116 protein-coding genes, 2 tRNA genes and 1 pseudogene (2 of these 119 only partly in view) are annotated in these 115,343 nt (G+C 33.7%); 74 read left to right on the forward strand and 45 right to left on the reverse strand.

Features of this window, described 5'->3' with window-relative positions; all coding sequences use genetic code 11:
- Together thiL and AMQ68_RS20345 are read right to left on the reverse strand one after the other, a co-directional pair.
- Positions 1 to 623, reverse strand: the 5' portion of a protein-coding gene (thiL, locus tag AMQ68_RS20340) for a thiamine-phosphate kinase (RefSeq protein ID WP_054512417.1). 433 nt of this gene lie to the left of the window's left edge; the window shows 623 of its 1,056 coding nt (coding positions 1–623); the start codon lies at positions 621 to 623; its stop codon lies beyond the left edge, outside the window.
- A gap of 76 nt (positions 624 to 699) precedes the next feature.
- Positions 700 to 1,191, reverse strand: a complete 492-nt coding sequence (locus tag AMQ68_RS20345) for a thioesterase family protein (RefSeq protein ID WP_054512418.1) — start codon at positions 1,189 to 1,191, stop codon at positions 700 to 702.
- A gap of 335 nt (positions 1,192 to 1,526) precedes the next feature.
- Between AMQ68_RS20345 and AMQ68_RS20350 the strand changes: the two genes are divergently transcribed.
- The 3 genes from AMQ68_RS20350 to AMQ68_RS20360 all read left to right on the forward strand — a co-directional run bounded on the left by AMQ68_RS20350 (position 1,527) and on the right by AMQ68_RS20360 (position 4,462).
- Positions 1,527 to 2,729 (forward strand): NAD(P)/FAD-dependent oxidoreductase, encoded by a 1,203-nt coding sequence (locus AMQ68_RS20350; protein WP_054512419.1) that lies wholly within the window; start codon positions 1,527 to 1,529, stop codon positions 2,727 to 2,729.
- Positions 2,730 to 2,838: 109 nt separating this feature from the next.
- On the forward strand, positions 2,839 to 3,477 hold the full coding sequence (locus AMQ68_RS20355) for a DUF2306 domain-containing protein (RefSeq protein ID WP_054512420.1): 639 nt from the start codon (positions 2,839 to 2,841) through the stop codon (positions 3,475 to 3,477).
- A 67-nt stretch (positions 3,478 to 3,544) separates the two neighbouring features.
- Positions 3,545 to 4,462 carry a YARHG domain-containing protein gene (locus AMQ68_RS20360; RefSeq protein ID WP_054512880.1) on the forward strand — a complete coding sequence of 306 codons (918 nt, stop codon included), beginning with the start codon at positions 3,545 to 3,547 and terminating at the stop codon, positions 4,460 to 4,462.
- 6 nt (positions 4,463 to 4,468) lie between these two features.
- On the opposite strand, the gene AMQ68_RS20365 is transcribed toward AMQ68_RS20360, so the two are convergent.
- From AMQ68_RS20365 to AMQ68_RS20375, 3 genes are all read right to left on the reverse strand, one after another.
- Positions 4,469 to 4,864, reverse strand: a complete 396-nt coding sequence (locus tag AMQ68_RS20365) for a DUF2809 domain-containing protein (RefSeq protein ID WP_054512421.1) — start codon at positions 4,862 to 4,864, stop codon at positions 4,469 to 4,471.
- 86 nt (positions 4,865 to 4,950) lie between these two features.
- Positions 4,951 to 5,604 carry a thioredoxin family protein gene (locus AMQ68_RS20370; protein WP_054512422.1) on the reverse strand — a complete coding sequence of 218 codons (654 nt, stop codon included), beginning with the start codon at positions 5,602 to 5,604 and terminating at the stop codon, positions 4,951 to 4,953.
- A gap of 9 nt (positions 5,605 to 5,613) precedes the next feature.
- Positions 5,614 to 6,102, reverse strand: a complete 489-nt coding sequence (locus AMQ68_RS20375; protein ID WP_054512423.1) for a TlpA disulfide reductase family protein — start codon at positions 6,100 to 6,102, stop codon at positions 5,614 to 5,616.
- A 370-nt stretch (positions 6,103 to 6,472) separates the two neighbouring features.
- Between AMQ68_RS20375 and AMQ68_RS20380 the strand changes: the two genes are divergently transcribed.
- Together AMQ68_RS20380 and AMQ68_RS20385 are read left to right on the forward strand one after the other, a co-directional pair.
- A complete protein-coding gene (locus AMQ68_RS20380) occupies positions 6,473 to 6,919 on the forward strand; it encodes an energy transducer TonB (RefSeq protein WP_054512424.1) in 447 nt (148 codons plus the stop codon).
- A gap of 26 nt (positions 6,920 to 6,945) precedes the next feature.
- Positions 6,946 to 7,374, forward strand: coding sequence for an energy transducer TonB (locus tag AMQ68_RS20385; RefSeq protein WP_054512425.1), 429 nt, complete (start codon positions 6,946 to 6,948; stop codon positions 7,372 to 7,374).
- Positions 7,375 to 7,388: 14 nt separating this feature from the next.
- Here AMQ68_RS20385 and mutS read toward each other — a convergent pair whose 3' ends face one another.
- Positions 7,389 to 9,974 (reverse strand): DNA mismatch repair protein MutS, encoded by a 2,586-nt coding sequence (gene mutS, locus AMQ68_RS20390; protein ID WP_054512426.1) that lies wholly within the window; start codon positions 9,972 to 9,974, stop codon positions 7,389 to 7,391.
- Between the two features lie 146 nt (positions 9,975 to 10,120).
- Here mutS and AMQ68_RS20395 point away from each other — a divergent pair, with 146 nt between their 5' ends.
- From AMQ68_RS20395 to AMQ68_RS20445, 11 genes are all read left to right on the forward strand, one after another.
- On the forward strand, positions 10,121 to 10,651 hold the full coding sequence (locus tag AMQ68_RS20395; protein ID WP_054512427.1) for a GNAT family N-acetyltransferase: 531 nt from the start codon (positions 10,121 to 10,123) through the stop codon (positions 10,649 to 10,651).
- A gap of 78 nt (positions 10,652 to 10,729) precedes the next feature.
- Entirely contained in the window at positions 10,730 to 11,611 is an 882-nt protein-coding gene (locus tag AMQ68_RS20400; protein WP_054512428.1) for a bestrophin family protein, read from the forward strand.
- Between the two features lie 300 nt (positions 11,612 to 11,911).
- Positions 11,912 to 12,442: an RNA methyltransferase gene (locus tag AMQ68_RS20405; RefSeq protein ID WP_054512429.1), complete on the forward strand. Its 531-nt coding sequence runs from the start codon at positions 11,912 to 11,914 to the stop codon at positions 12,440 to 12,442.
- 260 nt (positions 12,443 to 12,702) lie between these two features.
- Entirely contained in the window at positions 12,703 to 13,278 is a 576-nt protein-coding gene (locus AMQ68_RS20410; protein ID WP_241775189.1) for a CBS domain-containing protein, read from the forward strand.
- 2 nt (positions 13,279 to 13,280) lie between these two features.
- The gene (locus AMQ68_RS20415) at positions 13,281 to 14,147 is read left to right on the forward strand and encodes an NAD kinase (protein WP_054512431.1); all 867 of its coding nucleotides are present in this window, start codon (positions 13,281 to 13,283) and stop codon (positions 14,145 to 14,147) included.
- A 70-nt stretch (positions 14,148 to 14,217) separates the two neighbouring features.
- A complete protein-coding gene (gene fbaA / locus AMQ68_RS20420; RefSeq protein ID WP_054512432.1) occupies positions 14,218 to 15,288 on the forward strand; it encodes a class II fructose-bisphosphate aldolase in 1,071 nt (356 codons plus the stop codon).
- Between the two features lie 92 nt (positions 15,289 to 15,380).
- Positions 15,381 to 16,235, forward strand: coding sequence for an acetyl-CoA carboxylase, carboxyltransferase subunit beta (accD, locus tag AMQ68_RS20425; protein ID WP_054512433.1), 855 nt, complete (start codon positions 15,381 to 15,383; stop codon positions 16,233 to 16,235).
- Positions 16,236 to 16,289: 54 nt separating this feature from the next.
- Positions 16,290 to 16,802, forward strand: coding sequence for a hypothetical protein (locus AMQ68_RS20430; RefSeq protein ID WP_054512434.1), 513 nt, complete (start codon positions 16,290 to 16,292; stop codon positions 16,800 to 16,802).
- Positions 16,803 to 16,998: 196 nt separating this feature from the next.
- A complete protein-coding gene (locus AMQ68_RS20435; protein WP_054512435.1) occupies positions 16,999 to 18,402 on the forward strand; it encodes a nucleoside recognition domain-containing protein in 1,404 nt (467 codons plus the stop codon).
- A 108-nt stretch (positions 18,403 to 18,510) separates the two neighbouring features.
- On the forward strand, positions 18,511 to 18,924 hold the full coding sequence (locus tag AMQ68_RS20440) for a hypothetical protein (RefSeq protein ID WP_160318001.1): 414 nt from the start codon (positions 18,511 to 18,513) through the stop codon (positions 18,922 to 18,924).
- A gap of 41 nt (positions 18,925 to 18,965) precedes the next feature.
- Complete coding sequence (locus AMQ68_RS20445; protein ID WP_054512437.1) at positions 18,966 to 19,358, forward strand: hypothetical protein; 393 nt, start codon at positions 18,966 to 18,968, stop codon at positions 19,356 to 19,358.
- Positions 19,359 to 19,372: 14 nt separating this feature from the next.
- On the opposite strand, the gene AMQ68_RS20450 is transcribed toward AMQ68_RS20445, so the two are convergent.
- The 4 genes from AMQ68_RS20450 to AMQ68_RS20465 all read right to left on the reverse strand — a co-directional run bounded on the left by AMQ68_RS20450 (position 19,373) and on the right by AMQ68_RS20465 (position 22,037).
- Positions 19,373 to 20,260, reverse strand: a complete 888-nt coding sequence (locus AMQ68_RS20450; protein WP_054512438.1) for a hypothetical protein — start codon at positions 20,258 to 20,260, stop codon at positions 19,373 to 19,375.
- Between the two features lie 23 nt (positions 20,261 to 20,283).
- Entirely contained in the window at positions 20,284 to 20,682 is a 399-nt protein-coding gene (locus AMQ68_RS20455; protein ID WP_054512439.1) for a biopolymer transporter ExbD, read from the reverse strand.
- Positions 20,683 to 20,692: 10 nt separating this feature from the next.
- Entirely contained in the window at positions 20,693 to 21,397 is a 705-nt protein-coding gene (locus AMQ68_RS20460) for a MotA/TolQ/ExbB proton channel family protein (RefSeq protein ID WP_054512440.1), read from the reverse strand.
- A 178-nt stretch (positions 21,398 to 21,575) separates the two neighbouring features.
- Positions 21,576 to 22,037: a hypothetical protein gene (locus AMQ68_RS20465; RefSeq protein WP_054512441.1), complete on the reverse strand. Its 462-nt coding sequence runs from the start codon at positions 22,035 to 22,037 to the stop codon at positions 21,576 to 21,578.
- 173 nt (positions 22,038 to 22,210) lie between these two features.
- Between AMQ68_RS20465 and AMQ68_RS20470 the strand changes: the two genes are divergently transcribed.
- The 3 genes from AMQ68_RS20470 (at position 22,211) to AMQ68_RS20480 (ending at position 24,950) form a co-directional block, all read left to right on the forward strand.
- Positions 22,211 to 24,007, forward strand: coding sequence for a DUF885 family protein (locus tag AMQ68_RS20470; protein WP_054512442.1), 1,797 nt, complete (start codon positions 22,211 to 22,213; stop codon positions 24,005 to 24,007).
- Between the two features lie 116 nt (positions 24,008 to 24,123).
- The gene (locus AMQ68_RS20475) at positions 24,124 to 24,570 is read left to right on the forward strand and encodes a DinB family protein (protein ID WP_054512443.1); all 447 of its coding nucleotides are present in this window, start codon (positions 24,124 to 24,126) and stop codon (positions 24,568 to 24,570) included.
- Positions 24,571 to 24,584: 14 nt separating this feature from the next.
- Positions 24,585 to 24,950, forward strand: a complete 366-nt coding sequence (locus AMQ68_RS20480; RefSeq protein WP_054512444.1) for a hypothetical protein — start codon at positions 24,585 to 24,587, stop codon at positions 24,948 to 24,950.
- Positions 24,951 to 24,993: 43 nt separating this feature from the next.
- On the opposite strand, the gene nth is transcribed toward AMQ68_RS20480, so the two are convergent.
- Positions 24,994 to 25,614, reverse strand: coding sequence for an endonuclease III (gene nth / locus AMQ68_RS20485; RefSeq protein WP_054512445.1), 621 nt, complete (start codon positions 25,612 to 25,614; stop codon positions 24,994 to 24,996).
- Between the two features lie 33 nt (positions 25,615 to 25,647).
- Between nth and bcp the strand changes: the two genes are divergently transcribed.
- A complete protein-coding gene (bcp, locus tag AMQ68_RS20490) occupies positions 25,648 to 26,097 on the forward strand; it encodes a thioredoxin-dependent thiol peroxidase (RefSeq protein WP_054512446.1) in 450 nt (149 codons plus the stop codon).
- Between the two features lie 87 nt (positions 26,098 to 26,184).
- On the opposite strand, the gene AMQ68_RS20495 is transcribed toward bcp, so the two are convergent.
- From AMQ68_RS20495 to AMQ68_RS20515, 5 genes are read right to left on the reverse strand one after another with little or no spacing between them, the layout of a single operon-like run.
- Positions 26,185 to 26,727 (reverse strand): GNAT family N-acetyltransferase, encoded by a 543-nt coding sequence (locus AMQ68_RS20495; RefSeq protein WP_054512447.1) that lies wholly within the window; start codon positions 26,725 to 26,727, stop codon positions 26,185 to 26,187.
- Positions 26,687 to 27,358 (reverse strand): hypothetical protein, encoded by a 672-nt coding sequence (locus tag AMQ68_RS20500; RefSeq protein ID WP_054512448.1) that lies wholly within the window; start codon positions 27,356 to 27,358, stop codon positions 26,687 to 26,689. Before AMQ68_RS20500 ends, AMQ68_RS20495 begins: the two co-directional genes overlap by 41 nt.
- Before the next feature lie 31 nt (positions 27,359 to 27,389).
- The gene (locus tag AMQ68_RS20505) at positions 27,390 to 28,472 is read right to left on the reverse strand and encodes a mannose-1-phosphate guanylyltransferase (protein ID WP_054512449.1); all 1,083 of its coding nucleotides are present in this window, start codon (positions 28,470 to 28,472) and stop codon (positions 27,390 to 27,392) included.
- 2 nt (positions 28,473 to 28,474) lie between these two features.
- The gene (locus AMQ68_RS20510) at positions 28,475 to 29,065 is read right to left on the reverse strand and encodes a SprT-like domain-containing protein (protein WP_054512450.1); all 591 of its coding nucleotides are present in this window, start codon (positions 29,063 to 29,065) and stop codon (positions 28,475 to 28,477) included.
- Between the two features lies 1 nt (position 29,066).
- On the reverse strand, positions 29,067 to 30,413 hold the full coding sequence (locus AMQ68_RS20515) for a TolC family protein (protein WP_054512451.1): 1,347 nt from the start codon (positions 30,411 to 30,413) through the stop codon (positions 29,067 to 29,069).
- Positions 30,414 to 30,511: 98 nt separating this feature from the next.
- On the opposite strand from AMQ68_RS20515, the gene AMQ68_RS20520 reads away from it, so the two are divergent.
- The 3 genes from AMQ68_RS20520 to AMQ68_RS20530 all read left to right on the forward strand — a co-directional run bounded on the left by AMQ68_RS20520 (position 30,512) and on the right by AMQ68_RS20530 (position 31,978).
- Positions 30,512 to 31,756, forward strand: a complete 1,245-nt coding sequence (locus AMQ68_RS20520; RefSeq protein ID WP_054512452.1) for a folylpolyglutamate synthase/dihydrofolate synthase family protein — start codon at positions 30,512 to 30,514, stop codon at positions 31,754 to 31,756.
- 42 nt (positions 31,757 to 31,798) lie between these two features.
- Positions 31,799 to 31,873 (forward strand) — tRNA-Val (locus AMQ68_RS20525).
- Between the two features lie 30 nt (positions 31,874 to 31,903).
- Positions 31,904 to 31,978, forward strand: a tRNA-Val gene (locus tag AMQ68_RS20530).
- 133 nt (positions 31,979 to 32,111) lie between these two features.
- On the opposite strand, the gene AMQ68_RS20535 is transcribed toward AMQ68_RS20530, so the two are convergent.
- The 4 genes from AMQ68_RS20535 to AMQ68_RS25000 all read right to left on the reverse strand — a co-directional run bounded on the left by AMQ68_RS20535 (position 32,112) and on the right by AMQ68_RS25000 (position 35,192).
- Entirely contained in the window at positions 32,112 to 33,077 is a 966-nt protein-coding gene (locus tag AMQ68_RS20535) for a glycosyltransferase family 9 protein (protein ID WP_241775190.1), read from the reverse strand.
- A gap of 2 nt (positions 33,078 to 33,079) precedes the next feature.
- Entirely contained in the window at positions 33,080 to 33,499 is a 420-nt protein-coding gene (locus AMQ68_RS20540; RefSeq protein ID WP_054512454.1) for a SufE family protein, read from the reverse strand.
- A gap of 374 nt (positions 33,500 to 33,873) precedes the next feature.
- Positions 33,874 to 34,968, reverse strand: coding sequence for a glycosyltransferase (locus AMQ68_RS20545; protein ID WP_054512455.1), 1,095 nt, complete (start codon positions 34,966 to 34,968; stop codon positions 33,874 to 33,876).
- Positions 34,965 to 35,192 carry a uroporphyrinogen decarboxylase gene (locus AMQ68_RS25000; RefSeq protein ID WP_073295191.1) on the reverse strand — a complete coding sequence of 76 codons (228 nt, stop codon included), beginning with the start codon at positions 35,190 to 35,192 and terminating at the stop codon, positions 34,965 to 34,967. The genes AMQ68_RS20545 and AMQ68_RS25000 overlap by 4 nt, the downstream gene beginning before the upstream one ends.
- Positions 35,193 to 35,345: 153 nt before the next feature.
- Here AMQ68_RS25000 and AMQ68_RS20550 point away from each other — a divergent pair, with 153 nt between their 5' ends.
- On the forward strand, positions 35,346 to 37,874 hold the full coding sequence (locus tag AMQ68_RS20550; RefSeq protein WP_054512456.1) for an ATP-dependent Clp protease ATP-binding subunit: 2,529 nt from the start codon (positions 35,346 to 35,348) through the stop codon (positions 37,872 to 37,874).
- 151 nt (positions 37,875 to 38,025) lie between these two features.
- Entirely contained in the window at positions 38,026 to 39,822 is a 1,797-nt protein-coding gene (locus AMQ68_RS20555) for a T9SS type A sorting domain-containing protein (protein WP_054512457.1), read from the forward strand.
- Between the two features lie 95 nt (positions 39,823 to 39,917).
- Here the strand turns inward: AMQ68_RS20555 and AMQ68_RS20560 are convergent, their stop codons facing one another.
- Entirely contained in the window at positions 39,918 to 40,445 is a 528-nt protein-coding gene (locus AMQ68_RS20560; protein ID WP_054512458.1) for a hypothetical protein, read from the reverse strand.
- 117 nt (positions 40,446 to 40,562) lie between these two features.
- Between AMQ68_RS20560 and mnmA the strand changes: the two genes are divergently transcribed.
- Positions 40,563 to 41,750 (forward strand): tRNA 2-thiouridine(34) synthase MnmA, encoded by a 1,188-nt coding sequence (gene mnmA / locus AMQ68_RS20565; protein WP_054512459.1) that lies wholly within the window; start codon positions 40,563 to 40,565, stop codon positions 41,748 to 41,750.
- A gap of 82 nt (positions 41,751 to 41,832) precedes the next feature.
- Positions 41,833 to 42,033 (forward strand): hypothetical protein, encoded by a 201-nt coding sequence (locus AMQ68_RS20570; RefSeq protein WP_054512460.1) that lies wholly within the window; start codon positions 41,833 to 41,835, stop codon positions 42,031 to 42,033.
- A 445-nt stretch (positions 42,034 to 42,478) separates the two neighbouring features.
- Here AMQ68_RS20570 and AMQ68_RS20580 read toward each other — a convergent pair whose 3' ends face one another.
- Entirely contained in the window at positions 42,479 to 43,231 is a 753-nt protein-coding gene (locus tag AMQ68_RS20580) for a hypothetical protein (RefSeq protein WP_054512462.1), read from the reverse strand.
- Positions 43,232 to 43,331: 100 nt separating this feature from the next.
- Here AMQ68_RS20580 and AMQ68_RS25740 point away from each other — a divergent pair, with 100 nt between their 5' ends.
- Both AMQ68_RS25740 and AMQ68_RS20585 read left to right on the forward strand, forming a co-directional pair.
- Positions 43,332 to 43,514, forward strand: a complete 183-nt coding sequence (locus AMQ68_RS25740) for a hypothetical protein (RefSeq protein WP_241775191.1) — start codon at positions 43,332 to 43,334, stop codon at positions 43,512 to 43,514.
- Between the two features lie 86 nt (positions 43,515 to 43,600).
- Entirely contained in the window at positions 43,601 to 44,227 is a 627-nt protein-coding gene (locus AMQ68_RS20585; RefSeq protein WP_241775192.1) for a hypothetical protein, read from the forward strand.
- 61 nt (positions 44,228 to 44,288) lie between these two features.
- Here AMQ68_RS20585 and AMQ68_RS20590 read toward each other — a convergent pair whose 3' ends face one another.
- The 8 genes from AMQ68_RS20590 to AMQ68_RS20625 form a co-directional block, all read right to left on the reverse strand.
- A complete protein-coding gene (locus AMQ68_RS20590) occupies positions 44,289 to 45,032 on the reverse strand; it encodes a LytTR family DNA-binding domain-containing protein (protein WP_082384196.1) in 744 nt (247 codons plus the stop codon).
- Between the two features lie 51 nt (positions 45,033 to 45,083).
- On the reverse strand, positions 45,084 to 45,359 hold the full coding sequence (locus AMQ68_RS20595) for a 2TM domain-containing protein (RefSeq protein ID WP_054512463.1): 276 nt from the start codon (positions 45,357 to 45,359) through the stop codon (positions 45,084 to 45,086).
- Between the two features lie 30 nt (positions 45,360 to 45,389).
- Positions 45,390 to 45,683 (reverse strand): 2TM domain-containing protein, encoded by a 294-nt coding sequence (locus tag AMQ68_RS20600; RefSeq protein ID WP_054512464.1) that lies wholly within the window; start codon positions 45,681 to 45,683, stop codon positions 45,390 to 45,392.
- A 241-nt stretch (positions 45,684 to 45,924) separates the two neighbouring features.
- Positions 45,925 to 46,494, reverse strand: a complete 570-nt coding sequence (locus AMQ68_RS20605) for an isoprenylcysteine carboxylmethyltransferase family protein (RefSeq protein ID WP_054512465.1) — start codon at positions 46,492 to 46,494, stop codon at positions 45,925 to 45,927.
- A complete protein-coding gene (locus AMQ68_RS20610) occupies positions 46,495 to 47,805 on the reverse strand; it encodes a 2TM domain-containing protein (protein ID WP_054512466.1) in 1,311 nt (436 codons plus the stop codon). It lies immediately after the preceding gene.
- Positions 47,806 to 47,942: 137 nt separating this feature from the next.
- The gene (locus tag AMQ68_RS20615; RefSeq protein ID WP_054512467.1) at positions 47,943 to 48,593 is read right to left on the reverse strand and encodes a hypothetical protein; all 651 of its coding nucleotides are present in this window, start codon (positions 48,591 to 48,593) and stop codon (positions 47,943 to 47,945) included.
- Positions 48,594 to 48,675: 82 nt separating this feature from the next.
- Entirely contained in the window at positions 48,676 to 50,919 is a 2,244-nt protein-coding gene (locus tag AMQ68_RS20620) for a TonB-dependent receptor (protein ID WP_054512468.1), read from the reverse strand.
- Between the two features lie 93 nt (positions 50,920 to 51,012).
- Positions 51,013 to 51,915, reverse strand: a complete 903-nt coding sequence (locus AMQ68_RS20625; RefSeq protein ID WP_054512469.1) for a GyrI-like domain-containing protein — start codon at positions 51,913 to 51,915, stop codon at positions 51,013 to 51,015.
- Positions 51,916 to 52,053: 138 nt separating this feature from the next.
- Between AMQ68_RS20625 and AMQ68_RS20630 the strand changes: the two genes are divergently transcribed.
- Positions 52,054 to 52,557 carry a superoxide dismutase family protein gene (locus tag AMQ68_RS20630; protein ID WP_054512882.1) on the forward strand — a complete coding sequence of 168 codons (504 nt, stop codon included), beginning with the start codon at positions 52,054 to 52,056 and terminating at the stop codon, positions 52,555 to 52,557.
- Positions 52,558 to 52,631: 74 nt separating this feature from the next.
- On the opposite strand, the gene AMQ68_RS20635 is transcribed toward AMQ68_RS20630, so the two are convergent.
- The 3 genes from AMQ68_RS20635 to AMQ68_RS20645 all read right to left on the reverse strand — a co-directional run bounded on the left by AMQ68_RS20635 (position 52,632) and on the right by AMQ68_RS20645 (position 56,125).
- The gene (locus tag AMQ68_RS20635) at positions 52,632 to 53,501 is read right to left on the reverse strand and encodes a mechanosensitive ion channel family protein (RefSeq protein ID WP_241775193.1); all 870 of its coding nucleotides are present in this window, start codon (positions 53,499 to 53,501) and stop codon (positions 52,632 to 52,634) included.
- Between the two features lie 17 nt (positions 53,502 to 53,518).
- Positions 53,519 to 55,648, reverse strand: coding sequence for a carboxy terminal-processing peptidase (locus AMQ68_RS20640; RefSeq protein ID WP_054512470.1), 2,130 nt, complete (start codon positions 55,646 to 55,648; stop codon positions 53,519 to 53,521).
- Positions 55,649 to 55,762: 114 nt separating this feature from the next.
- Complete coding sequence (locus tag AMQ68_RS20645; protein ID WP_123905746.1) at positions 55,763 to 56,125, reverse strand: hypothetical protein; 363 nt, start codon at positions 56,123 to 56,125, stop codon at positions 55,763 to 55,765.
- 627 nt (positions 56,126 to 56,752) lie between these two features.
- On the opposite strand from AMQ68_RS20645, the gene surE reads away from it, so the two are divergent.
- Positions 56,753 to 57,523, forward strand: coding sequence for a 5'/3'-nucleotidase SurE (gene surE / locus AMQ68_RS20655; protein ID WP_054512473.1), 771 nt, complete (start codon positions 56,753 to 56,755; stop codon positions 57,521 to 57,523).
- A gap of 181 nt (positions 57,524 to 57,704) precedes the next feature.
- Positions 57,705 to 58,745 (forward strand): GMP reductase, encoded by a 1,041-nt coding sequence (locus AMQ68_RS20660; protein ID WP_054512474.1) that lies wholly within the window; start codon positions 57,705 to 57,707, stop codon positions 58,743 to 58,745.
- A 66-nt stretch (positions 58,746 to 58,811) separates the two neighbouring features.
- Here the strand turns inward: AMQ68_RS20660 and fabG are convergent, their stop codons facing one another.
- The 4 genes from fabG to AMQ68_RS20680 all read right to left on the reverse strand — a co-directional run bounded on the left by fabG (position 58,812) and on the right by AMQ68_RS20680 (position 63,494).
- Complete coding sequence (gene fabG, locus AMQ68_RS20665) at positions 58,812 to 59,558, reverse strand: 3-oxoacyl-[acyl-carrier-protein] reductase (RefSeq protein ID WP_054512475.1); 747 nt, start codon at positions 59,556 to 59,558, stop codon at positions 58,812 to 58,814.
- 176 nt (positions 59,559 to 59,734) lie between these two features.
- On the reverse strand, positions 59,735 to 61,213 hold the full coding sequence (locus AMQ68_RS20670) for a WG repeat-containing protein (protein WP_123905747.1): 1,479 nt from the start codon (positions 61,211 to 61,213) through the stop codon (positions 59,735 to 59,737).
- A gap of 8 nt (positions 61,214 to 61,221) precedes the next feature.
- Positions 61,222 to 61,896, reverse strand: coding sequence for a 16S rRNA (cytidine(1402)-2'-O)-methyltransferase (gene rsmI / locus AMQ68_RS20675; protein ID WP_054512477.1), 675 nt, complete (start codon positions 61,894 to 61,896; stop codon positions 61,222 to 61,224).
- Between the two features lie 8 nt (positions 61,897 to 61,904).
- Positions 61,905 to 63,494, reverse strand: coding sequence for a hypothetical protein (locus AMQ68_RS20680; protein ID WP_054512478.1), 1,590 nt, complete (start codon positions 63,492 to 63,494; stop codon positions 61,905 to 61,907).
- Between the two features lie 60 nt (positions 63,495 to 63,554).
- On the opposite strand from AMQ68_RS20680, the gene AMQ68_RS20685 reads away from it, so the two are divergent.
- The 6 genes from AMQ68_RS20685 (at position 63,555) to AMQ68_RS20710 (ending at position 72,257) form a co-directional block, all read left to right on the forward strand.
- Positions 63,555 to 64,145 carry a thymidine kinase gene (locus AMQ68_RS20685; protein WP_054512479.1) on the forward strand — a complete coding sequence of 197 codons (591 nt, stop codon included), beginning with the start codon at positions 63,555 to 63,557 and terminating at the stop codon, positions 64,143 to 64,145.
- 154 nt (positions 64,146 to 64,299) lie between these two features.
- Positions 64,300 to 66,747: a bifunctional UDP-N-acetylmuramoyl-tripeptide:D-alanyl-D-alanine ligase/alanine racemase gene (locus AMQ68_RS20690; protein WP_054512480.1), complete on the forward strand. Its 2,448-nt coding sequence runs from the start codon at positions 64,300 to 64,302 to the stop codon at positions 66,745 to 66,747.
- A 2-nt stretch (positions 66,748 to 66,749) separates the two neighbouring features.
- Positions 66,750 to 68,906 (forward strand): patatin-like phospholipase family protein, encoded by a 2,157-nt coding sequence (locus AMQ68_RS20695; RefSeq protein ID WP_054512481.1) that lies wholly within the window; start codon positions 66,750 to 66,752, stop codon positions 68,904 to 68,906.
- Positions 68,907 to 68,910: 4 nt separating this feature from the next.
- A complete protein-coding gene (gene ybeY / locus AMQ68_RS20700; protein ID WP_054512482.1) occupies positions 68,911 to 69,321 on the forward strand; it encodes an rRNA maturation RNase YbeY in 411 nt (136 codons plus the stop codon).
- Between the two features lie 137 nt (positions 69,322 to 69,458).
- A complete protein-coding gene (gene mnmG, locus AMQ68_RS20705) occupies positions 69,459 to 71,321 on the forward strand; it encodes a tRNA uridine-5-carboxymethylaminomethyl(34) synthesis enzyme MnmG (RefSeq protein ID WP_054512884.1) in 1,863 nt (620 codons plus the stop codon).
- A gap of 114 nt (positions 71,322 to 71,435) precedes the next feature.
- On the forward strand, positions 71,436 to 72,257 hold the full coding sequence (locus AMQ68_RS20710) for a bifunctional 2-polyprenyl-6-hydroxyphenol methylase/3-demethylubiquinol 3-O-methyltransferase UbiG (RefSeq protein WP_054512483.1): 822 nt from the start codon (positions 71,436 to 71,438) through the stop codon (positions 72,255 to 72,257).
- Positions 72,258 to 72,914: 657 nt separating this feature from the next.
- On the opposite strand, the gene pgk is transcribed toward AMQ68_RS20710, so the two are convergent.
- Positions 72,915 to 74,105 (reverse strand): phosphoglycerate kinase, encoded by a 1,191-nt coding sequence (pgk, locus tag AMQ68_RS20715; protein WP_054512484.1) that lies wholly within the window; start codon positions 74,103 to 74,105, stop codon positions 72,915 to 72,917.
- Between the two features lie 555 nt (positions 74,106 to 74,660).
- Between pgk and rpiB the strand changes: the two genes are divergently transcribed.
- The 11 genes and pseudogenes from rpiB to tsaB all read left to right on the forward strand — a co-directional run bounded on the left by rpiB (position 74,661) and on the right by tsaB (position 83,583).
- Positions 74,661 to 75,095 carry a ribose 5-phosphate isomerase B gene (gene rpiB / locus AMQ68_RS20720; protein WP_054512885.1) on the forward strand — a complete coding sequence of 145 codons (435 nt, stop codon included), beginning with the start codon at positions 74,661 to 74,663 and terminating at the stop codon, positions 75,093 to 75,095.
- 403 nt (positions 75,096 to 75,498) lie between these two features.
- Positions 75,499 to 75,720: pseudogene (locus tag AMQ68_RS25745) on the forward strand (thrombospondin type 3 repeat-containing protein); the annotation flags it as partial.
- A 647-nt stretch (positions 75,721 to 76,367) separates the two neighbouring features.
- The gene (rnr, locus tag AMQ68_RS20730) at positions 76,368 to 78,521 is read left to right on the forward strand and encodes a ribonuclease R (protein WP_054512486.1); all 2,154 of its coding nucleotides are present in this window, start codon (positions 76,368 to 76,370) and stop codon (positions 78,519 to 78,521) included.
- Between the two features lie 2 nt (positions 78,522 to 78,523).
- Positions 78,524 to 79,036 (forward strand): hypothetical protein, encoded by a 513-nt coding sequence (locus tag AMQ68_RS20735; RefSeq protein ID WP_054512487.1) that lies wholly within the window; start codon positions 78,524 to 78,526, stop codon positions 79,034 to 79,036.
- Between the two features lie 164 nt (positions 79,037 to 79,200).
- The gene (locus AMQ68_RS20740; protein WP_054512488.1) at positions 79,201 to 79,887 is read left to right on the forward strand and encodes a LysE family translocator; all 687 of its coding nucleotides are present in this window, start codon (positions 79,201 to 79,203) and stop codon (positions 79,885 to 79,887) included.
- Positions 79,884 to 80,819 (forward strand): LD-carboxypeptidase, encoded by a 936-nt coding sequence (locus AMQ68_RS20745; RefSeq protein ID WP_054512489.1) that lies wholly within the window; start codon positions 79,884 to 79,886, stop codon positions 80,817 to 80,819. The genes AMQ68_RS20740 and AMQ68_RS20745 overlap by 4 nt, the downstream gene beginning before the upstream one ends.
- A gap of 3 nt (positions 80,820 to 80,822) precedes the next feature.
- A complete protein-coding gene (locus tag AMQ68_RS20750) occupies positions 80,823 to 81,173 on the forward strand; it encodes a MauE/DoxX family redox-associated membrane protein (protein WP_054512490.1) in 351 nt (116 codons plus the stop codon).
- Positions 81,173 to 81,544 carry a YraN family protein gene (locus tag AMQ68_RS20755; RefSeq protein ID WP_054512491.1) on the forward strand — a complete coding sequence of 124 codons (372 nt, stop codon included), beginning with the start codon at positions 81,173 to 81,175 and terminating at the stop codon, positions 81,542 to 81,544. Before AMQ68_RS20750 ends, AMQ68_RS20755 begins: the two co-directional genes overlap by 1 nt.
- 85 nt (positions 81,545 to 81,629) lie before the next feature.
- Entirely contained in the window at positions 81,630 to 82,379 is a 750-nt protein-coding gene (locus AMQ68_RS20760; protein WP_054512492.1) for an SDR family NAD(P)-dependent oxidoreductase, read from the forward strand.
- Between the two features lies 1 nt (position 82,380).
- Complete coding sequence (locus AMQ68_RS20765) at positions 82,381 to 82,821, forward strand: nuclear transport factor 2 family protein (RefSeq protein ID WP_054512493.1); 441 nt, start codon at positions 82,381 to 82,383, stop codon at positions 82,819 to 82,821.
- Between the two features lie 78 nt (positions 82,822 to 82,899).
- On the forward strand, positions 82,900 to 83,583 hold the full coding sequence (gene tsaB / locus AMQ68_RS20770; protein ID WP_054512494.1) for a tRNA (adenosine(37)-N6)-threonylcarbamoyltransferase complex dimerization subunit type 1 TsaB: 684 nt from the start codon (positions 82,900 to 82,902) through the stop codon (positions 83,581 to 83,583).
- Positions 83,584 to 83,640: 57 nt separating this feature from the next.
- On the opposite strand, the gene AMQ68_RS20775 is transcribed toward tsaB, so the two are convergent.
- The 4 genes from AMQ68_RS20775 to AMQ68_RS20790 all read right to left on the reverse strand — a co-directional run bounded on the left by AMQ68_RS20775 (position 83,641) and on the right by AMQ68_RS20790 (position 88,179).
- Positions 83,641 to 86,271, reverse strand: a complete 2,631-nt coding sequence (locus AMQ68_RS20775) for a lipopolysaccharide assembly protein LapB (protein WP_054512495.1) — start codon at positions 86,269 to 86,271, stop codon at positions 83,641 to 83,643.
- A gap of 85 nt (positions 86,272 to 86,356) precedes the next feature.
- Positions 86,357 to 86,911, reverse strand: a complete 555-nt coding sequence (locus AMQ68_RS20780) for a nucleoside triphosphate pyrophosphatase (RefSeq protein WP_054512496.1) — start codon at positions 86,909 to 86,911, stop codon at positions 86,357 to 86,359.
- Between the two features lie 10 nt (positions 86,912 to 86,921).
- Positions 86,922 to 87,440, reverse strand: a complete 519-nt coding sequence (locus AMQ68_RS20785; protein WP_054512497.1) for an HAD family hydrolase — start codon at positions 87,438 to 87,440, stop codon at positions 86,922 to 86,924.
- Positions 87,430 to 88,179: a Rossmann-like and DUF2520 domain-containing protein gene (locus AMQ68_RS20790; protein WP_054512498.1), complete on the reverse strand. Its 750-nt coding sequence runs from the start codon at positions 88,177 to 88,179 to the stop codon at positions 87,430 to 87,432. The genes AMQ68_RS20785 and AMQ68_RS20790 overlap by 11 nt, the downstream gene beginning before the upstream one ends.
- Positions 88,180 to 88,379: 200 nt before the next feature.
- On the opposite strand from AMQ68_RS20790, the gene AMQ68_RS20795 reads away from it, so the two are divergent.
- The 6 genes from AMQ68_RS20795 (at position 88,380) to lepA (ending at position 94,206) form a co-directional block, all read left to right on the forward strand.
- Positions 88,380 to 88,931, forward strand: coding sequence for an RNA polymerase sigma factor (locus AMQ68_RS20795; protein WP_054512499.1), 552 nt, complete (start codon positions 88,380 to 88,382; stop codon positions 88,929 to 88,931).
- Positions 88,932 to 88,949: 18 nt separating this feature from the next.
- Positions 88,950 to 89,483: a hypothetical protein gene (locus tag AMQ68_RS20800; RefSeq protein ID WP_054512500.1), complete on the forward strand. Its 534-nt coding sequence runs from the start codon at positions 88,950 to 88,952 to the stop codon at positions 89,481 to 89,483.
- A gap of 6 nt (positions 89,484 to 89,489) precedes the next feature.
- Positions 89,490 to 89,999: a hypothetical protein gene (locus tag AMQ68_RS20805; RefSeq protein WP_054512501.1), complete on the forward strand. Its 510-nt coding sequence runs from the start codon at positions 89,490 to 89,492 to the stop codon at positions 89,997 to 89,999.
- 100 nt (positions 90,000 to 90,099) lie between these two features.
- Positions 90,100 to 91,143 (forward strand): hypothetical protein, encoded by a 1,044-nt coding sequence (locus tag AMQ68_RS20810; RefSeq protein WP_054512502.1) that lies wholly within the window; start codon positions 90,100 to 90,102, stop codon positions 91,141 to 91,143.
- 74 nt (positions 91,144 to 91,217) lie between these two features.
- The gene (locus AMQ68_RS20815) at positions 91,218 to 92,246 is read left to right on the forward strand and encodes a hypothetical protein (protein ID WP_054512503.1); all 1,029 of its coding nucleotides are present in this window, start codon (positions 91,218 to 91,220) and stop codon (positions 92,244 to 92,246) included.
- A gap of 163 nt (positions 92,247 to 92,409) precedes the next feature.
- Complete coding sequence (lepA, locus tag AMQ68_RS20820) at positions 92,410 to 94,206, forward strand: translation elongation factor 4 (RefSeq protein WP_054512504.1); 1,797 nt, start codon at positions 92,410 to 92,412, stop codon at positions 94,204 to 94,206.
- A gap of 52 nt (positions 94,207 to 94,258) precedes the next feature.
- On the opposite strand, the gene AMQ68_RS20825 is transcribed toward lepA, so the two are convergent.
- On the reverse strand, positions 94,259 to 95,026 hold the full coding sequence (locus tag AMQ68_RS20825; protein WP_123905748.1) for a hypothetical protein: 768 nt from the start codon (positions 95,024 to 95,026) through the stop codon (positions 94,259 to 94,261).
- 66 nt (positions 95,027 to 95,092) lie between these two features.
- Between AMQ68_RS20825 and AMQ68_RS20830 the strand changes: the two genes are divergently transcribed.
- From AMQ68_RS20830 to AMQ68_RS20915, 17 genes are all read left to right on the forward strand, one after another.
- On the forward strand, positions 95,093 to 95,788 hold the full coding sequence (locus AMQ68_RS20830) for an NUDIX domain-containing protein (protein ID WP_054512506.1): 696 nt from the start codon (positions 95,093 to 95,095) through the stop codon (positions 95,786 to 95,788).
- Positions 95,789 to 96,040: 252 nt separating this feature from the next.
- On the forward strand, positions 96,041 to 96,583 hold the full coding sequence (locus tag AMQ68_RS20835; RefSeq protein WP_054512507.1) for an NADAR family protein: 543 nt from the start codon (positions 96,041 to 96,043) through the stop codon (positions 96,581 to 96,583).
- A gap of 78 nt (positions 96,584 to 96,661) precedes the next feature.
- A complete protein-coding gene (locus AMQ68_RS20840; protein ID WP_054512508.1) occupies positions 96,662 to 96,997 on the forward strand; it encodes a hypothetical protein in 336 nt (111 codons plus the stop codon).
- Between the two features lie 2 nt (positions 96,998 to 96,999).
- Positions 97,000 to 97,854 carry a hypothetical protein gene (locus AMQ68_RS20845; RefSeq protein WP_054512509.1) on the forward strand — a complete coding sequence of 285 codons (855 nt, stop codon included), beginning with the start codon at positions 97,000 to 97,002 and terminating at the stop codon, positions 97,852 to 97,854.
- A gap of 3 nt (positions 97,855 to 97,857) precedes the next feature.
- Positions 97,858 to 98,928, forward strand: a complete 1,071-nt coding sequence (locus tag AMQ68_RS20850) for an adenylosuccinate synthetase (RefSeq protein ID WP_054512510.1) — start codon at positions 97,858 to 97,860, stop codon at positions 98,926 to 98,928.
- A gap of 148 nt (positions 98,929 to 99,076) precedes the next feature.
- Positions 99,077 to 99,481, forward strand: a complete 405-nt coding sequence (locus tag AMQ68_RS20855) for a hypothetical protein (protein ID WP_054512511.1) — start codon at positions 99,077 to 99,079, stop codon at positions 99,479 to 99,481.
- Positions 99,482 to 99,486: 5 nt separating this feature from the next.
- A complete protein-coding gene (locus tag AMQ68_RS20860; protein WP_054512512.1) occupies positions 99,487 to 99,960 on the forward strand; it encodes a macro domain-containing protein in 474 nt (157 codons plus the stop codon).
- A gap of 16 nt (positions 99,961 to 99,976) precedes the next feature.
- Positions 99,977 to 100,792: a TIGR02452 family protein gene (locus tag AMQ68_RS20865; protein ID WP_054512513.1), complete on the forward strand. Its 816-nt coding sequence runs from the start codon at positions 99,977 to 99,979 to the stop codon at positions 100,790 to 100,792.
- Complete coding sequence (locus AMQ68_RS20870; protein WP_054512514.1) at positions 100,789 to 101,406, forward strand: hypothetical protein; 618 nt, start codon at positions 100,789 to 100,791, stop codon at positions 101,404 to 101,406. Before AMQ68_RS20865 ends, AMQ68_RS20870 begins: the two co-directional genes overlap by 4 nt.
- Before the next feature lie 15 nt (positions 101,407 to 101,421).
- Complete coding sequence (locus AMQ68_RS20875) at positions 101,422 to 101,934, forward strand: O-acetyl-ADP-ribose deacetylase (RefSeq protein ID WP_198408895.1); 513 nt, start codon at positions 101,422 to 101,424, stop codon at positions 101,932 to 101,934.
- A gap of 108 nt (positions 101,935 to 102,042) precedes the next feature.
- Complete coding sequence (locus AMQ68_RS20880) at positions 102,043 to 102,729, forward strand: NAD-dependent deacylase (RefSeq protein ID WP_054512515.1); 687 nt, start codon at positions 102,043 to 102,045, stop codon at positions 102,727 to 102,729.
- Positions 102,729 to 103,667, forward strand: a complete 939-nt coding sequence (locus AMQ68_RS20885; RefSeq protein ID WP_054512516.1) for an ADP-ribosylglycohydrolase family protein — start codon at positions 102,729 to 102,731, stop codon at positions 103,665 to 103,667. Before AMQ68_RS20880 ends, AMQ68_RS20885 begins: the two co-directional genes overlap by 1 nt.
- A gap of 47 nt (positions 103,668 to 103,714) precedes the next feature.
- Positions 103,715 to 104,809: a hypothetical protein gene (locus tag AMQ68_RS20890; RefSeq protein WP_123905749.1), complete on the forward strand. Its 1,095-nt coding sequence runs from the start codon at positions 103,715 to 103,717 to the stop codon at positions 104,807 to 104,809.
- The gene (locus AMQ68_RS20895; RefSeq protein ID WP_054512518.1) at positions 104,806 to 105,351 is read left to right on the forward strand and encodes an RNA 2'-phosphotransferase; all 546 of its coding nucleotides are present in this window, start codon (positions 104,806 to 104,808) and stop codon (positions 105,349 to 105,351) included. The genes AMQ68_RS20890 and AMQ68_RS20895 overlap by 4 nt, the downstream gene beginning before the upstream one ends.
- A gap of 215 nt (positions 105,352 to 105,566) precedes the next feature.
- Positions 105,567 to 106,301, forward strand: coding sequence for a metallophosphoesterase (locus tag AMQ68_RS20905; RefSeq protein ID WP_054512520.1), 735 nt, complete (start codon positions 105,567 to 105,569; stop codon positions 106,299 to 106,301).
- 411 nt (positions 106,302 to 106,712) lie between these two features.
- A complete protein-coding gene (locus AMQ68_RS20910; protein ID WP_054512521.1) occupies positions 106,713 to 108,443 on the forward strand; it encodes a hypothetical protein in 1,731 nt (576 codons plus the stop codon).
- Positions 108,444 to 108,520: 77 nt separating this feature from the next.
- Complete coding sequence (locus AMQ68_RS20915; protein ID WP_054512522.1) at positions 108,521 to 109,309, forward strand: choice-of-anchor J domain-containing protein; 789 nt, start codon at positions 108,521 to 108,523, stop codon at positions 109,307 to 109,309.
- Between the two features lie 54 nt (positions 109,310 to 109,363).
- Here the strand turns inward: AMQ68_RS20915 and AMQ68_RS20920 are convergent, their stop codons facing one another.
- Positions 109,364 to 110,245: a cupin-like domain-containing protein gene (locus tag AMQ68_RS20920; protein ID WP_054512523.1), complete on the reverse strand. Its 882-nt coding sequence runs from the start codon at positions 110,243 to 110,245 to the stop codon at positions 109,364 to 109,366.
- Between the two features lie 587 nt (positions 110,246 to 110,832).
- On the opposite strand from AMQ68_RS20920, the gene AMQ68_RS20925 reads away from it, so the two are divergent.
- Both AMQ68_RS20925 and AMQ68_RS20930 read left to right on the forward strand, forming a co-directional pair.
- A complete protein-coding gene (locus AMQ68_RS20925; protein WP_054512524.1) occupies positions 110,833 to 111,678 on the forward strand; it encodes a hypothetical protein in 846 nt (281 codons plus the stop codon).
- 501 nt (positions 111,679 to 112,179) lie between these two features.
- Positions 112,180 to 114,882: a TonB-dependent receptor gene (locus AMQ68_RS20930; RefSeq protein WP_054512525.1), complete on the forward strand. Its 2,703-nt coding sequence runs from the start codon at positions 112,180 to 112,182 to the stop codon at positions 114,880 to 114,882.
- Between the two features lie 64 nt (positions 114,883 to 114,946).
- On the opposite strand, the gene AMQ68_RS20935 is transcribed toward AMQ68_RS20930, so the two are convergent.
- Positions 114,947 to 115,343, reverse strand: the 3' portion of a protein-coding gene (locus AMQ68_RS20935) for a DinB family protein (protein ID WP_054512526.1). Its footprint extends 101 nt past the window's final position; only the last 397 of its 498 coding nucleotides appear in the window; the start codon falls outside the window, past its right edge — the gene reads right to left on this strand; the stop codon is at positions 114,947 to 114,949.

Here is a 115,343-nt window from a genome sequence, read left to right on the forward strand (position 1 = left end):
TAATCAAATCCTTCCATTTCAGGTTGCATATTCGGGTCAGCAAGGAACACAGCGTGCTCTCTTTCTAGGATCTGAAGTCCCATATAAGCACCTCCTAAATCTCCACTTACAACAAGAAGATCATTGGGTTGTGCGGTACTTCTTTTTACAATGTTTTCTTCATCTTCGAGACCAACAGCCGTAATACTCATGACCAAACCTGCGTTTGAGCTTGTTGTATCTCCACCAATTAGATCCACTTTATATCTGGTGCAAGCCGCCTGAATTCCAGAATAAATTTCTTCCAAAGCTTCTACCGGAAAACGGTTTGACACCGCCAAAGAAACTAAGATCTGTGTTGGAGTAGCATTCATTGCCGCAACATCGCTAAGATTCACAACAACCGCTTTATATCCTAAATGTTTTAACGGAACATATCCCAAATTGAAATGCACACCTTCTGCTAAAACATCTGTGGTAAGAACAACTTTTTTATTTCCGGGATTAATGATTGCCGCATCATCTCCTACTCCAAGTTCCGAAGACTCATTGGATAAAGGAAAATGTTCTGTTAAATGCTTAATTAATCCAAATTCTCCTAATTTAGAGATCGGCGTTAATTCTGGTTCTTTATCTTCAAACATATTTTTTAATTATAAGTAATGGGTAGTAAGGTAATAAGCAATGCCTGAACATTCAACTTTGAACCTTACACTAAATTTATACAAGTTTCGACGGATCAATATTTTCCGGACGGAAAGGTAATTTCTTAAAATCTTCTCTCGTTAAAACTATTGTATCCGGGGTTTTATATTTGTTCATCGCTTCCATCACATCATCCGGTGGCGTTGTCATTTTTCTCAGCATGGTATCAATCCAAACGCCTGTAGCTTCTGAAGTTGCACAATGCGAGCCATCAGGAAGGTAAAACTTGTGTACAAAACGATAAATAGAAGAATCTTCTGCACACCCATCAATTTCCAGACTTACAATAACCATCTGATCTGCAAATATTTCTTTGAAAAAAGAAAATCTTTCGTGCATGATCACAGGACCAATCCCCCATCTGCTCATTTGTGTAACCCCCATCTTTTCCTGCTTCATAAAAGCCATTCTGGTTTGTGCACAAAATTGTACATACGATGAGTTTGCTAAATGTTTGTTGGCATCAAGATCACTCCAACGAACTTCGAATTTATGGTAAAATATCATTTAAATTTTATTTTTTAATAATGAACTCCAACTTTTTAACCACAAAAGGAACAAAAGCTTTTGCAACGCGTAGGTCTTTCAAGCTATCTTTCAACAATAAACAAAAGAATACATTAGTTTTAAAAAATCTTTGATTTTCATCTTCTGTGAACTTTTAAACTGTTTAATATTAAACTTATTTGTTCTAAAGTGTTTACAATCTTTTGTTCCTTTTGTGGTTGATTATTTTCACTTTAAAGTTCAAAAAATTATAATCTTCAAAATTACTCAAATAAGATGGTTTATAAAAATTGTAGTTTTGTAAAAATAATCTTGAGCATAAGATTAATAGAAATATGAAGCAAATTATCATTATTGGAGGCGGTGCAGCTGGTTTTTTCTGTGCATCGAATCTTGACGAAACAAAATACAATATTACAATTCTAGAGCAAAACTCAGATGTACTTCAGAAGGTTAAAATTTCCGGAGGCGGAAGATGTAATGTTACTCATGCATGCTTTGATCCAAAGGAATTGGTTCAATTTTACCCTCGTGGAAACAAAGAATTATTAAGTGTTTTTACCAAATTTCAACCTGGAGACACGATGGATTGGTTTGATCAAAGAAAAGTCTCATTAAAAATAGAAAACGACAACAGGGTTTTTCCAGAAAGCAATTCTTCGCAAACGATTATCAAAACATTATGGAATGAAATTCAGCAGAAGAACGTTGAAGTAAAAACAAAATGTTCGGTAAAGGAGATTGAAAAATTAGACGAAAAATATGTCGTTACAACAAGTTTAGGCGATTTTGAAGCCGATTATGTTATATACACCACCGGAAGCTCACCAAAATCATTGAAAATCATTGAAAATTTAGGACATAAAATCATTGATTTAGTTCCTTCCCTTTTCACATTCAACATTAAGAATGATTTATTAAAAGACTTACCTGGAACAAGTTTTGAAAATGCAGAAATCTCTATTCCAAAATTAAAAACGGAAGAAAGCGGACCTTTATTAATTACCCATTGGGGACTTTCGGGACCCGCAATTTTAAAAATATCGGCTTGGGAAGCACTAAGTTTAGCCAAGGTTAAATATAATTTTGAAATTGAAGTTAATTTTATCTCAAAAGATATTGATGATGCAGAAGAATTATTTCAAAACTTCAAACAATCCAATCCAAAAAAGACTATTGGACTGGCAAAAATATTTGATATTACGAATAGATTCTGGCAGAAAATATTAGAAGTTTCCAAAGTAGACCTCAATAAACAAGTTGCCCAAATTTCAGGAAAGGAAATGCAAACTATTCTGGAAAATCTCTGTAAAAAGAAATTGCAGGTAACAGGAAAATCAACGTTTAAAGATGAGTTTGTAACCGCCGGAGGGGTAGATTTAAAAGAAATTAATTTTAAAAACATGTCCTCTAAAATTTTACCTAATTTTTATGTTGCCGGAGAAGTATTGAATATTGATGCCGTAACCGGAGGCTTTAATTTTCAGGCTTGCTGGAGTGAAGCTTGGTTGATTGCGCAGGATTTGAATTTGAAATAATTAATAAAACACAAATGGCACGAATAATTTCACAAATAGCACAATTCATTGGTGAATATTTGTGGTGAAATTTGTGATATTAGTGTTTAAAAAAATACAAATTAGAAAAATGCTTTTAGTCAAGAAAAATATCCCAAGCATCTTAAAAATCCTTTTCACAATCGGGTTTGGGTATTTTTTTTGGCTTATGCTAAAAATTACGTTAGAATATATTCCATTAAAAACGGAAGTGAGCTTTTTAATGATTAAACAAACAGAAGTTGTTGACAGACCTGAATATCTGTGGTTCTTCTACACCCATGTTTATACGAGTATTTTTGTTTTACTTTCAGGGTTTTTAGCGATTCTCAGGAAAGATTTTGGATTGAAAAATTTCCATAGAAATTCGGGGAAAGTGTATATCTTTTTATTATTAATTTTCTCTGCTCCGTCAGGACTTTACATGGGATTTTTTGCCAATGGAGATGTTTTTTCTAAAATCTCTTTTATTATTTTGGGAAGTTTGTGGTGGTTTACTACTTTTAAAGCTTACCAATTTGCCCGACAGAAAAAATTTAAACAACATAAACAATGGATGTGGCGCAGTTTTGCATTAACGCTATCTGCAATCACCTTAAGAATGTGGAAAGTTATTATTGTCTATTTTTTCCATCCCAATCCGATGGATGTTTATGAAATCATTGCATGGATGGGTTGGGTCCCAAATATCCTTTTAATTGAATATTTAATCACAAAAAAAATTATATAAAATCGCTTTACTACAATCCGTAATTTTGCGATTGCACATCACCATTAAAAATCAAAAAAACTCATCTATGAAAATTTTAAAATTAACATTAATCTCCTTATTTACCATCAGTTTAATAGCCTGTAAAAAGGATGCAAAAGAAACGGGGGCCTCAAAAGATTCTCTGGTTACAAAGAAAGATTCCACAGTGGTTCCTGAGGTTCATCAAGAATTGTACGGAATTTATATGGGAGATTTTGCAGGAAAGGAAATGATTACTTCTGAAGATGGAGAGGAATATGAAGGAGAGGTTAATAAAAAACTGGCTTTAAAGATCAACAGAATTACAAAAGACAGCGTTTACGGTCAAAGTATTGTAAATGGAAATCAGCGTCCTTTCAGAGGAATTTTTAATGAAGATTCAAAATCATTTACACTCGACGAACCCGGAAATGATAAAACGGACGGTAGATTTGAAGTAAAATTAGCTGGTGACAGTTTGACGGGAAAATGGTCAGTATTTAATAAAAAAGCGGTAAAATCTCCTATAAAAACATTAAAATTAACCAAAAAACAGTTTGTTTACAATCCGAATTTTATGCTGGATGAAGATTCAAATTTGGTAGATTGGGAAAATCCAAAAGATTTTGTTGAAAAATATACCAATGAAGAAACCGGGAAAACAGAAAAATATACAACTCAAAAAAACAGAGTCGCTTCTGATGCCATATTTAAATTAAACGCTTCAAAGCAAAAATTAGCAGAAAAAGATCTTAAAAACTTAAGAAAACTGGATCTTGAAATCATTAAAAATTCAGTTTTTGCAAGACATGGATATGCTTTCAAAAAACAGACTTACAGAAACTTCTTTGAACAGACAGATTGGTATATTCCTGTATCTAACAATGTAGACAAAGACCTTTCTCCAATGGAAAAAGAGAACGTGGCTCTATTGAACCGTTTTGTAAAATATGCAGAAGATAAATATGACTCATTCGGAAGATAATTGATCTTAAGTAAGCTTTTGCAAGCTTCTAGATTCCTCAAACTTCACAAAAAGATACAATAGCACGCAACCCGCTACGTAGCATAAAATATCAATCCAGGAAAAAGAATTTCCTACCACAATATACATCAGGCTTCCCGGAAGGAAGCCTAATTTGTCTGCAACCTTAAAGTATTGTGCAAATTCAACCAAGCAAGAAAAGGCTAAGATTCCTAAAATCAGTTTTTGATTATTGATGATCAAAAAACTTTTAACAAAAGTATACAAAAGAATCACGACAATCACATCTCCCAGATACGCTCTCACAAAGAAAATATGCTTTAATTTTGTGGCAATTAAAACCTCAACGAAGAAAATTAGAATTGTTAAAAGGAAGTATTTCAGGCTGAATTTGAAGTTCATATGGATGTTTTGGCTAAAGCCAAATTGGTTTTATTATTAAAAAAACGGGCTAAAGCCCGTTCCTATTGATATATTTTACAAAGATATTATTTCTTTACTTTCACGGTGCATCCAATAGCAACCGTTTTCGTCATTTTTATAGGTTCTCCTTTTATCAAAGCATTCACGGCATCTTGCACATAATGCTCTGAAACATCATTGGGATCTTCATAATTATTGTCGATCGCACCGATATATTTTACGATATTTTTACCATTTTCTTTCTGTAGAATAAATACATGAGGTGTTTTTGTTGCTCCATATTGCGGGAAAACTTTCTGCCCTTCATCCAACAAGTAAGGAAAAGTAAATCCTTTTTGCTTCGCTCTCTCAATCATTTGCTTGTAACCATCTTCAGGCTGTACGTTTGGATCATTTGGATTAATGGCAATCACAGGATATCCTTGATCTTTATATTTTTTGTCAAGCTCAACAATTCTGTCTTCATATTTCTTCGCGTATGGACAATGATTACACGTGAAAATTACAATAAAACCTTTTGCACTTTTAAAATTGCTCAGGGAAACCTTTTTCCCATCAATATTTTTAAGCTTAAAATCGGTAGCTGAATCTCCTACTTCATAGCCTTTGATTGAAGAAGCAGTATGCTTTGAAGGTGTTTTATCATGGTCAATTGTTGTGAAACTTAGTAGTCCCAATCCAACAATGCAGGCTGTCATTAAAATTTTTAGATTTTTCATACTTTCTGTTTATAATAAATTTTTAGTAATTGTGTTTTCTAGTTCGTCTTTACTCATTTCTCCATCATTGAAATATACTTTCTCTCCATTTTTATAGAAAATCGTCACGGGAATATTTCCGTCCCAATCTTTTTCAAATTTCGGAATCCAGGTGTTCATTCTTTTGATATCATCCAGCAAAATTACTTCTGCCGTAAGGTTCTTATTTTTAATAAAGGTAATCACTCTTTCTTTGTCTGCCAAACGATCAAGCGATACAAGGATCATTTTAAATCTCGGATCGTTAGCATATTTATTATTTACTTCCATAAAATGAGGAAGCTCTTTTACGCACGGTGCGCAGGTAGTAGACCAGAAATTAACCACGAGAAATTGATCTTTTTCCTGCTTAATTCTTTTTTCCAGTTCTTCATATTTAATGGGAGTAATTGTTGTCTCTTGTGCATTTAAAACAGTGAAACATACTGACAGAAATAAGATATGGATTACATTCTTCATACTCAAAATTAGTCATTTTTTTAAAATAGTTATTCGCAATTTGATATCATTAAACCATGTTTGTGAACATTGCTGAGTAGAAAACTATTTAGAACTTAAAAATCAGCAAAATTATTAGCCATAAAAATTTGCAGAATCTTTGACATAAAAAAATATATTAAAAACGAATATTTATTTTTTTTGTTGATTTTGATTAATTATTGGATAAAATTCTACAGACCGCACTAGGAAACAAAACACCCACACCTAACCTATTATATTCAAGATAAACAACAACTTACGAAAACATTACTTATAATGTATGAGAGACATTTAGGCTCTCTTTTTGCTTTTACTAAAAACGCACATCTTTTAACGAAAAAAAATAGTTATGAAAAAAACATTGTTGTTTCTTGGAGCTTTTTTAAGTATCGTACTATTTGGGCAAGGAATTATCACAAAAAATACACCTTCAAAAAATGGGTCTGCTATTCCAAATTATGCAGTTTTAAAATCAAAAATGAATTTGGACGGTGTGGTAACCCAAGCCGATAAAGCTCCAGAATTTCCGGGAGGAATTGATGCTTTCCATAGAAAATTTGCAGAAAACATGGATATTATTGATGTTGATTCAAAAAAAATTGACACCCGAGTTTATTTTATTGTTGAAAAAAATGGATACGTACGTTATGTAACCGCCACCGGGGACGATAAAAAGCATTCAGCAGCCGCAGAAACTGCAGTCCGAAGAATGTTTGTAAAATGGAAACCCGCAATGATAAATAATGAGCCCGTTCGTTATCTTTATACCTTTCCTTTGTCCTTGAAGAAATATTAAAGTTTATTTTTGCAAAAACTTTAATTATGAAGAAAATAATATTCTTTCTTAGCATCATATTGGGTTCATTTGTTTCTGGACAAGAATCTGTAAAAGGAACAGAAGAACTGGATGAATTAGTCCTTAAAAAAGATAGTCAAGAAATATACAAAAGGGTTGAGAAAGCAGCAACTTTTTCCAAGGGCACTGAAGTTCTACAGAAAATGATTGGCGACAATTTCAGAGCCAGAAAAGTGGTTTCTTCTTCTCAGAAAGAAACCTGTGAATTAACATTTATCATTGATAGAGACGGATCTTTAACTGATATAAAGGCATCGGGAAGCAATGAAAGTTTCAATCAAGAAGCAATCAGGGCAATATCAAAAATCAAGGATAAATGGATTCCAGCTGAAATTAACGGACAAAAAGTTCGCTATAGATTCCGAGTTCCTTTAACAATGAGTTTTGACAAATAGCTTTCAAAATAAAACTATTTCCCAATCATCTTTTTAATCGAATTCAGCTTCATTAAAGCTTCAATTGGCGTCAACGTATTGATGTCTATTTTCGTTAGTTCTTCACGGATATTTTCCAACACAGGATCATCCAATTGGAAGAACGAAAGTTGCATATTTTCCTCAGTGACCTTTTTAATACTTTCAGAAGAGCTGCTTTGAGAACGGCTTGCTTCCAGCGTTTTCAGAATTTCATTGGCTCTGTTCACTACTTTTGCAGGCATTCCTGCCAATTTCGCCACATGGATACCGAAACTGTGCTCACTTCCTCCAGGAACTAATTTTCTCAGGAAAATGATATTTCCTTTGTTCTCCTGAATAGAAACGTGGAAGTTCTTTACACGCTCGAAATTCACGGTCATTTCATTTAATTCATGATAATGCGTGGCAAATAATGTTTTAACCTGAGTAGGATGTTGATGCAGATATTCAGCGATAGCCCAAGCAATGGAAACCCCGTCATATGTTGAAGTTCCACGACCGATTTCGTCTAATAAAATTAAACTTCGGTCTGAAATGTTATTCAAAATATTGGCAGCCTCGTTCATTTCAACCATAAAAGTTGATTCCCCAGCTGAAATATTATCCGTAGCTCCTACTCTTGTAAAAATCTTGTCTAACACTCCAATTTCAGCATGCTTAGCAGGAACAAAACTTCCGATTTGTGCCAATAAACAAACAATAGCAGTCTGACGAAGAATTGCAGATTTACCCGCCATATTGGGTCCCGTAACCATGATGATCTGCTGAGAATCTTTATCTAAATAAATATCATTCGGAATATATTTTTCTCCCAACGGAAGTGCATTTTCAATAATTGGATGCCTTGCTTCCTTTAGATCAATCGCAAAAGTTTCCGTTAAAATCGGTTTGGTGTAACTTTCAGAAACAGCCAGTTCAGATAAACCAACCGCTACATCCAATTGTGCAATAATGCTAGAATTCTCTTGAATCTGATCCATGTAAACCATTGTTTCAGAGCATACACTTCTGTACAGTTGATTTTCTAAAACACTGATTTTTTCTTCAGCACCAAGAATCTGGCTTTCATATTCTTTTAATTCTTCCGTGATATAACGTTCTGCGTTCACCAACGTTTGTTTTCTCAACCAATCACTCGGAACTTTGTCTTTATGGGTATTTCGAACTTCAATATAGTATCCGAAAACATTATTAAAATCAATTTTAAGACTGGTAATTCCCGTTCTTTCTATTTCTCGCTGGCACATATCATCCAGAAAACCTCTTCCTTTACTTTGAAGCCCTCTCAACATATCCAATTCTTCAGAAATACCGTTTTTAATCACATTTCCTTTCGCCAAACTTACCGGAAGTTCTTCATTAAGAGAATTTTGTAAAGATTTAATTAATTCATCTAAATCAGACAACGGCTGAAGCCAAGCCAAAACATCTGCATGAGGATGAAGCAACGCCTTAATTTTATGAATATTAATTAAACTCTGACGCAAATGTCCTAATTCTCTGGGCGAAATCTTTTCGGCAGCAAGCTTTCCCATTAATCGATCTAAATCGGAAATAGCTTTTAATAATTGGGAAATTTCGTATTTCAGATTATCATTCTCGTTTAAAAAATCAATTAAAGAAAGCCTTCTTCCAATTTCGTATACTGATTTTAAAGGAAGTATAATCCTTCTTCTCAACAATCTCCCTCCCATCGGAGTTGAAGTTTTGTCGATAATATCTAATAATGATTTCCCTTGTGGATTGCTTGGATAAACAATTTCCAGATTTCTCAGTGTGAAATTATCCATCATCAAGAAATCTTCCTGAGGAATCACCTGAATTTTTGTAATATGCGCTAATAAATTATGATGCGTATCTTCAACCAGATAAGCGAAAATAGCGCCTGCCGCAGCAATGGCCAATTGAGAATTTTCAACACCAAACCCTTTTAAAGAATTGGTTTTAAAATGATTCTTTAATTTTTCGTAGCCAAAATTATATTGATACGCCCAGTCTTCCAGTTTGAAAGCACTTTTATTTTTAAGTTGCTCCGGAAGCTGAACACTTCTCTGATAAATGATCTCACTGGGATCAAAAGTATTGACGATATGAAGTATTTTATCTAAATTTCCTTCACTCACCAAAAACTCACCTGTTGAAACATCTACCAAAGCAATTCCGTATTTCTCTTTTTCTTTATGAAGAGAAAGCAGGAAATTATTCTTTTTTGAATTTAAAACCTGGTCATTGAATGTAACTCCCGGTGTAACCAACTCAGTCACTCCTCTTTTTACAATTCCTTTCACTGTTTTAGGATCTTCCAATTGGTCGCAAATCGCCACACGAAGTCCTGCTCTCACCAACTTTGGCAAATAAGAATCTACAGAATGATGCGGAAATCCGGCCAATTCTATATGACCGTCTCCATTTGCTCTTTTGGTTAAAACAATTCCTAAAATCTGGGAAGTTCTAACAGCATCCTGCCCGAAAGTTTCATAAAAATCCCCTACCCTAAATAATAAAAGCGCATCAGGATATTTCGCCTTGATGGTATTATACTGCGTCATTAACGGGGTTTCTTTCTTTGCTTTAGCCATAATAAAAAATGAGCCCCAAATTTAAAGAATAAATTCAGGGTTAGGAAATTGTTTTAGAATTAATGTTTTCTTTGAAAATTTAAGAGTTCACATTAATTTATTTCTCCAATAAAATATTTATTGTAATTTTCAGTAAAATAGAAACGATGACCTATCCCATCTTAGAAACTGAAAGATTGCTTTTAAGACAATTGACCCTTCATGACACCAAAGATTTGTTTGAATACTTTTCTTTAGATGAAGTCATGGAATATTATGATCTTGAAACCTTTAAAACATTAGAAGATGCTGAAAATGTTATTCAGCTTTTCAATAAAGAGTTTGAAGAAGGAAAGGGTTTCAGGTGGGCTATAGAATTAAAATCAGAAAAGAAAGTAATCGGAACTTGTGGCTATCACAATTGGCATAAAGAGCATTTTAAAGCTGAAATTGGGTACGAACTGAATCCTAAATTCTGGAAAAAGTCTTATATGAAAGAAGCCATTCTTCCCATTTTGATCTTCGGACTTGAAACCATGAAACTTCACCGTGTAGAAGCTTTTATTGATCCTGCTAATATTTCTTCTGAAAAACTGTTGCTTTCCTTAGGCTTTAATGAAGAAGGAACAATGCGTGATTTTTTCTTTGAAAAAGGAAAATTTGTTGATGCTAAAATCTTTGGCCTTATTAATATCTAAGCTATTTTAAACATATTTTAAGCTTTATATAAAGTATGCAAAAATGAAAATTTTATCTTTGTAAGACTAACGAAATTTATGAGAGCCTATAACACCAAGCATTTCCTTAAAATCCTTTTCAGTTTACATAAAAGTGATACGCTGAAGATTCTTTTCCCAAGTATGATTCTTGTGGGATTGTATTCCTGGGGCATTCAATATTTAGAGGTAGAATACCTTCATCTTACTTCAAAATCCGGAGTTAGCAATGTCGGGATGATTCACTCTTTATTAGGCTTTGTTCTTTCTTTATTATTGGTTTTCAGAACAAACACGGCCTATGACAGATGGTGGGAAGGAAGAAAACTTTGGGGAAAATTGGTAAACGATACCCGAAATTTTGCAGTGAAGATTAATAACATATTAAGTAATGACAGGCAAGATGCTGAGCAAATTGCAAGATATCTAAAGTTTTTTCCTCACTTTTTAGCCAAACACCTTTCGAAAGAATCTACAAGACTGGCTTTGGACGAAGATTATTCTGAAATTGAAAAATCACTGAAGCATCACGGTCCATCTGAAATCATTATACTGCTCACTCATAAACTTAGTCAATTAAAAAAAGAAGGTAAAATATCTGAGATGGAAATGCTGTATCTAGACACGCAGCTTTCAGGTTTTCTGGATGTTTGCGGAGGATGTGAGAGAATTAAAAATACACCAATTCCCTATTCTTACTCTTCATTTATAAAGAAGTTCATTATTTTGTACGTTTTTGCATTGCCTATTGCTTATGTCATTACTATTGGGCTTTTCATGATTCCGTTGACTGTTTTTGTTTATTATGTGTTGATGAGTTTGGAAATGATTGCAGAAGAAATTGAAGATCCATTTAATAATGATGAAAATGATATTCCGATGGAAGCGCTAGCACAGAATATTGAAAAAAATGTTCATCAGATCATGGGCTTGAAAAAATAAAAAAACAGACTTTAAGAAGAGCAATCCTTATTATAATGAGTTTAGATTACCCTTTAATTCACATTCAGAAGCTATAAATAGCGTTTTTAATGATAAATTTGATAAATTAGAGGACTAAAGTAAACTTCTTACTGAAGATAAGAGCTCAATTATTACTGTGATAGTCAATGAAAAAAGCCTTATCCGGTAAACAAAATCCAAAGAGAAATGAAGTTCGTAGATGATAATAGAAACGGATACTGGGTTCATTAAGAAGAAGGTTTTATAAAAACAGAAAATTAAATTCAACAACATAATACATTGGTACACAAATTAAAACTGGAAGAACTTAACAGAATAGATGTAGAAACATTCAAAAAAGTTGAGAAAATTCCTTTGATCATCGTTTTAGATAATATAAGAAGTATGCACAATGTGGGTGCTACCTTCAGAACGGCAGATGCTTTTTTAATTGAAAAAATTATTCTGTGCGGAATTACTCCACAACCGCCCCACCGTGAAATTCATAAAGCGGCGCTAGGCGCAACGGAAAGCGTTGATTGGAGCCATGAAAGTGATATTAACACAACAATTAGTGATCTTAAAAGTAAAGGATTTGAAATTATTGGCATTGAACAAACCTCAAACAGCCAGATGATTACAGATTACACTATTGATAAGACAAAGAAATATGCATTAATTCTAGGAAACGAAGTAGAAGGTATCAGCGATGAAGCATTGGAAAATATTGATACATTCTTAGAGATTCCCCAGTTGGGAACCAAGCATTCTTTAAATGTGAGCGTATGTGGAGGAATCGTGATGTGGGAGTTCACAAAAGCCCTAAAATAAAAAAACTGCATATGTCTAAAAGACAGTGCAGTTTGAAATAAATCTAATAAAAAGTAAAAATGAAAGGCGACAAAGATACTTTTTTTTTCGTCGCGAACAAATTTTAAAATTGGTTTTTTTATTTTTCCCAAAAAAAATATAGGTTTTCAGAAAAAGTTTCGTTTAATTTTTTATAAATTAGCACAATGTTTATCAAGGACTATATCTCAAAAGATTTCCCGTGTTTTAGCTTGACTGACTCAATAGAATCAGCAAGAAACATGTTAGAGGACTTTGGATATTCCCATGTCTTCGTTAAAAAATCCCATCACTTTTACGGTGCAATTGCGCAAGATTTCCTTTATGAAGAAGAAGGAACCCTGAAAGATCTTGAACATCAGATCGAGCGATTTGCTATTTTAGAAGATAACAATATTATGGACAGCATTCGTTTGTTTTATACCTTCAATGCTAATATAGTTCCTGTTATCAATAAAAGTGAAAAGTATTTGGGATACATCGGCTGTGAAGACATTTTCCAGGATTTGTCTAAATATCCGCTGTTTTCGGAACTAGGAGCTATCCTTACGATTGAAACCCCTGCCAGAAAATATTCAATGACAGAAATTGCCAATATTATAGAGAGCAACAACTCTAAATTTTATGGTGGATTTATCAGCTTTATGTCCGATGAAGTGATTCATGTGACCATAAAGATCAGCAATGAAAATCTAGGCTCGATAGACGCAACTTTTGACCGTTATGATTATAGAATTGTAGAAAAATTCTATTCTGACGAAAAATCTGATCTGTTTAAAGACAGGTTCGGATTTTTACAAAAATTCATAGAAATTTAAACATGAAGGCAGCCATATATTCTCAGAAAAAAGATCTTGATACTTTTTTATATTTAAGCAAATTTGTTTCAGAACTTGAAAGCAGAGGTGTAAAATCTGTTTTGTACGAGGTAATGGCGGAAGCGCTTCAGTTTTCAAAAATATTTGAGACCTTTAATAATAAGCAGGATCTTATTGATAAAGAAGTTGATCTTTTCTTCACTTTCGGTGGAGACGGAACGATTGTAAACTCTTTAACTTTTATTGAAGATCTGGAGATTCCTATTGTAGGTGTAAACACCGGAAGATTAGGATTCTTGGCAAGTTTTACCAAAGAAGAAGCCTTCAAAGAATTGGATGCCATCTTAAAAGGTGATGTAAAAACCAGCCGCCGTGCTGTCATTGAAGTCGTTTCACCAAGATCAGACGAATTTTTCCCGTATGCTTTAAACGATGTTACCATTTCCAGAAAAGAAACAACATCTATGGTTACGGTAGATTCATATATTAATGATGAATTTTTAAATGTGTTCTGGGGAGACGGTGTTATCGTTTCTACCCCAACAGGTTCTACCGCCTACTCTTTAAGCTGTGGCGGACCCATCATTTCTCCCAATAACGAAAACTTCGTCATCACTCCTATCGCTCCTCACAATCTGAATGTGAGACCTTTAGTGGTGAATGACCGTGTTGAAATAAAATTCAAAGTAGAAAGCAGAGTACCTCAATATTCGCTTTCTCTAGATTCAAGATTGATCCATATAGAAACCGATAAAGAGATCATTATTAAAAAGGCAAGTTTCCAGATTCTTTTGGTACAGCCTAATGATCTGAGTTTCTACGAAACCATCCGCCAGAAACTACTTTGGGGGCGCGACAAAAGAAATTAACAATTTATCAAAAATTCTTACCTTTACAGGAATTTTAGAAACACCTAATAAATTATATAAAAAGTAAAACATGAGCAGAATTTTCCCGGCAGGAGTTGCCACAGGTCAATTAGTTACTGATATTTTTCAGCATGCTAAAGAAAACAAATATGCATTACCAGCTGTAAACGTAATTGGTTCTAGCAATGTAAATGCTGTTATGGAAACTGCAGCAAAATTAAACTCTCCTGTTATTATTCAGTTTTCTAACGGTGGAGCTGCATTTAATGCAGGAAAAGGATTAAGCAATGACGGTCAGAAGGCAGCTATTTTAGGATCTATTGCCGGAGCTAGACATATTCATACTCTTGCAGAAGCTTACGGAGCGACTGTAATTTTACATACAGACCACTGTGCAAAAAAATTATTGCCTTGGATCGACGGATTATTGGATGCTAGTGAAGAATTTTACAAGCAGACAGGTAAATCTCTTTACTCTTCTCACATGCTAGATCTTTCTGAAGAATCTTTAGAAGAAAACCTAGAGATCTCTGTTAAGTATTTCGAAAGAATGGCTAAAATGCAGATGACTCTAGAAGTTGAAATTGGTGTTACAGGAGGGGAAGAAGATGGTGTAGATAACTCTGATGTAGACAACTCTAAATTATATACTCAACCTGAAGATATTGCTTATACTTACGAAAAACTAAAAGCAGTATCTGATAACTTTACGATTGCAGCAGCATTCGGTAACGTACACGGAGTTTATAAGCCAGGAAACGTAGTTCTTACTCCAAAAATCCTAGACAACTCTCAGAAATTTGTTGAAGAGAAATTCGGAACTGGTGAAAAACCTGTGAATTTTGTATTCCACGGAGGTTCGGGATCTACTTTAGAAGAGATCAGAGAAGCTATCGATTATGGTGTAGTTAAAATGAACATTGATACAGATCTTCAATTCGCTTACACAGAAGGAATTAGAGATTTCATGGTTAACAATATCGATTATTTAAGAGCTCAAATCGGAAATCCTGAAGGAGAAGAAAAACCTAACAAAAAATTCTATGACCCAAGAGGTTGGGTAAGAAAAGGTGAAGAAACTTTCTCTACAAGATTGGTTAAAGCGTTTGAAGATTTAAATAACGTAAATACTTTAAAATAACAATTTGTAAAAAGTGAAATGTATAAAGCAGTGAGTACTAACTTACCTCTTTATACATTTTGCATTCTACATTGTACATTAATACTTATAAAATGGCATTCGACTGGTTTAAAAGAAAAGCAAAAAACATTACGACCTCTACTGATGAAAAAAAGGATGTTCCCAAAGGTCTTTGGCACCAAACTCCGTCAGGAAAAGTAGTAGAACATGATGAACTGAAGAAAAACAATTATGTTTCTCCTGAAGACGGATTTCATGTAAGAATAGGAAGTGCAGAATTTTTTGATATCCTTTTTGACGAAGGTAAATTCACTGAACTAGATGCTAATGTTGAAAGTATAGACATCCTAGGCTTCAAAGATACAAAGCCTTACGCCGATCGTTTAAAAGAAGTAAGAGCAAAAACAAAGCTTACTGATTCTATTAGAAATGGTGTAGGAACTGTAAACGGAACTAAAATGGTAGTTTCTTGTATGGATTTCGCTTTTATTGGAGGATCGTTAGGTTCTGTAATGGGTGAAAAGATCAGAAGAGCAATTGATTACTGTATCAAAAACAAACTTCCCTACATGATCATTTGTCAGTCAGGAGGAGCGAGAATGCAGGAAGCAACCTACTCTTTGATGCAATTGGCTAAAGTACAGGCTAAATTGGCTCAACTTTCAGAAGCAGGACTTTTATACATCGCATATCTTTGCGACCCTACTTTTGGAGGAATTACAGCTTCTTTCGCAATGACGGCAGACATTATTATGGCTGAACCTAAAGCTTTAATTGGCTTTGCAGGACCAAGAGTTATCCGTGAGACCATCGGTAGAGACTTACCGGAAGGTTTCCAAACTTCTGAATTCTTACAGGAAAAAGGATTCGTAGATTTCATCGTGAAAAGAACCGAAATTAAAGAAGTAGTAGCTAAGACAGTAAATTTATTAGCAGTACATGCTTAAAATTTGTAACAAATACAATACAATCTCTCTCTAATTGGGGAGAGATTTTTATTTATGAGGACTTTTAAAATATTTTTCAATACGATCCGAAGTATGAGCTTTAAAAAGATCATGCGTCTTTTATCGCTTGTTCTACCCCATCCTCTTTTTTCTTTATTAAGCTTTTATGCCACCATACAAGCTTTCACGATTGCTCAGAACCGCTTTCCCGAAACAGCATCCAATAATGGGATAGGAAACGCTTTCAGACATTCACTTTGGTGTGCTTTTATCCTGATGTACTGCAGCAAGGTCTCTTCGCCCGAAAAAGCATTGGATTTCTGCAAAAGAATAACCGACATGCACGAAGAATTATTTCCTAATAAGCCGTTGGAAACCAAAATGGACCTTCATAACAATAAAATAGGAATGGATTATTTCATGGAATTGTTACCCGGAATCCACCGCCAGTTTTTTGAAAAAAGTTTCTTTGTAGATGCTTTGATTGATAAAATGAAAGACGCAAAAGTTCTGAAAAACCTGGATGATGATTTTGAGGGATACTTGGTTTATCTTGATGAAAAATAGTTTTTATTTAACCATTTAGTTTGTCATTCAGAGCGTAACGAAGTGGAGCGTGGAATCTAAACTTATTTATATTAAAAGTTTTATTTGTTTTATTGAGATTGCTTCGTCGCTTAGCTCCTCGCAATGACAAAAAGTTCCCGTCTCTTTTGTAATCTGAAGTTTTTTTGATAAGTTTAACCCATTATAATTTAATCAAATGGTTCTCAGCAGAATTTGGTCGGCTTTTATTATCGTTGCCATTGCTATTGCAAGCATAAAGTATATGTCATCAAGTCATTACAAAACCATTTTCAATGATATGGTTGTTGGGAAAGGCGGTGATACAGTGCAAATCGCAACTCAGAAAATGAGCACGCTCTCTCCTATTATCCGAGACAGTTTGATAAAAAAACAGAATTTCGCTGAAAGTAGAATTCATTACAAGACAGATTCTCTTAAACAAGATGTAAAAGTATATCGCGTTCAGGAATCAGATGGCGTTATAGGAACCTCTGAAACTGCCGTAAAAATCTGCATCGGTTTGATAGGAATCATGACCTTATTCATGGGATTCATGAGTATCGCAGAAAAAGCAGGCGGAATCAATCTTTTAAGTAGATTAATTCAACCTTTCTTTTCAAAATTATTCCCTGAAATCCCGAAAAACCACCCTGCTTTCGGGCATATGTTGATGAATTTCAGTGCTAATCTTTTAGGATTGGATAATGCCGCCACGCCATTTGGTTTAAAAGCCATGGAAAGTCTGCAAACTTTAAATCCAAATAAAGATACCGCGAGTAATTCTCAGATCATGTTCTTATGTCTTCATGCTGGAGGAATGACATTGATTCCGGTTTCTATTATCGCCATCAGAGCTTCTATGGGTTCTAAAACACCAACGGATATTTTTCTTCCGTGTATGATTGCCACATTTGCAGCGACTTTAGCAGCTATGATTATTGTTTCTTTATATCAAAAAATAAATCTTCTTCGCCCTGTAGTTATCGCTTATGTAGGCGGAATTTCAGCGATTATTGGACTTTTGGTGGTATACTTGGTTCAATTAAGTAAAGACGAATTAGACACTTTTAGCAAAGTTTTAAGCAACGGATTAATACTTTTTATATTCTTAGGAATTGTGCTTGGCGCCCTTTATAAAAAAATTAATGTTTTTGATGCTTTTATTGAAGGAGCAAAAGAAGGTTTTACGACCTGTGTCAAGATCATTCCTTATTTAGTAGGAATGTTGATTGCAATTTCTCTTCTAAGAACTTCCGGTGTTTTTGATGTCATTATCGATGGAATGAAATGGGTGGCCTATACTGCTAATTTTGATCCTCGTTTTGTTGATGGGCTTCCAACCGCATTAATCAAACCTTTATCCGGTTCCGGAGCCCGTGGAATGATGGTGGATACGATGTCAACTTTCGGAGCAGACAGTTTCCAAGGGAAGCTAGCAGCAGTTCTTCAGGGAAGCTCAGATACGACCTTTTACGTGATTGCCGTTTATTTCGGAGCTGTAGCCGTGAAGAATACTAGATATACGGTAATTGCTATGCTTTTGGCAGATTTAGTGGGAGTTATTACTGCGATTGCTTTAGCTTATTTGTTTTTTGCATAAAAGTATATTAATTGAAGACAAATGATTAAGTTGAAAAATATAAAACTTGGTTTTTTTCTAAAACCGTTGAGCTTATATGAAATAATTTTACTTAGCTTAATCGTACTCATGGAAATTCTCATTCATTATTTGAAATTTAATCAAATCCATTTAGAAATTATAAAAATAATGGGTTCAGTAATTTTTATAGCTCTTTGGTGGCTGCCAATTTCAACTCCATTATCAGAAAAATTTAGGAATATTTATTTTTCCTTATTATGGTTAGCAATTTGTACATTATGGCTAACGGTACAAGAAGATTTTACATCCTCTATTTTACCTTTTTTAATTTTTATATTCTTACAAATCACTCGTTTCATTTTTAAATGGATTTACAAAAAAGAACCAATACCTTTACTCATAGCTAAATCTCTAAATCATAGATACAGTAAATTAGAGAACAGAAAATCTGACCAAAATGATGTTGGCTATAGTTTAATTATTTTTGCCATCGGAGGTTCCCTGTCTATTGTAGTTTTTTAATAACAAACCATTAATAATATACAACTAATAAAAAGATTATTATGATCACAGATAAAGAATTCACATTACGACTCATACGTCAGTTAACTCAAGCATTAGAAAAACTGATTTTAGATAAGCCTGAAGAAAGTTTAATGCAGAAAGAATTAGATTTCGAGATGTTAATGAAAGATATTTTCAAGTTTGATTTTGCTACCCTTTCCTCAAAATCAAAAGAAGAAATCATAGAAATCGTCAATGAAAGACAGGAAAGAGACCACAAAGATTATTACGAAATGCTGGGAAATCTTTTCTATTTTACAGGCAGAGGACAAAAAAACAATGACTTTCTAGACAAAGCAAAAACATTCTACGAACTGTATCTTCAAACCAGCGGAATTTTTGCGCTTCCGGTTATCAATAGAATCAACGAAATAAAAAAAGCACTTGAATAAAGTGCTTTTATATGTTAGAAACTAATTTTATATGTTCCTGTAGAAGATGTACTTGCTTTTTCAGCTTTTACATATTTCTTGACCCAGGCCACTGCGTTGGAAGAAATACAGGGATCGGATGTTCCGCTTGATCTTCTTGCAGACACTACATTTCCTGCTTTATCCACGGTATATGCCACAGTGATGGTTCCACTGGCGGTACAACTATTACTAGGCTGTGCTCCACCTCTTCCCATCGTTCCAGGAATATATGCAATTAATTTTCTGTCGATTCCTACTTTACTATCACCATTTCCGTCACCTCCTAAAGGATCTCCGGAATTTCCTACTCCTTCTCCCGTTCCTTGGCTTCCGGCTTTCGTTCCTCTTCCTTTAATTAAATTTCCAATGGCGGCGTTTCCTTTTCCGTCTCCATTTCCTGTTTTGGAATTGGCGGTTGCGGCACCTGCCTTTTTGGTATTCTTAGAAGCAGAAGCGCTTGTTGCTGCTTTCTTATCAGATTTTGTTGTTTCCTCTTTCTTAGGAACCGTAAGTTTTGATTTATTTCCGGTAAGTACCTTCTCCTTAACCTCCGCTTTTTTAACCTCTGGTTTAGGTTCTGGTTTTACTACCGTTTTCGTTTCAGGAACAGCAGCTTCAACAGGCTCTGGAGTTACCACTTCTGTAGCTGCAGCTAAACTTCCCTCTTGATCAGCGGGTTCTTCAACACCTTTCGCATTTCTGTTGTCTCCAAAGTTCACCAACATTGTGGTAATTACCTCATCTGGCTTTTTCTCTAACTCCGGTTTTAATTTATAAAGAAAAACAAAAAGCAAGATGGCAGACCAAATAAGAATAGAAAGTATCGCACTTTTTATCCTGTCTCTGTTTTGCTCGTTTTTGTCTGCTGTGTAGCCTCTCATTTTAAAATGATCCTTACCTGTTATTATTTATCTTTAACTGTTGCAATGGCAATATTAAATTTATTCTTTTCAGCAATTTCCATGGCGAAAACAACATCTTTATGCATTGTATTTTCATCTGCACGAATGGTAAAAGACTTATTGGTTTGATTGGTTAATTTACTCACAATCACAGACTCCAACTGGTCTTTCGTTACAGGATTATCATCCACAAAATAAGATCCATCCGGTTTAATACTTACGACCAAAGGGTTTGGAATATTATCTTCTAATGCTCCCGCTTTTGGTAGATTTACCTCAATTGCACTTTGGTTGGCAGCGGATGAAGTAATCATAAAGAATATCAGCATCAGCAAGATAACATCGGTCATCGCTGCCAAACTGAATTCGGGATTTGCTTTATTTCTTCTCTGAATTTTCATCTGGAAAGATTTATAAAGGTTTGTTGATAAGATCTAAAAATTCGCCAGACATATTCTGAGCTCTTAGTACAAATTTATCAATCCTTGTTAAAAGAATATTGTAGAAAAAGTTAGCCGGAATTGCTACTGCAAGACCAACCGCCGTTTGTCCCAACGCTGTATAAATACCTTCAGACAATGTTTTAGGAGAGAAGGATCCGGATGCTTGAGATAAATTAAAGAACGCAATAATCATCCCGATAACCGTTCCTAAAAGCCCTAACATCGGAGCAATACTTGGTACCACCGCCAAGAGGTTAAGATTCTTCTCCATATTGGCAACTTCTACCTGAGCCTGTGATTCCATCGCACTTACGATGTCGGAAACAGGACGTCCCAATCTTGAAATTCCTTTTTCTAAAATTCGTCCTTCAGGAGAGTTTTGTCTTTTACAGTAATCTGCTGCCGATTCTATTTTGCCTTCTTTAATAAAATCTTCAATATTATCCATAAAATTAGAATCTGTTTTTGAAGTCAGTCTTTTAATAAAGAAAAATCTTTCAAAAAATAGATATACCGAGAATACACCAAGTGCCAGTACGGTAAACATTACTATTTTAGCGAAAGCCCCTCCGTGGAACATGATCTTCCAAAATGAAAATTCTAAATGGTCTGTTGCAACTGCAGGTGCAGTGATTTGTGCAAATAAAATCTGAGTAAGTTCCGTTAACAGCATTACTATGAATATTTATAAAGGTTTTAACGACAAAAGTAGTGGAATATTATGAATTGATGTCTTAAAAATTACTTAAAAACACCTTAAATTTTGTTATTGGATATCAATAGCAAATTTCTCTCCAAAAAATATTTTGAAAAGAAATCTGATTACAAAACGACTGAGGGAAAGATTAATTCTAATCCTCGTCTACTACAATATCATCTTGTTTAAATTCGCATTTGAGCCTAAAAGGAATCGGCGTGTCCGATCCTGTATAGAAATCATCAATGGTTCCTTTCCAGATCACCTGCAGTACATCTTCATCGTTTTTCTCGAATTGAAGCTCATTATCGTAGATAAAAGCATCTTCATCGTCGAATAAATCTACTTCTGTGTAGGTTTCCTCATCAGAATCATTGATTTGAATGGTTTTTCCTTCTATTTCCGATGTTTCAATAGGAAAATCGAAAACATTAAGCGAAAGCTGTGGAAAATTGTAGTGTAAAGAATCATCATCTACATGATCTAAGCTGTCATCCGTGATGATTTCAACCTCAAGAAAATGTTCTTGGTTACTGTAAACCGCCTTACAATAAGTATTTCTAATATTGTATGTTAGCGTTTCTTCCGGATGGTAAATTTTTAAAATCCCTTTCATTATTTCTTAAAAAAGAGCTGTAATATATATGATTGTTAAACGTTATCAGCAAAGATAAAAAATAGATTGAAAGTGGAAAATTTTTTGAAAATTATTTTTCTAAAAATCGAGTTTATTAATAATCGGTTTATTTTCAATAATACTTACTTTTGCTCTCATAAAGATTCTGAAAAATGAAAAACATTTTATCGAAAAGTATTTTAGGTTTGGGCTTAGCTGTAAGCTTAATTTCATGTAAAAAATCCGATTCTCCTTTAACAAAAGTGACTCCTACCAATATAGATTCTATTGCGTCCAATTACTATGAGCAATATCTAAAACTGTATCCGTTGGATGCCACATCACAAGGAGACCTAAGATATAATGATCAACTTCCGATCAACATCGATAAAGACTTCATTTCCGGGGAAGTAGCTTTTTACAATTCTGTTCAGAAACAATTAGATCAGGTAGATTACAAGAGTCTTTCTGATGATGATAAAGTTGTTTTTGATGTATTAGATTTTACCTTAAAAGATAAGACTGAAGCCTACGCTTATCATCCGGAATACATTCCTTTTACTCAGTTCGGAGGTCTGCCTTTAAATTTCCCTTTATATGGAAGCGGAGAAGGAAGTCAGCCTTTTAAAACTGAAAAAGATTATGAAGACTGGTTAAAAAGAATGGATAAATTTCCTTTATGGATGGATGCTGCCATTGAAAACTTTAAAGAAGGAATCAACAATAAGATGGTTTTACCTAAAAAGTTGATCGTAAAAATGATCCCTCAGATGAAAGCCGAGGAAATCATCAATCCTAATTTTGAAAAAAATATTTTCTACGGTCCTATCCAACATTTCCCTAAAGATTTTACGACCGCTCAAAAAGATAAATTCACAAAACTGTATCAAGAAGCTATTTCTAAAAAAATAATTCCTGCATACACCAAGATGGGTAAATTCTTAGAAACAGAATACTTGCCAAAAGGAAGAGATACAGATGGTTACAACAGCCTTCCAAAAGGAAACGACATCTATGCTTATTATGTAAAAAGCTGGACAACAACCAACAAATCTCCAGAAGAGATCAATAAAATAGGACTTCAACAAGTCGCTATGCTTCGTGCAGAAATGGAAAAAGTAAAACAACAGGTTGGATTTTCCGGAACACTGGAAGAGTTCATCACCTTTGTGAAAACAGATCCTAAAGCCATGCCTTATAAGACTTCTAAAGATGTTTTAGATGGTTTTAATGCCATTTTAGCGAAGATCACTCCGAAACTGAAAACCATGTTCAGTGTGACTCCTAAGACGAAATTTGAGATTAGACAAACTGAAAAATTCAGAGAAGCCAGTGCCAGTGCAGAATACATTCAAGGAACACCGGACGGAAAAAGACCGGGAATTTTCTATGTTCCGCTTCCGGATCCTTCTAAATTCAATGTTACCTCAGGAATGGAATCACTTTTCCTACATGAAGCTATTCCGGGACATCATTATCAGGTTTCTCTACAACAGGAAAACACAAAATTACCGAAGTTCATGAGATTCGGATGGTTTGGAGCTTACGGTGAAGGTTGGGCGCATTACTGCGAAACTCTAGGTCCTGAATTCGGATTATATACAGATCCTTATCAAAAAATGGGATATTTAAGCGATCAGATGTTGAGAGCGGTACGCTTGGTTGTTGACACAGGAATTCACACCGGAAAAATGTCAAGAGAAGACGCCATCAAATATTTCTTAAGTAATATTTCTTACGATGAAGCAGGCGCAACCGCAGAAGTTGAAAGATATATGGCAATGCCGGGGCAAGCTTTGGGTTACAAAATCGGTTCATTGAGAATTCGTGAATTGAGAGATCAATATCAAAAAGAATTGGGGAAAAAATTCAGTTTAGCAAAATTTCATGATGAAGTATTGAGCCAAGGATGTCTTCCATTAAATGTTTTAAATAGGAAAATGGAGCTTTGGGCACAGAAACAGAAGTAAACTAAGATTAAAATAGTTTGAAAATATTATAAATTTGACGGGGTGTATATTTAACTGCCCCGTCTTTTTATTTAACAAAAATCCACCCTTTAAGGGAATTAAATTTTAAATAAAAAATGATAACAGAAAGCCTAAAATCTCTTTATACCAGAGATCTCAATAAATTAAAAGAAGAAATTGAAGCGTATCGAAACGAAGATTCAATGTGGAAAACAGATAAAAATGTCGCCAATTCCGGAGGGAACCTTTGTCTTCATTTAGTTGGAAACCTAAACACTTTTATTGGTGCTGAGCTAGGAAAATCAGGATATATTAGAAATAGAGAACTAGAATTCTCATTAAAGAACATTCCAAGAGCAGAATTAATTGAAAAAGTTGAAAAAACTTTGGATGTCGTAGTTTCAACGCTTGACAAATTATCTACAGAAGATCTTGAAAAAGAATATCCTCTTGAAGCCCTTGGATATAAAATGACCACTGAATATTTTCTGATTCATTTATTTGGACATTTGAGTTATCATTTAGGACAAATTAATTACCACAGAAGATTGCTGGATAATTAATTTGATTTTAAATAATGGAAAATGCATTCATTCCTATAATTAACAAATTAACCTTTGAACAGAAAGTTCTAAAGTTTCAAGAAAATGAAGGCAGCAATGATCATGTTGTAAATACAATTTATGAAAAAATTAAAAATACAAATGTCTACAAAAGCTTTTTAGAAATTTGTAAGGATTATAATATAGAATTTAAAGCATCACAAAATGAAGAAAGTTATAAAATCACAATCATTACTAATGGATATGATTCTCACTCTATGACTTATGATGATAAGTATAAAGATATTAGTTTCGATTTAGCTACAATTTTATATAAAGAACTATCTACTCAAATCCGTAATAAAGATTTTATACAAAATCATAAAAACAAGACTAAATAATCAACTTAATAAATAAAAAAACAACCTAAAAAAGGTTGTTTTTTTATTTCTCAAACATCATTTTCGTAATAAAATCCTTTTCCCCTTTTCCTCTCGCAGGCGAATATTCTCTACCATAAAAAATAATCTGAAGGTGCAGTTTATTCCAAAACTCTTCTTTCCATAATTTTTTGGCATCTTTTTCCGTTTCTACCACGTTTTTTCCGGAAGTGAGCTTCCATTGCGTCATCAATCTGTGAATATGTGTATCGACAGGAAAAGCGGGAAATCCGAAGCCCTGGCTCATCACTACAGAAGCCGTTTTGTGCCCCACACCTGCCAATTCTTCAAGTTCTTCATAGGTTTGAGGTACAATCCCGTTATGTTTTTCCAAAAGTTGCTCTGCCATTTTTTTCAGATTCTTAGCTTTTGTATTCGAAAGTCCAATTTCTTTGATGAGTTCTTTAATTTCAAAATCCTCCAATTTTGCCATTCTTTGTGGCGTTCCTGCTACCGCGAAAAGTTCGGGAGTTACCTCATTTACCTTCTTGTCGGTAGTTTGCGCAGAAAGGGCAACAGCAACCATCAGCGTATAAACATCTATATGATCTAAAAAAATAGGAACAACAGGATATAATTTTTCTAATTCTAACTGAACAAGTTCTGCTCTTTGCTTTTTTGTCATTTAACCATTAAATTTGAGCAAAATTAAATCATTATGTTGAAAGTTGGAGATAAATTGCCAGAATTTGAAGGAACGAACCAAGAAGGAGAAACCGTAAGCTCATCAAAATTAATTGGAAAAAAGTTAGTTATTTTCTTTTATCCTCAAGCCAATACTCCAACCTGTACGGTAGAAGCTTGTAATTTGAGTGATAATTATTCTCAATTGGAAAAAGCAGGATTTCAATTACTCGGAATAAGTGGTGATTCTGTGAAAAAACAGAAAAACTTCCATAGCAAATTTGCTTTTCCTTATGACCTTATTGCTGATGAAAACCGTGATATTATTGAAAAATTCGGGGTTTGGCAGGAGAAGAAAACGTTCGGAAAAACATACATGGGAATTGTAAGAACGACTTTCATTTTTGATGAAAATGGTGTTTGTGAAAGAGTGATTGAAAAAGTGACTTCGAAAACGGCGGCTGAGCAGATTTTGGAAGGGTAGATTTAAGCACGAATGACACTAATATTTTCACGAATGGCACAAATCATTAGTGATATTTGTGAAAATATTAGTGCTTCTTGTGTTTTTTTATTCTGTTTCGAAATACATCAACTCTTCATCTTCGTTGGGAAGTGTTACATGATTTTTGAATGTTAAGCCTAATTTTTTGATTAAGTTTTGAGAAGAAAAATTATTTTTTGAAGTAATCGCAGAAATCTTTTTTAACCCAAAATCATCCATTCCGATAGATTTTACTTTTAGAGCCGCTTCATAAGCATAGCCTTTACCTTCAAATTCTTCCAAGAGAGAAAATCCTATATCTAAAATATCTAATCCTTCTCTTTCAAAGATTCCTACAGCACCAATTTTTTCATTAGTATCTTTAGTAACCACTAAGTAGTTTCCAAATCCTGTCTTTTCAAGCTGTGGAAGGAACCTATTTTTGATATAATTTTCTGCATCATCAATCGTCTTAATATGACGATCACCGATGTATTGTATAAATTTCGGTCTGTTATACAATTCAAAAAAAAACGCTCTATCCTCCACTGATACTGGACGAATAATTAGTCTTTCTGTTTCGTAGACACTATTTGCGTTGGGTTGATCTGCTTGATTTTTTAGGCTCATCTTTTGGTTCTTCTTTTTTTTCAATTTTCAGAAGCCTTGGATTATTGGGACATTTTTTATTGTAAAGCTCAATATAGGCTCCGTTGTCTTTTACATTGGTAATAGCTCCTGTAGGCTTATTTATCGTTAAGGTATAATGCTTTTTCTGGTACGGGCATTCTTTTGAAGTCAGCTTTCCTAGGTCCAGATAATAATTAGAGGAGTCTTCATAATAATTTCCTGCAACATCTTTAAATTCTTCATCCACAAGATAACCTTCTATCGTGGCTGCAATGGCAGCTTCCTCAATATTGTCAATCTTTCCGATAAAGGTTTTTAAGCCATTAAGATCTGTAACATAATTCATTTTTCCACCGGAAGAATAGGCGATATAATAAAAACTGTCTTCATTAGGGAAAAGGTTAAATCCTGAAGATTGAGGGATATACTCTTTTTTAGATCCCGAAACATTAATCTCCTGATCTTTTCCATACGTATTGTAAAGCAACACCCAAAAATCTGTTTTATTGTTGGGAACGATTCCTCTTAGAATATTATGAATACTGCTAAATTTTTTCTTCTCCTGAGAATACGCAAGCGCACCTAAAAGAAAGAAAATCAACAAAATAAGTTTGGATGCATTTTTTATCATAATTCAAAACGTAGCAGAAATTATGCCCTTTTTAAATAAATTTCTCTCCTTTTTTTAAGCTTTTCAAATCAAGAACGTAGTCTTTTATCAGCTGATCATGGTCTCTTGGACAAATTAATAAAACCTTCTCTGTATCTACAACGATAAAATCTTTCAATCCATCAATAACAATGGCCTTATTCGTATTCTTTACGTGAATAATGTTTCCGCTAGAATTATAGGTAAGAATATGCTTTTGCTTTACCGCATTTTCGTTCTCGTCTTTTTCCGAATTTTCATATACGGAAGTCCATGTTCCTAAGTCACTCCAACCAAGGTCAGAAGGTACTACATAAACATTTTTAGCTTTTTCTAAAATCCCGTTATCGATAGAAATTTTCTGAACTTTCGGATAAATAATTTCAATACAGCTTTTTTCGCTTTCAGCATTGTATTCACACGCCATAAAATGTTGTGTCATCTCTGGAAGATAAGTTTCAAAAGCATGGTGAATGGTTTTTACATTCCATATAAAAATTCCTGCATTCCAAAGAAAATCTCCACTTTCCAAAAAGCTTTGTGCAAGCTCCAGAATGGGTTTTTCCGTAAAAGTCTTTACTTTGAAATATTCCGAATCTTTTTTATCTACAAATTGTATATACCCATATCCTGTATCAGGTCTTGTGGGGGTAATTCCTAACGTTACCAGATAATCATGCTTAGAAGCAATGTCAAAAGCCACCTCCATTTTTTCTACAAAAACATTTTCTTTCAGAATCAAATGATCTGCGGGAAGAACAATCATTGTAGCATTTGGGTTGATCTCAGCAATTTTATTGGCCATGTAAAGATTACATGCAGCCGTATTTTTTATCAAAGGTTCTCCTACGATATTTTCTTCCGGCACTTCTGGTAACTGCTGATGAGAAAGAGCTACATACTCTTTATTTGTAATGACAAATATATTCTCATTGGGAATGATTTTTTTGATCCTGTCATACGTTTGCTGAATCATTGTTCGCCCAGTTCCTAGAATATCCTGAAATTGTTTTGGAAATTTCTGTGTACTTAGTGGCCAGAATCTACTGCCGATTCCACCCGCCATTATCACACAGTATTTATCTGAATTTGACATGTTTAACTACATTTTTCTACCCTTGCCAAAGGTTTGAAAGAATACTTTCTTCCAGTAGCCAGGTTCTTACAAAGATAGTTTTTTTTAATCAGACCTTCTAACAAATACTTTTCATTTCGGTACATAAAGTATTCTCCTTTTTTAAGCTCTTCAATAAACTGAAGGGTATCGTCTTGTTTTTCAATATGAAAATATTTAACCAAATCTGGGCTTGCCATAAAATTGGCCTTAGGAGACTTAGAGAATTTGGTAATGATGGGCCTCAGTTCTTCCTCATACACTTCAAGACTTTCAAGAAGCATTAACCGAAAGGTTTCTTTCCATTCATTTCCATGTGGGGAAATTCGTCTTCCATATTTTTCAAAAGCAATTAAATGAGCCAATTCATGAGTTAATACAAAGAAAAAAAGCTGTGGTGAAAGTGTAGAATTTATGGTTATTTCATGGGAATTATCTGGGAGCTTTCTATAATCTCCCAGTTTAGAATTCCTATTTCTTGTAATTTTTATATGAATATAATGGTCTAGAAACCAAATTTTTAAATATTGGAGGGTGTTATTTGGTAAATATTTTTCTAACGATTGAATAGACATTTTACAAACTTAATGGAATTCCTGCATAGAAATTCAATAATTTAAGACTGAAAAGATAATTGTATTTCGCTTGGGCCACAGATCCTTGTGCATTAGCATAGTTATTTCTCGCAACATTTACATCATAGATGGTCGTTCTTCCTGCTGTATAGCTTTTATCAGCGAAATCCAGAGCCAGCTTTGTACTTTTTTCTGTTTCCATAGCAGATAAAAATGTTTCATAGTTAGCATCAACATCAAACTGTGCTTTCTGAACATTCTGTCTTACGGTCTGTTTTTGTTGTTCCAAAGTGATCTTAGCAACGCTTTCATTTATTTTAGATTGTTCTACCTGAAGCTTGGTAATTCCTTTATTGAAAATAGGAACATTAAGCGAAAGACTAGCCTGCTGACCAAAATTGTCTTTATATTGCCCAAATAAATTTCTTTCCATGATACGATTTCCTAACGCATCATATCCTGTAGTATTTGTAGTTAAAAGATTATTGTAAAAACTTCCTATTCCAGCACTTGCAGAAAGTGTAGGCCAGAAAGCCGTTTTACTTACTTCTGTTTGTGCAATGGCAGAGTTTATTCTGCTTTCCGCAGCCTTTATCTGAGGTTGATTATCAAATGCTGTAGTAAGAACCTCATCCACTGATTTTAATTGTGGCTCCAATTGGTCCGGAACATTTACATTTTCAACATCAAAATCTTTATAATCTGGTAACTGTAAAAGCTGTGCCATCGCAAAAAGACTCCTAGAAACATTAATTTCTGCTGTTTTACGATTTTGCTTTTCCCTCGCTAATGCAGCTTCTGCTTCCGCTAAAATAGTCTGAGCCGTAGTCCCAACCTGCGTTGTTATTTTTGCTCTATCGTATTGTTTTTGGGCATTTTCAACTGCACTCTCAGAGATTTTTACAATTTCTCTATTCAACAAGGTGGTAAGATACTGTTGCGCAATCTGCAGTGAAATATCATTTTTAATGGTTTCAATATCATATTGGCTGGCTTCTACATCAAACTGGCTTTTTCTAATATTTTTCTCCAGTCTTCCGTTGTTATAAACCAAGATATCAGCCCCCAAATTAGAACTGTTACTGAATCTATCATTCCTCAAACTTCCTGTTCCAAATGAAGTCTGCCCAAAACTTACACTATTAGACATGCTCCCCGATACAGATGGCAGATATTGCTTTCTTGCCATTTTAAGATTAGAATCCTGAATCTGTTTTGAATATTGATTTTGGATCACCTGAAGATTATGCTCTACTGCATAGTCTACGCATTCTCTTAAGGACCACTTTTTCTGAGCACTTAAACCCATGCTTGTTAATCCCAAAACAATAATCCAAACTTTTTTCATATTCTGATTTTATGATATTAGACGAGCCAAATATAAAAAAGTTACAGATAAAAAAAATTAATGTTTTATTTTTATCAAACTTTTGAGAATTTTGCATCATGACAACTCAACAATATCAAGAAGCCGTTGATTGGCTTTTCGTACAGGCACCCAACTATCAGATAGATGGAGAGAAAGCTTACAAACCTGGTTTAGATAATATCATTAAGCTTTGTGCTTTTTTTGACAACCCTCAGGAAAAAATAAAATGCATCCATATTGGCGGCACCAACGGAAAAGGTTCTTCAAGCAATATGTTGGCCTCAGTTCTGCAGGATGCGGGTTATAAGATTGGTTTATACAACTCCCCTCATCTTATTGATTTCACAGAACGTATAAAAGTAAACGGGACCAATTGCGACAAAGAATTTGTATTCAACTTCATTCAAAAGCTGAAAGGACTTCCAGAAGACATTCTTCCTTCATTTTTTGAGTTTACGACCATTATGGCCTTTGAATATTTCTATCAACAACAGGTAGATTTTGCAATTATTGAAGTTGGATTAGGTGGAAGATTAGATTCTACAAATATCATCAAGCCTTTGGTTTCTGCCATTACGAATGTGCAATTAGATCATCAAAATATTTTAGGAGATACCATTCAACAAATTGCATTTGAAAAGGCAGGAATTATTAAAAACAACACTCCTATCATTTTCGGTGATGAAAATGAGGTCGTGAAAAATATTATTAAAGAAAAATCAATCCAGGAAAATGCTTTTTTGGTTGATGCTACCTTGTTGAACAATAGTTTCAAATCTGACTTAAAAGGAAATTACCAGGAAAAGAACATAAAGGTGGTTTTAGCTTTAATTGAGGAGTTAAGAAAGCTCAATGTATCTATTTCTGATAAAAACATTGAAAATGGGCTTCTAAACGTCCATAAGAACACCGGATTTATCGGACGTTGGTTTGAATTCTCTCAAAGTCCTTTGACAATTTGCGATACAGGACATAATCAGGCAGGATTAGAACAGGTTTTCACTCAACTCAACTCGATCGACAAGCACAAACATGTTATTTTGGGATTTGTTAATGACAAAAAGATCGATGAAGTGATGACTTTATTACCTGTGAATTCTGAGTTTTATTTTGCAAAACCTTCTATCGAGAGGGGAAGACACCCGAAAGATTATGAAAATCTACTAATTGACGCAAAAATTATTTATAAAATTTTCGATTCAGTACAAGACGCCTATTTGTCTGCAAAACAACAATCTACAAACGAAGAAATGATTTTTATTGGCGGAAGTAACTTTGTTGTTGGAGAATTTTTAGAAAAAAATTTGGAAGTTTCCAAATAAGTCGTATATTTGCACCACTCTAAACGGAAATAACGTTACAGAGGGCGATTAGCTCAGTTGGTTCAGAGCATCTGGTTTACACCCAGAGGGTCGGGGGTTCGAATCCCTCATCGCCCACAAAGGTTCCTAACACCTTTAAAAAATTTAGGGCTCTTAGCTCAGTTGGTTCAGAGCATCTGGTTTACACCCAGAGGGTCGGGGGTTCGAATCCCTCAGGGCCCACAAAAAAAACTCTCTTTTTTAAGAGAGTTTTTTTTGTTATATACTTAATAATTAAAAAACGGGGACTACGCAAAAAAAAAAAAAGAATCTCCTTATTTAGAGATTCCTTGATTATACTATATTTTAATTTCTATTAAACCTTATCAATAATTTTTTGAATATTAAGTTCTTCTAAACAGGCCCAATCTCCTCTAAAACATTCCTTATCTCCAAAAACAGAGCAAGGCCTGCACGTAAGATCACTTACCTGAACAACATCATCTTCACTCTGTCCAAAGCCTAAAAAGCCCGCATATGGATGCGTAGAACCCCAAATAGAAACACATCGTGTTCCCATTAAACTTGCTAAGTGCATATTGGCAGAATCCATAGAGATCATCAGCTCTAATTCAGCAATTTTATTGAGTTCTTCCGTAAGGGTTAATTTTCCGGCTAGACTTTTTGTATTTGAAATTTGGCTTTCCCATTTTTCCAATGTTTCAGTCTCATTTTTTCCACCTCCGAAGAAGTAGATGGTATGTTTCTGCGCTAAAATCCTTACCAATTCATAAGATTTCTCCAAAGGAAGCATTTTCCCTTTATGTTGGGCAAACGGGGCAAAACCTATCCCCGATTTCCTTTCCGTAATAGGTCTTAACTGATGAGAAAGTTCAACTTTAAAACCCATTTCCCTGAAAACATCTGCATAGCGCTCGACTGTTTTTCTCAATTGAATTTTATTCAGGTTCCAGATATCAGTTAACCTTTCTTTTTCTTCTTTTCCTTTGTTTATTTTGAATACTTTAAGCCCCTTTCTTCCATAGATTTTATCTAAAATTTTTGTTCTGATCACATCATGCAGATTGGCGATCATATCGGGATTATATTCTTTTATTAATTCATTGGCCAGTCTTTGTAATCCAAAAAAACCTTTATAGTCATCTAAGTTGATTCCCTTAAAGATAACATTCGGAATATCAGCAAATAAACTTTCAAAACTTTTCCTTGAAACCATGATGATTTCTACATCGGGATTCTGTTCTAAGAACTCTCGAAAAACAGGTGCTGTCATAGCGACATCACCAAACGCGGAAAAACGATATGCTAAAATTCTAGTCACAACTACGACTTCAGTTGATAAGCAACTGCATAAAATTTAATTTGCTTTGTCATCGCCATTAATCCATTGGCTCTGGAAGGGGAAAGAAATTCCTGTAATCCGATTTCAGAAATAAATTCAAAATCAGAATCTAAAATTTCCTGTGTAGAATGGCCGCTGTAAATGCTTACCAACAGCGAAACGATTCCTTTTGGTAAAATACCGTCAGAATCTGCATCGAAAAATAGTTTTCCATCTTTGAATTCGGCATCGATCCAAACTTTACTCTGGCAACCTTTAATTAGGTTTTCATCACCTTTCTTGTCTTCTGAAAGTCCTTTTAATTCCTTTCCAAGATCTATGATATACTCATATTTTTGCTCCCAGTCTTCAAGAAACGCAAACTCGTCGATAAGTTCCTTCTGTTTTTCTTTAATGGTCATTCTTACTTTCTTTCTGCAAAGATAACCAATTTTAAAAAGATAATTTAATACAGATTGAGTATGAAAAACAATTTATAATGAGTCTTAAAGGATTTTATTTTTTGTGCTAAAAACACGAGAGTTTTTTTAAAATTTATTTGAAGCTATTCCCGCTTTCTGCTATATCTTTTTGCCAACACTTTTCCCTCTGCAAAAAAGGATGTCGCGACAATCGGGGCTAGGTTGCAGTCATTATTTTTAAGCATTTGGAAAAACACAATATTTGTCATCCTATTAAGGATCTAAACATCGAATTAGAAAATAGTCTGGAAAGATTCGAATTTAGACGCTTTTTGCACGACAAACTTCTCAGAAATAAATATGGAAAGGAATAATTAATGAGATGCTTTTTCGAAAACCTGCAATAATTTCACCTCTTCATTTTCCCAACAAAGCGCATTGGCCGCTTTTTCAAGTTCGGGTAGGTAATTTTTTCTTCCTTTATTTAAAATTAATTGTATTGAGTTGGCAATAGTTGAAGGTTGATGATCTTTGATAATTTCTCCAACATCAAATTGATTTTTAATATTCTGCATTTCTGGGAGATTTGATAGCATTAAAGGAACCCTTGCCTGGATACAGTCTAGAACTTTATTCGGTAAAGAATAAAAATAGCTCTCTCCCCCATTCTCTTCTATGCTCATTCCGCAATCCACCTTTACCGTGATCTCTCTTAAATCTTCTGGTCTTAATTTTCCTAGAAACTGAACTTTATTTTGAAGATTTTCACGAATAACCAAGTCTTCATATTCTTTCTTACGAGGTCCATCTCCAGCGATTTTCAAAATTACATTATCAAGGAGATGCATTGCCAAAATTACTTTATCAATTCCTCTGAAAGGATTAATTGCTCCTTGATACAAAACTACTTTTGGATTATTTTCAGGAATTTCAAGATCAAAGTCTATTTTTCGAGGTGCGTTTTGAATGATAATTGGATCAACTCCATATTTTTTTTGAAACCATTTTCCATAACTTCCACTCGCGGTGATCATGAATTTTATTTGCGGAACGATCCTTCGCTCAAGATATCTCCACATTTTTTGTGACATTTTGCCTTGAATTGCCGGCATTTCGGAAAAAATTTCATGACTGTCAAAAACTAAAGGAATATTTAATTTTTTAGCAATAAGATAATTCGGCAGCAAAGCATCCAAATCATTGGCATGGAGAATGGTATTTTGATCAGCTTTCTTCTTTAATTCACGGTATAACTCCCAATTAAATTCAAAATAAGCCGTTTTTAAACTTTTAGAAATGAGTTCTATTCTTGAGAAAGAATAAGGTCTCTGCATATCCTCTGCTCCACCCCAATTATTACCTATTAATTCAATCTCATAGCCGTTTTCATGTAAGGTTCTGCAAACCTTTTCAATACGTTGATCTGTATATAAGTTGCTAAAAGCAGATGTAATTATCTTTTTCCTCATTTCCCCTTATTTCCTGCCGACAAATGGTAGATTTGTATAAGGCAAACCAGCCCGTTTGGTATGATCACCGGCCACAGCATTCCGCTGAAGATGCCGTAAATGACAAAACATATACAGCCAATCATATTTACAATTCTGATTTTTCTTACATCTTTTAATATAAAGCTCAACACAACGAAAAGTGAGGCAGAATATCCGACGTAAGTAGAAATTTCGGGATTCATGAGAAAAATTTATGAGATAACAAACTTAGTCATTTTCAATAAGATAATAAAGTTTTTTTCTGCCATAAAGTCATTATTTGATTTTTGGTAAAATATTTGTAATTTAGATAATGAATAAATGGCAATGTTGCTTTTATTCTAATGAGATATATTATGGATTATAAGTTTTCACAAGGTTTGAGCCAGGTGTTCAAACAAAGCAAAAGCGAAGCTAAAAGGCTGAAAAGTGAATTTCTCAATACAGAACATCTACTTTTAGGTATTATAAAAACGGAAAACTCTGCAAAAGAAATCCTTCAAAACCTTAATGCGGATCTAACACAAATCAGAAGAAAAATTGAAACTCTAAATACAGTAAGTCTTAATCCTATTTCTGAGGAGGTTACCAATATTTCTTTCACCAAGATGGCAGATCATTCCATCAAACGTGCTGAGTTAGAATGCAGACAATACAAAAGTAATGAAATTAATACCGTTCATTTGCTTTTAGGCATTCTATATAAATATGAAGACCCTACCTCTAGTATATTAGGAGCTTATGATATCGACTATGAAGGAGTTTCAAAAGAATATCAAACGATGCTTAAAAACTCCGGGCAAGCACCACAAATGAGTGCGTATGATGATGATGAAGAAAGAGAAGATTTTGAGCAAATGAGAAAGCCTACAGGAAACTTAGGGTCTGCAAAAAGTAAAACGCCAACATTGGACAACTTTGGTAGAGACCTTACTTCATTGGCAAGAGATGGAAAATTAGATCCAGTAATTGGTCGTGAGAAAGAAATCGAAAGAGTTTCTCAGATCTTATCAAGAAGAAAGAAAAACAATCCGTTGCTTATTGGTGAACCAGGTGTTGGTAAATCTGCCATCGCTGAAGGATTAGCTTTAAGAATTCAACAGAAGAAAGTTTCCAGAGTTCTTTATGGTAAAAGAGTCATCACGTTAGATCTTGCAAGTTTAGTTGCAGGAACAAAATACCGTGGACAGTTTGAAGAAAGAATGAAGGCCATCATGACGGAATTAGAAAAAAACCGTGATGTAATCTTATTCATTGACGAACTTCATACGATTGTGGGTGCTGGTAGCTCAACAGGAAGTTTAGATGCCTCCAATATGTTTAAACCAGCCTTAGCAAGAGGTGAAATTCAATGTATTGGTGCTACCACTCTTGATGAGTATCGTCAGTATATTGAAAAAGACGGTGCTTTGGAGAGAAGATTCCAGAAAGTAATGGTGGAACCTACGAATATTGAAGAAACCATTCAGATCTTGAATCAGATTAAAGACAAATACGAAGAACATCATAATGTAGTATATACTCCGGAAGCAATTCTGGCTTGTGTCAACTTGACAGCTAGATATATTACAGACCGTTTCTTACCAGATAAAGCAATTGATGCAATGGACGAAGCCGGATCCCGTGTTTATATTAAAAACATGAAAGTTCCTACCGAGATCATTGATTTTGAACAGAAAATTGAAGAAATCAAAGAATTGAAGCAGAAAGCTGTAAAAGCTCAGGATTATCTTGAGGCCAGGAAGCTAAAAGATGAAGAAGAACGTCTTCAAATGGAACTTAATGCTGCTCAGGATAAGTGGGATAAAGATGTAAAAGAGAAAAAAGAAACGGTAACCGATGAAAATGTAGCGGAAGTGGTTTCTATGATGAGCGGTGTTCCTGTAACGAAAGTTGGTAAAAATGAGCTTGATAAATTAGCTCAGATGGACGAAAAACTGAACGGAAAAGTGATCGGTCAGGAAGAAGCTGTGAAGAAAGTTGTAAAAGCTATCCAAAGAAACAGAGCGGGTCTTAAAGATCCAAACCGTCCTATCGGTACCTTTATTTTCCTTGGAACAACCGGAGTGGGTAAAACTGAGCTTGCAAAAGTAATGGCAAGAGAGCTTTTCGAATCTGATGAATCTTTGATCAGAATCGACATGAGTGAATATATGGAGAAATTCGCGGTTTCAAGATTGGTTGGTGCGCCTCCGGGATACGTTGGATACGAGGAAGGTGGACAATTAACTGAAGCCGTAAGAAGAAAACCTTATGCAGTGGTTCTTTTGGATGAGATTGAAAAAGCTCACCCAGATGTATTCAATATCTTGTTACAGATCTTAGATGAAGGTCACGTTACCGACAGTTTAGGTAGAAAAATTGATTTTAGAAATACAATCATTATCCTTACTTCAAACATCGGAACCAGAGATATTAAGGACTTCGGTGATGGTGTTGGATTCGGAACTTCTGCTAAGAAAACAGGTTCTGATACAAGAGCAAGAGGAACCATTGAAAATGCCCTTAAAAAAGCATTTGCTCCTGAGTTCTTAAACAGAATTGATGACATTGTGATCTTCAACTCTCTTGAGAAAGAAGATATCAAGAAAATCATTGATCTTGAATTGAACAAGCTTTACACCAGACTTGATAAATTAGGATATAAAGTTGACTTAACTGAAGAAGCGAAAGACTTTATTTCTGAAAAAGGTTGGGACAAAGACTTCGGAGCAAGACCTCTAAAAAGAGCGATCCAGAAATACATTGAAGATTTATTAGCTGAAATGCTGGTAAACAAACAATTAAACGAAGGAGAGACTATTATTTTAGATGTAAATGAAGCGAAAGACGGCCTAGCCGGAAAAGCTCAGAAAACAAAAAAGACGGTTGAGAAATCTTCTTAATAAATAATTTAATTTTTTAAATATAAAGCATCGGGATTTTCCGGTGCTTTTTATTTTATATCAATTTTTAGAGCAATTAATTAAGATAATTCACAATTGTTTGTATATTTTTGTATGAACCACAATAATCATCAACATATTAAATCTAATTATGAAAGCTAAAAATCTATTTTTTGTTTTGTTTTCCTCATGTCTATTTTCTCAAAATACTTTTAATTACCAAAGAGATTGGGGTACCTATTTTGGGGCAACAAATACAGTTCTTTACAGAATTCATGAAGATAATTCTTCCACCATTTTTGCAGACGCAATCACTTCTTTGCCCAATCCTAATATAGGAAATCCACCTACTTCATATTACAATCAATTTGTTACTCTCGGAGGTCATCCCTTTACGGGAAATTTTCAGACTCCTAACAATTTTTCTGGAAAACTTTCATCTCTCGGAAATCTTTTACAAGCAGAATACACACCTTATATAACTTCTGGCCCATCAAAAAAAGCACCCTATTTTAGAGATGATACTGGCAATATGTATGAATTTGAAAGTAATCTTATGAGCTATCCAACTCTTCCTTCCGGGGTTTGGCTATCTAGCCATAATGAACCAGATGATATAATCCTTTCTAAATATGATCCCAATAACAATCTTTTGTGGAAAACTTATCTACCAGGAAATGGGAGCTATAATTCTATTGAAACTGACAACAACGGAAATATTTATATTATAGGACTTACTAAATGGCAGAATTTATCCGATCCAGGAACCTTTCAACCGAATTTCAGCATGGTTTATGATGCAGGAGGACACCTTTTAGCAAATAGTTATATTGTGAAATTAAGTCCACAAGGTCAAAAAATATGGGCAACCTATACTCCTGCTAAGTCAGTGAATGGGATGACGGTTTATGGAAACAACCTTTATATTTTTGGGCAAGATGATCTAAAGCCTGCAGGAGCAGAATTATCAACATCCAATACCTTTCAGATTGCAAAATCTGGGCAGTTCATTTCTAAAATTGATGGAACTACGGGACAACGAATTTGGGGAACATATTATGGGTCAATAGGAAACTATTATGCAGGTATTTCTGATATAAAAGCAGACGAAACAGGTGTTTATATTGTAGGAATGACTTTTGGAGTTCCGAGTAACTACTACGCAACAGAGGGGGCCTATAAAGCTAATACCACTGATGGTTTCGACATGTTTGTTACTAAATTCAATAACCTAGGAAACAGAATATGGAGTACTTATATAGGGTCTGATAATTATGATAGTTTTAGTGGAGACAGAGGCCTTGATGTAAAGAATGGTAAATTACTTTTTACCGGTTTAAGCACGGGAAATCAGAACATATCAACCCCTGGCGCTTATATCAATACTAAACCAAATCCTAGCACTGAGGATATCTTTTTCGGTATATTAGATACCAACACCGGGTCCCCCGATTTTATCTCTTATTATGGAGGTTCTTTAGGTAATGCCACAGAGGCAATGGATATATACTGTAGCTTTTCAAAATATTCTGATGGTTTTTATCTGTACGGTCACACACCTGGCAACAATGGCTTCAGTTCAGCAAATGGATATCAGCCCAACATTATTTATCCGGCTGGGATTACAGTAGGGATATCTTCATTTATTGCTAAATTCAGTCCTAAGTATTTGTCTACATCCGAAATCAACTCTTTGGAAGATCTCATTCTTTACAACAATCCAAATAATGGAAATTTCAGTTTGAAAGGCTCTGTATTAAATAAAGAGCCTCATATTATCAATATTAATGATATGTCAGGAAGGCTAATTTATTCTAAAAATATTCAAAAAAACGAAGAAGAACATTTTAATTTGGAAGATAAACTTATCAATGGAACTTATCAATTATCCATTAAAAAAATAAACCAAACATTAATAAAGAGTTTTAAGCTAATGATTAAAAAATAAATACTAATAAAAACACTCGAAGGTAAAAACTTTCGAGTGCTTTTATTAGTATTTCAATTCTCTAGTCCTGAAAACAATTACACGCAAAAGAATCATTACAATCCCACCACAAAACCAATATTCGGCACTAGTCCACTAGAAAACACACTCGAATTCTCTTTCCAAAGCACGTTATACATTACGCCAATTTGCATAAAAGAACTTCCTCCGATGCGTTGCATATAGCCCCCACCAAGATATAAAGCGGTTTCTTCTCTGTGATCTTTGTAATCATAGAACTTGTCTTTATAATCAATGAAATAATGTTGAAGATTGGCTCCTACGTAAAAAGATCTGGCAAAATAATAGTTCGCAAAAGGACCGGCTCCAAACATGGTTGAACTATAGTATTTAGAGGTCTGCCATGAGACACTTCCTATAACTCCAGCTTCTAAATCATCGGTTAGTCTATATCCCACTCTTGGGGAAGCCTGGAGGTAAAAAGCACTGTTGCTTCCGAAGCCTAAACCAATTCCGCCTCCAAAAGTCCATTTATTATTTTGTTGTATGGGTGCACCTACTGAAACTTGGGAAAACACTGACCCTGAAAGTATCAGCATCAATGCAATAGTAATTTTTTTCATATTAATATCGTTTTTATCAATGTTTAAAATTATGGTTTTTTTACGAATTTTTTTAATTGTATTTTTGCCGCATCAAACTAAGAACTCCCGTTAAGAGTTTCGTAAAATTGAAATACAATGAAAATAGTAGTAGGATTATCTGGAGGTGTAGACTCCAGTGTTACAGCATATTTGCTGCAGCAACAAGGTCATGAAGTGGTGGCTTTGTTTATGAGAAATTGGAATGATGCTTCCGTTACATTAGAAGATGAATGTCCTTGGATAGAGGACAGCAATGATGCGTTGATGGTTGCCCAGAAATTAGGAATTCCGTTTCAGGTGATTGATATGAGCGATCTTTACAAGGAAAGAATCGTTGATTATATGTTTGATGAATATCAGAAAGGAAGAACTCCGAATCCTGATGTTTTGTGTAACAGAGAAGTAAAATTTGATGTTTTTATGAAAACAGCAATGTCTTTAGGTGCTGATAAAGTGGCTACAGGACATTATGCAAGAGTAGATTCTACTATTGACGAAAACGGAAAAGAAATTTTTCATTTGTTAGCAGGAAAAGACAACAATAAAGATCAATCGTATTTTCTATGTCAATTGAGTCAGGATCAATTGTCTAAAGCGTTATTTCCTATTGGGGAATTAACAAAACCAGAAGTAAGAGAAATCGCTAAAGAAATCGGATTGGTTACGGCTGATAAAAAAGATTCTCAGGGATTGTGTTTTATCGGAAAAGTAAGTCTTCCTCAGTTTTTACAACAGCAATTGGTTCCTAAAGAAGGCGAAATCGTAGAGATTTTCAAAGATTCACCTTTGTTTTCTCAGGAAACGCCGAATTTCTCTTCAAAAGAAGAAGAATTAGAATTTTTAAGCAAAAAAATCAATTATAAAAAAGCCCACGGTAAAGTAATTGGAAAGCATCAGGGTGCTCAATTTTTCACGATCGGTCAAAGTAAAGGCCTAGGAATTGGCGGACACAAAGAAAGCTGTTTTATTGTATCCAGAGATATGGAAAACAACATCATTTTTGTGGGAGAGAGCCACAGCTTTCCGGGATTGCATAAAAAAGCCTTGAAAGTTGATAATGCCGAATTGCATTGGGTTCGTGAAGATCTAAGATTAAAAAATGGAGAGTCTATGCAAGTATTGGCGAGATTCCGTTACAGGCAAGCTTTGCAGAAAGCAACCATTTTCCAGTTTGAAAACGTTTTTTATATGGAATTCGAAGAACCTCAATCTGCAATTGCGGAAGGACAATTTGCTTCTTGGTATCTTGATGATGAACTTATTGGAAGCGGAGTAATTGCGTAAAAAAAGAAAGTTTTCAAATTTTTCTGTAACATATTTTAAGTTGTGATACTTACTGAATAAATAACAATTAAAAATATTAATCATGAAAACTTCATTAAAAAACCAGTACGCTCAAACCAATCAAATATTAATAGGAATTGTATCTGCCGTTTTAGGATACAATCTTTACCAAGCAATCGTGCATCCAGAAAGATCACATTTGATATTAAGCATCATTCTATTAGGAATTACCTGCTATATGTGTAAAGAATACGGTTATAAGACAGCAAAAGAAAAGGAATAAGTTAAATTTCCTGACAAATTATAAGAAGCCCGAAGCACTAATGTTTCGGGTTTATTTTTTGAAATAATTCAAAAATATTATTTAATCTACCTCTTTAATTCAGATAAATTAAAAAACAACATAACAATAACTTCTAAAATTAAAATCATAATTAAAAACCCTACCGGTTTTCCTAAAAAAATCCCTCTAATTAATTTTACAATTCCCAAAATGAAAATCGAAATTATAAAGTAAAATGTAGTTTTAGAAACCTTTTCATTACATGATTTTAAGAAGAAAATGGAAGCATAAAACCCGAGTAAAAGAATCAAATAGAATTTCAGAAAGTCCGGTCCTTTTAAAGAAATAGGATTATAAATCTCTTTGTTTACAATAAGCCAAATCCAGCTTATTATAAACGGAATTGTGTGAATGATTATCTTTTTCATTGTTCATACTTTTCTGATTAATCTCCTCCTCCACAACCACCGCAGCCTCCACCACAACTACTTCCACATGAGCTGCTACAACTTGAAGAACTATCACTTCCACTATTACTACTAAAACAATTGCCGTCTCCGTTATCATTTCTATTCTTACTTTTTGGATCATTACTTTTATTAAAAATCCCCGAAAGAAAACTTGTAAAAAGAAAGATCGCTGGAATTACTATAAAAATGATTGTTAAGAAATTACCTATTTTATCTGAACAAGAACTCAAAATCAATAACACAGAAGCCACAGAAAATATTTTGAAAATGTTCAGTTTAGAATTTTTACTTTTTAATTTTATTTTTCGCTCACTCCAGATATCTTCAGGTGGCTCATGCTGAAATATTTTTTGATAATTTTCTAACGTATCACTAAACCAAATTTTATGTTTTATGGTATCATCAGAACCTCCTTTTGAAGGATGATGATGAAGTTTTTGTCGTAAAACATTCGGACAAAATTCTTCCCAGTAATTTTGGGTATAGATAAGATGCATATGCCAAACCTTATCTACAGTTTCACTTGGGGAAGCACCATTTGGAAGGATACAGCAGAGATAAACGAATTTTTTATACTCTTCTATTGCTTTTTTAGTAAAATCTAAGCCCCAGCTTTCTTCTTTTGCAAGTTTCTTTGAGAAAGGAAAATCTACATTTGGAGTATCTAAGGAAAAGTTTTGAAGCCTGTTCCAAAGCAAATCATTTTGTAATATCATTTTTGTTTCCATTTTAATAACTTTTAGTTTCTATTCAAATTTGGATTGATTAAAAAATATAAAAGTCTCACAAAAATCTTTTTTAGTTTTACAATTATCTTAAATTAGTCTTATGAAAAAAGAAGATATCTTGCATCTTGAGAAATTAATGAATTTCCTAAGTCTCCATTTTTTAAAGAAAAGACACTGGGAAGATGTCTCAAAAACGGAATGGTCATATATTGTTTCCGAGCTTAATGATCTTATTATTAATGATAATTCAGAAAAAACACAAAAAAAGAAGCTGATATTTTAGGTTCAAATTATCTTTATGAACATCTGATAATCAACAAACTAAAAAAACATCATCAAAATGAAAATGCAATTTTAAGCAAACCTAATTTGGCAAAATTAAGTCTCATTGTCAAGGTGTTGGGATATTCAAATTACATCGATTTTATTAATTCAAATACAGAAGCATTTAATTTTAATGATTTGAGAATTGATATGAATAATGTAAAGCAGAATACGGCTCTTTTAGACAGTTTAGTGGGCTGTTGGTATTCGTACAACAGAAATCTTCCGGAGAACCCATCGCAGGCTAAAGATGACCGCATATGGCGTTCTGCAAAAGAAATCTACAAATCTGAAACGTCAGGGGAATATTTTATAGAAAGAAGCGGCGGAGACCGACATAAATATTTCGGAAAAGTAACCGCCTATTCAGATTACGTTTTTATCATCATGAACAGCAATACCTTTATCCGACAAAGGCATTTCGTCTCAAGGATAAAAGATATCAAGGAAAAATTGAAAAATCCAGAATATAAGCTCCATGAATTGCATTTTATAAGTACATGTATTAGTTTTAATCAAGAGCCTATTGCTCTGTTCGAGATCTTTCAGAAAGCAGATCGAAAGATCTTTGTTTCGGATTCTATCAGCTTTCCTATTGAAAGCGAAGAAATTCCAACCTCTATTATACAACAACTTGAAGACACCGAGTCTAACAGAATTGATTACAGGTAATTAGTTGATCCTATTTGTTTGAGAGGCAAGAGTCTTTATTTTATGGTTTATGATCTAAAAATTATCCTACCAACCAATCTTTAAAATCTTTCACACGGTCACGGCTTACCGTGATTTCCTCTTGGGGTTGAAAATCCAATTCTACTTTATAATTGGGTGAAGTGTGAATATTTTTGATGTAATCTGAACTGATAATAAACTGTCTGTTTGCACGGAAGAATTTCTTTTCATCCAAGACATCTTCCAGCTCATCCAACGTGAAATCTGAAGGGTAAGTACGATCTTCTGTCTGAAGATAAACGATCTTATTTTCACTAAAAAAACAACTGATCTCGTTGGTTTGAACAATCTTCAAATTGTAGCCGATCTTCACTAAAACTCTTGAAAGCGTTGTTTTATCTTTTTTGATTAACTGCTTAATTTCCTGTGAAGTAACAGGATTTCCGGAAGGAAGAAATGATTTAAACTTTTCAATCGCTCCGGCAAGATCTTCTTCTAAAATAGGTTTTAAAAGATAATCGATACTATTTAACTTAAAAGCCTTCAGCGTGTACTGATCAAAAGCTGTGGTGTAAATGATAAATCCTTTGGTAGGAATTTTTTCAAAAATATCAAACGATAAACCATCTCCCAAAACGATATCTGAAAAGATAAGTTGCGGATGCTCATTTTCTGAGAACCATTTCACCCCATCTTCTACCGACTCAATGTTTGCAACAACCTCTAATTCAGGAAATAGGCTCAACATTCTTTCTATCTTTCTTGCTGCAGGTTTTTCATCTTCGATAATGACCGTTTTAATCATTGATTTTTAGTTTTTGATTTCGAAATAAAATTAAATAAAAGTTTTCAGCTATTAAAAGTTTATGGGATCTTTTGATTTTTTCATCTCTTTTTCCATCACCTCTTTTTCCCACTCTGAATCAAAAATAAATAATTTCACCGCTTTTACAGCCAAAATAGCAGCCCAGATCCCTAAAATAATTGATCCGTCGAAAAGTGAAAAATCAAATACTCCTTTTTCAAAAATATCGTCGAAAAAAACGAATCCTGAAATGATTGCGAACCAAAATATTCCTTTATAAAACTTTCTTAGTTCTTTTACTCTTTGTTCTGCCTGATGATAATTCATAATTGTGATTTTTAAAAGTTATTGCTAATATTATAATGTTTTTATGCTTTTTCTTTCTTCATCCATCAATTCTTTGATCTTCTTTTCTTCCCAGTCTTTTCCAATTCCAAAGACGTTGATTCCGTGTGCTACAAGACCGACACCCCATCCTAGCATTGGCCAATAAAACCATAAATGATTAGGGGAAGTTAAAAGATTAAGAACCAATAAAAAAGGAATTATCAAACAATAAGAAGTAAGATTTCCATAGAATCCTTTGAGTTCTTTTACTCTTTTTGTCGCTTTTTTATACGCTAAATTTTCTTTGTTTGGGTAAGTTTCCATATTCTGTTATTTTAAAGATTTGTTTGTTTTTCTTGAATCAAATTTAGGTCAATAAAGAGCTTCCAATCAACTTTATCTTACTGAGTTGTAGAAAATGGATACTGAAATGTAAAAATCTAAATTTAATGGAAATTACGGGGCTTAATTTTTCTTTCTCTCGCGGATTTTGCAGATGATTGGGTTTAATTTTTGTGTGGAAAATAGACGCCTCAACAAGGTTTAAGTTTACGATTAGTTCTATTTAATAAATAAACGGAATCAGTTTTTTTGTAGATTTTCTATATTCGATATATTCTTCTCCAAATTGTTCTACCAAGGCCTGTTCTTCAATTTTAATTCTGTAGCTGAATGCTAATAAGGGAGGAACAAATGCTAAAATCAACGAAAACCAATTATTTAAATATAAACCTAGACCAAAAGAAGTCAATAAAGAAAAAGCATACGATGGATGTCTCAGATATTTATAAAATCCCTCTTTTTTGATTTTATGATCTTCTCTTATCGTTACATCAACCGTAAAATACTTTCCTAAAGATCTGATGATGATGAATCTTAAAATGATTCCGGTAAGAATACAAATTTCACCAAGATAAAAGATCCAGACAGAGTGAACAATGGGAAATTTCACACTGTATGAAACTGTTACAGATGCCACAATAGAAAAAGGAATGGCAATCCATAGTACATTCAATGTAGATTTATCTTTGTTTTTCTGGTCTTTTTCTCCTGATTTCAATATCCTTTTATAAAGAAATTCACTCAGAAACCAAGCCACCATTGAAAAATAAAAAATGACGTGTAGCGTTTCCATTTACTTCTCTTTATTCATTAATTCTCTGATTTTCTTTTCTTCCCAGTTTTTCCCAATGGCAAAAACATTCATTCCGTGTGCTAAAACACCAATTCCCCAACCCAGCATCGGAAAGTAAAACCAAATATGTTTGGGGTTTGTAATCAAATTAATAATGATCAAAAACGGAATAATTACACAATAAGAAATAAGGTTTCCATAGAAACTTTTGATCTCTTTCACCCGTTTTTTTGCTCTTTCATAGGCTTTATCACTATCCTCAGGTTTCACACTGACAACGTTTGGCTTACCCGATAATATCGGAAGTTTCACTTTAAAATAATCTTCAGATTTTTCAATGAAAACATTCTTCTTGGTGAGCAAAGCATAACGCTGAACAATATTCGCCAGTCCAATCCCTGCGCTCTCTTTCATCTGTTCTCTCACCTGCAGGTTATTTTCAATGCACAGCGTATCATTTTCAGAAAAAACTTTGATGATTAATGGTTTTGAAGATGTGGCAAAATTATGTTTGATACAATTTTCCAACAGCAATTGCAGCGAAAGTGGAACTACATATCTTCGGTAATCTTCTTGATCAACATCAAAAACAAAATCTACGCTGTCTTCAAATCTTGTTTTTAATAGATCACAATACGTTTTTGCAAATTCTATCTCGTCTTCTACTGTAACTAATTCTTTATCTTTCTGTTCCAAAACATACCGGTAAATCTTTGACATTGAAGCCGTAAACTTCTGCGCCTGTCTCGGATTTTCATCAATTAATGAACTTAAAACATTCAATGAATTGAAAAGAAAATGCGGATCAAGCTGGTTTTTTAAACTTTCAAACTGTGCGTTGGCAGATTTTGCGATGAGTTTCTGCTCTACCACTTCTTTTTTGGAAGTTTTTTTCAGCTCTTCCATAAAGCCTCTTGCATGAAGAAAAGCGGAGATCAGTAAAGCAACATTAATGGTAAACCAATTGATGAAATTATATCGTCCTGAAAAATATTCTGTTGTATTTACCGCCTTCTGAATCAGTACAAAATTCACATAATTACAGAAATACACCAATATGACATTGGCAATAAGAATAGAAATAATGCTTATCGCAGCTCTTTTAGTAGTGGCTTCAGACCAGGGGAATTTTTTATTAAGAAAGTCATTCAACATACCGTTTCCGCCCGCCAAAACGAATGAATACATGAAAGAGATCAAGACCGTTAATAAAAAGTTTTCAATCGTTTTTTCATCTGTAAAAGCGAAAAAGAAAAACATTGAAGTAGCCAATGATATCCAAAGTAAGGTGATAAAGTTTTTACGTTTCATGATTCAATTTCTTAGCTCAAATTTAGACTATATTCAAAATATTTAAAATTATTTCTTGCCGAACCGTCATATTTAATTCCTGAACGGCACAAAAAAACCTTCCATGATTTGGAAGGCTTAGAATATTTTTAAATTTATTATTTAGTGGCCTGACTGATAAAATACTGAGCTTCTCCTTTCCCCCAGTTTGGATCTAATGCAGATTTTGGTTGATAAGAATTATATTTCTCTAATGCCAGTTTAAACATCTCAATCCCTTTGGTCTTGCTACCTCCGTATTGCTCAGGAGTGAAATAGGTATCTTCAGCTTTTATCAAAGCAATTCTTGGATTGGCTGGATCTAATTTCTCAGCAATTTTAAGTTCCTCTCCCGCCTTTGCACCATCTGTCATAAATCTTTGTTGAGGATTCACCATCATCTTTAAAGAGGATGCCATTTTTCTCAATAAATGAACCTCAGCATTATTTTTTTGACCTGCATTTTCAGCAGCATCCAGATATTTTTCTGCTTGTCCGGCAATGATATCCAACTCTATCATCTTCCCTTCTCTCATCTGAACTCTCCCTTTTTGAATATAAGCAAAAGCAGCATAATAAGACGGTAACCATTGCGTTGTTTCTTTCTTCCCGATTCTGTCGAAATCATTCGCTAATGTCTGAAAATCTTCGGAAGATTTACATGATTCTAATTTTGCAATTTTTTCAGTCATTGCTTTTTCATAAGCAGTCTGAGCAAAAGCCGTTAAACTCATTAATACTAAAGCAAAGCTTAATAGGTATTTTTTCATTTTTTCTAAGTTTTTTGAGGTTAGTTTATATTGTATTGTCTGTTATATTTTTAATTAATAAAACGATTGGGTTTCTGATATTTTACAGATTATTATTGATCGCATCTTGGGTTTTATCTACACCAAAACTTATAAATGCGCCTACAAAAACAAAGGTATTAATCGGCGGAACCACTCCAGAACTTCTGGATCCGTCTTGAGAGAAATTGTAGCCATACACATTTTTTGTTCCTAAGACATTCGAGATACTCAATACAAAAATGGTGAACGCTTTAGCATCTTTTTTTCCAAGATTCGGAAGATAATTAAAACTTAAATTAAGAGCATTATAGTCTTTTAATCTGCCTTCATTTCTTGTATAATTGATACTGCTCCCATTAACCTCTTTCGTTGCAAAATCATAATATGGGCGTCCTTTTGCGTAGCTATACGATAGGTTAACCCCTAATTTCCATTCCGGAATAAATCTTTTGGCAACTGCTGAAAGGGTATGTGCTGATGCGAAATTAGGCTGTAAACTTACTGGATAATTCATAAAATCTCTTTTTGAATCCAAGTATGAATAACTGATCCAATAATCGATATTATCAAAGGTTTTCTTGTCTCTCCAGAACAGCTCCAACCCTTTTGCATAACCAAAACCATTATTATTATCAGCTCTTTGAATCGGTTGAGCTTGATTATCATTAAATCCAAGATTTGACACTTTAATCAGCTGATCATATTTCTTATAAAAAGCCTCAAATCGTAAACTTCTGCCATCTGTTGCTCTCTGAACCTGAAAAATATAATGCTGAGACTTTTGAAAATCAAGATTGGCAGGACCATTAATATATTTACTTTCAGGGTTTTGATAGAATAATCCATAAGCAAAAGAGGTGGTCCAGTCTTTTGCGAAACGGTAAGCCAAAGCCAATCTTGGAGCAATGTTGCTTTTTCCGAGATAAGATGAATTCTCTGCCCTCACTCCTATTTTAGCAGATAAATTGTTACTGAAACCCAAATCTGTTTCTACAAAAGCAGCTGAGATTAAATCTTTATAATGCTTATTGATTTCTTCAAACGTCAGTTTTTCATCAGTATTATTTAATTCAAAACCTCCTCTTACAGCACTGATTCTATTTATTTTTCTTTCTAAAACTGCTTTAAAATTGATGTAATTTCCATCGGTAAGCAATCTTGTCTTATCCGATTCAATGTCATTGGGTTCGGTTGAAAAATTAAGACCTGTTCTGTTGAATGAATACGATGTTCCTGCGTTGAGAAGATATTTCCCGAATTTCTGCTTGAAAGATAAGTTGTGATAGGTGTTTTTCCCTTTCAACTTAATTAAAGAATATTCATTATCAGCTTCTAAGCTTTCTGTTTTTACACCCATGCTATTGGTATCATATTTTCCGTAATATTTGAAAAACCCACCTGATTTTGTTTTAATTCTAAAATTAGCATCAGCATTTAAACCTTGTGGAGCATCGATAAAATCGGTATTAAAATCGAAAACTTTCTGCATTAAATTCAAATTAGAATATCCTAAAGTTGCGCCATAAGAATGTGTTTTATCATCGCTTAGCTTTTGAAAGCCAACATTCGCAAAAATCGGAGAAATACCAAAATCATAAGAACTCTGGTCCGGAAGATCTACACTTTCCAACATTAATGCTCCGGAAAGAGCCTGCCCGTACAATGCTGAATATCCTCCGCTTGAAAATACATTTCCTTTAAAAAGTGACGTATTAAAACGATCTCTACCCGCAATTCCCGGAACTGAGCTGGAGAAATAATTGTTAATTAAGCTTCCATCCATAAAGATCTTAGATTCTGTTCCTGTCCCTCCTCTGATGAATAATCCTTCAGACTCTCCTACTTTCTGTACACCCGGAAGATAGGTTAATGCAGAAGTAATCTGCCCGTCTGCCCCTGCCGTTGTATACACGTCAATAGGTGTTAATAATGCGGTTGCTCTTTTCTTATCGCTTGCTTCTATGGAGCCTGCTGAGATCACGACGGCATCAATTTCGTTAATCTGTTCTTTCAATTCTACATTGACGGATATTTCCTGATTTTCAATGACAATTGGTTTTTCTACATCATTGTATTTTGGGTGGGTAAATATCAAAGTATGGTTTCCTTTTTCTGACGTTTCAAATGAGAAGTTACCATTTGTATCGGTTGTAGCTCCATCATACGTGTCTTTCAAGGTGATATTTATTTCGCTGATTCCTTTATTTCTAAAAGTTACTTTTCCTGTAATTTTCACCTGAGCATAGCTTAGAGAAAATGAGAAAAAAGCAATAAGAAATAAGAATCTTTGTGTCTGCGTTTTCATTGTTTTTAATTTTCGGATCAAAAATACAGTTGAAAATGCCTTTCGGTGAAAAAAAACTTACCGAAAGGCATACTTTGAACTCTGAGTCGCAGATTAGTGAATAGGGATGCAAAAATCAACAATCATTTTCCCTTCCGGATGCTCTTTGAAATTGGAATGATAGATCTCAAAAGGAAAAGCTTTTCGGATGGAATACTGGTTCTCATTCATCCATAAGAATAAAGAGGCCCAGCACTTTTCAAAATCATTCAGGGTAACTTCTCCGCTGCCGATGATAAATTTACCCGCTTCAATGGTCTCAGGAAAAACTTCCCCTTCCTGCTCCATGAGTTGATTATCAAGAAGCATAGATGCGTGAATCCTTACTTTTTCGGGAGGTGTTACTTTGAAGCTGTCATGATAAACGGAGATCATTTTTACATTTTCACGGGGAAAAAGCTGTTTCTTTTTAGCCCAATTGATTAAGATATCATAAGACTTTTCTACATCAGCCAATCCAAGGCTCATTACACACGCAAGATTCATTTCCTGCAGTTCTGTTACTTTAATTTTTAAATTCATTGTTCGCCAGTTTAATAGGTTTTCTACCTTGCAAATGTATTGTCGAAAAACCGTATCAACTTGTCCGTTCTTGCTCTCAACTTGTAAAATCTTGTGGAAACTTTCTGGGGCAGACCTACGAAATTCGGAAGGTGACTTTCCGTAGTATTTTTTAAACGTTTTATTAAAGACAGAATGGTTTGCAAATCCAAGTTCCATGTATATTTCCTTAATGTCTACATTCTTCCTTAAAGCAAGATATAAAGCACTTTTTTCAATTTTCTTTCGGATGATATAGTTCTGAAGTGTTTCTCCCGTAATGAGCTTAAAAATTCTATGAAAATGAAAGGGAGAATAGGCGCCTAGAGCAGCCACTTTTTCAAGACTGAGGTCATCATCCAAATGATTGTCTATATATTTAATGATCCTGATGATTCTTCTTTTATATTCTTCCAATTGTTGTTTTTACCCGTAAAAGTAAGAAGATAAAGGATAGAGAATTTGTCTTTTATTGCGAATGTTGGAAATAAAGATTCTATGAATTTTTATTTTAAATATTACTTACCTTTATATCAATATAAAAAATCATTTAAAATGAAAGTACAAACATTAGCATTATTGGCTGGTTGTGCATTATTTGCTGTTTCTTGCGGAACTACAAAAATGTATTCTGTAAACGCTAAAAGCGGAACACAAACTGGAGGAACTGCAAAGTTTACTCAAAACGGAAACGAAGTTGTAATGAAGCTTGATGTCACCAATCTTACTCCGGGGATCCACGCTGTACATATTCATGAAAAAGGTGACTGCTCTGCAGCTGATGGAACGTCTACAGGAGGACACTGGAATCCAGGAAAAGACGATCATGGTAAATGGGGAGCTGAGCATTTCCACATGGGAGATATCGGGAATTTAGTGGCTAATAAAGACGGTGTTGCCACATTGACTTTCAAAACCGACAAATGGTGTCTTGGATGTACTGACGAATCTAAAAATATCATCGGAAAAGGAATGATTATTCATGCAGCAGCAGATGATTTCCATACTCAGCCTACAGGAAATGCAGGCGGAAGAGTGGGATGTGTAGAAATTAAATAGTACAATTCTTTCAGAAAAAGGTAATAAAAAAATCCGTTTCACGACTTGTGAAACGGATTTTTTGTTTTGATTTATTATTGAAAAGTATTCTTAGGAAAGTCTAAGGTCCTGATAGGATATGGGATATTGATCTCATTTTCCCGAAACTTCCTTAATATTGATTTCCTAATATTACTTCGCATCGTTGGCTGTCTAAATAAATTTTTTGTATGATAAAACATTTTAAAATCTAAAGAGCTATCTCCAAAATTTTCCAGCCTTACGGAGGGGAGCGGATCTTTAAGCACGCTTTCATGTTCTAGTGCGGCCTCTACCATTAACTTCTCCAATAGCTCCAGATCTGTATCATAATGCACTCCGACCGTAATTTCAAAAGCGACCACTTCGTCATTATGAGAGAAATTCACCAGTCTATTTTTAGTTAAAACAGAATTGGGAAAAATAATACTCTTATTATCTCTGGTAAGAATCGTGGTCGTTCTCATTTTAATTTCCTGAACCTCGCCTATAATTCCATCGAGGTCTACCACATCTCCCACTCGTATTGTCCTGTCTAACAAAATAATGATCCCCGATATAAAATCTAAAAACAAATTTTGCAGACCAAGACCTATACCTACCAAAATTACGCTTGAACCTACGAGTAATGGAGACATATCCAATCCGAGCATTTTCATGACCAGAAAGAACATAATAATTACGATCACGTAATGGAATACCTGCGAAAACGCAAACTTTTTACCTAGATCAAATCTTTCAGATTTATAAATAAGCCTTCGTATTATTTTCGAGACAACCAATCCTATAATAAGGATCATGAACGCTCCTATTATTTCGTAGACCGTAAGATTATACTTACCCAGCGAAAATATTTTGTATTCTAAAATCTCTTTAAATGTTACATTTACATTGTCATTTATTACGTTATTAATCTCATTCATCATTTGGTTTGTGTGTGTGTTTATTTTTTTACATTCATATCGCCTATGATATTCATTGCTTCCTGAAGGTAAGGGTCTTTCTTAAGATTTTTGATCCACATTTCAGATTTCTTCTTGAATGCTTCATCTTTTTTCTCTCTATCTACTTCATTGGGATACAAAATAAACTGAAGACCGTTTTCAAATTTCGTTAATGCTTTGAATTTTTCAATCTGAGCTTTTCTTTGCTTCATCAAGTCATTAAACTTATTGATGTTAAGCGTGATTGTCTCTTCTTTATCTAATTTCTCTCTCCATTGCGCAGATTCTAATAACAACTGATAGTTGGTATTTTTAGCCATTCTATCGTTGCTTGCTTTTTCTAATGCTTTCACATCAAAATAGTTTAGTTTCTGGAAGTTGGTGCTAGGAATTTTATCCCACGCCAATGCATAATCATCATATCGCTCTCCTATTTCAGCATAGGTAAAGAAGTCTTTCATCTGAATATCAGAAACAATACCTTTTCTCTGCGTAGACTCTCCTGTAATTCTGTAGAACTTCTGGATCGTTAATTTTAAAGAACCGAAATCATCTTCACTGTTTAAGAATCTATTTAAATCAACAAAAGTCTGAACCGTTCCTTTTCCGAAAGACTGTGGAGAACCGATAATCATCGCTCTTCCAGTATCCTGCATTGCACCCGCCAAGATCTCTGAAGCTGAAGCCGAAAGTTCATTTTGCATAATAACAACCGGTCCTGTCCAGATTGGAGTTTCCTGTTTGTTTTTCAGCGTCTGAATTTTTCCGTTTCCGTCTTTTACCTGAACATAAGGTCCTGCATTCATGAAAAGTCCCATGATATCACCTACTTCCGTTAGAGATCCACCACCGTTATTTCTTAGATCTAAAACAATTCCTTCGATGTTTTGAGCTTTCAGTTTAATGATCTCATTTTTAATGTCATCAGAAGCATTTCTTCCTTTTGGATCTTCAAAATCAGCATTGAAACTTGGTAAATTAATGAAACCATATTTCTTACCGTTTGGAGAATTTACAACAATACTTCTTGCGAAAGTATCTTCAATGGCAACTTCTTCACGGATCATTGTTACTTCTTTAGTCGTTCCGTCTTTCTTCTGAACTGTTAATGTAACCGGAGTTCCTTTTTCCCCTCTGATGTATCTTACCGCTTCCTCAGAAAGCATTCCTACCACATTTACAGCATCATCTTTTGGTTTAGATTTTACTTTTAGGATCTTATCTCCTTCTGTAAGCTGCTTCGATTTCCAAGCTGGCGCTCCGATGGTAAGAGGACCTAAATATAAATATCCTTTTTTCTCTTGGATCACTGCTCCGATTCCGATCACTTTTCCTGTGAAAGCCATATCAAATTCTTCCTTATCTTTTGGAGAATAGTAATTGGTATGAGGATCAAAAACTTCTGTATATGCATTCATATACACTGTGAACCAGTTCATTTTATTTCTCTTCTTAAACCTCGTAAACGTATCTTTTACAAGATCTTTTACTTCGTCCGTTGCCTTTACTTTCTTCTGTTCAGGCGTAAGAATCTGAAGTTTAATTGTATCCTGCAATTTATATTTCTGTACAGAATCTTTTTTCTCTTTTTGAGCAAGTTCTTTGCTGTTTAAAGATTCAATTTCCTGAAGAATATTGTATTTAATGAACTTTTTCCATTCATTATACTGATCTTGCTTAGAAGCTGGTGCTTTTTTAAGTTTATTTTCTAAAACCAAACTCTCATCTTCTTCAAGGTTGATTGGCTTACTGAAAATATCCTGAGTTAATTTATCAATCTCATCAACCCTTTGAAAAAGTCTGTCCGTCGTTAATTTATAGAACGTAAGATCACCGATATTCAGATAATCATCAAGCTTTGTTTCGTGCTTGCTGAATTCATCCATATCAGATTGCAGGAAATATCTTTTTCCCGGATCTATCATCTCAAAATATTGTTTGTAAACATCCTTAGAATAAGCATCATTAATAGCTTTTGGGCTGTAATGTAGATAAGAAAGAGTGTTCTTTACGCTCACCATTATCGTCTGCATCTTTTCATCATCATTTTTAGGTGAGTTGAAACAAAACATTAGACTTGTTAATGGAATTAGGAGTAAAAATTTATTTAGCTTGAAATTTTTCCACATAAATCTGTAATGTATTTTATTAATTTTTTAAAAAGTATTTTAATTAGTAGTAATTTTTAAATTACTGTTACAAACTATCAAATTTAATACCTTATTTATAAATATCAGATAGTTTTAAGAGTTTTTATTATTAGAAGTATGCTGCTTTATTTTTCGATCTTCAATTAATGTCAAAATATACAGAGGAAAGAATGAAACGATGATTCTCAAAGCTTCTCCAAATTTATACTCATAATATTTTCCGCCATCGATACAGAAAAAGCAGACTGAGATAAAAATCACTAAAAAACTGCAAGAATAAGTAATATGATAATCAGAATTTTTATTAGCAGCATAAATAACATAGGTGAAACTAAAACCCAGATAACTGAACATCATAAAACAAGTCGTAAGTATACTCATTTCTCCTTCAAAGTCGAGAAAATCAAGACTGCTCAAACCAATTAAAATTAAAGCTCCCAAGAGAAAATTTGCCAAAGATCTCTTTCTTTTCCATGAATAAATAAGGATTATTATAGTGATTAATAAAACTGAAAATTGAAAAAAATTAATATTCATCATACCCTTTTTTTATACAAAAGATAGTAGATATAAACGTAGAGAGGTAGGAATGCAATGAGAATATTTCCTACTATAAGAAATGCATATTTCACTCCATCCATTGACGTAAAAATAAACACTAACATTGCAGAAATTATTGGAAAAAAGAAAAAATATTCCCTACGATTTTGTGGCTTTATCAATAATATGATCAAACTGATTATATTAAAAACAATATAGCCTATAAAATTTAACATACATAGCAATATATCTCCTTGGGAAGATTTTGATGACCATCTTTCAACATTAATTAAAAGTGGAATTATAAATAATCCTAAAAGAAAGCTCGATATTATTTTGCTGCTTATCTCTCCTTTTACAATTATTGGAAGGGCCAGTAAGCTTAAAATTATTACTACAGAAATTAGAATACCCATTGAGTGAATTTATTTGGAATTAGTTTATGCAAAAATGAACAAAAGTGATCAAAGTTCAAATAATATTTAAAATCGAAGTTTTTAAAGAAAGTCTTTTATCCTATATTTGTTAAAATTAAAATATAATATGGAAAGACCTCTTATTCTGGTTACTAATGATGATGGAATTACAGCACCTGGTATCAGAAATCTTATCAGTTTTATGAACGAAATCGGAGAAGTTGTTGTTGTAGCGCCCAATTCTCCTCAAAGCGGAAAAGGACACGCTATTACCATTAATTCTACCTTAAGTTACGAAGAAGTAACCTTAGACGGCCCACAAACAGACTTTTCTTGTAGTGGAACTCCCGTTGACTGTGTGAAAATGGCTCTTGATAAAATCATGACAAGAAGACCGGATATCGTAGTTTCAGGAATCAATCATGGAGCAAATTCTTCAATTAATGTAATCTATTCCGGAACAATGTCTGCAGCGGTAGAAGCTGGTGTGGAAGGCATTCCTGCAATCGGATTTTCATTGCTTGATTTCAGTTGGGAAGCCGATTTTTCTCAAGCTAAAGAATTTATTCAAAATATCGTTAGAAGAACATTGGAAAACCCAATGCCAAAAGGAATTGTATTAAATGTAAACATTCCGAAACTTCCTGCAGGAGAAATCAAAGGGATTAAAGTTTGTAAACAAGCTAACGCAAAATGGGAAGAAAGTTTTGACGAAAGAGTAAGCCCACACGGAAAAAAATATTACTGGCTAACAGGATATTTCAATAATATGGATAAATCTGAGGATGCTGATGAAACAGCTTTGGCTGCCGGATACATCTCCATTGTTCCTGTAAAATTTGATATGACCGCCTACGAATACATTAAAACGTTGGAAGAAGTCATGAAATTTGATTAAAATAAACCTAAGGCGTAAATTATTTTACGCCTTATTTCATACATCCCTTTTATTCAGAAAAAAGGTAATCTAAGACTTTGAAACAATCAAAATTTACTCATAATAAATTCACAAAGTCCCTTTTCTTCTTATTTTCATTAAATCTTTTTCTTAAATTTATTCTTATTAATTTATCCAAATTATGAGAATAGAATATGATATCAAACTGGGTTTTAAAGATGTAATGTTTCGCCCAAAGCGTTCTACCTTAAAATCCCGTTCAGAAGTGAGCCTAGAGAGAGAATTTACGTTCAAACATACCCAAAAGAAATGGCAGGGAACTCCCATTATCGCTGCAAATATGGATACGGTGGGAACTTTTGAAATGGCGGTAGAATTAGCAAAAGATAAAATTATTACAGCCATCCACAAACATTATTCTGTTGAAGAATGGAGTACCTTTTTAAATAGTCAGCCCGAAAGTATTCATCAATATATTGCCTTAAGCACCGGAACCGGAAAAGCGGATGAAGAAAAGCTGAAACAGATCATTGGAAAGCACCCTAAAATCGAGTTTTTATGCATTGATGTAGCCAATGGTTATTCCGAGCATTTTGTGGACTTTGTAAAGAATGCAAGAGCTAATTTTCCTGATAAGATCATTATCGCAGGGAATGTAGTAACCGGTGAGATGGTAGAAGAGCTTCTTTTGGTAGGTGCAGATATCATTAAAGTAGGAATCGGACCAGGTTCTGTGTGTACAACGCGTGTAAAAACCGGAGTTGGATATCCTCAGCTATCTGCCATTATTGAATGTTCTGATGCTGCTCACGGTTTGGGTGGACATATCATTGCAGATGGAGGCTGTAAAGTTCCTGGAGATGTTGCTAAAGCCTTTGGTGGCGGTGCAGATTTTGTGATGCTTGGCGGAATGTTTGCCGGTCATGATGAAAGCGGCGGCGAAATTATAGAAGAAAATGGTAAAAAATACCGAACTTTTTACGGAATGAGTTCAAAAACAGCAATGGATAAACACTCAGGTGGGGTTGCTGAATACAGAGCTTCAGAAGGAAAAACAGTAAAAGTAGCGTATAAAGGTCCGGTTTCAGAGACGGTAAAAGATATTCTAGGAGGTGTACGTTCAACATGTACTTATGTGGGAGCATCGAAGCTGAAGGAATTGTCAAAAAGAACGACTTTTATTAGAGTTCAGGAACAGGAGAATCAGGTTTTTAAAGACTGATTTTTTAGAAATAACAAAAGCCGTTCAGACTGAACGGCTTTTTATATATTTTTAAGGTAGAGCTTCTTATGGCATTAGCATTCCTCCATCAATATTCAATGTTTGACCTGTAACATACGCAGACATATCACTTGCGAAGAAAACACATGCATTCGCAATATCTTCGGGTTGTCCACCTCTTTTTAATGGAATCCCATCTCTCCAAGCCTGTACTGCTTTTTCATCTAAAGCTGCCGTCATTTCAGTTTCAATAAAACCTGGTGCAACAGCGTTACAACGAATATTTCTTGAACCTAATTCCAACGCTACAGATTTTGTAAACCCAATAACTCCCGCTTTAGTAGCTGCATAGTTTGCCTGTCCTGCATTTCCTTTAATACCCACAACAGAACTCATATTGATAATAGAACCGGATTTTGCCTTCATCATCGGCTTAATAACCGCCTTTGTAAGGTTGAATACTGAATCTAAGTTTACTTTGATAACACTGTCCCAATCGTCTTTTGACATTCTCATTAATAGCCCATCTTTGGTAATTCCTGCATTGTTAACAAGAATATCAATTTTACCAAACTCAGCCATTACATCATCTACTAATTTTTGAGCCGCATCGTAATCTGATGCATCAGATTGGTACCCTTTAATTTGAGTTACAGAACTTAAAGTCTCTTCTAATTCCTTTGCTTTATCTACAGAACCAGCGTAAGTGAATGCTACTTTTGCCCCCTGTTGAGCAAACATTTCTGCAATTCCTCTCCCGATTCCTCTCGTAGCTCCGGTAATTAGTGCTACCTTTCCTTCTAATAGTTTCATATCTATGACAATTATTTTTTCCTTTAATGAATTAGCTTATTGTGTTTTGGCTAATTTAATATATTTAATTTTATCTAAATTAAATGGTGCGCAAAGATATTATAAATTGTTATTCAATGCATTTTAAACTATTATTTTAATAAAAAATTAAGACTGTTTTTTGTCATGTATACAGGTTAATCTAATAGTATTTTATTTTCTGAGGATGAAAAGCTTAAGTATTCTGTGGTTTTATCTTTGGTAAGTTTCAACCCTTTTCTATCGGCGGAATATTTATCGTAAATAACGTCTTTCAACGGTTCATTTTTTAGGTTTGTAACCCCGAATTTATCTCCTTTCTGTACCACTACTTCATTTCCGGAAGTGAAAGTAACAATATCATCATACATAAATGCAATGATTTGTTTTCCTTCCTCATCCACCATTCCGTAAAGGTTTTCGCTGTTTTTACAGATGACAGCCGGATAAGACTGAAACGGCTTTATAGCAGCCACATCTTTAAGTGGAGTGTAAGATTTATCTTTGGGAGAAAAGGTATAGAAAGTATCTCCTTTTTTAACAATTAAATTATTAAAAAACACTTTTTCTATCTGATAATCTTCTTCTAAAACGCTCTTTAAATCTTTATCTAAAAGCTTCTCTTCACCATCTTTACTTACATACAAATAATTTTCACCTCTTAATTTAAAAGCTTCTATTACATCATATTCTTTAGGAAGAACAACTTCACCGTTGGTGCGAATAACCGCTATTTTAGGATTTTTATCGTCTTTCAAAGACTTAAACATTCCATTAAACAAGTGGCTTACAAACTCAAAATCGGTAGGATAAGATTTTTTTTCTGCTTTCGAAAAAATACTTGCTTTATTATCTTTTACCAGGTAAATATATTCTCTTCCTACAAAAGCCTGATCGTAGATTTCATCTTCCAAAACCTTTTCATTTTCATCTATGATTCCATATTTATTTTTGGCTTCATTTTTTGTAATAATGAAAGGATATCCGTTGATATCTTCAACATAATGATCAGAAAATGTACTTATTGTTTTTCCGTTATTATCCAGAACTTCGCCACTTCTAGCACCTGTCATAAGGTAAACCCTTCCTTTATAAAAACGAAGATTATCCTTAAATTCTCTATCGGAAACCTGCTGCCCATCAAAATTATAGATGACCCAGTTCTTATCTTTTTTTACAAAAAATCTGTTTTCACTGGCAAATTGTATGTCATCAAAGAAAGGAATGATTTCCTTTCCGTTAAAATCAAAAACAGCCACTTTCCCACTTTTAGAATAGATTAGTTTATCTTTATTCTCCCAGGTTCTGAATTTAAAATTATCAAGAGGAATTAGTTCTTTTCCATTAACATCAATTAAAGCCGTCTGTCCTTTAGCCTCTCCTTCTTTTACCTTTAAGATAAATCTATCTTTCCATAAATGGGTGATCTCATTTTTATACGGATAAGTAAACGTAATGGTACCTAAAGAATCAACAATACCTGATTTTCCAGTTTCCTGATCGACGATTATTCCATATCCTTTTGAATAAGACTGGACTTCTTTACCCAGCTTTTTGGATAACAGAATATTAGTGTATTGATCCGTTTGTTGTGCTATACAAAGCGATGAAAACAATACGAAAACTAGATTTTTCAATTAAAGATTTAAATAGAATTATTGATAATAAGAACGATCTCTCCTTTTAAAGTTTTGCTTTTGGAAAATTCAATTAATTCATTGATTGATCCTCTTTTAGTTTCTTCAAATTTCTTCGAAATCTCACGACTCAAACTTGCTTTTGTATGCTTTCCGAAGAACTCTTTTACCTGCTCCAGCGTAGTATTGATCTTGTGTGGGCTTTCGTATAAAACAATTGTTTTTTTCTCCTCTGCCAGTTGTTTCAGCTTTGTCTGTCTTCCTTTCTTTTGAGGAAGAAAACCAGCAAATAAAAACTCATTATTCGGAAGTCCGGACACCACCAAAGCCGGAACAAAAGCTGTTGCTCCCGGCAGGCATATCATTTCAATATCATTATCTGAACCTGCTTTACTTAATAAATACCCCGGATCTGAAATCCCCGGTGTTCCCGCATCGGTAATAATGGCAATATTCTGACCGCTTTTAAGATCATTAATTACCTTTTCTGTTGCCTGATGCTCATTATGTAAATGATAAGATCTTAATGGTTTAGAGATCTCGTAATGTTTTAAAAGAATTCCGGAAGTTCTTGTGTCTTCACATAAAATATAATCTACCTCTTTCAGTACTTTTACCGCCCTGAAAGTCATGTCTTCTAAGTTCCCAACCGGTGTGGGAACAAAATAAAGGATTCCGCTCAAAATTTAATTTATAAGAATTTATTTTCTACTAATATCCACAGTCTTTGAGCGTATTCATCAACCTTACTCCATTTTCTATCGTAGTAAAGGTCACTCAAATATTCTTTTGCTTCTTCTAATGTTCTGAACCTGTTAAGGACACCAATGGCATCATTCAGTTCAGATTGGCTTCCTCCAAATAGTGTTTTTGTGAAAGCAATCCTGTCATTTAAATCTAATTTAAATTCAGGTTTTGTTTTTTCCGCCTCCATTAAGTTGGTCGGAATATTTGTTTTCAGGATGCTTCCGGTTTCTTCTTTTACTACCGGAACCGGTTTTTCCTGAGGAGTTTCTATCTGTAAATGATCATCATCAAATAACGACTGAACAGCCTTTAATCCTTTGATATTAGACAGTCTTATCTTTTTCTCCTGATTATACGCTTCTAAATTTTCAAAGCTCTCATCAGAAGCTAGATGTTCCTTTTCATTATCATGAGAAGGTCTATCAAAATCTACAATTTTTCTTCTGTCTGATTCTTCTTCAGCTATTTTTTGCTCTTGTTTTTCTTCAACCTGAGCATCATTTTTAATTTCGCTGAGAATATTTTCAACATTAGACGTTTCATTTACCATTTCTCCCTGCTCTATCGATATATTGGAAGATACAAACTGTTCTTCATTTTCTTCGATAAGCATTTCATCATCATCTAAAATTTCAGTTTCAAAAGCGCTTGGAGTTTCTGCTGAAATTTCCTGCTTATATCCTTCAGTCTTTATTTCAGATTCAAAATTATACTGAACTTTCTCTTCTTCATCAAAATTATTGCTCTCATTTCCACGATCATCAGAGATTTCATTTTCAAATTCATCTATTTCGTTCAACTGATTATTAAAAATAACTTCCTCTTGCGTAATATGATGGCTGAATATCTCTTCTTGAATATCTTCGTCCGTTTCAGGTTCTGCATTGGCAAGAATCCTTTCTTCATCTACAAAGTTTAAAATACTTCCCTGATAATCTGAAGGTTGATCTTCATCAATTTCATTTAACTGATTATTAAAAACCACTTCCTCTTCCGTCACCTCTTCATTAGATTTTTTATCCTGAACAGCGTCAACGGTATCAGAATTTTCTTCAACAAAGGTAACTACATTTTCATGATATTCATTTTCAACAATTTCATTGAGTTGATTATTGAAAATGGCTTCTTCCTCAGCGGCTCCTACATGAAGATTTGGTGTACTGTTTTCACCATCAACAAAGGCTACCCCATTTTCTTCATAAGAAGATTTGTTGTCGTTTTCGTCTATTTCGTTGAACTCATTATTAAAAATAGCTTCTTCTTCGGTAACTTCATGGTTTGATTCCTGAGATTCAAAATCATTATTTACAAAAGAAATACTCTTTTCGTTTTCTGAGACCTGAGATTGATTGTCGGGGATGAAATACTCAATATTTTTTTCTAACAATCTTAAGAAAGAGATTCTATTAGCAAGCTCATCTACAAGATCTTGCTTAGAAAGTAATTCGTCAACATTGTTTATTTTCTCCAAAATATCAATGATATTCTTGGATTCAAAAAAAATCTTTTCCTTTAAATCTTGGATATTCTGCATATAAGATTGTTGTTAAAATTGCTTACTTTTGATGTTAAAAATATACGGCTAATTTAACAAATGTTTTTAGAAAATACAATTAATCATTCCAAACAAAGTGGTTGGATGGAAGTTATTTGTGGCTCAATGTTTTCCGGAAAAACGGAAGAGTTGATCAGAAGACTTCGAAGAGCTGAAATGGCAGGGCAAAATGTGGAAATTTTTAAACCAAAAACCGATACTCGATATTCCAATGAGGACGTGGTTTCTCATAACAAGAATACCATTCGCAGTACGGCAGTAGAAAACCCTAATGAAATCATATTATTGGGGTCTAATTGTGATGTTGTAGGCATTGATGAAGCACAGTTTTTCGACGAAAGTATTGTCGAAATTGCCAATCAATTAGCCAATAGCGGCATACGAGTAGTCATCGCAGGATTGGATATGGACTTTTTAGGAAGACCTTTTGGCCCGATGCCTAACTTAATGGCTACTGCAGAATACGTTACAAAAGTGCATGCTATTTGTAAGAGAACGGGTAATCTGGCCAACTACTCCATGAGAACTTCTCAGGGAGACGATTTGGTAGAATTAGGAGAAACCGAAAGTTACGAAGCAGTAAGCCGTCGTGTTTTTATTGAAGAAGTACTTTCAAAAAAGAATAAATAAATAGTAAATTAGGCTAATATTAAGTTTAATGCTAGATTTAATTAAAATATATTTTGGTTAAACACAAAGACGTAAATAAAATTAATAAAAACTTTACGTCTTTGTAATTTCCAACAAAAAAGCCAACACAAAAAATAAAGCAGAAAGGGCACCAATGAATTATACAGTACACCAAATTGCAGAAATCACCAATGCTAACATTATTGGAGATGAAAATTTAATTATCAAAAACATCGCTTTTGATAGCAGGATTATATATTCTACTAAGAACGCCGCCTTTATTGCAATTAATACTCAAAAAAATTCAGGGGAAAAATTTATTGAATCTGCTATTGATAGAGGAATAACAATAATTATTTCTGAACATCATTATCCTCAGTTTGAAAATGTAACGTGGATCATTGTTGAAAATTCTGTTGAATTTCTTCAAAAATTAGCGAAATATCATTTCGAAAATTCTTCCATTAAATCCATTGGAATTACAGGAAGTAACGGAAAAACGATTCTTAAAGAATGGCTATACCAATGTCTTTGGAATGAATTCCCGACAGTGAAAAGTCCAAAAAGTTTTAATTCACAAATTGGTCTTCCTCTTTCTTTGCTTCAAATTAATAATTCTCACCAATTGGGAATTTTTGAAGTAGGAATTTCAAAGCCCAATGAAATGCAGAATCTGGAAAATATTTTCCATCCACAGATTGGTTTGCTTACTCATATTGGAACGGCACATGCTGCCAATTTCGAATCGGAGGAGGAATTAATCGATGAAAAGATTAAACTTTTTAAAGATTCTGAAGTGATCATTTATAATGGTGATAATGCACTCGTCAGCAATAAAATAAATAAACTGTATTCAAGTAAAAAATTAATTTCTTACGGCTTTAAAAAAGAGAATCAGGTTTTCATTAAAAACAATATTTCCAAGGATGAAAATATTGTTGTGGAATATTTTGGGGAAGAGATCAGTTTTTCAGCCCATCAAAGGGATGAAGCTACTTTAACCAATGCTTTAGCCCTTATTACGGTGCTAAAGGAGTTGGGAATAGAAAATCAGAAGATCATTGAAAAAATCAACGCTTTAAAGGCTGTAGAAATGCGACTTGAAGCGATTGAAGGAAGTAAAAATAATATCATCATTAATGATTCTTTTAATCTGGATCTGGATTCTTTAAAAACTGCCCTACAATTTTTAAAAGAGTATAACAAGTCTAAAAAATCTTTGGTTCTCACCGACATTGTTGGCGTGAATTCTAATTCTCAGGAATTGTATGAAGAGGTTTCAGATCTTGTGAATGAACAGAAATTTGATTCGGTTTTCTTAATTGGTGATGAAATATCAAAGTTTAGTGATTTATTTAAATCTAAAACATCTACTTTCATTAACACTCAAGAATTAATTGAAAGCAAACATCTTACAGAAATTGAAAACCAAATTATTCTTCTGAAAGGGGCAAGAAAATTTGAGATTGAAAGACTAAAAGATCTGCTTGAGCTCAGGAAACATGATACCGTTTTAGAAATTAATCTGAATGCGATTCTTCATAACATTAATTATCATAAGTCTTTACTGAAACCTTCCACCAAAATGATGGCTATGGTAAAAGCAAATGCTTATGGATTAGGAAGTTATGAGATTTCAGAATTTCTACAGCATCATCATATTGATTATCTTGGTGTTGCGTTTGTAGATGAAGGTGTGGAACTTAGAAAAAAAGGAATTACCATCCCTATTGTGGTGATGAATCCTGAGCAACATAGCTATGATACCGTGATTCAATATAATCTAGAACCGGAAATTTATAGTTTCAGGGTATTGGAGTTGTTTTACGAAGCAGTTCAAAAATCAGGATACGACAAAAAATATCCTATCCATATCAAACTGGAAACGGGAATGCATCGTCTTGGTTTTAAAGATGCTGAATTAGATCAATTAAGCGAAACTTTAAATAATATCAATGTACAGGTTCAAAGTATTTTCAGTCATCTATCGTCTTCAGATGTACCGGCTGAGAAAGAATTTACATTGAATCAATTAAAAACCTTTGAAAAAAACTCCAGCTCCCTCATTGAAAAATTGAACTACACGCCTATCCGACATATCTTAAATTCTTCCGGAATTACAAGCTATACCCATCATGAATATGATATGGTAAGAATTGGGATTGGAATGCTAGGAGAATCACCAAGTAGTGAAATACAAAAACAATTACAATCTGTTGTAAGCTTTAAAACAGTAATCTCCCAAATCTCTTTGGTAGAAAACGGAGAATCTGTAGGCTACAGCAGAAAGTACAAGACAGATCATACAACCAAAATAGCGACTGTTCCTGTTGGCTATGCAGACGGAATTCCAAGATTAATAGGAAACCAAATAGGAAATTTTGCAGTACACAAAACCTTAGCCCCTATTGTTGGGAATATCTGTATGGATATGATGATGCTGAATGTAGATCACATTCCCAATGTGAAAGAAGGAGATACGGTAACTATTTTCAATGCAAAACCAAGTTTAAAAGAATTCGCAGCATACTGCAAAACCATAACCTACGAAGTATTAACTTCCATCTCACCTCGGGTGAAAAGGATTTATATAAAAGACTAACTATGAGAAAACTTTTGATTCTCTTATTCGTGTTCCAATTACTTTTGATCCAGTCTCAAGTAAAAAAGAATTTGGTAATTCCTAAAAATCCCAGAATAGGCCTCTCATTGGCCGGTGGCGGAGCCAAAGGTTTTTCGCATGTTGGAGTACTCAAAGTATTAGATTCTCTAGGAGTAAAAGTAGATTACATTGCCGGGACAAGTATGGGCGCTATCGTTGGCGGTTTATACGCCTCCGGATATTCTGGAAAAGAGATCGAAAAAATAGTGATGGACACCGATTTCTATTCTTTAATTATGGATCCTAAATCTAGAAAAGAAAGTACATTCTTTAATAAATCTGTAGACAAGTATCTTTTTTCTATTCCATTAAAAAATGGAAAAATCACACTTCCCTCTTCCATAAGCTCAGGTCAGAAAAATGTTTATTTACTGAAAGAGCTTTTCAAAAATGTTTCTAATATTGATGACTTTTCAAAACTTCCTATTCCGTTCATGTGTGTTGCAACCAACCTAGAAAGTGGAAACATGCAGATCTTTGAAAAAGGAGATTTGGTACAGTCTATCATGGCAAGTTCTGCCTTCCCTTCATTAATGGATCCTGTGAAAATTGGGGACAGTATTTATATTGACGGAGCGATGACGGTAAACTATCCATCAAAGCCATTAAAGGATAAAGGGATCGATATTGTGATCGGTGTGGATCTTAATCAAGACCTATCCAGCAGAGAAGATTTAAACAGTATTATAGCCATCCTGAATCAAGTGATTGATATGAATATCCATAAGGATACAAAACGTCAATACAAGTTCACAGATATTAATATTAAGCCTAATTTAAAAGGCATGTCTGCCACAAGCTATGATGACAAGAAAAAAATTCTTGACAGCGGATATGTGGAAGGTTTAAAATATGTGAATATATTAAATGAACTTCCCAAGCGTTCATTTGACCGGTTGAGGCAACAGGTAAATCCTATCTATTCTAATGTATATAAAATTGACAGTATCGCATTGGAAGGAGATAAAATTTTTGGAAAAAACTATGTCCTAGGAAAAATGGGACTTCGCCTACCCTCTTTACAAACCTATGGAAGTATTAATAAAAAGATTGATAAACTGGTAGCCACCAACAATTATAAATTTATTAATTACGATATCGTTTCAGAGAACGATGCCAACTACCTTAAGTTGTATGTAACCGAAGATGAAGCAAGGCATTTTGTAAAATTTGGTCTTCACTATGATGAAGTCTTTAAGACAGGTTTATTATTAAACTATTCTGCAAAACGTCTGTTGTTTAAAAATTCGAATCTTTCCCTGGATGTAATTGTAGGAGATAAGCCTAGATATTACTTAAATTATTTTATTGATAACGGATATATTCCGGGATTAGGATTCTACTCCTCAGGAATGAGCTTCGATCTAAAAGATGCCAATAATTATAATGTAGATAAATGGAAATGGCTGAGAAATGAGATCTACATCCAATCTACATGGAAGGATAAGTTCGCCATAGGAGGTGGTTTAAGTCACGATTATTTTGATGCCGAAGCCAATGGTACCAATGAACGAATTAGCCGCTTTCTAAACCCCTATGTTTTCATTAAAAGCGACACCCAGGACGACAAAGACTTCCCTACTAAAGGACTCTATATTTCTGCTGAAGGAAAGGCCATAGATTTAATGAAATCTGAAGTAGATAAAAGATTGGTACAGGTAAAAGCTGATATTAGAATCAGTATTCCTTTAACAAAACAATTCTCTTATCGTCTTAATCTTTATGGTGGAATTACCATTGGCGAGAATCTTCCTCAATTTTATCAATACCGTTTAGGAGGTGTTTTCGAACAAAATATGGTCAACTTCAAAAGCTTTGCAGGATTCTATTTTTCACAGCTTAATTCAAATAATGTTATATTAATATCCAATGATCTTCAGTTTAAATTTGAGAAGAATTATTTCTTAAGCGGAAATTTCTCTTTTGCTAATTTATCTGATGACATTACTTTCGAAGATGCCGTTAAATTGAACTATAGTTCAGTAGGGATCTCGGCAGGTTATAAATCTCCGTTTGGACAGATAAGACTAAACTTTAGTCACTCACTTAAAAATAATCAAAAAGGTATATTCAGTGTTATATTAGGACACTGGTTTTAAAACAATGATACAATTCTTTTACGAAAACTTACCCTCAACGGTAAATACAGAATACACGAAATGGCTGGAAGATCTTATTCTTTCAGAAGGAAAAAAATTAGGAGAAATCAATTACATTTTCTGTGACGACGAATATCTGCTGAAGATAAATCAAGACTATCTGCAGCATGATTATTATACAGATATCATCACTTTTGATTATGTAAAAGGTAAAACAATAAGCGCTGAGATTTTTGTATCTTTGCAGCGCATTTCAGACAACGCTTCTACCCTATCCAAAAATCACGAAGAAGAACTAAGAAGAGTTTTAGCTCATGGCATTCTTCATCTTTGTGGATACAAGGATAAAACGGAAGAAGAAGAGAAAGCAATGCGAGGAAAAGAAGATTTTTATTTAGCAAAGTATACTAATTAATTTATATCAAAGAGATTTTTATCTACGCTAAATAACACGAAATAGAAACACTTTTTAGAATTTATTTCGACGCAATGTTTCACGTGAAACATTTAAAAAAGATAAAAAATTTAAGGCTTAAAACAAGCAACATAAAAATGATTTCAGAAATATATGATGTAATCGTAGTTGGTGCGGGTCACGCAGGATGTGAAGCAGCAGCAGCAGCAGCCAACTTAGGGTCGAAAACTTTGCTCGTTACAATGAACATGCAAACAATCGGACAAATGAGCTGTAACCCAGCAATGGGAGGTATTGCAAAGGGACAAATTGTAAGAGAGATTGATGCAATGGGAGGATACTCCGGAATTATAGCAGACAAATCTGCGATACAATTCAAAATGCTAAACCTTTCAAAAGGTCCTGCGATGTGGTCTCCAAGAACACAAAACGACAGAATGCTTTTTGCAGAAGAATGGCGTTATGCATTAGAAAATACTCCAAATCTTGATTTCTTTCAGGATATGGTAAAGAGCTTAATTATTGAAAATGATAGAGCCGTTGGAGTTGTAACTTCATTAGGAATTCAAATAAGATCCAAATCTGTAGTTCTTACAAATGGTACTTTCCTTAACGGATTGATCCACGTTGGAGACAAACAATTAGGTGGTGGAAGAATGGGTGAACCAAGAGCATTTGGTATTACCGAACAACTCGTTTCTTTAGGTTTTGAATCTGGAAGAATGAAGACCGGTACTCCACCCCGCGTAGATGGAAGAAGCTTGGATTATTCTAAAATGGAAGAACAAAAGGGAGATGAAAATCCTCAAAAATTCAGCTATCTTGATACTCCAAAATTAACAAAACAATTAAGCTGTCATATCGTTTATACCAACGAAGCGGTGCATGATATTTTACGTGAAGGTTTCGACAGAAGCCCAATGTTCAATGGTACCATTCAAAGTTTAGGACCAAGATATTGTCCTAGTATTGAAGACAAGATTAATCGTTTTGCAGAAAGAACAAGACACCAGCTTTTCGTAGAACCGGAAGGATGGAAAACTGTAGAGATTTATGTAAACGGTTTCAGCTCTTCTCTTCCTGAAGACGTTCAGCTTAAAGCAATGAAACATATCCCAGGATTTGAGAATGTAAAAGTATTCCGTCCGGGTTATGCTATCGAATATGACTACTTCCCTCCTACTCAATTAAAACATACCTTAGAAACAAAATTGATCGGTAACTTATATTTTGCAGGTCAGATCAATGGAACAACAGGCTACGAAGAAGCTGCCGGACAAGGTTTAATTGCAGGGATAAACGCTCACAATAAAGTACACGATAAAGAAGATTTTATACTTAACAGAGACGAAGCATATATCGGAGTTTTAATTGATGATTTAATTACGAAAGGTACAGAAGAGCCTTACAGAATGTTTACTTCTCGTGCAGAATACAGACTTCTTTTAAGACAAGATAATGCAGATATCAGATTAACTGAAAAGGCTTATAACTTAGGTTTAGCAAAAGAAGATAGACTGAAAAGAGTTCAGGAGAAAATCACTAAAAGTGAAGAACTTGAAGCCTTCTTACGAGAAACTTCTTTAAAGCCTGGAGTTATTAATCCTATTTTAGAGAGTATAGAAAGTAATCCTGTAGACCAAGCTTACAGAGCTGCGCAGTTCCTTACAAGACCAAATATTACCCTAGAAAAGCTAGAAAATATTGAAGCTATTAAGCTAGTTACTTCTACTTACGATGATGAAGTAAGAGAACAAGCAGAAGTAAATATTAAATACAGAGGATATATTGAGAAAGAAAAAGAAAATGTAGCCAAACTGAATCGTCTAGAAAACGTTAAGATTCCAGAAGATTTTGATTATTTAGCTATTACAAGCCTTTCTTCAGAAGCTAAACAGAAAATGACTAAGGTAAAGCCAAAAACTTTAGCACAAGCAGGCAGAATAAGCGGAGTATCTCCGGCCGATATTAATGTTTTAATGGTGTATCTAGGACGTTAAATTAAGAAATGTTTCACGTGGAACATTTGTAAAATAAAAGAGAAAATTAAGATGTCTATGAGCTTACTATAGTTTATAAATATCTTAATTTTTAATATAAAAGAAGTCAATTAAATGAAAATTAAAGATCATTTTCTTTCTCAGGAAATATTTGAAATCAAAGAAACAGAAACAAAAGGAGTTTTTAAGACCTCCCCTATTCCATCGAATATTTCTACCTATTATGAAAGTGAAGATTATATTTCCCATCACCAGGATTCAGGAAGTTTAAAAGAAAAACTATATAAATTCTTACAGTCTTTCAATCTTCAATATAAAAAAACGATCCTTATTGACAGAATAAAGAAAGGTTCAAAAGTTCTGGATTATGGATGTGGAGCCGGAGAATTTGTAAAATATATAGAAAATGATTTTGAAACCTTAGGTTTCGAACCTGATGCTGATGCAAGAAAAGCTGCAAAAAGTAAAATTGAAAAAGCAAAAATAATAGATAATTTAAACACCATTGAAGATGGAAGTTTAGATGCAATTACTTTATGGCATGTTTTCGAGCACGTAGAAAATCAAGATGAGATGCTTCAGATTTTTCATTCAAAATTAAAAGAAAAAGGATTATTAATTATTGCAGTTCCCAATCCTACATCATACGATGCAAAACATTATAAAGAATATTGGGCAGCATATGATGTACCAAGACACATCTATCATTTTTCAAAAACCGGAATGGAAAATTTAATTTCTAAGAAACCCAACTGGAAAATGAGAAAAATCAAACCTTTGGTTCTTGACTCTTATTACATCTCTATGTTAAGCGAAAAATACAAGAAATCACCTCTTTTTTGGCTTAAAGCAACGATCTACGGAACGATTTCTAACGTAAAAGCCCTTTTTTCTAATGAATTTTCGAGTTTGATATACATTATCGAAAAAAAGTAGAAAATCGATTTTTAAGCTATTTATAGAGGTCAATTTTCATCATTTCCCCTAAAAAAATACAAACTCGAGGCAATACCTTGAGTTTTTTTATTGTATAAGACTACTCCCCTACCCTATACTTTTACATCGATATTTTTTTTTGAATCGATAATTTATAAAAAAGAACATTTTACCACTGAAAATGTTAGCAACATGTTAGTAAGCCGTATTTATATTCATAAAAAAGAAAAATCCCTACAATTACTTAATTCAAAAAAAGAAATCTTAAAATTTATAAAATGGAATTTTTAAGAGATACACCCTTACCGTTACATTTGGATTTAGATACATGCATGTGAAAATTTTAAAATCTGAAATTTAAATCCAATTCTGAAATTCGTATTCCAAGATTATTCAAAATTTTTATTTTAGAGTTTAAAGAGAAAACTTGAAGAGATAGAAATTTTATACTATAAGTAAAAATCTCATGCAAGCAAATATATTGAGGAAAATATATTTTGTACAATTTTAAAAATTAATTACAAAAAAATATTTATCAGATTTTTTAATTAAAAAAAGATAAGCTGAAAATAATTGATAAATTATCTAGACATCAAAAAAAATAAAAAGTCCACTGAAAAAAATCAGCGGACTTAAAATTTATAAAAATTTATTTTTCTATTTGTTGATAGCAGCAACACCCGGAAGTTCCAAACCTTCCAAGCTTTCTAACATTGCTCCACCTCCGGTAGAAACATAACTTACTTTATCTGCATAACCAAATTGTTTTACAAAAGCAACACTGTCTCCTCCTCCCACTAAAGAGAAAGCTCCAAGTTTTGTTGCTTCAGCAATACTTTCTCCAAGAGCTACTGTTCCCGCAGAAAAGTTTGACATTTCAAAAACTCCAATCGGTCCGTTCCATAAAATTGTTCTTGAATTTAAAAGAACATCATTGAACTGGTCTCTAGATTTTGGTCCAGCATCCAATCCCATCCATCCTTCAGGAATTGCATAAATATCTACTTCTTTTCTTTCTGCATCATTACTGAAACTTTCAGCGATGATCGTATCAGAAGGAAGATATACTTTTACATTATGTTCTTTTGCTTTTCCTAAAATTTCTAACGCTAAAGGTAATTTATCTTCTTCAACCAATGAAGTTCCTATTTTACCTCCAAGAGCTTTAATAAAAGTGAACGCCATACCACCACCAATAATTAAATTATCAACTGCCGGAAGTATGTTTTCTATAATGGTAATTTTAGTTGAAACCTTAGATCCACCTAATATGGCAGTAACAGGTCTCTCACCACTTTTCAATACTTTATCAATGGCTTTTAGTTCATTAGCCATCAATAAACCGAAAAATTTAGTTGAAGTAAAATAATTAGCAATAACTGCTGTGGAAGCATGAGCTCTGTGAGCAGTACCAAATGCATCATTTACATAAGCATCTCCTAATTTAGACAGCTGCTCAGCGAATCCTTCATCTCCTTTTTCTTCTTCATTATGAAAACGTAGGTTCTCTAATAATAAAATCTCTCCAGGCTGAAGCTCAGCAGCGGCTTTTTCAGCCTTCTCTCCTATTGATTCATCAACAAACTTAACTTGCTGCCCTAATACGCTAGAAACTTCTCCTAGAATGTTTTTCAGGGAGAATTCATTCTTCACTTCTCCTTTAGGTCTTCCAAGGTGCGTCATTAAGATTACAGAACCACCGTCATTAAGAATTTTTTCTACAGTAGGCTTCACGGCTGCGATTCTCGTATTATCGGTAACGTTAAGCTGATCATCCTGCGGAACATTGAAATCAACTCTTACCAGAGCCTTCTTATCTTTAAAATTGAAATCATTGATTGTCTTCATAAATTTCTTTTGATTTTTCGTTTCACAAATGTAAGAGTTTAAAATTTTTGAACACCTTCCCCCCAATAAAATTTTTCAAAAAGTTTTCAGGACACTCATTCATTCTATCAACATTATTTTCTCTTTTATAAAAAAGAATAAATGATAGTTGTTGTTGAGTGTTGTTAGTTTAGGGGATAAGTTTTTTGGTAATAATTGATAACATTTAATTTGTACTCAACTCACATTTTACTGACATTATAAGCCTCTGAAAATGTATCTACTACCAGTGTTATCAACAATTGTGAATAACTTTCCCACAATAGTAATTCTTAATAACTGCATTATGGAAAAGATGCCGAATTCTCTGTGGAAAGTTTTTGAAAATAAATGTTAAAATTTTTGGAGAGCGTTTCTATTACAAATTATTTTAATGTTACGAAACATTTATTTTGTCATTGTTATTAACACTTACTAACAAGGATACTCACAATAAACTGGCAAAAATTTAAGACTTATCCACATTATACTTACATTTGTGTGGATATAAATCTAAAAAGGCTTAATACAAGAATTATGAAAAGAAAAATCGCTATTGCCGCAGACCATGCAGGTTTCGAGTATAAGGAGATTGTTAAGAACTATTTATCAGAAAGCTTTGAAGTTCAGGATTTTGGAACGTTCTCCACAGACAGTGTGGATTATCCGGACTTTGTACACCCCGCAGCAACCTCTGTGGAGAATGGAGAGAACGAATTAGGAATTTTGATCTGCGGAAGCGGAAATGGAGTTCAGATCACTGCTAACAAACATCAGCAGATTCGTTGTGCTCTTTGCTGGATGCCTGAGATTGCACAGCTGGCAAGACAGCATAATGATGCGAATATGATCTCAATTCCTGCAAGATTCATTGCAAAAGAAGTAGCTATAGAAATTGTAAATAAATTTCTTTCTACAGACTTTGAAGGAGGTAGACATCAAAACAGAGTTGACAAAATTGCATTCTGTTAATAATAATATAAAGGCTTGCAAATCAAACTGCAAGCCTTTATATTATTAATATTGTATCTTTGCGACATCCAATAGAATTTACCTGTCTATTATTTTCATTAACCTTTTTAATATTTAAAAGATATTTATAAGAGGTTTTCTCTACTCTTCTCCATATTTGTAGTATTTTTATAAAACTAAATTTATCGTTGTAACAGATTTGGAAGCAAAATTGATACTATAGATTAAACAAAGAATTAATAATTTCATGAAAAGAAAAGCATCACTGATTCTGTTTTTTGTATTGAGTTGTTTCCATGCCCAGGAAATACTAGATAAGGATGCTTTAAAAAAATGTAAGAAAGAATTCAATAAAAAGATTTGTATTTCTGACGAAGATAAAGACGGAATATTATTTTACTTAGACCAATGTCCAAAGGAAATAGGTACAGTAGAAAACAAAGGTTGCCCATGGCCGGATTCGGATGACGATGGAATTTTCGATAAAGATGATATCTGCCCTACGATTTCCGGACCTATTGAAAATAATGGATGTCCGTGGGCGGATACAGATGGTGACGGAATTTTAGATAAAGATGATGCTTGTCCTACGGTACCCGGAATTGCAGAAAATGATGGTTGCCCTGTTCTTATTAAAGGAATAAGTTTACATCAATTTACAAAAGATGAATTGGATAAAATTAAATTTGATTTTCTTGATAATAATAAAAATGTAAATTATCATTCATTAGCAGATTATATTTTTAATAAAATAGAAAGAAAAAACCTTAGAAATAAAGTAATTTATCTTAATCTTATACACCTATTAGAACAAGGTTGTAATAGTGACCTTAAGGATTATTCAGATAGAAATGTAATAAATGCTTTAAAGTTTAAATATTTTTGGGATAAAAGAAATTTTAAAAAATTTGTGAATATTTTTCCTGATAAGATTATAGTACCTCTTCCCTATGATTTAAATAAAGAATATTCTAAAGCATACAGACTGACAGGAGGAACAGATTATAATGGAATCCCCAAGTCTAAGATAAAAAGTTATGATGCTTATAATGCAAAAGGTAAATTCATGACAGAACAGGAAATCAAAAAAACTAAATTTTATGATTTTGAAAGAGTCTTGTACAGCGAAATAGTAACGATAGATTTTGAATTAAAGAAAAACAAAGTAAAATTCTCATTAGGAAGAGAAGATTTTTATACAGAATATATAAATTCTAAATATATAGAAATCTCAGAATCTGATTATTTGAGAGATTAATAAAAAATAAAATAATGCCAAAAAAAAGAAAATATATAAGCCAAAAAAACGATCATAAACTCATGGAAATCGGAAGATTGATCCTGCGTTTTATGAATGAAAATTCATCAAAGATCTATAATTATAAACAGATCTCGGATGGAATAGATCATAAAAATCCAAGACAAAGAGAACTTGTGATTCAGGCTTTGCATAAACTTCAGGCTTCTGAAAAAATTAAAGAAACTGAAAAAGGGAAATATATCATAAATCTAAACATTGCAGGAACCTTAACAGGAACCATAGATTTTAACCAATCTGGAAATGCCTATGTAAAGGTGGAAAGTCTGGAAGATGATGTCTTCATTCATTCAAAAAATGTGAAAGATGCATTGCAAGGTGATAAGGTTTTAATCGTTACCTATACTTATAAAGGAAAGAAACTGGAAGGTTCTGTATTGGAAGTTTTGGAAAGAACCAGAACCGAATTTGTAGGAACTTTACAGGTAGTTACTCATAAAGATTTCGGATTTGTTGTTTGTGATAAAAAGACGATTAATACAGATATCTTTATTCCAAGAGGGAAATTTGGAGGTGCTAATGATGGTGACAAAGTTGTTGTAAAAATGACTGAATGGAGACCCGGAGATAAAAACCCTGAAGGGGAAATTATCAAAGTTCTAGGGGCTCCTGGGGAACATGAGACCGAGATTCACTCTATTCTTGCTGAATATGGGTTGCCTTATCAATTCCCTGAGGATGTGGAAGCAGATGCCGATAAAATCGACAGAAGAATTACAGAAGAAGAAGTTGCGAAGCGTTGGGATATGCGAGGGATCACAACCTTTACTATTGACCCGAAAGACGCAAAAGATTTTGATGATGCCCTATCCATAAGAAAATTGGATAACGGAAATTGGGAAATTGGAGTTCACATTGCGGACGTTTCTCATTACGTAATTCCTGGAACTATTTTAGATGATGAAGCCTATCAAAGGGCTACATCGGTATATTTAGTTGACCGTGTTGTTCCAATGTTACCGGAAGTCTTAAGTAACGACGTTTGTTCACTTCGTCCGAATGAAGATAAGTTTACTTTTTCAGCAGTTTTTGAATTAAATGATAATGCAGAAATTAAGAAACAGTGGTTTGGAAGAACAGTAATTCATTCCGACAGAAGATTCAGTTACGAAGAAGCGCAGGAAAGAATTGAAAATAAAGAAGGAGATTATACAGAAGAAATCTTAGTTCTTGATAATTTAGCAAAAATCATGCGTGCCGAGCGTATAAGACAAGGGGCCATTACGTTTGACAGAAGCGAAGTAAGATTTAATCTTGATGAAAATAATCAGCCAATTGGGGTTTACTTTAAAGTAAGCAAAGATTCAAATCACCTGATTGAAGAATTCATGCTTTTAGCCAATAAAAAAGTTTCAGAATTCGTGTCATTAACTAAAAATGGATCTCCTTCTAATAATACATTTATTTATAGAGTTCACGACGATCCGGATCCGGCAAAATTAGAAGCTTTAAGAGATTTTGTTTCTACTTTCGGGTATAAAATGGACTTGGCTAATACCAAAAAAGTAGCGGAATCTTTAAACCGATTACTAAGTGATGTAAAAGGAAAAGGCGAAGAAAATATGGTGGAAACATTAGCGATGCGAAGTATGAGTAAAGCAGTTTATTCTACAGAACCTATCGGTCACTATGGATTAGGGTTCGACTATTATTCTCACTTCACCTCTCCTATTCGTCGTTACCCGGATTTAATTGCTCACCGTCTTCTTCAACATTATTTGGATGGTGGAAAATCTACCAGCAGAGAAGAAGTTGAAGAGAAAGCAAAATATTGTAGTTCAAGAGAAAGATTAGCAGCCGATGCTGAAAGAGATTCAATCAAATTCATGCAAGTAAAATTCATGGAGAAACATTTGGGCGAAACTTTCGGAGGTGTTATTTCTGGAGTTGCAGAATTCGGTTTCTGGGTTGAGATTCCTGAAAACGGAGCTGAAGGATTAATCAAGTTGAGAGACCTTATGGATGACTCTTATAGCTATGATAAATCTACCCATGCGGTGTATGGTTCAAGAACAGGAAAAAGATACCAATTAGGGGATCAGGTTCAGATAAAAGTGGTTAAAGCTAATTTAATTCAAAAGCAACTGGACTTTAAGATTGTTGATTAGTCATGACTAAAATAGATAAATATATCATTTTTAGTATCCTTAACTTTATCCTACTTGTTACAGTTATTTTTGATACTGTTATTAATTTTTATGGGTTTGTAGCGGTTATCATTATACTTTGTATTATAAGTAATATTCTAATTAATAGAAATGTCATAAGAATAGGAAGCTTAGGAAAAAAATATTTTTTTTGTGTTACTTTTCCAATGATTATTAATGCTTTTTTTCTCATAAATTATGTAACAGGGATGAACCCAACTAAGGAAACTTACTGTTATAAAAATAAGATTGCTGAAGTTGGAAGTAGATATAAACATGAAAAAGGAAAAACCACCTATATTTATCTAAGTGGAAATGCTTATGAATATTCATATATGACGAGAAGTTTTTTTATTGACTATAAAAGGATGCTATTTAAAAACCAAATTATATATACTTTTGAAAGAGGAATTTTTGGATTAAAAATTAGAAAAGATTATCAATTTATTTATAATGAAAATTGTTTGGACAAGTAAAATTGACTAAATACTCATCACAATATACCAATGAAGACTGCAAATTTTGCAGTCTTTTTTTTGTTTTAAAAAGCTTCCGAATATATATTGAAAACTTAAAAGAATTGGATTTTATCGACAAATAGAAATATAATTTTTAAATTTGGAAGAGAAACAATTTTTAAATGTTTGAATTAGTACTATCTGCTGTTATTTTAGGATTCATGTTGAGTCTTGTTTTTATTGGCCCAATATTTTTCTTATTAATAGAAACCAGCTTCTCCAGAGGTCCTAAGCATGCTTTGGCCTTAGATGTAGGAGTAATTACGGCAGACTTGTTGTGCATTATTGCAGCGTATTATGCAAGTGCAGATCTGGTGAGTTTAATAGATAAGCACCCCGGATTTTATAGGATCACCTCGATCTTAATTTTTGTATATGGTATTGTCATGATGGTCACGAAAACCAAAATGCATATGCCGGGTGAAGAGAGAATCATTGGTCAGAATTATTTTAAGACCTTCATGAATGGTTTTTTCTTTAATATTTTAAATGTTGGGGTTATTCTATTCTGGTTGGTTACGGTAATTTCAGTGAGAAAAGAATATCCGGATACGGGGAGTTTTATCCTTTATATAGGGTTGGTGATTGGTACTTATTTATGTATTGATCTTGCTAAAATATTTTTGGCAAAACAATTTCATGATAAACTAACACAAACATTGGCCAATAAGATCAGACGAATTGTTGGGGTAATCCTTATCCTTTTCAGTTTCTTTATCTTTTTACAGAGCTTTAAAAAATTCAACCAATTTGACAAGCGACTAGAAGAAGCAGAGAAAAAAGAAGTTAAATTTCAAAAGAACAAATGAAAAAAATAATCTTTCCAAAGTCCCTTAAAAAAGGGGATAAAATAGCTATTATTTCCCCTGCCGGTGCTGTAGATGCATCTCAACTTGAAAAGGGAATAAAAATGATCAAGAATAAAGGTTTTGTTCCTGTTTTAGGAGAGCATCTTTATACTAAATTCTCAAATGGTTACAATTACGCAGGGACAGAAAAGGAAAGAATAAAAGATATCAATTGGGCTTTAAATGATAAAAACATTTCTGCAGTTTGGGCTTCCAGAGGCGGATACGGATGTCAGCATCTGATTCAGCATTTGAAACTGGATAAATTTAAGCAAAACCCGAAATGGTATATTGGATATTCCGATAATACGGTAATCCAAAGTTATTTGTTGAAGAAAGGTTTTGCCTCCATTCACGGGCAGACAATTAAAACTTCAAGCTTTGGAGTTACTGATGAAAGCTATGATCTGATCTTTGATATTTTAAAAGGAAAGACTTCGGAATATCACTTACAAGCTAGCCCATTTAATCAAAAAGGAAATATCAAAGGAGAATTGGTTGGAGGAAATTTAGCCTTAATCTATGCTCTTTTAGGAACAAAATATTCATTTGATTTTAAAGATAAAATTTTATTCATTGAAGATATTGGGGAGAATTTTTATGCATTAGATCGAATGATTATGAGTTTGGAACTTGCCGGAGTTTTCACTAAAATTTCAGGTTTAATTGTTGGGGGAATGACCAACATGGGAGATGAAAAAGAAAATAAGCAATACGAAAATAGCTTCGATGAATTTGCGTATCAATTAATCTCAGAAAGACTTTCAAAGTATCAGTTCCCCGTTGTTTTTGGTTTTCCAAATGGACATATTAAAGACAACAGACCTTTGATTATTGGGAGCAAGATCTCTTTGAAAATAGGTAAAACCGTTTCAATTCGTTATAATAAATAAAAAATGATATATTCAAAGTTTGTACTTTCCTCTTTATTGATATTGGCGGGGATCTTACATTTTTTGAAGCCCCAGATTTTCATTAAAATAATACCTTCATATATCCCTTCTCATTTGAACATGGTTTATATAAGTGGTCTTATTGAAATTGTATGTGGAGTTCTATTGATCTTTCCTCAAACTCAAAAGTTGGGTGCCTATCTTAGTATATTATTGTTTATAGCGGTTTTTCCTGCTAATGTTGAAATGGCAAAAAGCTTTTATCAGACCCATCATAAATATTTCTGGCTTACTGTCTTGAGACTTCCTTTACAGATTGTATTAATCTGGTGGGCCTATCAATTTAGAAAATAATGGCAAATCACAACGACTTCGGAAAAAAAGCAGAAGATCTGGCTGTTGAATATTTACAAAAGAACGGCTATAAAATCCTGGTAAGAAACTTTCGGTTTCAAAAAGCAGAGATTGATATTGTTACCGAAAAAGATAGTTTAATAGTTGTTGTGGAAGTAAAAGCTCGTTCAACAGATGCTTTTATGTTACCCCAAGAAGCGGTTAATAAAAGGAAGATATCATTAATCGTTTCTGCGGCCAATCATTATATGGAAAAATTTAATATAGATCAGGAAGTAAGGTTTGATATTATCTCAGTTCTTCCCGATGAAAAAGGAAAACTCACTATCGAACATATAATAGGTGCTTTTGAAGCATTTGACGCTAACTAATATTATATATGTATCAATTAACAGTTTACTAATAATTGTTATATTGATGAATTTTTAGACTGTTACATTTAGAATTAAACATTTTATGAAAACAATACTCATTACAGGCGCAACTTCCGGAATCGGAAAATCAACAGCAGAGCTTTTTGCAAAACAGGGAAACAGAATTATTATTTGCGGAAGAAGGGCTGAAGTTTTAGAATCATTAAAAACTGAGCTTTCTCAATATACCGAAATACTTAGTTTAGTATTTGATGTAAGGAATCTTGAAGAAGTAGAAAAAGCGATCTCATCTCTTCCAGAAGAATGGAAGAATATTGATGTTCTCATTAATAATGCCGGAAACGCACATGGTCTTGAACCTCTTTCAGCAGGAAATACCAATGATTGGGATTCTATGATCGATGGAAATGTAAAAGGACTTTTATATGTGTCTAAAATGATTATTCCATCAATGAAAGAAAGAAATACCGGACATATCGTTAATATCAGTTCTGTTGCGGCTAGACAAACGTATGCTAATGGGGTTGTGTATTGCGCAACTAAAAAAGCGGTTGATGTAATTTCTGAGGGAATGCGTTTAGAATTAACTGAATTTGGAATTAAGGTGACCAATATTCAACCAGGCGCAGTGGAAACAGACTTTTCTTTAGTTAGATTTAAAGGAGATAGCGAAAAAGCGTCTACGGTATATGCCGGATATGAAGCCTTAAAAGCAGAAGATATTGCGGATGCAATTGCTTATTGCGTAAATGCTCCCAAACATGTGAGTGTTTCTGATATGACCATCTACCCTACTTCACAGGCAGAACCGAGAACTATTTACAGAAAATAGATTGAAAAAAATATCACTTTTCATTCTCATCTTTTCCTTTCTTTTTTGGTATGGCCAAGGCTTAAAATCTAGTCAAAAAGAAGCGAAATTATTTGAAAGCATTTCACTTTTAGATCAATACATGCAGAACAATGATGATAAGATAGTTAATATTTTATGTTCAGATGTTTCTTTTGGGCATTCAAATGGATGGGTTCAGACTATAGATGATTTTATAAAAGACTTTTCAAGCAAAAAAGTAATATATAAAGAAATCAAACAGCTTGAAATTTCTGATTTAAAAAGGCATAAGAATTTTGTAAGTATCAGAAGAAAAATCTATGTTTCTGGTTTGTATAAAGATCAAAAATTTGAAATGAAATTGGCTTTACTTGAAATTTGGATGAAAAAGAATGCGGTCTGGAAACTTTGGAGCCGTCAGAGTGTCGAAATAAAGCCATAAATTTGCAGAATAAAAATAATTCCAAACTTTGTCATTGATTTAATTGATGAAGTAAATGAATAGATTTAATTATTAAAAATGAAAATTTTATACCTCGAAACCTCTTCCAAAAACTGTTCTGTAGCGATATCAGATAATGGTAAACTATTGTGTGTTAGCGAAGAAGTTTCAGACAATTATAAACAGTCTGAGAGTTTACACACTTTTGTAGAATGGGCTTTGGAAGGAGCAGGGATTTCTATAAAAGAGATTCAGGCGGTTTCTTTAGGAAAAGGACCTGGTTCTTACACCGGATTAAGAATTGGGGCTTCATCAGCAAAAGGGTTTTGTTACGGACTAAAGATTCCATTGATTGCGGTTAATTCTCTTGAGACGATGATAGAGCCTTTTTTAGCGCAAAACTATGACTATATAATTCCAATGGTCGATGCGAGAAGAATGGAGGTTTATACGGCTGTTTATGACGGCGAAACGGGAAAAGAACTTTCGCAGACAGAAGCTAAAATTTTAGATGAAACTTCTTTTGAAGAATTTAAAGATAAAAAAGTACTGTTTGTAGGAGATGGCGCAAAGAAAGCACAGGAAATTTTACAGCTTCCCAATGCTGAATTTAATGAAAGCATCTACCCTTCTGCACAGTATTTAGTAAAGAAGACCTTAGAAAAAATTGAAAATAAAGAGTTTGAAGATATTGCTTATTTCGAGCCTTTTTATTTAAAAGACTTCCATGGGGTAAAGAAAAAGAAATCAACAGATTCTTAAATAATAAACGACACCATAAAATAAGAAAAGCGAAGACTAATCTTCGCTTTTCTTATTTTATTTAGTTTTTGCCGGAGTTGTTTTTTGAGGCTTCTGCCCCGGAGTACTGCCTGGCTGAGTAGGCGGCGGTGCAGGGGTAGACTCATCTAAAAGCATTGCATTGCTATTGACAGTCTGCGCTGGTGCTGATGGCTGCGTAGATGGTGGTACATTTACATTTTGATTATTCATTTGCCCCCCATTATTATCCATATTCTGAGAAGTGGGTTGCTGTAATGGCTTACTTCCCGGTTTCTGAAGGGTATTTCCTTTAGTATCCGTTTCCTGGAACGAAAGCTCACTTTTCAGGTAATTAAGCATCTCTTTGGCTTTGATTCCTTCAGGGGTTTTAGCGTAATTTAAAGCAATCTGCTCTAGCTGTAGAATCATTACTTCCTTACCGCTCGATTTTCCGCTATTAAAGGCATTCAATAAGTACATTTTTGGGACTAAGGCATCTTTCGGGTATTTCACAAGAGCTTGGTCCAATATCTGTTTACTTTCTGCAAATTTCTCAGATTCAAACAAAGCATACGCCTTTTTATATTCATTTTGAACGTCTTCTGAAGATTTTACAAACGAATTGTTTTTAGGGTTTCTGGCAAACTCTGCGTAAGATGTATAAGGATAATCTTTTAATAAGATCTGTTTTGCTCGTTCTGAAGACTGAGGTGTCTTCTCATAATTCATGGCAAAGATCTCATATAAAGCCTGTAGCATTACTTTTTCTTCAGGTTTTACATCTACCAGATCATACAATGTTTTAGTGGCTAAAGGAGTATTGGTAAAATAGTTCTGATACATAATTCCCAAGCCTAAAGAAGCCGTGTCTCTGTCTTTTTTAAGTTGATCTAATTTACCAAGATCAGTAGGAATCTGTTCGATGTAAAAACTAGGCTCAAAACGTCTTGGATTGGGTGCTGAAGTAACGCCCAACGCTTCATTCTTCATATCATCAATAGAGCTCATCTTTTTAGAGAAACGCCAGTTATCTACAAGCGCTCTATCTCCCCAAACTTGCTTAAATGAGGAAGATCCTTTTGATACCGTTCCTGTATTGCTGAAATAAAATCCTTTTGCTGAAGTTCCAAAGTTTTCAAAAGAGTTGGAACTATTCGCAAAAATAGAATTTGCACTATAATCTCCTGTATCAAAGCCTTTCGCTCTTTCTGCACGTCTTCTTTCAATCTCTTCTTTTTCTTCTTTTACTTTTAATTTAGCGATATGCTTGGTGAAAAAATCAGTTTTTTGAGCTTCAGACATCTTCGCTAAAGAAAGAATACTGTCATTTTTCTTGATCAGATAATAGTTTTTTGATATTTTCTTGATGTTGATAGACTGTTCCTGTAAAAGAATTTTTGAAGGCTCATACGTCATCGCAACAAGTGCTGAGTCATAATAACTTCCGGCTCCGATATAATCGTTTTTATCAAGGTAATCCTTCCCTATTTCATAGTAAGCCAAACCACGAACCTGTAAGTCTGAAACTTTTTCTTTTAAAGATTTTTTGAAAAGGTCCTGCGCTTCTTTTTTCTTACCTGCTTTATTGGCCATTAGCCCTAGCGCATAGTAAAATTCGTTCTTTCTAGATCCGTAAGTTCCTTTTTTACTGATACCTTCCAAATATTTTCTTGCTCCTTCATAATCGCCTTTTCCGTTAAAAGTTTTGGCAATTTCTATTTGAGATTTAACTTCAAATTCGAAATCATTAGCATATTTATAGGCAGCCATGAAGCTTTCTCTGGCTTTCTCATTTTGATTTAACCCTTCTAAAACCTGACCTCTTAAGAAGGCAATTCTACTTTTCAGTTTTCTGTTGGAGTTCAATTCGTAAGCATTATCAAGCTCTTTTGCAGCCTCTTCCTTCTTTCCTGCATCTAAAAGAGATTCAGCATAATAAATACTTAATAGTTTTTTATCATTTTTACCAATATCCTCTCCTTTTAACAGAGAAAATATTTCATGAGCTCTATGATAATCTTTCTTTTGATCATAGGCTACTCCACGATAAATTTTGGCTAAAGCAATCCTTTTATCATCCTTCATATGCGTGAAAACATAGTTCAACGCATCTAAAGCTTCTGAAGATTTGTTTTGGTAAATTCTTGATTGTGCAAGGATAATGTAAGCATCAAAGATCTTTTTGTTCTTTTCTTCCCCATTTTTGATCACCGAATATTTATTGATCGCTTTTAAGGCTTTTGCTTCTGCAATTTCTAAAACGGTAGCACCTTTATTTTCTTGCTGGCCATTTTGTTCTACCTGATTGTTTTGATTATTGCCATTATTGTTACCTGGCATCCCCGGAGGAGCACCTGGAGGTCTTCCGGGAGCATTTCTACCTCCTGAATTATTTACTTCCGCCATTTTCATGGTGTTTTCAGCAAATGCAGAAGATTGCCCAAGATCACTGCCTAGAGGCTGGTCTTCAAAGGTAAGAATAGGAATATAAGGGGCATAAAAATTATCTTTATGTGCTTTATCTCTACTCGTAAATTCACTGTTCAACGCGTCTTTAGCGTTAAATAGTGTATTGTAATATGTGGAAAACCCTTTCATGAACTTCGATCGCTGGTCGGGCCTCTTGGGTTTTGATCCACAAGAGAGAACGATACAAGCTGCTAAAAGGAATAGGATATTTTTTTTCATTACTCAATATAACTAGCCAATTTACTTTTTATTATCAAAAGATTGATGATTTTGTAAAAATAATAAAATTTTATATTGAAAATACTTATATTTCTTTCAAAATTTTGTAAACCAAATGGGTAGGAAGTCCCATTATCGTATAAAAACTACCGGATAGTTTTTTAATTTTCGCCATTCCAAGCCATTCTTGTATGCCATAGCTTCCTGCTTTGTCGAAAGGTTTGTAGTTTTGAACGTAATACTCTATTTCTTCATCTGAAATATCATCAAGTTCTACATCTGCTACATCTGTTTCTGTAATGGTTTTATCGATTGTTTTGATGGTAATTCCGGTATAAACCTGATGCGTTGTTCCAGATAGCTTCTGCAACATTCTCTTTGCATCTGCTTCATCTTTTGGTTTTCCCAAAATCTGATGATCAATGGCTACCACGGTATCTGAAGTCAATAAAACTTCATCGTCTACGAGATTTCTGAATGCATTTGCTTTTAATTCAGCTAAATACGCTGCCGCCTCTCCTATTTCAATATTTTCGGGTAAGATTTCTTCACAATCTATTTTTACCACCTCGAAATCAAATCCTAAACTGGAAAGTAATTCTTTTCTTCGTGGCGATTGTGATGCTAATAGTAATTTCATTATCAGTTAATTATATAGATTGTGTGTTATCTTCCAGCCAGGTTCCCTGAATTTTCATTACTTGCTCAATGACATCACGTACTGCCCCACTTCCCCCTTGTTTTGGAGAAATGTAGTCGGAAATTCCTTTCACCTCAGGAACTGCATTTTCGGGACACGTTGCAATAGCAGATGTCTCCATCATACGAATATCCGGAAGGTCATCTCCCATTGTTAAAATTTCTTCGTTTTTAAGATTGTATTTCTTTTTAAAATCTTCAAAATCAACCATCTTATTATGAGATTTTGCATAATAATCATGAATTCCAAGATAATTGATTCTGTGTTTTACCATTTCATCATTCCCTCCTGTAATGACTCCGATTAAATAATTGTTTTTTAATGCTTTAACAACAGCATAGCCATCCAGAACATTCATTACTCTAGACATATTTCCTCCAGGCATCAAATAAACACTTCCATCTGTGAAAACTCCGTCTACATCAAATACAAATGCTTTTATATCTTTTAATTTCTCTTTATAACTCATACATTTTTTTAATAGAATGATTCATTGTTTTATAGATCTCCAGACTTTCATCTTTCAATAATTCTTCATGCAACTGCAAAATACGTGCATCATTTCTTACGGCAGGTCCGGTTTGTGCAGATTTGGGTTCAATTTCATGGATTTTCTGAACGGTTTCATCAATCAGCGGTAAAAAATAATCAAACGGAATCTCCTGAGAATCTGAAATTTCCTTTGCTCTTGAAAAAAGATGATTCACAAAATTGCAGGCAAAAACTGCGGTTAAATGAATATACTTTCTCTTTTCGTGGGTGCTTTCCATTACATTGTTGGAAATTTTAGAGGCAATTTCAAAAAGGAGCGCTTTATCTTCTTCATTTTCAGTCTCTATGAAGAAAGGAATCTTTTTGTAATCCAATTCTTTAGATTTAGAAAAAGTCTGTAAAGGATAAAGGCTTGATTTTCTGTACGCTCCTACTAAAACTTCTTTGGGTAGCGATCCGGATGTATGCACAACCAGACAATCTTTTTTAGTAATGATCTTAGACACATTTTCTACAGAACTGTCACTTACACAAATGATATACAGATTTGCGTCTTCTAGTTTTTCTGTTGAATAAGGAATATTTAATTCTTCAGAAATCTTATCGAGTTCTGCTCCGTTTCTTCCGAAAATCTGAGCTAATGGAATGTTATTCAGAACAAAAGCTTTTGCCAGATGATAGGCTACATTTCCGGAACCAATAATTACAATTTGCATAAAACAAAGATAATATTTTAAGCTGAGTTGAAAAAGGAAGTTGAACGCTAGAGGATGGAAGTTTTTGTAAATCTGCTTATTGCCCGCTGCTTCAAGTTTAAAACGTAACAGTCTGATATTATTTCAATATTTGGACTAAAAATTGAATAAGTAATTTAACTTTCCATTATTTTTGTAATCCAAAACAATGAAAGCATCTTATGAAGATTAAGGACGCGGAGATTATTACGCTGATGCAAAACCCACGAACTCAGGAGAAAGGAGTTCGCGCGTTGATGGATGCTTATCAAAGTAGATTGTATTGGCATATAAGAAGAATTATTGTGGATGGTGATCTTGCGCAAGATACCTTGCAGGAAACATTCATTAAAGCATATCAGAATTTTCATCAGTTCAAAAATGATAGTCAGTTGTACACCTGGCTGTACAGAATCGCTACTAACGAAGCATTACAGCAGGTAAACAAGTTAAAGAAAATGCAAAAGACGGATGAAGATCCGGAATATTATATGCAGAACCTTGTGGCTGATAACACAGAGACGGATGCAGAAGAGATACAGGTACTATTACAGAGCGCTATACAAAGTCTGCCTGAAAAGCAGAAACTGGTATTTATGATGCGGTATTATGATGATTTGCCTTACGAAGAAATATCAAAAATTGTAGATATGTCGGTAGGGACTTTAAAAACGAATTATCATTATGCCAAGCAAAAAATTGAAGAATATATAAAAGAAAATTACGAAAAATAATTTTTGAGACGAAAAGACATGAAAGAGTTCGATATAGAAAAATTAGAACGTAAGAACATTTACAAGGTTCCTGATAATTTGTTTGAAAACATTCAGGAAAGAGTAATGAATGATGTGAAAGCCAATACGAAAGCACCTATTTTTAAACTGAATTGGGTATATGCAGTGGCTGCATCATTGGCTTTGATTTTTGGGGCTAGTTTTGTTTTTAATCAAAATAATGATTCAACAAAAAATATAGGTAATTCTGGAGCCACGTATGCTGCGAATACCCAAGCACCAAAAAATGAAAGTGAGTTGGCTTATGAAACATTGAAATCTGATTTAACTTCTGTTGAAAATAATAATCAAATAGTTGTTAATCAAAACAGTAGAAATTTTGTTTCGCAAGCAACTGAAACAAAAGAGGTTGCTACGCCAAAAATAGCGAAACCAGTTTCTAAGAAAAATGAAACTCAAATTAATGAATATTTAGATTCGTTTTCTAATTCTGAAATCTCAGAATTAGCAAGCAATTCTACTCAGGATGTTTATTTGGATTTATATAATTAAAGAAAGATGAAAAAGATATTATTTACACTTTTTATTATTTATGGTTTTGGGTTAAATGCCCAAAAAACGGATTATGACTGGAAAAAGATGGACCCTAAACAAAGAAAAGAGGTAATAAATAATCTTTCTCCAGAAGAAAGAAAAACTCTTTTAGCTAAATTCAGGAATAATATGGTGATGGATAATCTGGATATTGAAGCAAGTGATAAGGCTGAATTTACGCAGCTTTACAATGAATATCTTGATAACCAGAAACAAATAAAAAGCCAGTTTAATTCTAATTTTAACCCTGAAACTTTATCAGACGATGAAGCAAAAGCAAAATTGCAGCAAAGTTTTGAAGTAGGGCAAAAGTTATTAGATAATAGAAAAAAATACGCAGATAAAATGCAGGAAGTTATTCCTTGCCAGAAAGTCTTGAAGTTGTTTCAATCTGAGGGTATGATGAGAGATAAAATGAACGAAAGAAAACCTCACGGAAACCACAATGCTACAGGACCGAAGCAAGCCCCATAATAGTTTATTTTTTTAATGTTGGACGACTCTTACAAATCTTTTTTTGTGAGAGTCGTTTGATTTTAAACAAATTGCTATTTTTGATAAAACCTTTTATCACATGAAAAAAATCTTACAAATCACATTCATTTTCATATCTATTCTATCATTTTCGCAGGCTCAGGAAATTATTAAGGAAAGAGGAAACCTTTCCAATCCAAAAGGGAATATCTATAAATCTCTTGCTGTTATAGACCAAAGAGAAGACAAGAAAATAGGAGAGATGCCTTTCGGTGATAACAAAGAAATGAAAGAAATTGTTTTCCCAACAACCGTAGATCATTTTTTAAGTCAATGGTATACAGAAAGTAATCATAAAGGAGGCAAACATGAATTGGTTCTGGTTTTAAAAAGATTAAAAACATCAATGGGTGAAACGGATGGAAAAGAAACAGAAGCGAACGTTGATTTTTCAGCACAAACTTTTCTGAAAGAAGAAGATCATTATAGATTTTTATACAAAAAAGACACGGTTTACAGTTTTAAGAATAAAAATATTTCTGAAGTGGTTGTAAAGAATATTCCGGTCATCATTGCGATGTTTATGAAGAAGACTTATACAATGAAACCTGTGGAAAGTTCAGTGACAATTGATGCTCTTACAGACTATGAATCGTATGTTAAAAATAATTCTGAAGCGTATAAAAACGAGCAATTAAAAGATGGCGTTTATCTAAATTATATTTCGTTTTTTAATCAAACTCCGGAGCAAGGAATATATATTCTTGAGAAAAATAGCAGAGGAGAGGTTTTGAGGGCGGTAAAAGATGAAAATGGAAAGAAAGATAAAATCTCTGCTAATGAAATGTTTGTGTATGTGGAAAATGGGAAGGCTTATAAGAAGACCTATTCTGGATTTTTAGAATTAGATAAAAATGAAAAAGGATTTTACTTGATAGGCAATAGAGGATTTATTTTACCAGTTAGAAACTCAGCTGTTTTTGTAAGTGTTGGTGGCGCTCAAGGAGGAATGTATGGAGGCTTAGCTGTTGGGCTTGTCGGTATTTTTGAAAGAGGGTTGAGACAAAATAAAATGAAAAAAGATGAAAAAGCGGAAGTGTATATTGATCCTTTAACTGGAGAATATGATTTTTCGAATGAATAAAATAATGACTCTTACGTTTTGTGAGAGTCTTTTATTTTAAACTAATTCTTATTTTTGCGGGAAATATAAAAACGATGAAACAAATTCTATTATTCCTTTTATTTTCAGGGTCATTGTTTGCCCAAAAAACTCAGTTTATAGAGCTTAGGCAAAGTATAAAAGATAAAAATAAACTTGCAAACTCTCTTACTTTAATCGACAGACGAGAAGATAAAACCATAGGGATAGTTTCACACAGAAAAGAACCTTACGAGGTTAAATTTGAAAAAGATGATCTGGAAAAATTATTTTCAGATTGGTTTTTAGAAGATAATAAGGTGCTGGGAAATACTAAATATTTCCTTATACTAGAAGATCTAAAGGTTAAGGATATACCTACTGAAAGATCAGTTATGGGACATTTGGAAATGCAGGTTTCTACCTTTTTAAAAAGAAATGAGAAATTTTATTTTTTAAAAAAAATTAAAATTTCAAAGAATTATCCGCAGAAAGATCATGCTTATATCACGAGAGCTATAGCAGCCAAAATATCATTAGAATTAGCTAATATTATAAAGGATTCATATACTGAAGCAGGGTTGAATATAGCTGTCTCTGAGACTGAACTTGGAAATTATGAAAAGGTAATATCAGAACAGCTACCGATTTACACCTCCCAGTCTTTTACGGATGGAGTTTATAGAGATTATAAGTCATTTGCAGAACAAAATCCGGATAAAGAACTTGCAGTAAAGAAGAATAAAGATGGGGTGATTAAAGGAGTGAAAAGAGTTGATGGTTATGATAATCTAAGTAAAGATGTTTTTGCAATCATCGATAACGGAGTTGCTTATAAAAAGACACCTATAAGTATCATTGAAATTGAAAAAGATAATGAAGGAATTTTTATAATGGCATCTCAGGAAGAAATTTTTCCGCAGTATAGCAGTACCCCGATTATCGTAGGAGCAGGAGCTGCTGGTGCTATTGGAGGTCTGGTAGTAGGTGTAATAAATATTGCGGCCACAAAAATCAGAAGGCAGAATGCTCTGTATTATAGAGTAGGAATTGATAAGCTTACTGGGAATTATATTTTACCGGAAGGCTTTGATAAAAATAAATAATATGATAAAAAAGAAAAAGTATATATCAGTCCTTTAACGGGAGAGTATATTTTTGAGTATTAAGTATAAAACTTAAACTTTTAAAAATTAATTTCACACTAAAAATTTAAGAGAGAGGATTTGTCTCTCTTTTTTTTATCTTTGCAAATTACATAGTTCTTAAATGAAAAACATACGAAATTTTTGCATAATCGCTCATATTGACCACGGTAAAAGTACTTTGGCGGACCGTCTTTTAGAGTATACCAATACCGTTACTCAGAGAGAATTACAGTCTCAGACGCTTGATGATATGGATTTGGAGAAAGAACGTGGGATCACGATTAAATCTCACGCTATCCAGATGGATTATGAGCTTAATGGAGAAAAATATATTTTAAACCTAATTGATACACCGGGACACGTAGATTTCTCTTATGAGGTTTCTCGTTCTATTGCTGCTTGTGAAGGCGCACTTCTTATTGTAGATGCTGCACAAAGTATCCAGGCGCAGACAATTAGTAATTTGTATTTAGCCTTAGAAAATGACTTGGAAATTATTCCGATTCTTAATAAAATAGATCTTCCATCAGCAAATCCAGAAGAAGTTACCGACGAGATTATGGGACTTTTAGGATGTAAGTATGAAGATGTTCTTAGAGTTTCCGGTAAAACGGGAGAAGGAGTTCATGAATTGCTTGAGCATATTGTGAAGAAGATTCCAGCTCCGGTTGGAGATCCGGATGCACCGCTTCAGGCATTGATTTTTGATTCAGTTTACAATCCGTTCAGAGGTATTGAAGCCTATTTCAAAATCGTAAACGGAAGTATTTCTAAAAATGAGAAAATCAAATTTTTCGCAACAGGAAAAGAATATGGTGCAGATGAAGTAGGGACTTTAAAATTAAAGCAGGTTCCTAAGAAAACCATTCACTGTGGTGATGTAGGGTACATTATTTCCGGAATTAAAGATGCAAGAGAAGTAAAAGTAGGTGATACCATTACCTCTTTTGTAAATCCTGCAGCTGCGGCGATTGATGGATTTGAAGAAGTAAAACCAATGGTTTTTGCAGGGATTTATCCTATTGAATCTGAAGATTTTGAAGAGTTAAGATTTTCATTGGAAAAATTAAGACTAAATGATGCTTCTTTGGTTTTCGAACCGGAAAGTTCAGCAGCACTTGGTTTTGGTTTCCGTTGCGGATTCTTGGGAATGCTTCACATGGAAATTGTTCAGGAGCGTTTAGACAGAGAGTTTAACATGGATGTTATTACAACTGTTCCCAACGTTTCTTACCACGGATATTCAAAGAAAGATCCTGAAACAACGATATTGATCAATAACCCATCTGAAATGATTGATCCCAATCTTTTAGACAGAGTGGAAGAGCCTTATATCAAGGCTTCAATTATTACTAAATCTGATTTTGTGGGTTCTGTAATGACGCTTTGTATTGAGAAAAGAGGGGAGATTGTAAACCAAAGTTACCTGACAGCAGACAGAGTAGAATTAACGTTCAATATGCCTTTGGCTGAGGTTGTTTTCGACTTTTATGACCGTTTGAAATCTATCTCTAAAGGATATGCATCATTCGATTATTCACCCATCGGAATGCGTTCTTCAAAATTGGTAAAAATGGATATCCTGATCAATGGAGATATGGTAGATGCTTTATCATCATTGATTCACGATAGCAATGCATATTACATCGGTAAAAAGATGTGTGAAAAACTTCGTGAACTAATTCCTAGACAGCAGTTTGATATTGCAGTTCAGGCAGCGTTAGGAGCGAAAGTGATTGCAAGAGAAACGATTAAAGCGTTAAGAAAAGACGTTACGGCAAAATGTTACGGAGGAGATATTTCCAGAAAACGTAAATTGCTAGAGAAACAAAAAGAAGGTAAAAAGAAAATGAAGCAGATTGGTAGAGTAGAAGTACCACAATCAGCGTTCATGGCTGTTTTGAAATTAAATGATTAAGCATTTAGATGCATTTTTAATATTGAATCCACAGATTTTTTCTGTGGATTTTTTATTTCAGTTCAAACAGATTTCGTTGCTTTTCAATGATGCTTTTGTCATAATTCATTAAAAATGCTTCAGTTGAGTGATCATAGAAAAATATTTTGAATTTTCCCTTATCCTTTCCTTTCAGAAAGTTTACAGACAAAACCATTATTTCATTAGGATTAAATTCCCAATATTGGTATTGTATCCTGCTGTCACCACATACCATAACATTGTCGTTGGATAGCATCTGCCATTTTTGTTGATCATTTAAAACCGCTAGAGTTAAAGATTTAAACTCCTGCAGGATTAATTTTTTACCTGAAATATTTTTTATAAAAACTGGGAATGCTTTGTATTTTTTGATTGTTCCTGTTTCTAGATTGTAAGCATATTTTGGGATAGTGTCATTAATTTTATAACTCATTTCTATATTTTGTCCAGATAAAGAGTCAAATGTGACAGGCTTTTCAGAAGATTTAATTCGGTTAAAATGATGATAAAAAAATCCGGTAAGCATTTGTTCTCGTTTTCTATAGGAACTGTCAGGAACAAATCCTAATGGAGGAGGTGGTGGATCCATCATTCCCATATAATATTTCAACTCAATAGTTGAGGTGTCTTTTCCCACATAGATTATACAGGTCCCTGCTTCATCTATCCCTTCATTAAACTGTTGATAGTTTAGTTTTTCATGATGGCTATCGTGAAGGATAATCTTATCTGCAAAAGATTTTTCTTTTTTGCAGCTGAATAATAAGAAGACTGTAAGACTGTAAAAAAATGTTTTCATGAGGATTATTTGGTAAAAGTAAGAATATTCTTTGTATTTTTGCGTATTCATAACGCAAATTCAAACATGAGCTCTCCAAAAAAATTACAGGATATAAAAGTTGCTGTAGACGCAGTTGTTTTCGGGTATTTTGATAAGAAAGACCTTCAGATTCTTTTAATCAAAAGAAAAATAGAACCTTTCAAGGGCGGGTGGGCGCTTCCAGGAGGCTTGGTTTTAGATGACGAAAATCTCGATGATGCTGTAAAAAGAGAGCTTCACGAAGAGGCGGGCATAAAGCCTGATTTTTTGGAACAACTCTATACTTTTGGTAACGTAGGTCGGGATCCTAGGAATCGAGTGGTTTCTGTGGCTTATTTGGGCTTAGTGAACCCTTCTTACCATGAACTGTTTGCTGACTCTGATGCAGAAGATGCACAATGGTTCAGTGTTACCAAACTTCCTAAGCTTGCTTTTGACCATGATAAAATTATTGATATTGCGTTAAAAAGACTTCGTACGAAAATTCAGTACCAACCAATCGGTTTTAATCTTCTGAATGAAGAATTCCCTTTTTCAGATCTTGAAAATTTATATAAAACCATTGTTGGAAAAGAAATCGACCGCCGAAATTTCCGTAAAAAGATAATGAGCTACGAACTTCTTAAGGAAACGAATAATTTTAAAAAAGAAGGAAGCGGAAGACCCGGGAAATTATTTACCTTCAATCAGGAAAAATATAAAGAATGGGAAGAGCAAGGTTTCTATTTCGAAATCAAGTAGCTTTCCTTTATCTCAATTTCAGTCTTGAAAGTACCCTAAAAATTCATTTTTTCAACTCTAATTAACATAACTAAATATTTAGTTTTATTAAGTTTTTCAATATTTATTAAACGAAAACATTGCTTATTAATCTGTGTGTATGATTTTTATTATTGAAAATCAGCTAATTATGTATTTAGTGTAAAAATAACACAAATAATATTTGGCAGATAAAAGCATATTGTTTTACATTTGTGTAACAATAACACAAACATGAACTATACCTTACAAAATACAATTGAGAAGTTTCAGAGAAAAGAAAAGTTAGACTTTCTATTCTTCTGGGGACACACCGTGAAAGATGAGATTACAAAATCTTGTTTCAGTCAATGGTTTCCTTTCCAATTTGAAGAAAATGGAATTGAATATAAAACAGCAGAACATTACATGATGGCGGGAAAGGCAAAATTATTTAATGATCATCATATAATAGAAGAGATTTTAAAAGCAGATTCTCCCAATCAGGCTAAAAGCTTAGGAAGAAAAGTTAAAAATTTTGATCCGCAACGTTGGAATGAAGAGAAGTATGAAATCGTGAGAAAAGGAAATCTTTTAAAATTCTCCCAAAATCAAAAGTTCAAAGAATTTCTTCTGTCAACAAACGATAAAATCTTGGTAGAAGCTAGTCCATACGATACGATTTGGGGAATCGGAATGTTGGAAACAGATCCAAAAGCAGCAAACCCACTTCTTTGGAATGGTGAAAACTTGTTAGGTTTTGCTTTAATGGAAGTAAGGGATTTGTTAAAAGGATAAAAGAAATTCGTAAAGAATTAAGGCAAAACTATGCAGTTTTTAATTAGTGTAATATTGACACAAATAAAAATATAAAACATGGAAGAAGACTTAAAACCAAGATTCATCGAATCATTACAAAGAAACAATGATCAGATTAGAGAAGATCGGGCCCGAACCATCGGTGAAGATTCAGAGTTGATATACAGACGCCGAGTTGAAGATATTGAATTGAAAATAAAAAGACTGGAACGCGAACAGGAAGGTCTTATTGATATCAGTCCGTTAGACAAAAACAGTTTAACATTTGCAGATTTTCAGCCGGAAGCATTCGTTCAGAGAGACATAGAATTATCATTAACAATCAGAAATTTGAATATTCAACTGGAAGTTTCAACAAAAAGATTTGAATATTTATTTGGTAAAAAATTTTAGTTATGGGAAGTACAAGATACGACATGGACGCTCGTTATGACAGAGCAAGAAAAGAAGGATATGCATCAAAATCTGCAAGTGAAATTTTCACTCAGAATGCAAAAAGAATGGCACATGAATCAATGAATCCTAATGGTATTTCTTTTAGAGAATCAAGAGATTCTGTAGTTCACCCGAATTCAGTTCCTATTATATTAGGATTGGATGTTACAGGAAGTATGGGACATATTCCTCATGAATTAATTAAAGACGGGCTACCCAAGTTAATGGGTGGAATTATCCAGGGAGGCGTTCCTGATCCTGCTCTTTTGTTCTTAGGAATAGGCGATCATGAATGTGACGGATATCCTTTGCAAGTGGGTCAGTTTGAATCAGGAGATGAAGAATTGGATATGTGGCTGACCAGAACTTATATTGAATCAGGCGGTGGAGGAAATGCTGGAGAAAGTTATTTATTGGCTTGGTATTTTGCCGCTTTTCACACCAGAACCGATGCTTTTGAAAAGAGAAATCAGAAAGGACTATTGTTTACGGTAGGTGATGAACCATGCTTGAAAACACTTCCGGCTTCTGCGATCAGAGAAATTATGGGAACGGGGCAACACACTTTTACGCATACCGAATTGCTGAAAGAAGTTCAAAAAAAATACGATGTTTTTCACATCAGTGTTTTGCATTCAGATCAAGCGGTTAGAGCAGATCAAGGTTGGAAAGATCTGTTAGGACAAAACTGTTTATCGATAGAAGATTACAGAGACGTTCCGAATGTGATTAAAGAAATTGTTTGCAACCGATATAAAAATGAATCTTCAAGATCAGTAGATTTAGGAGGATTTAATAATATTCAAATGTTTTAAAAAATGAAAACAGCACAAATAGTTATAGGCTTAGGTTTTGGTGATGAAGGAAAAGGAATCACTACAGATTTTCTGGCTCAGCAAAATCCTGAGTCTGTAGTTATTCGGTTTTCTGGCGGGCAGCAGGCGGCGCATACGGTGATGATTGATGATAAAAAGCATATTCACTCAAGTTTTGGAAGTGGAGCGCTGCGCGGTTTGCCTTCTTATTTTACGGAACATTGCACCATTCATCCAACTTTTTTATGGAATGAAAGAGAAGAATTAAAACAAAAGAACGGAAATGTTGAACTGCATATTCATCCGTTGGCAAAAGTCACGACGCCATTCGATGTTTTGAGTAACAGAAAAAACACCAAAAACTTAGAACACGGAACCTGTGGAAAAGGAGTGGGAGCTACGATGAAAAGACAAGAAAGTCCGTTTAAATTATTTGCGATTGATTTAATAAGTCCAAGATCAATGTTAATTGAAAAATTAAAAGGAATCGCCCATTATTATGGTTTTGAAGAAGGAGAAGAAATCCAAAATGCATTACAGGATTTTTTAGAAGCCATCGATATAATTGATTGGAAAATTGAAGGCTATTCTTATCTGAATTCATTTAACAATCTTATTTTTGAAGGAAGTCAGGGAATTTTATTGGATATGGATCATGGCGTTTTTCCAAATGTAACTTTTGCGAATACAACATCAAAGAATGCCTACGAAGTTTGTAAATTATTGAAGATTGAAAATATAGAAATGTTCTACGTGACAAGAAGTTATTCAACCCGTCACGGAAGCGGATGGATGAGTAATGAAAATCAGATAATATTAAGAAATAATGAAGAAGAAACCTGCCTATTCAACGAATATCAAAAGGATCTTCGCTTTGGAAATTTAGATTATGACTTATTAAATTATGCTCTGAAATTGGATGAAGCTTATGTTTTTGCCAATAAGAAAAATCTGGTTGTAACATGTTTAGATCAATTGGATGAAGAATTTAAAATAGAAAATCTTGATGTAAATTTTGATGAGGTGTATAGATCTTATTCTCCGTATTCAAAGGATTTTAAGCAAATTAATTGATGAAAAATATTGATTAATTTTAAAAGAAAATAAATTAAACATAAACCATAAATCAATAGGAATGGGCTTTAGCCCATTTTAATAAAGAATACATTTCAACGGCTTTAGCCAAAACCTAAAGCAGAAGGTATGAAAACACAACGTAATAATGAAAAAAATATATGTTTTTGGAAACGGGAATTTGTCTTGGGAAAAATTTAATCAGTTTTATATTGAGCGATTAAAAGAATTCGATCTTTCTGAATGTGAATTTATCATGGGAGATTTCTGTGGAGTTGATACTTTAATGATGGAATATATAAAAGATAAATCTGAAAAGGTAAGCATCCTTCATATCGGAGAAAAACCGAGATATTTTTCTAATACATTTAAAACAAAAGCTGGAAAATGGGAAATTAAAGGAGGCTTTACTTCTGATTTAGAAAGAGACAATTATGCAATTTCAAACTGTACTCATTTTCTAGCAATTGATTTTAATTCAGATGAAAAAAGAAAAAGTGGAACAACAAAAAATATTGAAAAGTGTTTGAATTTAGATAAAATTAAAATTTGATAACCATGAAAACTATAAATTATTTAAAAGGAGACGCTACAAATCCACAGGCTAATGGAAATAAAATCATCATTCATATTTGCAACGATATTGGAGGTTGGGGAAAAGGTTTTGTAATGGCAATATCTAAAAAATGGAAGAAACCCGAAAATGAGTATAGAGAATGGTTTAAAAACAAAGAAAATTTCCATCTTGGAGAAATTCAAATAGTTCAAGTTGAAGAAAATATTTGGATTTGCAATATGATTGGTCAACATAAAACGATTACCAATTCAAAAGGAATTGCTCCCATAAGATATGAAGCTGTAGAAATGTGTTTGGGGAAACTTTCTAATGAAGCGGTAAAATTAAATGCGAGTGTTCATATGCCGAGAATTGGCTGCGGTTTGGCGGGAGGAAAATGGGAAGAAATTGAGCCAATTATTGAAAGAACATTGTTGGAAAATGATGTGGAAGTATATGTTTACGATTTTGAATAAATAAAAAAAACTAACCATGACAAATAAAGGAATGGCAAAAGATACGCTAGACATCTTAGCCAAGAAATATTATATAAACCAAAACAACGAAAAAATAAATATAGAAAACGAACTGGAAATCTCTAAAAAAGGAACCGTTTTGTTTTCATCAGAAGAGCTTTCGGAACTCGTAAATAATGAACTTCCGAAAACAGATTTTGAAACAACATTTGAAGTCTGGAATTGCAGTTCTTTAAAAGCAATTTTAAAATTGAGCGAAGAAGAAGATCAGCAGAAAATCATGTGTCTGAATTTCGCCTCTGCAAAAAATCCGGGAGGAGGTTTTATCAATGGAGCAGAAGCGCAGGAAGAAAGCCTGGCAAGAACTTCTGCCTTGTATGAAACTCAACTTCAGGCTTGGGATTATTACACTGTTCACCGTGCCATGGAATCGTGTTTTTACACAGATATGATGATTTACAGTCCGAAAGTTCCTGTTTTCAGGAAAGATAAAGGAGAATTATTACCAAAACCTGTTTTGTGTAATTTTATCACTTCTCCCGCTGTAAATGCAGGAGTTGTCAAGCGACAGGAACCAGAAAGAGCAGATGAAATTTTCGGAGCAATGGATATGAGAATGGATAAAATGCTGGCATTGGCTTTACATCAAGGAAACGAAACATTGATTTTAGGAGCTTGGGGATGTGGCGTTTTTAAAAATGATCCGAAAGAAATTGCAGAATTATTTAAAAAGCATCTTCACGGAAAGTATAAAAATAAATTTAAAAGAGTGGTTTTTGCAGTTCTGACCAAGAAAGAAGAAATGATAAAACCTTTTGAAGAAATAGTATGAAAATTACAAGAGAAGAAGTGACCATCGAAATTTTGGAATTACTTTTAAAACTTAGCAGTATTTTAGAACATGATAAATCACAAATTTATGTAGATGATCCCTCAAAAATGCTGCCTTCAATGTATATAAGATATAGAAGGATATGTGCATATTTTGAGTTTTTAGATATAGAAATAAAAGATCTGAAGCAATTTTATAATCTTGAGTTTATTTATGATTATAATAATTATAAATTTTCAAATGAAGTAATACCTACTATAAATTCAGTTTTAGAAGGCAATTTTAAAATAGAAAATATAAACAAAAGAAGCTTGAAATTTATGACCTTAAGAATAATAAATTTCAGAAGAGATTATATTAGAATTTTAGAAAATTTTTTTGGTGGAGTTAGGCTGATGGGATCTCCATCGGTCGAAGAAAGAGTATCAAAAGCCTTTGTAATAGAAAGTATAAAAGATATTGATAATCTTGTAGAAAGATTAAATAAAGTGATTACCGATCTATTATTCCCTCAAATAAAAGAATTTGAGCTAGATATTCTTATTGATAAGTGCAATTTTCCGACAGAAGATTATAGAGCTCTTGAAAAAAAAGAATTGGAAGATTATTATTAAGGGATTTAAAATAAAATGATGAAAATTGAATTAACAAAAGGAGACATCACCAAAATAAAATCAGACGCCATCGTCAATGCAGCCAATTCATCTTTATTGGGTGGAGGCGGAGTTGACGGAGCGATTCATCGTGCAGGAGGATCAGAAATTTTAGAAGAATGCAGGCAAATCAGAAATCGACAAGGTAAATGCAAAACTGGAGAAGCGGTAGTAACAACAGCCGGAAATCTTCCTGCAAAATATGTCATTCATACCGTTGGTCCGGTGTGGAATAATGATGAAGAAAAAGAGTCACAACTTTTGGCAAACTGTTATAGAAATTCTTTAAAATTGGCTGAAAGTCTTGAAGTGAAAACCATTGCTTTCCCAAACATCAGTACAGGAGTTTATAGATTTCCAAAAGAACTGGCAGGAAAAATTGCTGTTGATGAGGTGAAAAATTTTAAATCAGATATTATAGAAAAAGTTATTTTCGTCTGTTTTGATGATGAAAATGAAGAGATTTATAAAAAATTATTAAGAGAATAAATTAATGCTAATTTGCTGATTGAAACGCCTTTGCGAACGAAAATATGCAGAATAATTTTAAATAAAATCTTTGCGACTTTGCGTTTAAAAATAAAAACAGGAAAACAAATGAAAAAACTAACCATATTAAGCGGCGCAGGAATCAGCGCCGAAAGCGGAATAAAAACATTCAGAGACGGAGATGGTCTTTGGGAAAATCATAGTATAACGGATGTAGCAAGTCCGGAAGGATGGAGAAAAGACAGAGAATTGGTTCTTGAATTTTACAACCAAAGACGTCGTCAGATCCATGAAGTTGAGCCTAACGATGCACACAAAATAATAGCAGATTTAGAAAAATATTTTGAGGTAGAAATTATTACTCAAAATATCGATGATCTGCACGAAAGAGCGGGATCAACAAATATCCTTCATATCCACGGAGAATTATTAAAATCCTGTTCATGCAATAATAAAGGCTTGATTTACGAACAAAAAAAGGACATCAAGATTGGTGATAAAGCAGAAGATGGAGCGCAATTAAGACCTTTCATCGTTTGGTTCGGAGAAGATGTTCCTTTAATGAAAGAAGCGACAGAAAAAGCAAAACAGGCAGATATTTTCTTAGTAATCGGAACCTCTTTACAGGTTTATCCTGCGGCAGGATTGATTCATGAGATCAAAGATGATTGTTTATTGATTGTAATCAATCCCAATGAAACAGGTTTTGGATATGGGCAAAGAGCTGTTGTGATGAAAGAAACCGCAACAAGAGGAATGAAGCTGTTATTTGATAAGCTTGTAAATTTAGCCTAATGGAAAATATAGTAAAAGCCGGAATTTTTGGAGTGTGTATTGGCGATGCGTTGGGTGTTCCGGTGGAATTTAAGGAAAGAGACTATTTAAAACGTTTTCCAGTAACCGAAATGTTAGGATTTATGTCTTGGAATCAACCCAAAGGAACTTGGAGTGACGACAGTTCTTTAACTTTATGTCTTGCAGAAGAATTGACAAAAGGCTACGATTTGGAAAAAATTGGAGAAAGCTTTGTTAAATGGAACAAATACGGACATTGGACGGCTCACGGACGGCTTTTCGATATTGGGGGAACAACAAGACATTCCATTGCAAGATTAATTAAAGGTGAAAGTGCAAAATTTTCAGGAAATATTTTTGAAGAAGACAACGGGAATGGTTCTTTAATGAGAATCCTTCCCTTAGCTTTTTACCTTGTAAATGAAGAAAACATTGAAAACTTATATCGAACAGTAAAAGAAGTTTCGTCCGTTACTCATGGACATTTTCGTTCTGTTTTTGCATGTTTTATCTATGTGATTTTTGCCATTCAATTGATAAAAGAAAAAGATAAAAAAGAGGCATATAATCATGTTCAAAAAATAGCTTTGGAATATGCAGAAATTCAAGGTTTTAATCCAAAAGAAATTGAACTTTTTCAACGAATTCTAAAGAACGATATTTCAAGTTTTCATGAAAATGAAATTAAAAGCAGCGGCTACGTTCTCCACAGTTTAGAAGCCTCTTTATGGTGTTTTCTAAACTCAAAAAGTTATTCTGAAGCAGTATTAAAAGCCGTCAACTTAGGAGAAGATACAGACACAACCGGAGCCATCACAGGCGGAATAGTAGGAATTTATTATGGTTTTAATAATATTCCTGAAGAATGGGTTTCTGACTTGGTAAGGAAAGAGGATATTGAGATTTTGTGTGAAAAATTAAATGAAAAATTAAAATGAAAACAGTCACATTTTACGTTCTGCTCGGATTGAAGGATCTGGAGTTTTTGGATAAAAATAATTTTACAGTATTACCATTTAATGAAATACTTTTTACTTTCAAGAAGGAGGATATTGAAAAATATGCTGAAACTTCAATAAAACATACAGATAATATTTTAATCACGGCAAGAGTTGAGTGTGGTATGGATCGTTTTACAGAATATAGGGGTTCACATTCTGATGAAAATTCAGCTGAATTTGGAGGACTTTCAGAAATAAAAACGAATACGCTTAATCATTCTTTAATTGATAAAATTAAAATAGAAAATGTTTTTGGGAAAAATTTTCAAAATGCTGATAATGAAAAAATATTATCCATTCTTGAATTTGAAGAATCCTTTTTTTGCTTTAGATTAAGAACTTTTTTAAATACTAATTCCAAGGATGTAATTCCAGCGGATTATTTTGATAAGCCCACTGATAATGTTATAAACGAGGAAAATGATAAAAAGTTGGAAAAAATTGTCAAAGAACAGAGAAGTTTTGAAAACGAAGTCAACGAAATTACTTCAAAAATCAATACAGTGGAAGAGGCTGTTGATTTTTTAATTAATGAAGATTTAAACAAAAATGATTTTGAAGAAATTAAAAATAAATCTGTTGCGAATCAATTTGAGGAAACTGTAGAACATTTTGGCTATGGAATGTATCTTCGTAATTTATTTATTTATCCAAACGAAAATAAAGTTTTTCTTGAAAATTTAAAAAATTATGAAGGTCATTATGTCGATAATTTTGGAGAATTTGGCGAAGGAATCATAGGAGATTTATTATGGAGAAAAATAAATAATTTTGAAACTACAGAACAAAACTGTAAAAAAATAAAAGAAATTCAAGAAAGAATTGACAGAGATTCTCATTGGGATTTCCATATTAAAATGAAACTTCTTTCTTATAATTTTACAGAGGATGAGATTGAACAACACCTGAAATTACAAAAAAAGATGGATGATAATAATGATAATTTTGAGGAATATTATTTCCAACAAAAAGCTCTTTTAGCAAGATTAAATAAAGAGGAAAAAGAAACTTTTGAAAATATAAAGCAAGATTATTTCAACATACAAAATGTTGTAGAAAGACTAAAACAAAAACCATGAATGAAAAACAAAAGAAAAGCAAAAGCAAATTTCTGAGCTACGTTCTCAGACACCATCCCGAAATCATTAATTTAAATTTAGATGAAAACGGATGGGCAAATGTTGATGAATTAATCACAACATCAAAAAGAGATTCTTATGAAGGCTTTACCTTTGAAGAATTAGATGAAATCGTACAGACCAACGCTAAAAAACGATTTGCTTTTAATGAAGATAAAACAAGAATCAGAGCCAGCCAGGGGCATTCGATTGATATTAATTTGGCCTTAATTCCACAGCAACCACCGGAATTTTTATATCACGGAACGGCTCAAAGTAATATCGAATCTATTCTGGAAAAAGGAATAGAAAAAAGAGATCGACAACACGTTCATTTAAGTCAGGATAAAGAAACCGCAACCAGCGTTGGAATGCGCCACGGAAAACCAATCATCCTAACCATTAAAACGGGGGAAATGTTTGAAAATGGAATTGAATTTTATCTGTCCGATAATGGGGTTTGGCTGACGGATTTTGTAAATTCGATTTATATTTCAAGATGATGAAGAGTGACAGTTGCCCCAATTGTGAAAATTCATTTGATTTTTCCAGAGATGATGTATACTTGAAAACAACATTAAGTATTGAAGGAAAAAAATATCGGATTTATCATTTTAAAAAATTATGTTCAAACTGTAATAAATTACTTGTTATGAATATTGGTAAACCAGGTGAAGACAACGGGAAATGGATTACTGAAAAACAAAAGGATAATTAAATGAAAAGAACATTAGCAATAGGCGATATTCACGGAGGATTTAAGGCTTTGAAACAAGCTTTAGAACGAGCGAATGTAACTAAAAATGACACCTTAATTTTCCTCGGAGATTATGTTGATGGTTGGAGCGAATCTTCCCAAATTATTCAGTTTTTAATAGAACTTTCCGAAAAACAGGAATGTATTTTTATTAAAGGAAACCATGATGCATGGACTGAAGATTGGATTTCTTTAGGTCTTGCGCCCAACGTCTGGCTTTCCAACGGAGGAAAAAGCACCGTTGAAAGTTATGCTGATTATGCTGAAGAAAACTTGAATCAGCACCTAGAGTTTTTTCAAAGGATGAAAAATTATTATGTAGACGAAGACAACCGTTTGTTTATTCATGCCGGTTATTCTTCGATGGATGGCCCTGAAAAAGAAATGTATTCTAGCAATTCTAATTGGGACAGATCTTTGTGGCATGCTGCAGTTACAATGGATAAAGACTTGTCAGAAAACTCAGAATTATATCCAAAAAGACTGCTTTTATATAATGAAATCTTCATCGGTCATACCCCAACTTTATATTTAGGGGTGATGCATCCTGTCAATAAAGCGAATGTGTGGAATCTCGATACTGGTGCGGCTTTCGTCGGCATATTATCCGTCATGGATGTTAACACAAAGGAATACTGGCAAAGCGATCCGCTTCCATTATTATATCCAGATGAAAAAGGGAGAAATAAATGGTAAGCATACTTGTCGTTCTTAATGGAACAAAAGGGATTGAAGAACCGCTAATTTTATCTTGAAAAATAAACCAGATAACACAAATATTTACACTAAAAAAATCTGCGAAATCAGCTTCATCTGCGAGAGATTAAAAACATTATTGTCATTATGAATAGGATAAAGAGGAGTGAAGAATCATTAATTTTATCTTGAAAAATAAACCAAATAACACCAACGTTTACACTAAAAAAAGAATCTGCAAAATCAGCGATAGATTAAAAAATATCATTGTCATTCTGACAAAAGAAGAATCTATTTTGTATTGAGATTCTTCACCGCACTTCGTTTCGTTCAGAATGACAAATTGTATGTGATCAACGTTTCCGATTTTCCAAAAAGATAAGTAATTTTGAAACCTGAAATATCACTTCAATGAAACTGCAATATCTCTTATTTTTCCTGAGTTCATCTTTATTTTTTGCGCAAACTCAATTTCAAACCCCTTTTGAAAAAGGGAATGGTAATCAAACCGTTACTTATGAGGAAATGAATGTGTATTATCAAAATTTAGCAAAGAATTTTAGCACCATTCAATATCTGAAAAAAGGAGAAGACGATAACGGGAAACCCATCTATGTGGTGGTTTACAATCCGTTTCCTGAAAAAGAATTGGATCAATTAAGAAAAGACAAGGCTATTTTGTTCGTCAACAACGGAATTCACCCCGGAGAACCGGACGGAATTGATGCAACCATGATGTTGATGCGAGATTTGGCGACCAAGAAAATCAAAACACCGCAGAATTTTATCATTGCCGCTATTTCAGCGTATAATGTGAGTGGAATGCTAAACAGAGGTTCGTTTTCCAGAGCCAATCAAAACGGACCGGAACAATATGGTTTTCGTGGAAACGCGAGAAATTACGACCTAAATAGAGACTTCATCAAAGCAGATTCTAAAAATGCAAGAAGTTTTCAGCAGATTTATCAATGGCTAAAACCAGATGTTTTTATTGATAATCATGTAAGCAACGGAGCCGATTATCAATATACCTTTACGTATATCTCCACTTTCAAAGAACGTTTAGGAAATGTGTTGGGAAATTATTTCTACGATAATTATCAGGCTAAAAATCTTCAAGAGTTACAGAAATTAGGATACGAAAGCACGCCGTATGTCAATATTCATGGTGATGTTCCGGAGGTTGGTTTTGCTTCTTTTGAGGATTCACCGAGATATTCTACCGGATATACAACGTTGTTTAATTCTTTAGGTACCGTTCCCGAAACCCATATGCTGAAACCGTATGACAAAAGGGTAGATGCAACGTATAAATATATGTTGGTCAACCTTCAAAATTTAGATAAAGACTATAAAAAGATAAAAGAACTTCGGGTTGAAAATTTAAAACAATACCAAGCCGGAAAACAATACGGAATTCGTTGGAAAATAGATTCTACAAAATATTCTACGATGGATTTTAAAGGATATGAGGGAAAGTATAAGCCAAGCGAAGTTTCCGGAAAACCACGATTATTTTACGACAGAAATAAACCTTTTACAAAGAAAATAAAATTGTTTACAACTGCTGTTCCTACAGGGTATGTGACGATTCCCACACATTATGTGATTCCTCAGTCCCAATACAAAATAATTGAAGAGTTTAAAAGAAATCAGATTCAGATGAAGCCGCTTCAAAAAGACAGTACGATTGCGGTAGAATCTTATAAGATCAATGATTTTAAGACGGTTAAAAATCCTTATGAAGGACATTATTTGCATTTTGAAACAACGGTAGACACATCCAATAAACACATCACCTTTTCAGCCGGGGATTACGTAGTTCCGACCAACCAGGAAGGCGTAAAATATATTATTGAAACCCTAGAACCTGAAGCGTTGGATTCTTTTTTTAATTGGAATTTCTTCGACGGAATCTTAGCGCAAAAAGAATATTATTCAGCCTATATTTTTGAAGATACCGCCGCAGAATTATTGAAAAAAGATAAAGGGTTAAAAGAAAGGTTAGAAGCTAAAAAAGCTTCCGATAAAAAATTTGCAGATGATGGAGAGGCGCAACTAGATTGGGTATATAAAAACTCTCCTTATTTTGAAGAGAAAACCTTTAGACAATATCCTGTTTATAGAATTAATAACAAATAAGGTTGATGTTTATATTTGTTATGTAAAAATATGTTTCGATTTAAATTTTTCGCTAAATTAGTGGAAAACAATTAACTATGAAACATGTTTATCGATTAGCATTGATGTTAGGCCTATGGCCTCTTAGTATTTCTGCTCAGTATTCACAAAGTTTTGATTCGGCTACATTACCGTCAGATTGGACGATCATTAACGGTGGAGACACCGGAACATGGAAGACGTGGACTTCTTATGACAGTACTTTTAGTGCTTCCCATTCAGGATCCCATTTTTTAGGATTGGAATATGGAAGTGATGCGCATAGCGATTATGCAATAAGTCCTGCAATAGTTGTTACCGCTGGTGTTTCGGACAAATTAACCTTTTGGGGGAGAAATAGAGGGGCTGGTTTGGCTGAAATAGTGGATTTAAAAATCTCTACAACAACGCCTACAGCAGCGGCTTTTACCACTACATTGGCATCCGCAGTAAAACCACCGGTAACTTGGCAGCAATATACGTATGATCTAACACCTTATGTAGGGCAGACGATATATATTGCTTTCTACTCTACAACTACAGATATCTGGTTTATAGGGATTGATGATTTTGTTGTTTCTTCTAATACGCTTGCGGTATCAGAGGCAGCAGCTGATAAGAAAAGCATTTCGATCTATCCCAATCCTGTGGGTGATATTCTTACTATTGAAAGCAAGAATAAAATTTCTGAGATCAATATATATGATATGACAGGAAGAGCTCAGAAGCTGATAGCGCCCAATTCAGGAACTACAAAAATTACGATGAGCGATTTGTCTGCAGGAAATTATGTGGTGAAAATTAAAGAGGGATCAACAGAAAAAAGCTACAAGATTATTAAAAAGTAAACTTAATTTTTAGGAATAAAAAAAGACGTTTCAGCTTGAAACGTCTTTTTATTTTTATCTGGGTAAACCTCTTTTTAAAGCCATTTCAGCTCGTTTGATGGCTACTTTTTCTTTCCAGTCCATGTATTTCTTTTTGAAATTGGATTTCATGATGTCGTCAAACTTACGTTGAACGGTAAGATTCCATAAAGAATTTGCTTTTACGGCCCAGGATTTGTCCCAAGCTCTCAATGAAAGAGAGAAGCTGCCATCCAGATATTTCATCCAGTGCCACCAACCGGTAGGCATAAATAGGGTGTCACCATGCTCAAGGTAGCAATCGATACCTTCTACACCATCCAAAGCCGGATATTTCTCAAAATCAGGATTCTCAATGTCGTAATCTTCTAATGCATACGTTGCATAAGGAAGTTGATATAGCCTTTCTTTCCATTTATTTTCAAATAGCATGACGTGTTTTCTTCCATTGAAATGAGTATGGAAAATATGCGCTAAATCAATATCGAAATGTAAAAAAGTTACAGAACCCTTTCCTCCGAAGAACATACCGGGATATTTGTCTAAAAAACCACCCATCAATTCTTTTGGTGGAATATATTCTTCGAGCAGTTTACCGGCGTGTTTTATAGGATCAAAAAAGAAAATTCTAAGATCTGTAGGCTCTCTTTGGATGAGGTCTATATAATCTGCAAATTTCATTTTGGTTGTAGGTGTATTAATGGGAGCCGCAGGATCTGCTTTTTTAGAGTCATAAAGCGGTACTTCAATATCTCCAACCACTTCCTTCACATAATCCATTGTCCACTTTTGGTAGGCAGGCCACTTTTTTGCCATGTTTTTTATGACAACGGGCCTCCTTGGCTTTAGATATTTTTCGTAGAATTCCTCTTTAGAAATATCATCTACAACATCTATAGGCTTTAAAATAATTCCCATTTCTATAAATTTTATGTTACAAAATTATTAAATTAAAATGTTTCACACGGAGTTTAAGTTTTTTTTAATCTATGATTCAAATCATTTTTATGTATCAAATCAATATCAATAAATATCTGTGATAAAAGATTTTAAACAAGACAATATAAATGTAATGATAAAAATTAATTAAATAACATGGAAATTTATGTTTTAAATCATTGTTATGTGATAAATAATGAAATCTTTATTATTTCAAATATTTTGTAAATCATAAAACTGATTTTATTAATATGCTTTTCGTAAAAATTAAGGCTTTTTTTTGTTGTATATGTTTATTGAGTCTTTGTTTTGTGTGATCTATTTTTAATATTGTCTATATGGCTGTAAAAAATAATTCTGTTATAAAGATGTTAAAAATTGATAGTATGATTCGCATAGCTTAATTGTATTTGATTATGAGGTGGTTATATTAATTAACAATTCCGTAATATATATAACCGGCGCTTTCTATAGTTTTGCCGAAATTTTGTGTAAGATGGGATTTGGCTCCTGAAAAGCTAACAAATAGCACAAAATTTTATTAATTAAATTAACACAAAGAAAAAATGAATTTACAAAAAATGATCTTCTCAGCAGGGATGCTCTTTTCTGCTTACTATCAAATTGATGCGCAAGTAGGGATAAATACTCCTAATCCGGATGCAAGCGCTGCATTGGAAATAAAAAGCGCTAATAAAGGAGTGCTTATTCCCCGTATTCCTTTGGTGAGTGCAACAGATGCCGTTACAATACCATCTCCTGCAAAGGGGCTTATTGTATACAGCGCTGGTGGTACAATTGGTACAGGAGACGGATTTTATGCTAATTATGGTACACCAGCTGCTCCAGTCTGGACGACGTGGCAAAAATTTGATAATAACCAATTTATTCTAAAGAATGCATATTCTACGGTAGCAACAAATCCCGTTAATTCAAATGTTGGAACAAATAGTACTGTAAATAATATTAATTTAGGGTTAAGCATCCCAATTACAATTCCTGCCAATTCTTTGGCTCAGGTTGTTGTTACCTATTCTACACCAGTAGGAACAACTTCGGGTGCTACCCAAGCTAATCGACCAGTAGGGTATATGGGAATTCGGTTTTTGAAAAATGGAGTAGAAGCACCGGCGGGATCCAGAAAATATAGCATTGCAAGTGATGCGTCTGGGAATTCGGGATCTATCCCTATGCAAATGCTATCTGTTGGAACTTCTTATGCAGAAACCATTACCAATAATACAGGTTCTGATATTACGATTACGTATTCACTTAATGGATATATAGAAAGAAATGAAATGGGTGCCAATCCTACTAATTTCCGTTTCAATATGTGGGATGTAGATTCTAATCCTAACTATAATTGGGGCAGAGGAACAATGACTGCTCAATTATATACAAAACCTTTATAGGATTGATTAAAAAATTAGAAATATCAATTTTACCAATAGGAGCGGACTTTAGTCCGCTTTTCAATTTTAATCATTATTCTTATCTAATTTAATACATGATAAGAATACCGTATTCCCTTTGTAGAAGGGGTTTTATATGGTTATTTTAAAAAAAATACCCTGTAAATAGAATTACAGGGCAAAAACACAAATTGATTGAATAAAAATTCATTCGGGACGAATATATAAAATCTATTTAATATGCAAAACATGGTAAAAGTGAATATTGAATAGCAATATAAGGTGCTGAGGTTTAATTTTTATCGTAAAAATTATCGATTAACTTAAATGCAAAACCAATCAAATAAAATTGTTGAAAGTTTTTATTTTTTCAACTTAATTAAAAAAAACATCACTATGTTTGTAGTGATATAGTGGTTTTAACTTTCATCATTAAAATTGATCTTTATAAAAGTGTAACAAAAAAGTATAACCATTAACTAATTAGCCAAATAATAAATTATGAAAAAGAATGTTTCCTTATTTCTGATGCTTTTTTTCTCAGTGCTTACTTTTGCACAGAAAACGGTTTCAGGGAAAATTACAGATGAAGATGGGATTGCCATTCCGAGTGCAAGTGTAACAATAGAGGAGCCCGGAAAGGATGCCATCTTAGCCTATGGAATTACCAATTCTAAAGGAGAATATAAGGTGACTTTCACATCAGCAGAGCCTAATGTAGATCTTAAGGTAAAAGCATTCAATCAAAAACCCTTAACAAAACAAATTGGCAATAGCGATCAGACTTTAACTTTCAAAATGCAGTCTGAAGCCACAGAAATAAAAGAGGTACAGCTAAAAACTAAAATGATCACCTCAAGAGGAGACACCATTGCCTATGATCTGAAAGCATTCGACAGTAAAAGTGATAGAACATTGGCTGACGTAATGAGAAAGATTCCCGGAATTGAAGTCAACACAGACGGAACTATTCTTTACCAAGGAAATGCGATCAACAAATTCTATGTCAACGGAAAAGATTTAATGGAAGGGGGTTATGGAACCATCAACAATTCACTTCCAAAAGACGCGGTACAGAAAGTTGAGGTGCTGGAAAATCACCAGCCTGTAAAAATTCTTCAGGACAAAGTACCTTCTGATGCCGCAGCTATAAATATTAAACTGAAAAACTCTGTTACCATGACTGGTAGAGGAGAAGTAGGAACCGGCTTCGGAGATCCTTGGTTATGGAATGTAAAGTTAACACCAATGTTTTTCGGACAGAAGAGCCAATGGGTGGTTAATTACAAGACTAATAATATGGGGGAACAAGTTGAAAATGAAGGGAATATTTTGGCGTTTGGAAATAGATTCGAAGGTAAACGTATCAATGCTGCTCAAAACGACTGGCTGAATGTTGAAAATGCAAGCACCCCCAACCTCCCTGTAAAAAGGTATCTCTTGAATAATGTACATTATTTATCAGCAAACTATTTAACTAATATTGATAAGAAAAAAGAATGGGAGCTGAAGGCAAATGTAAACTATACAAATAACGCTGTAGAAAGAGAAGCTTATAGCCAAACTAATTATTTTGAAGGAAGCTCAAACTATACAAATATTCTAAATAATTTTTATACAGACAAAGCAAAAGGAGAATTGATATTTACAAAGAATGCAAAAAAGGGATTCTTTAAAAATACGACAAGCTTTTCTCAATATTGGAATGCAGACAGAGGGATTGTAGATAGAACAGATATTGAAGATGGTAAGCAGAGACATGCGGATGAAGCACTGGAGTCTCCTACAACATCATTTCAAAACTCATTAAGTACAATTGTTCCATGGAAAGAAAAAATGGTGAATATTTTATCTTATTTGAGCTATCAGACAGATAAACAGACATTGGAAGTCTCTCCATCATCTTATTTGAATATTCCTGGATTTGCACCAACTCCTAATTCGGAATTGGTGAGACAGAGCTTAAGACTTAAAACCTTTGAAGCAAATCATTCTGCGAATATTAGCTTTTCTACAAAAGGATGGACGTTCACTCCTGAAGTAGGGTTTAATTTTAAAAGTACAGATATGATTTCGGATTTGTCAAATATTAAAGCAATTCCATCTACTGATCCTAGTATAAAGGATCCTTTATCAACAGCATATAGTAACGATTTAAAATATACAACAGCTACACCCTATGGAAGTGTAGGAGTAAACTACAAGAATGATTCTTGGATGCTTTATGCTAACTTCCCGGTAAATTCTAATAATATTAAAGCGGAAGATCCATTAAGATTAGTTTCAAAATCTGTAAATAAAGTTACTTTTGAACCAAGTATTTTTGCACAGTATACTTTTGCTTCTTTCTGGAAGGCTTCAGTAAATGCTAATATTAATAACAATTTTGGAGAAATAAATACTGCTTATTCAGGATTCTTAATGACTTCACCAAGCGGAATTAATGCAATGGATATTAATAATCCCATTCCTCAGAATAATAATAAATCTGCAGGAACAAGAATAGAGTATAGAAACCCATTGAATAATTTATTCTTCAATGTTAATTATAGATATTCTGATGCAAAGCGAAACTTAATTTCAAATCCGGAGATCAATGGAGCTGGATATACTATTATGAAATATATAGAGCAGGATAATCATATATTGAATAATGGCTACAGCGTAGAAGTAGGAAAATATTTTCCAAAGTTTAAGACCAATGCATCCCTTAGCTATAGCAACAATACAGCGGAATCTGATGCTTTCCTAAATAATAAATCTTTTACCAATAAAAACAACGGTCAGTCATATGGTATTAAGTTCAATAATACCTATTTCAGCTGGATGAGCATCGACTATAATGCGAGTCTTTCTAAAACTAAACAAACAAGTAAAGGAGAAGTGAATTCTAATGCTACAAGAACTGGATTTACTCATAATCTTGGACTTTTCTTTTATCCAATCGAAAATCATACTATTGGATTCAATTGGGATCAGGTAAATACAAACGCAGCGGATCAGAAATATCACAATGGTTTCTATGATGTTTCCTATCAGTTTACATGGGCTAAAAAGAAAATTGATTTTGAATTGAAGTGGATGAATATAGCCAATAAAAAAGTATTTGAAACATATGATATCAATACAACTAATATCACGTATACAAGGTATCAACTTCGCCCAAGCCAAGTCATGTTCACAGTAAAATTCAACTTTAAATAAAAATACAAAACCCAACCTCATTGAGGTTGGGTTTTAATTTATAAGAAGTTCTAGTGTAAATTTTTTAAAAAGTAGGATTGTCAGCAGAAGGTCCATAGCTTCCAGGGAGCGGGATGTTATTTAACCTGTAATAAACGCCCAATTGAGCCCTGTGATGCGTAATTTGATTCAACCCATGTCGGATCGCTCCATACTTGCTCCAGCTCGCTAATGCATGGCCGTCGTTTTTGATGGTCCAGCTCGGGGTTAGGTCATCTTCTTTCGCATTTTCTAACGCCTGTTTACCAGCTTGATAACTGTCATCCAGTTTTTTTAGAAGTTCTTCTTTGGTTGACAGTTTCGTGGGTTGATAGGCTCCTTTTGCAAAATCTAGCTCAGAAGTTGCTATGATGGTATTGGGCCATTCGAAGACTTCCACCAAATGAGTCGCCAAAGGCATCATTTTCATGCTTTTTTCGTGA

The sequence above is a fragment of the Chryseobacterium sp. ERMR1:04 genome (assembly GCF_001297705.1).
Classification (GTDB): domain Bacteria; phylum Bacteroidota; class Bacteroidia; order Flavobacteriales; family Weeksellaceae; genus Chryseobacterium.

Excerpts from the sequence above, each read along its gene's own strand:
- AMQ68_RS20345 (WP_054512418.1), bottom strand. The coding sequence starts at position 1,191 with ATGATATTTTACCATAAATTCGAAGTTCGTTGGAGTGATCTTGATGCC.
- AMQ68_RS20350 (WP_054512419.1), top strand. The coding sequence starts at position 1,527 with ATGAAGCAAATTATCATTATTGGAGGCGGTGCAGCTGGTTTTTTCTGT.
- AMQ68_RS20355 (WP_054512420.1), top strand. The coding sequence starts at position 2,839 with ATGCTTTTAGTCAAGAAAAATATCCCAAGCATCTTAAAAATCCTTTTC.
- AMQ68_RS20360 (WP_054512880.1), top strand. The coding sequence starts at position 3,545 with ATGAAAATTTTAAAATTAACATTAATCTCCTTATTTACCATCAGTTTA.
- AMQ68_RS20365 (WP_054512421.1), bottom strand. The coding sequence starts at position 4,864 with ATGAACTTCAAATTCAGCCTGAAATACTTCCTTTTAACAATTCTAATT.
- AMQ68_RS20370 (WP_054512422.1), bottom strand. The coding sequence starts at position 5,604 with ATGAAAAATCTAAAAATTTTAATGACAGCCTGCATTGTTGGATTGGGA.
- AMQ68_RS20375 (WP_054512423.1), bottom strand. The coding sequence starts at position 6,102 with ATGAAGAATGTAATCCATATCTTATTTCTGTCAGTATGTTTCACTGTT.
- AMQ68_RS20380 (WP_054512424.1), top strand. The coding sequence starts at position 6,473 with ATGAAAAAAACATTGTTGTTTCTTGGAGCTTTTTTAAGTATCGTACTA.
- AMQ68_RS20385 (WP_054512425.1), top strand. The coding sequence starts at position 6,946 with ATGAAGAAAATAATATTCTTTCTTAGCATCATATTGGGTTCATTTGTT.
- mutS (WP_054512426.1), bottom strand. The coding sequence starts at position 9,974 with ATGGCTAAAGCAAAGAAAGAAACCCCGTTAATGACGCAGTATAATACC.
- AMQ68_RS20395 (WP_054512427.1), top strand. The coding sequence starts at position 10,121 with ATGACCTATCCCATCTTAGAAACTGAAAGATTGCTTTTAAGACAATTG.
- AMQ68_RS20400 (WP_054512428.1), top strand. The coding sequence starts at position 10,730 with ATGAGAGCCTATAACACCAAGCATTTCCTTAAAATCCTTTTCAGTTTA.
- AMQ68_RS20410 (WP_241775189.1), top strand. The coding sequence starts at position 12,703 with ATGTTAGAGGACTTTGGATATTCCCATGTCTTCGTTAAAAAATCCCAT.
- AMQ68_RS20415 (WP_054512431.1), top strand. The coding sequence starts at position 13,281 with ATGAAGGCAGCCATATATTCTCAGAAAAAAGATCTTGATACTTTTTTA.
- fbaA (WP_054512432.1), top strand. The coding sequence starts at position 14,218 with ATGAGCAGAATTTTCCCGGCAGGAGTTGCCACAGGTCAATTAGTTACT.
- accD (WP_054512433.1), top strand. The coding sequence starts at position 15,381 with ATGGCATTCGACTGGTTTAAAAGAAAAGCAAAAAACATTACGACCTCT.
- AMQ68_RS20430 (WP_054512434.1), top strand. The coding sequence starts at position 16,290 with ATGAGGACTTTTAAAATATTTTTCAATACGATCCGAAGTATGAGCTTT.
- AMQ68_RS20435 (WP_054512435.1), top strand. The coding sequence starts at position 16,999 with ATGGTTCTCAGCAGAATTTGGTCGGCTTTTATTATCGTTGCCATTGCT.
- AMQ68_RS20440 (WP_160318001.1), top strand. The coding sequence starts at position 18,511 with ATGGAAATTCTCATTCATTATTTGAAATTTAATCAAATCCATTTAGAA.
- AMQ68_RS20445 (WP_054512437.1), top strand. The coding sequence starts at position 18,966 with ATGATCACAGATAAAGAATTCACATTACGACTCATACGTCAGTTAACT.
- AMQ68_RS20450 (WP_054512438.1), bottom strand. The coding sequence starts at position 20,260 with ATGAGAGGCTACACAGCAGACAAAAACGAGCAAAACAGAGACAGGATA.
- AMQ68_RS20455 (WP_054512439.1), bottom strand. The coding sequence starts at position 20,682 with ATGAAAATTCAGAGAAGAAATAAAGCAAATCCCGAATTCAGTTTGGCA.
- AMQ68_RS20460 (WP_054512440.1), bottom strand. The coding sequence starts at position 21,397 with ATGCTGTTAACGGAACTTACTCAGATTTTATTTGCACAAATCACTGCA.
- AMQ68_RS20465 (WP_054512441.1), bottom strand. The coding sequence starts at position 22,037 with ATGAAAGGGATTTTAAAAATTTACCATCCGGAAGAAACGCTAACATAC.
- AMQ68_RS20470 (WP_054512442.1), top strand. The coding sequence starts at position 22,211 with ATGAAAAACATTTTATCGAAAAGTATTTTAGGTTTGGGCTTAGCTGTA.
- AMQ68_RS20475 (WP_054512443.1), top strand. The coding sequence starts at position 24,124 with ATGATAACAGAAAGCCTAAAATCTCTTTATACCAGAGATCTCAATAAA.
- AMQ68_RS20480 (WP_054512444.1), top strand. The coding sequence starts at position 24,585 with ATGGAAAATGCATTCATTCCTATAATTAACAAATTAACCTTTGAACAG.
- nth (WP_054512445.1), bottom strand. The coding sequence starts at position 25,614 with ATGACAAAAAAGCAAAGAGCAGAACTTGTTCAGTTAGAATTAGAAAAA.
- bcp (WP_054512446.1), top strand. The coding sequence starts at position 25,648 with ATGTTGAAAGTTGGAGATAAATTGCCAGAATTTGAAGGAACGAACCAA.
- AMQ68_RS20495 (WP_054512447.1), bottom strand. The coding sequence starts at position 26,727 with ATGAGCCTAAAAAATCAAGCAGATCAACCCAACGCAAATAGTGTCTAC.
- AMQ68_RS20500 (WP_054512448.1), bottom strand. The coding sequence starts at position 27,358 with ATGATAAAAAATGCATCCAAACTTATTTTGTTGATTTTCTTTCTTTTA.
- AMQ68_RS20505 (WP_054512449.1), bottom strand. The coding sequence starts at position 28,472 with ATGTCAAATTCAGATAAATACTGTGTGATAATGGCGGGTGGAATCGGC.
- AMQ68_RS20510 (WP_054512450.1), bottom strand. The coding sequence starts at position 29,065 with ATGTCTATTCAATCGTTAGAAAAATATTTACCAAATAACACCCTCCAA.
- AMQ68_RS20515 (WP_054512451.1), bottom strand. The coding sequence starts at position 30,413 with ATGAAAAAAGTTTGGATTATTGTTTTGGGATTAACAAGCATGGGTTTA.
- AMQ68_RS20520 (WP_054512452.1), top strand. The coding sequence starts at position 30,512 with ATGACAACTCAACAATATCAAGAAGCCGTTGATTGGCTTTTCGTACAG.
- AMQ68_RS20540 (WP_054512454.1), bottom strand. The coding sequence starts at position 33,499 with ATGACCATTAAAGAAAAACAGAAGGAACTTATCGACGAGTTTGCGTTT.
- AMQ68_RS20545 (WP_054512455.1), bottom strand. The coding sequence starts at position 34,968 with ATGAGGAAAAAGATAATTACATCTGCTTTTAGCAACTTATATACAGAT.
- AMQ68_RS25000 (WP_073295191.1), bottom strand. The coding sequence starts at position 35,192 with ATGAATCCCGAAATTTCTACTTACGTCGGATATTCTGCCTCACTTTTC.
- AMQ68_RS20550 (WP_054512456.1), top strand. The coding sequence starts at position 35,346 with ATGGATTATAAGTTTTCACAAGGTTTGAGCCAGGTGTTCAAACAAAGC.
- AMQ68_RS20555 (WP_054512457.1), top strand. The coding sequence starts at position 38,026 with ATGAAAGCTAAAAATCTATTTTTTGTTTTGTTTTCCTCATGTCTATTT.
- AMQ68_RS20560 (WP_054512458.1), bottom strand. The coding sequence starts at position 40,445 with ATGAAAAAAATTACTATTGCATTGATGCTGATACTTTCAGGGTCAGTG.
- mnmA (WP_054512459.1), top strand. The coding sequence starts at position 40,563 with ATGAAAATAGTAGTAGGATTATCTGGAGGTGTAGACTCCAGTGTTACA.
- AMQ68_RS20570 (WP_054512460.1), top strand. The coding sequence starts at position 41,833 with ATGAAAACTTCATTAAAAAACCAGTACGCTCAAACCAATCAAATATTA.
- AMQ68_RS20580 (WP_054512462.1), bottom strand. The coding sequence starts at position 43,231 with ATGGAAACAAAAATGATATTACAAAATGATTTGCTTTGGAACAGGCTT.
- AMQ68_RS25740 (WP_241775191.1), top strand. The coding sequence starts at position 43,332 with ATGAAAAAAGAAGATATCTTGCATCTTGAGAAATTAATGAATTTCCTA.
- AMQ68_RS20590 (WP_082384196.1), bottom strand. The coding sequence starts at position 45,032 with ATGATTAAAACGGTCATTATCGAAGATGAAAAACCTGCAGCAAGAAAG.
- AMQ68_RS20595 (WP_054512463.1), bottom strand. The coding sequence starts at position 45,359 with ATGAATTATCATCAGGCAGAACAAAGAGTAAAAGAACTAAGAAAGTTT.
- AMQ68_RS20600 (WP_054512464.1), bottom strand. The coding sequence starts at position 45,683 with ATGGAAACTTACCCAAACAAAGAAAATTTAGCGTATAAAAAAGCGACA.
- AMQ68_RS20605 (WP_054512465.1), bottom strand. The coding sequence starts at position 46,494 with ATGGAAACGCTACACGTCATTTTTTATTTTTCAATGGTGGCTTGGTTT.
- AMQ68_RS20610 (WP_054512466.1), bottom strand. The coding sequence starts at position 47,805 with ATGAAACGTAAAAACTTTATCACCTTACTTTGGATATCATTGGCTACT.
- AMQ68_RS20615 (WP_054512467.1), bottom strand. The coding sequence starts at position 48,593 with ATGAAAAAATACCTATTAAGCTTTGCTTTAGTATTAATGAGTTTAACG.
- AMQ68_RS20620 (WP_054512468.1), bottom strand. The coding sequence starts at position 50,919 with ATGAAAACGCAGACACAAAGATTCTTATTTCTTATTGCTTTTTTCTCA.
- AMQ68_RS20630 (WP_054512882.1), top strand. The coding sequence starts at position 52,054 with ATGAAAGTACAAACATTAGCATTATTGGCTGGTTGTGCATTATTTGCT.
- AMQ68_RS20635 (WP_241775193.1), bottom strand. The coding sequence starts at position 53,501 with ATGATGAATGAGATTAATAACGTAATAAATGACAATGTAAATGTAACA.
- AMQ68_RS20640 (WP_054512470.1), bottom strand. The coding sequence starts at position 55,648 with ATGTGGAAAAATTTCAAGCTAAATAAATTTTTACTCCTAATTCCATTA.
- surE (WP_054512473.1), top strand. The coding sequence starts at position 56,753 with ATGGAAAGACCTCTTATTCTGGTTACTAATGATGATGGAATTACAGCA.
- AMQ68_RS20660 (WP_054512474.1), top strand. The coding sequence starts at position 57,705 with ATGAGAATAGAATATGATATCAAACTGGGTTTTAAAGATGTAATGTTT.
- fabG (WP_054512475.1), bottom strand. The coding sequence starts at position 59,558 with ATGAAACTATTAGAAGGAAAGGTAGCACTAATTACCGGAGCTACGAGA.
- AMQ68_RS20680 (WP_054512478.1), bottom strand. The coding sequence starts at position 63,494 with ATGCAGAATATCCAAGATTTAAAGGAAAAGATTTTTTTTGAATCCAAG.
- AMQ68_RS20685 (WP_054512479.1), top strand. The coding sequence starts at position 63,555 with ATGTTTTTAGAAAATACAATTAATCATTCCAAACAAAGTGGTTGGATG.
- AMQ68_RS20690 (WP_054512480.1), top strand. The coding sequence starts at position 64,300 with ATGAATTATACAGTACACCAAATTGCAGAAATCACCAATGCTAACATT.
- AMQ68_RS20695 (WP_054512481.1), top strand. The coding sequence starts at position 66,750 with ATGAGAAAACTTTTGATTCTCTTATTCGTGTTCCAATTACTTTTGATC.
- ybeY (WP_054512482.1), top strand. The coding sequence starts at position 68,911 with ATGATACAATTCTTTTACGAAAACTTACCCTCAACGGTAAATACAGAA.
- mnmG (WP_054512884.1), top strand. The coding sequence starts at position 69,459 with ATGATTTCAGAAATATATGATGTAATCGTAGTTGGTGCGGGTCACGCA.
- AMQ68_RS20710 (WP_054512483.1), top strand. The coding sequence starts at position 71,436 with ATGAAAATTAAAGATCATTTTCTTTCTCAGGAAATATTTGAAATCAAA.
- pgk (WP_054512484.1), bottom strand. The coding sequence starts at position 74,105 with ATGAAGACAATCAATGATTTCAATTTTAAAGATAAGAAGGCTCTGGTA.
- rpiB (WP_054512885.1), top strand. The coding sequence starts at position 74,661 with ATGAAAAGAAAAATCGCTATTGCCGCAGACCATGCAGGTTTCGAGTAT.
- rnr (WP_054512486.1), top strand. The coding sequence starts at position 76,368 with ATGCCAAAAAAAAGAAAATATATAAGCCAAAAAAACGATCATAAACTC.
- AMQ68_RS20735 (WP_054512487.1), top strand. The coding sequence starts at position 78,524 with ATGACTAAAATAGATAAATATATCATTTTTAGTATCCTTAACTTTATC.
- AMQ68_RS20740 (WP_054512488.1), top strand. The coding sequence starts at position 79,201 with ATGTTTGAATTAGTACTATCTGCTGTTATTTTAGGATTCATGTTGAGT.
- AMQ68_RS20745 (WP_054512489.1), top strand. The coding sequence starts at position 79,884 with ATGAAAAAAATAATCTTTCCAAAGTCCCTTAAAAAAGGGGATAAAATA.
- AMQ68_RS20750 (WP_054512490.1), top strand. The coding sequence starts at position 80,823 with ATGATATATTCAAAGTTTGTACTTTCCTCTTTATTGATATTGGCGGGG.
- AMQ68_RS20755 (WP_054512491.1), top strand. The coding sequence starts at position 81,173 with ATGGCAAATCACAACGACTTCGGAAAAAAAGCAGAAGATCTGGCTGTT.
- AMQ68_RS20760 (WP_054512492.1), top strand. The coding sequence starts at position 81,630 with ATGAAAACAATACTCATTACAGGCGCAACTTCCGGAATCGGAAAATCA.
- tsaB (WP_054512494.1), top strand. The coding sequence starts at position 82,900 with ATGAAAATTTTATACCTCGAAACCTCTTCCAAAAACTGTTCTGTAGCG.
- AMQ68_RS20775 (WP_054512495.1), bottom strand. The coding sequence starts at position 86,271 with ATGAAAAAAAATATCCTATTCCTTTTAGCAGCTTGTATCGTTCTCTCT.
- AMQ68_RS20780 (WP_054512496.1), bottom strand. The coding sequence starts at position 86,911 with ATGAAATTACTATTAGCATCACAATCGCCACGAAGAAAAGAATTACTT.
- AMQ68_RS20785 (WP_054512497.1), bottom strand. The coding sequence starts at position 87,440 with ATGAGTTATAAAGAGAAATTAAAAGATATAAAAGCATTTGTATTTGAT.
- AMQ68_RS20790 (WP_054512498.1), bottom strand. The coding sequence starts at position 88,179 with ATGCAAATTGTAATTATTGGTTCCGGAAATGTAGCCTATCATCTGGCA.
- AMQ68_RS20795 (WP_054512499.1), top strand. The coding sequence starts at position 88,380 with ATGAAGATTAAGGACGCGGAGATTATTACGCTGATGCAAAACCCACGA.
- AMQ68_RS20800 (WP_054512500.1), top strand. The coding sequence starts at position 88,950 with ATGAAAGAGTTCGATATAGAAAAATTAGAACGTAAGAACATTTACAAG.
- AMQ68_RS20805 (WP_054512501.1), top strand. The coding sequence starts at position 89,490 with ATGAAAAAGATATTATTTACACTTTTTATTATTTATGGTTTTGGGTTA.
- AMQ68_RS20810 (WP_054512502.1), top strand. The coding sequence starts at position 90,100 with ATGAAAAAAATCTTACAAATCACATTCATTTTCATATCTATTCTATCA.
- AMQ68_RS20815 (WP_054512503.1), top strand. The coding sequence starts at position 91,218 with ATGAAACAAATTCTATTATTCCTTTTATTTTCAGGGTCATTGTTTGCC.
- lepA (WP_054512504.1), top strand. The coding sequence starts at position 92,410 with ATGAAAAACATACGAAATTTTTGCATAATCGCTCATATTGACCACGGT.
- AMQ68_RS20825 (WP_123905748.1), bottom strand. The coding sequence starts at position 95,026 with ATGAAAACATTTTTTTACAGTCTTACAGTCTTCTTATTATTCAGCTGC.
- AMQ68_RS20830 (WP_054512506.1), top strand. The coding sequence starts at position 95,093 with ATGAGCTCTCCAAAAAAATTACAGGATATAAAAGTTGCTGTAGACGCA.
- AMQ68_RS20835 (WP_054512507.1), top strand. The coding sequence starts at position 96,041 with ATGAACTATACCTTACAAAATACAATTGAGAAGTTTCAGAGAAAAGAA.
- AMQ68_RS20840 (WP_054512508.1), top strand. The coding sequence starts at position 96,662 with ATGGAAGAAGACTTAAAACCAAGATTCATCGAATCATTACAAAGAAAC.
- AMQ68_RS20845 (WP_054512509.1), top strand. The coding sequence starts at position 97,000 with ATGGGAAGTACAAGATACGACATGGACGCTCGTTATGACAGAGCAAGA.
- AMQ68_RS20850 (WP_054512510.1), top strand. The coding sequence starts at position 97,858 with ATGAAAACAGCACAAATAGTTATAGGCTTAGGTTTTGGTGATGAAGGA.
- AMQ68_RS20855 (WP_054512511.1), top strand. The coding sequence starts at position 99,077 with ATGAAAAAAATATATGTTTTTGGAAACGGGAATTTGTCTTGGGAAAAA.
- AMQ68_RS20860 (WP_054512512.1), top strand. The coding sequence starts at position 99,487 with ATGAAAACTATAAATTATTTAAAAGGAGACGCTACAAATCCACAGGCT.
- AMQ68_RS20865 (WP_054512513.1), top strand. The coding sequence starts at position 99,977 with ATGACAAATAAAGGAATGGCAAAAGATACGCTAGACATCTTAGCCAAG.
- AMQ68_RS20870 (WP_054512514.1), top strand. The coding sequence starts at position 100,789 with ATGAAAATTACAAGAGAAGAAGTGACCATCGAAATTTTGGAATTACTT.
- AMQ68_RS20875 (WP_198408895.1), top strand. The coding sequence starts at position 101,422 with ATGATGAAAATTGAATTAACAAAAGGAGACATCACCAAAATAAAATCA.
- AMQ68_RS20880 (WP_054512515.1), top strand. The coding sequence starts at position 102,043 with ATGAAAAAACTAACCATATTAAGCGGCGCAGGAATCAGCGCCGAAAGC.
- AMQ68_RS20885 (WP_054512516.1), top strand. The coding sequence starts at position 102,729 with ATGGAAAATATAGTAAAAGCCGGAATTTTTGGAGTGTGTATTGGCGAT.
- AMQ68_RS20895 (WP_054512518.1), top strand. The coding sequence starts at position 104,806 with ATGAATGAAAAACAAAAGAAAAGCAAAAGCAAATTTCTGAGCTACGTT.
- AMQ68_RS20905 (WP_054512520.1), top strand. The coding sequence starts at position 105,567 with ATGAAAAGAACATTAGCAATAGGCGATATTCACGGAGGATTTAAGGCT.
- AMQ68_RS20910 (WP_054512521.1), top strand. The coding sequence starts at position 106,713 with ATGAAACTGCAATATCTCTTATTTTTCCTGAGTTCATCTTTATTTTTT.
- AMQ68_RS20915 (WP_054512522.1), top strand. The coding sequence starts at position 108,521 with ATGAAACATGTTTATCGATTAGCATTGATGTTAGGCCTATGGCCTCTT.
- AMQ68_RS20920 (WP_054512523.1), bottom strand. The coding sequence starts at position 110,245 with ATGGGAATTATTTTAAAGCCTATAGATGTTGTAGATGATATTTCTAAA.
- AMQ68_RS20925 (WP_054512524.1), top strand. The coding sequence starts at position 110,833 with ATGAATTTACAAAAAATGATCTTCTCAGCAGGGATGCTCTTTTCTGCT.
- AMQ68_RS20930 (WP_054512525.1), top strand. The coding sequence starts at position 112,180 with ATGAAAAAGAATGTTTCCTTATTTCTGATGCTTTTTTTCTCAGTGCTT.